The sequence below is a fragment of the Campylobacter concisus genome (assembly GCF_003049065.1).
GTDB lineage: Bacteria > Campylobacterota > Campylobacteria > Campylobacterales > Campylobacteraceae > Campylobacter_A > Campylobacter_A concisus_BE.
On the sequence record NZ_PISC01000002.1, the window covers coordinates 56,455 to 171,797 of the forward strand.

Below are 115,343 nucleotides of genomic sequence, written 5' to 3' on the forward strand. Positions count from 1 at the left end.
CGCTTTCTTAGGTCGATAAGCGGAATAACGTTTCCACGTAGGTTAAAGACGCCAAGAACATAGTCAGGCACGCTAGGAACACGGGTGTATTCGATAGGCTTGATTATCTCTTGGATATTTAAAATAGGTATCGCATACTCTTCCTCGCCAACAACAAAGCCTACAAGTTGGACTATATCTTCGTTGTTTTTTATCTCAGGCTCGTCAATTTGTTGTTTTTGTTTGCTTAAAACTTGGTTTAGTTTATCATTCATCGCCTAACCCCTAACCTAATTTAATATTTTTTCTAACAACGTTTTCAAGGTATTCTGACGAATATGGTTTTGTGATATATTCAGTCATACCAACCTCTACTCCGCGCAATCTATCAGTTTTAGACGTTCTTGATGTTACTGCTATTAGCGGTAAAGTGCGATACTTAGAGTATTTGCGAATTTCACCTGCTAGAGTATATCCGTCCATCCTTGGCATCTCAATATCAATGAGCACCGCATCAAATGCATGCTCGCCTGATTTAATTATATTGAGTGCTTCTACTCCGTTAGTTGCTTCTATGATTGTGACACCGATTGGCTCAAGCGATTTTTGCATGATGGTTCTATCCATCTTAGAGTCATCAACGATTAGAACCTTATAATCGCTTGGTTTCTCTTTTGCTTTAGTGCTATCTTCCATTTCGGCTCTAATATTTACCTTAATATCTTTAGCCATCTCCATCATAGCACCAACGTCTATGATAAGAGTTACGCGGCCATCGCCTCTAATAGTAGCTCCAGCAATGCCTGGGATATTTTGTAAATAATCACCCATTGACTTAATAACGATCTCTTCTTGACCAACTAAAGTATCTACTATGATGCCCAGTTTTGCCTCAGCAACGCCGATGATAACGACGTAAGTTTGATCTCCGCCGTCAAAGACTTTATTGACACCAAAGACATCTGAAAGTCTAACAAGAGATAAGACCTCATCTCTTAGTCTTAAAACGTTTTTACCATCGATCGTGTAGATATCATCGATCGGCACGCGAACAGTCTCAAGAACGCTCGCAAGTGGTATCGCATAAAATTCCTCTTGTGTTCCAACAAGTAGTGACTGAATGATCGCAAGTGTGAGTGGAATTTTAAGCTTCATGACTGTACCTTTTCCAACTTCACTCTCGATATCAATGATACCATTTAGTTTTTCGATATTTGTCTTAACAACATCCATACCAACGCCACGACCAGATACGTTTGTAACCTTGGCTGCAGTTGAAAATCCTGGCTTAAATATAAGACCAAACGCCTCTTTCTCGCTCATCGCATCGGCTTCACGCTCAGTGATGATGCCTTTTTCTATCGACTTAGCTTTAAGCATATCAGCATCTAAGCCCTTACCATCATCAACTATCTCAACGACGATATGGTTGCCCTCGTTGTAAGCTTTTAGCTGAACAAGACCTTTTTCAGGTTTGCCCATTGCCTTTCTTGTCTCAGGATCTTCGATACCGTGGTCGCATGAGTTTCTTATGATATGCACTAGCGGATCGCCGATCTCTTCAACGATTGATTTATCAAGCTCAGTCTCTTCACCTGAAATTTCAAGGTCGATCTGCTTACCAAGCTCACGGCTTAAATCACGTATCATACGTGGGAATTTATTAAAGACTTTTGCTATTGGAAGCATTCTTGTCTTCATAACAGCTAGCTGGATATCAGTCGTAACTAAGCTTAGGCTTGAGACTACTTGATTTAGCTCTTCAAGGAATTTCTCGCCCTCATATCTCTCTTCTACGTCATCATAAATTTTTAGTAGGCGGTTTTTACCAAGAACAAGCTCGCCGATTAAATTCATCAAGTGATCAAGTCTTTTGACTTCAACACGTATCGTTTGCTCTTGTGCTACTGCACTACTGCTACTAGCTGCTGGCACTTTTTTATCAGCATCTCTTTCTCTACTAGGAGCTGGCTTAGGTGCTGGTGCTGGTGCAGCGCTAGCAGCTGGTGCTATCTCTTCAGGAGATTTTGGAGCTATGCCTTTTGAAGCACGCCTTGCTTGATCTTCTGCTTTTCTAACTTTTAAAAGTCTCTCTATCTCAGCTTCAACCTCAGAGTCGCTTAGTTTTGAAAGCTCAGCATCGCTTACTTCAGGAGCTGCTTCTTCAGCTGGTGCGGCTGGCTCTGGCTCTTTTACTGACTCAGGAGCTGGTGCTGCTGCTGGAGCTTCTGTGGCTGCACTTGGTGCTTCACCTTCAGAAATTTGAGTAAGTCTTACACAAATATTTTTAATATCGATGCCAGCGGCTGCGTCACTACCGTTATCTCTAATGCTCTCAAGTAGTCTTTTCATCATATCAACTGACTCAAGAACAACGTCCATGATGTCTGGAGTAATCTTTAGCTCGCCTTTTCTAGCTTTGTTTAAAACATCCTCCATATGGTGAGTAAGCTCTGTTAAAACGTCAAAATTTAAAAAGCTTGAGCTACCTTTTACTGTGTGAGCAACACGGAAAATTCTATTTAAAAGCTCCAAATCTTCAGGGTTTGCCTCTAGTTCAACAAGGTCATGGTCTATCTGCTCAATAAGTTCGAAAGCCTCTATTAAAAAGTCTTCCATTATTTCTTTCATATCATCCATACTTCACCTCACTTCGCAGATTTAGAATGTGCTTCAATCACTTTTAGCACCTCTTGATAAAATACACCAGCATCAAATTTTGTAAGATACGCAGCACCACCGGCTTCTTTACTCTTAACCTCACTAAATTCGTTGCTTAATGAAGAGTTAAACACAACTGGAACATCTTTAAATCTATCATCATTTTTAATAGTTGAAGCAAAGCGGTATCCATCCATTTGTGGCATTTCGATATCACTTAAGATAACTCTAAGCTCTTTTGTCAAGTTATCTCCATATCTTTGATAAAGCTCCTCCATCCTCTCTAAGCCCTCAACGCCATTTTTAGCTTCAACTACGCTAAGGCCCATCTTCTCAAGTGCATCTTTTACTAGCTTTCTAGCAGTTGAGCTATCATCTAGAACCAAAGCAGCACCTTTGATCTTTTGATCGTCTGTTACATCAAATTCTATCTTTGGTGAGTAAATTCCTAGCTCTTCAACGATGCTTTCAAGATCAAGGATAAGAAGTACTTCGTCGTTTTCTATTCTCGTTACACCTGTGATTTTACCCTTATCTAGAGTGCCAGCTCCAGCAGCAAAATTTGCAGGCTCTATGTCTTTCCAGTTTATACGTCTGATCCTCTTGGCCTCATGGACGATAAAACCGATCAATATACCGCTAAATTCAGCGATAATAACACGTGGCTTTATGACTACACCCTCAGTTGGCTCGACGATATTCATCCATCTTGCCAAATTTATAACAGGGATAACCACACCTCTTAAATCAAAAATTCCCTCGATATACTCAGGAACGCCAGGAAGCTCGGTAAGATTTGGCATCTTAATGATCTCCCGCACCTTTGCGACATTGACTCCGTATATTCCTTCATATACTTTGTTTTCGGCCTTTTTAAAGATACGAAAATCAACAAGTTCCATCTCGTTTGAGCCCGTTTTTAGTACGTTGTCTCCAAACATCAATGTCCTTTCAAACTCATTTTGAGCAAATTCAACTTTTGCTGGGCGTATTCTACAACAAAATAACTTTGCTCGCATGCAAAACAAGGTAAATTTATATAAAATCTATCGTAAATATCAAATAGCTCACCTTGATGATAGTGTCCTTCTATCACTATACTTGCGTCAAAGCCCTGCAAATGCTTGCTCATTAGCTCCTTGAAGTTTGAAATTTTATAGTGCAGATTTTTCTTAGTAAGTTTGGCTAGTATCGCTTTTGAAATTTTAAAATCCGAAATTTTATCAAGCGCGTTCATAAATTTCAAAAACCATCTAAGCCTTAAAAACCTAAGCGCATACTTATCTATAAAAGGTAAAAATATATCGCCATGCGCGATCTGGACGTACTCGCCACCTATAGTTCTAAATTTCACTGGCTGAGCGCAAATGTCATAGACCTTTACCCCCTCAAAGCTTAGCCTCTCGCCTTTGTCCCAAAAATCTCTAGTTTTATTAAATAAATTTGAAAGCCTAAAATCGTGGTTGCCCTCGAAGTAAAAAATTTCCACCTTTTGTGAAATTTTGTTTATAAGCCTTAAGTGCTCAGCGTAAAATTTTTGCGTATATTCGCCCTCGCCCGTTAAAAAATCAAATATATCGCCAAGTAAGAAAATCTGTGGTGGCTCCTTGATCTCTCCGCTATCAACGGCACGTAAGAATTTCAAAAATCCATCTCTATTTATATTTTCATGCGCATCAGCCAAAAAGATCGCGCCTTCTTTTATAACGGGGACATATAGGTATTCGCTCAAATTTTGCCTTAATTAAAAATTAGCAGAGCCAAAAAGCAGTTTTTAGCTCTTTGCCTCGTCTTTTTAGTCAAATTTTATAGGTTTGTAGCAGATCTTAACGATCTCAACGTCGCTTCTGCCTTTTGGTAAATTTAGCGCTACCTCATCGCCCTCAACCTTGCCTAAAAGCTGCTTTGCAAGAGGCGAATTTATCGAGATATAGCCCTTGTCTAGGTCACTTTCACTCACACCAACTATCGTGTAAGTATGCTCTACCTCGGTCTCTTCGTCCATTATCGTAACACTAGAGCCAAATCTCACCCTGTCATGCTCGTAGCTACTTGGATCGATCACCTCTGCGTTTGCTAAAAGTGCGCTAAGCTCAGCGATCCTAGCGTCTATAAAGGCTTGCTTCTCTTTTGCTGCGTGATACTCAGCATTTTCTTTTAGATCGCCGTGGCTTCTTGCGATGTCGATCTCTGTTACGATTTGTGGGCGCTGAACTAGCCTTAGATCCTTTAGCTCAGCTTCTATCTTCTCGTATCCGTGCATTGTCATTGGTTCACTCATTTTTTACTCCATATTTTTTAAAATTTTTACTACATTTTTACTGCTGCCATGCCCTAGGTAAGCCCTTAGCTCATCGCAGCCTTTTAAGAATTTTTGCCTATCGCAGCTCTTGTAGGCTCTTAGCAAATTTTCAGCCGTTGCAAACTCTTGGATAAACTCCTCATGAAGCGGCTCTTTGCCCATGAAGTCAAACATTATATTTGCAAGTCCCGCGTGCTTGATCTTTACAAATTTTCTAGCGATGAAAACATCTATCGCTTTTGCCTTATATGCTAGCACAAATGGCGTGCCAATGAGCGCTGCTTCAAGCGTAGCAGTGCCAGAGCAGACAAAAGCAAAATCGCTCTCATACAAGGCTTCTGGCGTGTTTGAGACGATCTTAAAATCGCTAACATCGCCATAAATTTCGCCCACTTTATCAAGCAAAAATGACGGCACGACAAGTAGCCTTTTTGCCTCTATCTTTTTAGCAAGCTCTCTATAAACTGGCATCAGCCTAGAAATCTCTGACCTTCTTGATCCTGGCAAAAACGCCACTTTGCCGCTGCTACTTAGGCTAGTTTTCTTAAGCTTTATCTCATCCATCAAAGGATGCCCCACGTAGGTCGAGCGGCTGTAAAATTTAGAGTCAAAAGGCAGGATCGAAGCTAGGTTGTCACAATATCTCTCAACCACGCTCACTCTTTTTGGCTTCCACGCCCAAACTTGAGGCAAGATGTAGTATGTCACGGCTGCTTTTGCGCCGGCCTCTTTTATCGCCTTTGCAAGCGGCAGGTTAAAGGCTGGACTGTCGATTAGTAGCACTGCATCAGCCTCTTTTGCCATCTGGCTCATCACTTTCATCGCCTTTTTTGCCTTAAAAATAAGTGGCAAAACCTCGACAAAGCCCATCGCTGAAAACTCGCTGCTTTTCATATATGGCATACCAAGCTCTTCGCTAAAAATTCCCATTAGCTCAAATTTGCCCTCGAAATTTTTTAAAACTTCTTTTAAATGCAAATTTGCCGATGGCTCAAGAGCGGAGACTAAAATTTTCATTTACACACTTTCATCAGGTCTTTTTTTGGGGGCATTATACGCAAAAATTCTTTAAAATTTTAAGAAAGCTGTGATAAAATCCAACCCTTTAAAGGATAAAATTTGAAAGAAATTTTGATAACAAATGACGATGGATTTGAGGCGACTGGCCTGCTTGCCTTAAAAGAAGCTTTAAGTGAGCTAGATGGCGTAAATGTCACGATCGTAGCTCCAAGCTCTGAAAAATCAGCCTGCGCTCACTCTTTGACGCTCACAAGGCCTCTTAGGTTTATAAAACTTGATGATAGCTTTTTTAAACTTGACGACGCAACGCCCAGCGACTGCGTCTATCTCGCACTTCATGCACTTTATAATAAAAAACCAGATCTAGTGATAAGCGGCATAAATCACGGGGCAAATTTGGGCGAAGATATCACCTACTCTGGCACGTGTGGAGCGGCGATGGAGGGCGTTTTGCAAGGCATTAGAAGCATCGCTTTTTCGCAGTTTTATGAAAACAACTCACTAAATGAACTTGGCTTTGAGCTAGCAAAAGAGATCGTTAAATTTGTCGTACCAAAGGTGCTAAATGATGAAATTTCGCTAAATCAAAGAGAATTTCTAAATGTAAATATCCCAGCCACAACCAGCAAAAATTTCAAAGGTTATGCCGTCGTGCCAGCTGGCAGACGCACTTACGCCACGCATGCCACGCTTAATCGCAACCCAAGAGGCATCGAGTACTACTGGCTTGGAAATGCCGCACTTGAATACGAAAAAGGCGAGCCAAGCGACATCAGCAAGGTAAATGAGGGCTTTGCCACAATAACGCCCATAAAACTAAACATGACTTCATACGAGAGCTTGGAGAGCTTAAAAGGGAAATTTGATGCAAAATGATAGATTTACAAGGATAAGATGGCTCTTTGGCGATGATGGTTTTAGCAAGCTTCAAAGCGCAAAAGTGCTAGTTTGTGGAGCCGGAGGCGTTGGTGGGATGTGCGTGGATGCACTTGCTAGAAGCGGGGTTGGAAGCATCACACTGATTGATAAAGACATCTTTGACATAACAAATCAAAACCGCCAAATTTACAGCGAAAACGTTGGCGGCATAAAGGTAGAGGAGTTTGCCAAAATTTATCCTTGTATCACGCCTATTCAGACGTTGATCACGCCTGAGTTTGTCGCTGGATTTGACTTTAGTAAATTTGACGTGGTGATCGACGCGATCGATGATATCACCGCCAAGATCGCCCTTGCAAATGCGGTAGATCCTAGCAAATTTATAGCCTCAATGGGTGGGGCAAAAAGGGTTGATCCAACCAAGATCAAGGTGGCCTGTGTTTGGAAAACTTCGGTCGATCCACTAGCTAGAAAATATAGATATGAGCTCAAAAAATCAGGCTTTAGCGGCAAATTTGACGTGGTCTTTTCAACAGAAGAGCCACTTTGCAAGCCACTTGGAAGCTTCATGGGTGTGACTGCCTGCTTTGGATTAAATTTAGCCTCACTAGCTGTTAAAAAGATAGTTGAACAGTAAGTCTAAATTTACACTCCGAGCAAAATTTCAAATTAGAGCTGGCATTTTGGATAAATTTAATAGCCAGCTCTACAAGAGACTAATTTAACAATCCAAGATGAGCATCTAGCAAATTTTAAAAATTTGTGAACGAGTAATTTTAGTAGTCAATTCTTGCTAGTAAATGGATTTTTAAAATTTGTAAAAATAGCTTGATTAAATTTTCAAATTTCTTTTTATTCAAAATGGAGACAAGGGGGCTTAAATTTTGCTTCTCAGACTCGCAACTGCAAGATAAACACGAAACCACATCCCTTTATCCCTCTTTAGACCTCACGTCTGCTTGCAGTTACGAGACAAAGCCAGAGTGAAAACCTCTCGCACGTTCAAGGTGCAAGCGATAGTATTATCGTGCCGCATGTTTTTTGTTTTTAGAAAATCTCTGGCAAATTTTAAAATTTCATGAATGAGGAATTTTAATAGTCAATTCTTATGGGTGAGTGAAGCTTCAAAATTTGATAGATAGTAAATTTATAAATATAGCTTTAAATTTATAAGTCCTAAATTTTAGTAAGTAGTTTAAATAAATAAAAATTTAAAATAGACGCAAAGCTTACATATTTATCTGATCGTATTTGCTGTTTTTACAACCAAATGCGATTTATCATTTAAAATTTAACTCATCTTTTTTATATTTTCTAAGTAGCTCATTTATCTGGTTTTCAAATTTACCCCACCTTGCTTCGCTGCCATACTTTGCAAAGAGCCTTTTGGCATGAGAGATCAAAATTTCACTTATATCTTTTATCAAAAGATATTCGTAGAGCTGATTTATCGCTGCAAGGCCGTTTTGTTCGAGCATTAGCTCTATTAAATTTTCTTCAGAGCTATTTTGCTCAAAAAATTTAAAAACAAAACCAAGGTCATTTACCACATTTTCATAAATTTTAGCCATGTCACTATCTAGCTCTAGCTCGTAGTATGCAGCAGATGTGTGAGTGATTTCATGTGCTCTAGCTCTAAAGTGGCACTCATACTCTTTTGGCTTGCTAAGCACTTCTTTGCCAAGGGTAGCCTCTATAAACGAGCCATAAATGCCGCAATTTATATAAAATCTTGTGCGCTCTGAGCTATTGCCGCTGCTTTTTTGAAAATTTATAACATAGATAAAATTTGGAGTATTTTTGTAGAAATTTAAGGCGCTCTTGCTAAAGCCATTATCCTTAAATAGCGGCTTTAGCAGAGCGATAAGCTCGTCAAATTTCTCTTTCATAAATTTAACGCGCCAGATGTATGATTATTTATTTGCGCGCTCGATGTACTCACCACGAACGGTATCAACGCGGATGACCTCGCCTTCTAGTACGTGAAATGGTATCTGAACTACCGCGCCACTCTCAAGAGTAGCTGGCTTTTTGCCGCCTTGTGTGTCACCCTTGAAATTTGGTGGAGTTTCAACTATCTTGAGCTCGACTACTTGTGGCACTTCAACGCCGATAGCATTGCCGTTGTGAAATAAAATTTCAACCATCATGCCATCGATCATCCATTTTTTAACATCGCCCACATCCTCGTCGCTGATCGCAACTTGCTCGTAAGTAGTCGTGTCCATAAACTGGCAAAACTCACCATCATCATAGAGGTACTGCATCTCTTTTTCTTCAAGATGCGGCTGCTCGCACTTATCGCCTGCGTGAAAAGTCTTTTCAAGGACCTTTCCGTCGACAAAAGATTTGATCTTTGCACGAACAAAAGCTGCGCCCTTGCCCGGTTTAACGTGTTGATATTCTACGATTTTATAAGGAACGCCGTCGATCTCGATCTTTAGTCCCTTTTTTAGATCGCCCATTGAATATGAAGCCATTTTTTATCCTTTCGTAATTTGTTATATAACTGCGTATTGAGCCCAAACACAAGCTTCAAGTGCGTTTAATCTCTCTAGCGTTTCTGTTTTTATATGTTCATCGACCAAGATGACCGCAAGCGCCATGCCGTGCTCATCTCTGCCAAGACGGAAGTCTGCGATGTTTATCTTCTCGTCAGCTAAAATTTTACTGATCTGAGCGATAACGCCTGGTACGTCGTGGTTTTTAAAGATGATCATCTTGCCTTTTGGCTTGAAGTCAGTCTTAAAGCCATTTACGGTTACGATGCGTTGTTGATTTTCACCAAACACCGTGCCGCCAACGCTTACGATGCCATTTTCAGTCGTAAGACGAACTGTGATCTTGTTTTTAAAGATGCTATCTCCACCTGTGCTAGTTTCGGTAGTTATGCCTTTTTCATCACATAAAAATTTAGCATTTACGTAGTTTATCGCATCGCCAAGACTCTCTTTTAAAGCGCCCACGATCGCAAAAGTTAGCATTGAATTTGCATATTCGCCAATCTGCCCGTGAGTCTCTATACGGATAGCTTTGATGGCACTTTTGTTTATCTGAGCTGCAAGAAATGCCATCTTGCTTGTAAGATCGATATAAGGCTCAACAAACGGCGGTAGATCTTCTGTTTTTATAGGTAAATTTAAAGCGTTTGGATAGCTTATGCCACGTGCTGCCAAGATAGCCTGCTCGACTGCCTCTACTGCGATATTTCGCTGCGACTCAAGGGTATTTGCCCCAAGATGCGGTGTGACGCTTACATTATTTAGATCAAGAAGCGGATGGCTTGTCGCTGGCTCTTTTGTAAAAACGTCAATGCCAGCAAATGCTATCTTGCCACTTTTTAGCCCTTCATAAAGCGCCTCTTCGTTATAAAGACCACCTCTAGCGCAGTTTATAAGCCTTACGCCATCTTTCATCTTTGCTATCTCTTTAGCGCCGATCATATCGGTTGTCTCTTTGGTCTTTGGAGTGTGGATCGTGATGAAGTCACATGCCAAGATGTCATCAAAATTTTTAGTATAAGTGCCGCCCATATCGATGACTTTAGATGGATCGATATATGGGTCGTACGCGATAATATCCATGCCAAAAGCTTTTGCGCGAGCTGCTACTCTTGAGCCGATGTTACCAAAACCGATCACACCAAGTCTTTTTTTAAAAAGCTCAACTCCATACCACTTCTCACGCTTCCAAATTCTATCTAGTTTTAGATCGTTATGAGCGTATTCAAGCGATCTTGCAGCCGCTAGCATGTGTGCCATAGTTAGCTCAACTGCTGCGATAGTATTTGCAGTTGGGACGTTCATAGCGATGATGCCTCTTCTTGAACAGCCATCTATATCAACGTTATCCACGCCAACACCAGCTCTAACGATAGCTTTTAGTTTTTTACCAGCTTCTAAAAACGCCTCATTTACCTCAGTAGAGCTTCTAGTGATAGCCACATCAGCCTCACCTAAAATTTTTAAAAGCTCATCTTTGGGGGTATTAACTGCGTCTATTACATTTATATCTTGTTCTTTTTTTAAAAGTTCAAAACCTACTGGGTGTATCGCATCGCAAACAATGATAGTTTTCATAATTTTACCTCTCTCACACTTGAGTGGATATCGTAAACTCTTAGCTGCAGTATGATATTTTGAAGCAACTTTGAGTCTTGAGTATTTAAAAAGATCTGGCTCTTAGCCCCATCTCTTACTACAGTAAAATCAACCTCGCTATTTCGCAAAGTCTGCATCAAGCAGAACATAGAGTAGATGTCGTTTTTATCTATCAAAAGTTCGTATGCTGTGATCTTTGGCTTTTCTATCTTAGGTCGGTTGTATTCTATAAAAATTTCATTTACGGGCAATACGTAATCTTTTTTCTTAATAGTTGCCAGCTCGTTGATCCAGTTTTCACTGCCGGCTGTATTTTTGGTTATATTTTGCTCACTTGTAATATTTTTTTCAGTAGTTTGGCTGAAATTTACGCTTGCAAATTTAACAAGATAAACTCCAACCAAACCTAATATCACAAAAAGCAGAACAACTACTGATAAAAGCGTGCGTCTGCCCATTTATACTAGCGTAATTGTTCTTTTATGATGTCGCCAAGTGTTACTTTGTCGTCGTTGTCGTTGATCTCATTTAACACTTCACGCTCTTTTTGTTTTGCTAAACGGCGTATGCTTAGGCGAATTCTATTTTTCTTCTCATCAATAAATGCGATAGCAGCTTCGATCTCATCGCCGATCTTTAACGTGCTAGCATCTACGCTGCCTAGATCTTCTTTGCGAATTAACGCATCAACATTATCGCCAAGCTCGACAAATACGCCGAAGTCTTTAATGTCACGGATCGTTCCTTTTACGATGTCGCCTACACTAAATTTATTAGCAAATGCCTGAACTGGGCTTTGTTTTAGATCTTTTAGGCTTAGAGAAATTTTTTGCTCAGCGCTGTCGATCTTGATGATCTTTACTTCTAGCTCATCGCCAGCCTTAAACATATCTTTGCACTTATCATTTCTATCCCAAGATGCATCTTCGTTGTGTAGCAAGCCCTCAACGCAGCCTACTCTAACAAATGCACCAAAATTTGTGATAGTTGTCACAACGCCTTTTACTACGTCGCCCTCTTTAAATTTAGCTTTAAATTCATCAAATGGCTTTGGAAGTAAATTTTTAAGGCTCACTCTTAAGCGGTGTCCTTTTGCGTCTATTTCGATAACCTCAACATCGATCTCTTGACCTTCGCTGATGTGATCTTTTGGATTTTTGATATTTTTATCCCATGAAATTTCAGATATGTGTAAAAATCCTTCAATATCATTTCCAAGATCGACAAATGCGCCATAAGGCTCGATATTGCTAACTGTTACTTTGATAGTATCGCCAACTTCTAGACCATCATTTATGATCTCTTCCCAAGGATCTGGAGTAGCAGCCTTGATAGATAGAGATAGGTGGCGTTTTTCGTTGTCATAGCTGATAACTTTAACTAAAACTTTATCGCCTTCTTTGTATAAAGAGCTAGGATTTACTGGGCCTTTGTAGCTTATCTCGCTGTAATGCACAAGTCCATCTACACCGCCAACATCAACAAACATACCATAAGTTGTGATTTTCTTAACTGTGCCCTCTATAACACTATCGTTTTCTACTATGTTTGATAGAGCTTCTTTGCGTTTTTTGCGATCGTCATCTAAAATTTTCTTTCTTGAGACAACGATACTGTTCTCTTCTTTATCAACTTTTATAACTCTTACTTTGTATGATTTTCCAACTACACCCTCAGCGTTTTTAAATCCGCTGTGCGTTCTTGGTAAGAAAAATTCTACGCCATTTGCGTCTTGAGTGATAAAACCACCTTTATTTTTTCCAACTACTTTTACGTCGATTTCGCCAGAATTTTCAGGATCGTAAGCTTCGATGAAAGCTTTAACTTTCTCTTTTCTAAGTGCTTTTTTGTGCGACACTATAGGTCTTCCATTTCTTGATCCAGTTATTACAACTTTGATCGTATCGCCAACTTTATGCGTCAGGTTGCCGTTTGCATCAGTGATCTCAGAAACATTTAAAATACCTTCTGACTTCTTGCCAACGTCGATTAAAACCTCATCGCCATTGATACTGACGATCTTTGCGTCACTATCTTCTTCAGTCTTTTTAAAAGACTCCTCTAACATCGCAGCAAAATCGATATCTTCGATATCTTCGTCTTTTGCTTTTCCTAATTGAACACTTTTGTTCACAGCCATCTTGATCCTTTAAATTTTATTATGCCAGTAGAGGCAAATTGGCTTATTATAGTTAATTGTGGCTTTAGCTAGGATAAATTTTATACTTTTTTGATTCTATCAACGACTTTTTGTATGATCCAGTCAGGCGTGCTAGCACCCGCACTTATACCGCATAAATTTTTGCCATCAAACCATGATCTTTCAAGCTCTTCTTCGCTTTCAATGAGATAGCTATCTTCGCAGAAATTTTTAGATATTAGGTAGAGTTGTTTTGTGTTCGAGCTGTTTTTTCCGCCGATGATTATCATCACGTCAGCTCTTTTTGCTAAATTTTTAGCAGCCTCTTGATTTTCAAATGTCGCATTGCAGATCGTGTTAAAAACGCGCAGCTCTTTTACATGAAGCATGAGATAGTTTGCGATCTGCATAAATTTCTCAACTTTTCTAGTAGTTTGGCTAACGAGCGCGACCTTTTGCTTAAATTTAATGCCCTCTAGCTCGCTCTCTTCAAGTACGACATAGACATTGCCCTTGGCATACGACTTCACGCCTTTTACCTCTGGGTGATGCATGTCGCCAAAGATCACCACGTCATAGCCCTCTTCACTCATTTTTTCGCAAATTTGCTGTGGCTTTGTCACAAATGGACAAGTTGCGTCAATCACTTTTATATCGGTCTTTTTTAGCTCTGCAAGGTCGTTTTTAGTGATGCCATGAGTGCGGATGATCGCCTTTTTCTCATCTTTTAGCTCATCTATGCCCTCAAGCGTCTTTACATTGTAGTTTTTCTCAAGCCTATTTATCTCTTCGTTGTTATGGATGAGCGGACCGATAGTTGCGGCATCTCCGGCGTTTTCAGCTATCTTTATTGCCCTTTTTACGCCAAAGCAAAAGCCATAACTACTAGCAAGCTCGATCTTCAACTCTAGCTCCCATTTTCTTTAAAATTTCAGCAAAATTTGGAAACGAAGTAGCGATAAATTCGCTCTTTTCTATCTGCATACCACATTTTAGTCCAAGTATGGCAAAGCTCATGGCGATCCTATGATCTCCGTGGCTATCGATCGTGGCAAATTTAGCCTCAGAGCCATTTATGACAAAGCCATCTTCAAGCTCGCTAGCATCGACACCGCACTGCTTTAGCGCATTTATCGTGACGGCTATCCTGTCGCTCTCTTTTACGCGAAGCTCTTTTGCATTTGTTAGCTTGCTTTGACCCTTAGCGCAGGCAAATGCGATGGCTAAGGCTGGGGCTTCGTCGATGAGCCACGAGATATTTTCGCTAACCTCTACACCTTTTAAATTTGGCGAGTATCTAACCTCAATATCGCCGATATCTTCGTATTTGCTTGAGGTTTTGTGAAATTTTATCTCAGCGCCCATTTTTTCTAAAACTCTGTAAGCTTCGATGCGAGTTTTATTTAGCAAGATATTTTTTAAAATGATATGCGAATTTGGGATAATCAGAGCTGCGACTGCGAAGAAAAATGCCGAGCTTGGGTCATTTGGCACGTCTATGTCAAGTGGCGTAAGTGGGCCTTTCATCGGCTCTAGCGTGATCTCTAGGCCGTCACGCTTTATATCAGCTCCCATGCCTGCAAGCATGCGCTCAGTATGGTCTCTGCTTAGCTCTGGCTCGCTAAATTTGCAACCATTTGAGTAAAGAGCCGCTAGCAAAAGCGCGCTTTTTACCTGAGCTGAGGCGATCTTGCTCTCAAAACTAAACCTTTCAAATTTAGTCCCTCTTATACAAAGAGGAGCGTTATTTGCATTGTTTGCACCATCTATCTTTGCACCCATATCATTTAGAGGCTTTGCTATCCTTGCCATCGGGCGAGAATTTAAGTATTTATCGCCACTTAGCGCAAAAAAGCCATCCTGCGCGGCTAGTAGTCCCATAAAAAGCCTCATTGCTGTGCCTGAGTTGCCACACTCTAAAATTTCATTTGGCTCTTTTATCTTTTGTGGCGGAGTGATCGTTATTTCAGCGCCGTTATCTTCGGTCTTTGCGCCAAGGAGCTCGACTATTTTTAAGGTATTTAGCGTGTCGCCTGCTCTTAGGTAGTTTCTAACACGAGATGGCTTGTCGCTTAAAAGCGAAAACATCGCGCATCTATGCGAGATAGACTTGTCAGCTGCGATGTCGTCGATGGTTAAATTTAGACTTTTTTCTAATGGATAAATTCTCATCTTATTCCGATATTTAGTTTCTCTTTTAGCTCGCTTAAAATTTTATCCATAAGCGCGTTTATATCGTCATCTTCGAGCGTTTTTTCCATATCTTGGAATGTAAATTTAAGGCTAAGGCTGATCGCGCCATTTAGTTTTGCATCTTTATAGATATCAACCGGCAAGAACTCTTTTAGCTCTTTTAAATTTAGCCCTCTTATGCACTCATAAATTCGTCCAGCCTCGAAATTTTCAGGTACGATTAGGCTAAGATCCCTTGTTGTGCTTTGGAATTTTGAGTATGGCACTGCTAAGATCGGCTCAAATTTAAGCTTCGCAAAATCAATCTCACAGACATAAGTTTTAGGCAGATCCCTTTTTGCCTCTACTCTTGCATCGACTCTGCCGATATAGCCGATCTTTTCGCCATTTTGATAGATGTGTGCCTGCTCGTATGGGCTAAGATACGATATTTCGCGGCAAGGTTTTAGCTTAAATTTACCTATGACATTTTGCACCATCGCTGCAAATGCGTAGAAATTTGCCTCCTCGCCCTTTGCACCGTTTATAAGTGTTGGCTCTTTTAAAAGTCCAGATACGACAAAGCCTAAATTTAGGCCTTGGTTTGCATTTTCGTCAAAAACTTCGCCAAGCTCAAAAAGCCTAACTGAGCGTTTTGAGTTTTTGATGTTTTTCTCGCTTGAGCTTAGGAGGTGATTTACGAGCGCTGGTCTAAGCGTGTTTAGCTCGTTGTTTATAGGATTTAGTATCTTGATCTTGCAAGGTTTGAAATTTAGCTCACTTAGCTCATCAAGGCTGTCAAATACGTAGTGTACGCTTTCAAAAAAACCATTGTCGGCTGCACGGTGCCTTAAATTTAAAGCATTTTTATAGTCAAAATATGTCTTATTTAGCCTATTTTTCTCAGAGAAATTTAGCGGCGTTGAGGTGATATTGTCGATACCTATTATCCTCACTATCTCCTCGCAGATATCATGAGAATTTACGATGTCGTGGCGAAATAACGGCACTTTTACATTAAAGCTCTCTTGCTCGACATTTACCGCGATCTCAAAGCCAAGTTTCTTTAAAATTTTAACGACATCGTTTCTAGCAACCTCTTGACCGATCATATTTTTAAGCTCGCCAAGCGAGATGCTAAGCGTGATAGGCTCGGTGTTTAGAAGTGATTGTTGTGAGCCCGCAAAAAGACTTAAGCTATCTTTAAAGCTAGCTAGCCTTTTAAAAAGATAGTCCGCCCCGTAAGCTAAATTTGGCTCGCTGCCACGGCTTGAGCGATAAACTTGATCGCCTTTTGGTAAATTTTTATTTTCAAAAATGGCCTTTGAGACAACATCTGGTTTTACGTAGCTAGCCTCTACCAAGATCACCTTTGAGCCCTCATCGACCCTGGCTTCATCGCTTTGGTAAATTCCAGCAACACCTAAATTTTTATCCTCGCAAAAGACCACACACTCGCCATTTTCGCCATTTTTGATGTCAAAAACTGCTTTTTCGCCCTCGCCCACAAGCTTAGCGTGATCATAAGCTCTAAACAAGACGCCCGTGCAAAATGTCGCGTATTCAAGCAGTCTTTCTACTAAATTTGTCTTTTGACAATCAATTAAAGCTAGCCTCAAGCGAGTTAGTAAATTTTCACTTAATGCATTTTTTAGCTCAAATGCTTTATACAAAAACGAGCCATTTACCTTATCTTCGGTTCGCACAGATGCGATCCTGCCGATGCCTAGTAAATTTTCGCTATCTTCATTTTCGTGGCTATCTTTCATATTTAGATCAAGCGCGGTGCAAATTTCTCTTGCGATGCCGTGTAAATTTTGGCAGTCGCCCCTATTTGCTGTGACATCAACCTCGATGATCACATCTTTAAACGCTTCAAATTCGCCAAGACTTGTGCCAAGTTTTAGCTTGCCGATACTCTCATCAAGTGGCAAGATGCCGTCATTTGTCTTAGGTAGCCCTAGCTCAGTTGAAGAGCAGATCATACCGCATGACTCGATGCCTCTTAGCTTTGCCTTTTTGATCTCAAGACCATTTGGCATCGTCGTGCCAATTAGCGCAACTGGCACAAACTGACCAGCCTCGACGTTTTTAGCCCCACACACGATCTGAAGCGTTTCGCTACCAACATCAACCTGACAAACGCTTAGTTTATCGGCATCTGGGTGCTTTTCTCTACTTTTTACGTAGCCAACTACAATACTCTTTGGTAAATTTATCTCTTTATAACTATCAACTTCTAAACCGATTGAATTTAATGTCTTTGAAAGTGTCTCGCCGCTAACCTCGCTAAGGTCGACCCACTCGTTTAACCAATGCTTTGAAATTATCATTTAAACTGCTCCAACAATCTTAAATCTCCCTCAAAAAGTGACCTTAGATCAGGCACTCTATGAAGCAACATCGCAAATCTCTCAACGCCAAGGCCAAAGGCATATCCACTTACATTTTTATAGCCAACCGCCTTAAATACATTTGGATCAACAACTCCGCATCCAAGCACCTCAAGCCAAGTAGTCTGCTTGCACACCCTGCAGCCCTTGCCATGGCAGAATATACAACTAATATCAACCTCTGCACTAGGCTCCGTAAATGGGAAAAAGCTAGGGCGAAAACGCACTTCAACGTCGCCAAACATGTGCTTTAAAAAGCCCTCTAGCATTGATTTTAAATTTGCAAAGCTAACTTTCTCAGCATCTTCCACCACAAGGCCTTCTACCTGGTGAAACATCGGTGTATGCGTTAAGTCCATATCACGTCTAAAGACCGTGCCTGGCGCTATCATGCGGATAGGTGGCTTTTGATTTAGCATAGTTCGCACCTGAACTGGGCTCGTATGCGTCCTTAAAAGTCTAAAATCATCTAGGTAAAACGTATCTTGCATATCCCTTGCTGGGTGGTATTTTGGTAAATTTAGCGCCTCAAAGTTGTGAAAATCATCTTCTATAAGCGGTCCAGTTTCAAGTGAGAAATTTAGAGCTAAAAAATACTCAATTATCTTATCCATCGTGTCCATTACTGGGTGCAGCGCCCCGCTAGCAACAGGCTCGTTAAAGAGCGTGATATCAGCGGCCTCTTTTTTCATCTTTTTATCTATCTCTTGCTCGCTAAGCTCGGCCTTTTTCGCCTCGATAAGCGCGCTTAGCTCATCTCTTTGCTTATTTAAATTTGCTGCAAATTCCTTTTTCTCATCCTCGCCAAGCTCTTTTAGCTTTGCAAAGCCTTGCGCCAAGATGCCCTTTTTGCCAAAAATTTCTACCCTGACCTTCTCAAGATCATCAAGAGTTGAAATTTCATTTTTGATTTTATTAATGAAATCTTGCAATTTTTTACCTTTATGAATTTTTGCATCGATTTTATAGAAAAAGAGTTAAAATCAAGATAAAAAGCGCGAAATTTAAGCACACTTTGATATAATTTCTCAAACTTTCAAAGGAGCTAAAATGACCATATTTGAAAAGATCGTTGCCGGTGAAATTCCTTGTAACAAAGTGCTTGAAAGCGAGAAATTTCTAGCTTTTAACGACATCAACCCAAAAGCGCCGATCCACATCCTCATCATCCCTAAAAAACACTACAAAAACTTCCAAGAGATGGATCCAGTTTTGATGGGTGAGATGACTAAATTTATCCAAGAAGTGGCGAGCTTAATGGGTGTTGATAAGAGCGGTTACCGCCTCATAACAAACTGCGGTGAAAACGGCGGTCAAGAGGTTATGCACCTGCATTTTCACCTACTTGCTGGCGCAAAACTTGGCTGGAGCGAAGGCGTAGCTGATCCACAAAGCACATTTTAAAAATAAAATTTAGACTCTTTTTGAGTCTAAATTTTACTTCAAAATTTTACTTCAAAACTCAAACCTTAAATTTTATAAACTTAAAGTTGCTCTTTAGTTCATTTTGGGTCGAATTTATCTCGCCAAGCTCTGATTTTACGAAGTTTGTAAGCTCTATCTTGCTCACGCTTGGAGATAGGATTTTTATATACTCTTTTTGGTTTTTAAGCTCTAAGTTGTTGCTAAAAAGAAGCACTCTAGCATCTAACTTTAGCCCAGCTCTAAGCTCAGATATCGTGGCTAAAAGCTCTTTTATATCAAAGCCCTCCGCCGTTTCATCTACAAGCGCTAGTGAGCAAGGTTTTGTCTTTATCTTTATCAAAAGCTCGCTAAAGCTATTTGCGACCTCAAGCGTGTTTTGAAACTCACCAAGAGCGCCAGCAAATATCTTATTTTCAAGCTTCGTGCTCTTATAAATCACTATATTTTCATTTTTGCTAAAGTATCTATTTTCTTTACTTGGCTTATAGTTTTTTATAAATTTAGGCAAAATTTGATTTAGCTCATCTTTGCTAAAAGGCTTTCTGATCTTCTCATCAAACGCTGGCAGCAGCTCTCTTTCAGGGATATTTGAGGTGTTTGAGACCACAGCGACTAAATTTATCTTCTCTTCTTGAAGCGATCTTATCTCTTTTACGAAATTTGCCACGCCATTTTCAAAAAATGAAGCATCGATAAAGACTGCGTTAAATCTATTTAAAAGAAGTGCTTGTTTAAGCTCTTTGTGGCTGCTAACGCCTATGACTTCGCAGTCTAAGAAGCTAAAAGCACGTGAAAACATCTCAAGGCTAAGTGGGTTTTTGTCGCAAAGCAAAAAGAGCACCTTCTCTTCAGCCAAGCTCTCGCCCCTATTTTTCTCCATATAGACAAGCCGCGCAACGCTAAGTGGCGTGAGTGGATCTTTTAGCAAGACCGCATTTTTTATATTTATATTTTTACTAGCACTCTGCCTTGCAAAGACGATGTCGTAGTTTTTCGCTAGTGCTTGGTTGTTTGAGATGATATTTTGAAACCTAAGCCCCATATCTTCTAAAGTGGCTGCGAAAAATTCATTATATTTTGCATTTATATCAGGCAGATACGCGATCCTTAGCTCGTGATTTAGGCTGAAATTTTGCAGTTTTTGCACTTTTTTTAGACTAAGGATAAATTTAAACTCATTACCAGCTCCGCCAAGCGTGCTTACATCAAGGCTTGAGTTAAAAAGCTTTAGATAAAAGCCGGCAAGTCTTAGATAAAACTCGCTCTCTTCGTCATTTATCTCATTTTCATCTTCTGCGTTTAGTGCTTTTATCTGCTCTTCATTTATGAAAATTTGATTTGTCCTTATCTTTGTTTCGATTAGCAAAAGACCACTTTGGCTAAGAGCGTCGCTGACATTTTTTATCTCCACTATCAAGTTGGCAAATTTATCGCATTTTGTCACGACAGCTTGCATGATAGAACCAAAGACGACACTTATCTTCTCGCTATCGCCCTCTAGCTCGTCGCTAATGTTTGCATCAAGATAGGTTAAGAAATTTAGCTTTTTTTCTTGCGTGAAAGGCATCTGCGCTTCAAGGATGTTTGAAAACAAAATTTGTGGGTTAAATGGCTTTAAATTTAGTCCAACTTCGCCATTTTTGCTATCAAGCAAGCCTTTTATATTGCTATAATTTAGCGCGATTATTTGGCTATTTTTTTCTAAATTTTCAAAAAGAAGCTCATTTTTTACCACGTTTTCATCTTTTTTTAGGGTAGCGACCGAGCTAAAGATCTGCTCTTTTGCTTGATAAAATTTCTTACTTAGCCTAACAAGCAGTCTATCTTTTATCGCAGCAAAGCTTCTTTCTTGCTCATACTTTTGAAGCAGCTCTTTATATAGGGTTATGAAGCTTTCTATTAAATTTTGTGGATTTCTATCACCTCTTTTTAAAATCTCATCTCTTATAAGCTTCATTTTTTGATTTAAATTCTCCAGATCTTTTAGCCAGATGTATGTTTTATAGCCAGCGTAAAAGAGCCAAAGCGATAGAAAAAACATCAAAAATATTAGACTAAGCACCTTTACTCTAAAGTTATCATTTAGTCTCTTTAGCTCGTCACTTAAGACATTTGCTATCTTGCTAAAGAGCTTGGCTCTATTGCTTTCAAAGGTATATATCTGCAAAATTTCATCACGTGTTAGCTCATTTTTTAGCTTTAGCTTAAAGCGGATCTCGTCATAGCCCTGAGAGACCTCTATATTTTCAAGCCTATCTATATCTCTTATTATGTTGTCTTTTATATCGCCATTTGGGAGTAAATTTGCATTTATATCGTTGTATTTAAGGCTATCTAGAGATTGTTTTAACGAACTTTCAGTAATTTTTTCTTTACCCATAAGCACAGCCAAGATATGCTCTTTTGTGGTATTTACGTTTTGAAGTAGCTCATAGGCTCTGATTAAAGAGAGTATATAACGCTTCATATTAATATCTAAAGCAACATCTCTAAATAAAATTTGCCCACTTTCTACGACAGAATTTGCTAACTCAACAAAGCTAAGAAACGAGAGATTAGAGCTCTCCCAACTTGCATTTGCGTTTTTTAAAACTTCATTTAGCCTATCTCTTATCCTTTTATCATCTGGTGTGTTAGAAAGAGTATTTGATAAACTTTTTACAAACAAATTCTTAGCAGCATTTGCCTCTCTTAAAGCCGTCTCGTCTTGTGGCGACCTAGTTTTTTCATATCTTTCGTAAGCAATTCTTTCTGAAACGATCGCATCTAAGGTTTTTCTTATCAAACTTTCTCTTTTTACCTCGCTATTTATGCCATAAGAGATCCTAAATTTATCAAAGTAGAGTGCGCCATTATAAAAGCAAGTGATAGCAGCCAAAAATATTGGCAAAAGAACCAAAAATTTACTAACCCTCATGGCCAAGCCTTTTTGAAAATTTATTGCAAAGCGTGCTTATTTCGCCTAGTCTTTCATTGATATGAGCGATCTTTTTGATCTTGTTTGGTCTGGTAAGTAGCGCATCGAAATTTGCCACAAGCGGAGTGATCTTTAAATTTAGCGCTGGCTCTTTTAATATCTTTATGCTCTCTTCTAAAAATTTAGTATCTCGCGCTTGCACCGCACTTTGGATAAAGATCATCTTGTCTTTTGCCTTGCTTAAAAATATACCAAGGTAGGTTGCAAACTCACTTTTGCTTAAATTTAAAAAGCTAGCAGTCTCATTAAACCAGCTCTCGTTTAAGACCTCTTCTTCTTTATCCAAAAGCTCTTTTTCATCTACCTTTAAATTTGGCAAGCGAAGCTTTGTCTTTGCTTTTATCGCAGCTTGCTGGTTTTGGCTGTAAATTTCTGTTTGATCAAGGATCAAAAGCTCAAAATACTCTTCATTTTTTACTGAGCTGATCTTTGAAAATTTAAGCGTTGCGTTTAAAATTTTGCCGTTTTTGGTCTTTAAATTTACTCTTAAATTTGGTCTTTTAGCTAGATAATCTATAAAAACTCCAGACTCTTTGTAGTCTAAAACTAGCTCGTCAATGTCTTTATGCTCGCTTAAAAACTCCCTTATATCTTTAAATTCAAGCAGACCAAGAGAGATATCTCCCATCGCTAAAATTTGACCGTTTTTGTCGTATATTATCACTTCAAATTTCCTTCTTTGAGCGTTAAAAGCTTTGCTGCCACGCTTTTGTTTGTTATTTTTGCCACTTCGTCTAAATTTGCTTCGCTGATTTTATCAAAACTTCCGTAAAAGCTGATTAATTTCGCGATACTGCCCTCAGAAACGCCAGCTTGTCTTAGCACTGATCTTTGCATATCGTTTTTCTGTCTTGTTTTTCTGTGAAAACTGATGACAAATCTATGGCTCTCATCGCGCATTTTTTGGAAAAACTGCAGCTTTTTATCGCTCGTGCTTAGACTGAAGCTGCCATTTTTTGTATAAATTTTATCTTTTGCCTCGCCCTTTGCGCGGTGAGCTTTGGCGTCTATTTTTTCTTTTGAGATAGCGATCACATCGACGTTTGCGCCGCTACTTGCTAAAATTTCGCAGGCTAAATTTAAAAGTGCTTCGCCACCGTCAATAACCCAAAGATCAGGCGGGCTAAGCTTGTCAAACCTAAGTGCTCTGGCAGTTAGGCTCTCTCTCATCTGATCGTAGTCGTTTTTGGAGCCAAGATGCATGTGGCGGTAGTTTTGCTTTGCCCACTCTCCATGCTCATAGCGCACCATCGCCCCAACACTCGCCTCGCCAAAAAGGTGTGAGTTGTCGTAAGCTTCGACCACGTAAGGCGTGTGAGCAAGATTAAAATACTCTTTTATCTCGTTTAGTAGCTCGTTATCGTGCGTTTTTAGGTATTTTTCGATGCTAACTTCAGCGTTTTTTGTAGCTATCTCGCAAATTTTACGCTTATCGCCTATTTTTGGGCATGTGATGCTAAATTTACGTCCAAATCTCTCGTTTAAAATTTCCTCCACCAGCTCGCTATCTTCAAAGTCCTCATGGACGTAAATTTTGGTGCTGATTATTGGCTGACCAGCGATAAAGCTTTTTAAAATGGCCTGCTTATAAGCCTCGTTTATCTCGTCTTTTTGAGCGTTTTTAGCCTGCGTGATATCAGTTTTTACGCCTGTTATCTTGCCACTTTGCACGCTAAATCTCACCGCGCAGATCATATCATGCACGCAAGCGACTGAGTAGGCCTCAAAGTCCTCAAGCTTGGCTAGATCAACTTCAACCTTTGTTTGCATATTTTTAAGCGTTTGCATCTTATCTCTAGTCGCGGCTGCTTGCTCGTAGTCTTCGGCTTTGGCGTAGTTTAGCATGAGCTCTTCAAGGCGAGCGATTAACAAATTTGGATTTTGCAAAGCGGCTGTGGCATCAGCGACTATTTTGGCGTAGTCTTCTTTTGAAATTTTGCCCTCACATGGGGCGTAGCAGCGTTTTAGCTGGTAAAAAAGGCAGGCTTTTTTGCCTTTGATGCAAGACTTTTTCTGAACTAGGTTGAAATTTAGATAAAGCGCCTCAAGAAGCTCTCCTGCTCCACTAAAATATGGCCCAAAATAGCGTATATTTGAGCCTTTGACCACCTTTCTAGTGATCTCAAATCTAGGAAATTCATCGTTTAAATTTATAAAGATATAAGGGTAGGTCTTGTCGTCACGAAGCAAGATGTTGTATTTTGGCTTAAGCTGCTTGATAAATGAATTTTCAAGTATGAGCGCGTCTGCCTCGCTTGGCGTGACGATGTATTCAAGATGAACGGCCTCGCTTATCATCTTTGAAATTCTTGGGCTTAGCTTTTCAGCTGGAGCTAAGCTTGGGGTAAATTTAAAGTAGCTTTTGACCCTGTTTTTTAAAATTTTGGCCTTGCCTACATATAAAAGTCTGTTTTGAGCGTCAAAATATTGATATACACCAGGCTCATTTGGAAGCGTTCTTATCTCGTCTATTAGCATCTTGCCTGCTCATTTTTCTTTAGCAAAATTTCTCTTAGCTCTTCAAATTTCTTATAAATTTGCTCATTTGTGGCTAAATTTTTAAACTCGCCCTTGCTTGCTGGCATGATGAAATTTGACCTTTGCGTAGGTTGTGGCGTGAAAAATTTTAGATATTTGCTCACGATAAATCTTATATTTTCTTCTTTTTTATTTTTTATATAGTTGATCTCGCTAAGAGGTTTTGGCTCGATGACGCTTGCAAAAATGCTATTTTTATTAAATTTGCAAAAGGTTTTTAATAACCCTTTTATATCATTTATACTACTATCACGTCTAAGCTCCAAAAGCCCTGAGGGATGAGTGAGAACGAAGGTTAAAATGCCTTCTCTAACGTAGCAAAAAGCTATGTAAAATCGCTTTGCTTTACCCATGAGGCGAAGAAGCTCTTGGCACTCGTCTGCCATGCTTAATTTTTCTTTATACAAAGGATTTTCGTGGATAGCATCTATCATAAATTTGGCGTCTTTCATAAGGCAATCTTATCATCTTTTATTTTAATTTTCGCTCTTTTTGCACTTAGTGGTTGCGGCTACAAGGACGATCCATTTTATGGCGATGCACCTGTAAAAGAGAAAAAAACTGACAAGATCAATAAAATTTGATCTTAAATTTGGCGTAAGATAAAAATGTAATGCAAGCTTAATAAATTTAACTAACCTAAATTTTAGGCTCATTTAAGTAAAATACGCAAATTTTTATCTTACAAGGAGAGTATATGAGGTTATTTGGACTTCTAGGCTTGTTTTTTGCTATAGCCTTTGGTGCTGACGGAGAAGCTGCGGCTATTGACTTAACTACTACATGGGCGGGAATTTTATCGCTTATCATTTTTGTTGTTGGATACTTTTTCATAGCAGCAGAAGAAAATTTTCACATCGACAAGGCAAAACCTGCCATTTTTATCGGCACTTTTATGTTTTTGCTAATCGGTGTTTATATGCTTATAAATGGCATGGATGTGCATTCGCTAGAGCACGAGGTAAATCACCTGATCTTAGAGATAGCTCAGATCGTCTTTTTCTTAATGGTAGCGATGACATTTATCGAAGCACTTGTTGAAAGAGATGTATTTAACGCACTTAAATACAACCTAGTTTCAAAAGGCTACACTTACAGAAAGCTATTTTGGCTAACTGGAATTTTGGCATTTTTCATTAGCCCAGTAGCTGATAACCTAACAACAGCGCTTATCCTATCAACAGTTCTTTTAACGATAGATAGAAATAATACAAATTTCCTAGTCGCAGGTGCGATAAACATCGTCGTAGCAGCAAATGCAGGCGGAGCGTGGAGTCCATTTGGCGATATCACTACACTTATGGTTTGGGCAGCTGGCAAGTCACCATTTTTAGACTTTTTCGCACTTTTCCCAGCTTCATTTATTGGCTGGTTTGTGACAGCATTTTTACTTTCACGCATCGTGCCAAATACTGCGCCTCATTTTGACGTGACAAATGAGCCAAAAGTGGTTATGAAAAAAGGCGGTAAAGCGGTTATCTTCATAGGTGCATTTACTATCTTTTGTGCAGTTATGATGCACCAGTTGTTTCACTTACCAGCTATGTGGGGCATGATGTTTGGCTTCTCGCTGTTTAGCCTTTATACATATTATTTCAAAAAAGCTCACAAAGATGAAGAGCCTATGAATGTCTTTCACTACATGTCAAAGATCGAGAACAACACGCTATTTTTCTTTTTTGGAATTTTAGCTGCAGTTGGCGCTCTTCACTTCGCTGGATTTTTAAATTACGCTGTGTCACTTTATGATAAATTTGGCTCAACACCTGTAAATATCGGAGTTGGCTTCCTCTCAGCAGTCGTTGATAACGTCCCTGTTATGTCAGCCGTTCTAAAAGCAAATCCAGCTATGGGAGCTGATGCGGGCGAGGCTATGAGTCAGTGGCTACTAGTGACACTTACAGCTGGTATCGGTGGTTCGATGATCAGCTTTGGTTCAGCAGCTGGCGTTGGAGTAATGGGTAAATTAAAAGGAATTTATACCTTTGGTGCGCATATGAAATATGCATGGATGGTAGTTTTAGGATACATCGTATCACTCATTGTTTGGTATGTGCAGTTTGAAATTTTTCACATCTACTTTTAAAAGGTTATAAATGAACAATACGATTATAGTTTTGGACTTTGGTTCGCAGTATACTCAGCTAATAGCTAGAAGGCTAAGAGAAGAAGGAGTTTATACTGAAATTTTGCCATTTAACGCAAAACTAAGCGATATAAAGGCGAAAGATCCAAAAGGTATCATTCTAAGTGGTGGTCCAGCTAGCGTTTATGCCAAAGATGCCTACTTTTGCGATAACGGCGTCTTTGAGTTAAATATCCCTATACTTGGCGTTTGCTACGGCATGCAACTACTTGCTCACACGCATGGTGCTGAGGTTTTAGCAGCTGATCACAAAGAGTACGGCAAGGCTGAACTTAGCGTCGTAAAAGAGCACGATCTTTTTAAAGATACACCTTCAAAACAAATCGTATGGATGAGCCATAGCGACTATGTAAAAGACCTGCCAAAGGGCTTTGAGGCGATTGCGGTCAGCGAAAATTCGCCTTATTGCGCTTTTGGCGATGATAAGCGTAAATTTTATGCGATCCAGTTTCACGCAGAGGTGCAGCATAGTGAGTATGGCACGCAAATTTTAAAGAATTTTGCTAAATATATCTGCGGCTGCGAGAGCACATGGAACATGGGAAGCTTCGCTAAAAATAAGATAGAAGAGATAAGAAAAACAGTGGGCACTCACAAGGTGCTTTGCGCAGTTAGCGGTGGCGTGGATAGCTCTGTGACTGCAGCACTTTTAGCAGCTGCTGTGCCTGAAAATTTGATCCTTGTATTTGTTGATAACGGACTTCTTAGAACAAACGAAAAAGAGCAAGTTGAAGCTACATTTAGAACAAAGCTTGGCGTTGAGCTAGTTAGTATAGATGCGAGCGAGATCTTTTTAGGTCGCTTGGCTAGTGTCGTTGATCCTGAGAAAAAACGCAAGATCATAGGCGAGACATTTATAGAAATTTTTGAAAAAGAGGCTAAGAAGCATGGCGATGTGAAATTTCTAGCTCAAGGCACTCTTTATACTGACATCATCGAAAGCTCAGTCGTTGGCTCAAGCAAGACGATAAAGAGCCACCACAACGTTGGCGGCTTGCCTGATTGGATGACGTTTGAGCTGATAGAGCCTTTAAGAGAAATTTTTAAAGACGAGGTTAGAAAGCTAGGACTTGAGCTTGGACTAAGCCGCGATCTAGTCTTCCGCCACCCTTTCCCAGGACCTGGCCTTGCTATCCGCATCATGGGCGAGGTAAATAAACCAAGCCTAGAGCTACTTCGCAAAGCTGACGTGATCTTGCGCGATGAGCTAAAAAGTAGTGGCTGGTATAACAAAACTTGGCAGGCATTTTGCGTACTTTTAAATGTAAATTCTGTTGGCGTTATGGGTGATAACCGAACCTACGAAAACGCTGTTTGCGTGCGCGTGGTCGATGCGAGCGATGGCATGACGGCAAGCTTTTCAAGACTTCCTTATGATCTACTAGAAAACGTAAGCCGCCGCATCATAAACGAGGTAAATGGCATAAACCGCGTAGTTTACGACATCTCAAGCAAGCCACCTGCAACTATCGAGTGGGAGTAAGAACCTCTTAAATAAAGCTGGCCGATAGATGATATATTACGCCAGCTTTAATCCTAAAATCAAAATATAAAATTAGCTCTTTTAAATAAATGCTTTCAATAAGATATTTAAACACAAAGAATAAGCACTTGAATTTATACCTTTTTTATTTTAAAGTAAAAATGTAGAGTAAAGTTACACAACAAAATTTCTGTTAGATATAAGCAAAATAGTAAATTTACAGATGTCTAGGCAGTCATAGAACATTTATGAGCTAAAAATATTTTGCATAATCTTATAAATATCGCTTAAAAAAATTATGCAAGTATCAAAGAATATTTTCTAATTTGATATGTTTTTACAAAAACACCAAACACTTTTTGTTTATTTAATAAGTTCAAACTAAATTCTCAAAAATTGGCTATAAATTTATATTTCTCTGATCCTACCGATCGCTTCAGCAAATTTTAGCTCTTTGTTTTCAAAAAGGTTGTACTCGATCGCATCTTTTTCGCTAAGTATGACGATGGTCGAACCGAGCTCGAAATTTCCAAGGCGCTCACCCTTTTTGATATGTAAATTTTCATACTCATAAATTTGCGTAAAATTTGCCATAGCATTTGTTTGGATGCGATTATCAAAGCAAAATTTCATCTTGCCAACGTTTAGCGCACCCACGAAAACTAGCCAAAGCTTTTTGCCATTTTTCATCTCGCAAAGTAGCGCCACACGCTCGTTTTTAGCATAAAGGCTATCGACCTTGCCAAGCCATTTTACCGCCACACTGTAAAGCTTACCAGGGATATAGACCGCTTTTTTTATCGTAATGTCGCAAGGTGCATGATAGTGGTGGTAGTCTTTTGGGCTAAGATAGATATTGGCGAAGTCAAACTCGCCTTCAAGCTCGCCCTGCCCCAAAAGCTCCTTTAGCCCATAACTCATGCCTTTTATACTAAAAGCTTCTAGCTCTTTCGTGGTGCCAAAACTAAGGCAGGTACCATCAACAGGACTTATAAATATCTCATCTGCTGCGTCAAATTCTCTTGGTTTTAAGAGCTCTCTAGTGAAAAGTTCGTTTAAATTTTTATACTCATTTGCTGGCTTAAACTCGCTCATATCGATCTTAAATAGCTTTACATAAAAGGAGTTGATAAGCTCTTGAAGCGGCTTGAAAAAGTTTATTTTTGCCACCTTGCCAAAAATTTGAGAAAATAGATTGTCCTTGTTCATTTTAGTCCTTGCTTAAATTTAAAATAGCGATCTCACTGGGAGCAAAGATCCTAACCGGAGGCCCCCAAAATCCTGCACCACTACTAACATAAGCTTGCATTTTATCATTAATCTTATAAAGCCCATGTAAAAAACCTTGATCCAGCAAAACAAGGATACTAAAAGGGAAAATTTGTCCAGCATGCGTGTGACCACAAAGGACTAGATCAACGTCTTTTTGCATAGTTTTTATAAATTTTGGCTGATGAGAGAGTAGGATGGTAGGCAAATTTGGGTCGCGTCCAGCTAGTGCTTCGTCTAAATTTGGCTCTAAATTTTTAAACCTTATGCCAGCTAGATCATAGACCCCTGCCAAATTTATACCAGCTATTTTTTCATTTTTATTGCCAAGTATCCTAATGCCAAGAGCGCGAATTTTTTCTAGTATCCCATCAACTCCGTGGTAGTATTCGTGATTGCCAGGGACATAAAAGGTGCCGTAAGTGCTTTTAAGATTTTTTAATGGATCCAAAAAATCCCCTATAAGCTCAGCTCTCATATCAACCAAGTCGCCAACTATCACCACTAGGTCTGGGCTAGCTAAATTTATCTCTTTTACAAGCTCAACAACAAAGTCCTTTTGCAAAAACTCACCAATATGCGCATCAGTTATCATGGCTATTTTTAGATCATTTTGTAAATTTTTTATTTTTATACTAATTTGTCTAATTTTTGGCGGAGTAAGTGCATTAAAAATTCCTTTTAAAAAGCAAGCAACTAAAAAAACAACAAATGTCACATCAAAGCAAAATTTAATAAATTTTCGTCTTGTGGGATTAAAATGAGCTTTTGAACAAATAGATCTAACAATATCATAAAACAAACTAACGCCAAATAAAAATAGTGAAAAACCAATGAGCGTCCCTGCTATCAGATAGAGTTCTATATTTAAAAAAGAAAATCTTAATTGAAGAACAAATACAAACTCAAGCGCACTAATAATGTAGAAGAATATGCGAATTTTTTTAAGATGCGGTGTAAAAAACGATACCTTTTTGATAAAACGTTTGTATGAGTATAAATTTGTAAGAACACTAAAGATAAATGCCCCGATAATGATCCGAAAAAGTCCCAAAATATCTCCTTAAAAACAAAGATTATATTTTATATTTTTAAATTTACATTATAGATTTTATTAATTATTTAGAACAATTTGTAGTGCTAAGCCGTATGATTTTATAATTTAAATTTATAAAAATAATTGTTAAAAGGTATTTGCTTTAGGATAATAACTAAAAGATAAAATTTTGGAATTTAAAAATAAAAAGGTGGGAAAAACTCCCACCTTAAAAAGCATTACTCTACTTTACCAGATTCCATTCTTTTTTTGTAGATCTTGCGAAGTTTTCTTATATCATTTTTAACTTCGAATACACCATGCCAGTGTGAGTAGTCAGGGCCACCCATTAGAGCGCCTTGTCTCATACGACGACCTTCATGGTGCCACATATGATAATAGACATCTTGGAATTCATCTGACCAAGCATCTTCTAGTAGTAGGTTTTTAGCTTTCAACTCTTCAAGCATCTTAGTTGCTTCAGCGCTATAAACGTTATAAAGCTCTACTTGTTTATCACCCATAATGAAGAAGTTATCTGTGTGAGTTGTAGAGTGGCAAGCTTTACAAACTAGTTTCATCTCAGCACGTGCTTTTTCAGGATCGCCACTTGGGTGACCTGCTAGAGGTGTTCCTATGTTTAGTTTGCCAGTTTTTTCGTAAATAGCAGCAGCTTGTTCATCACCAGCTGTTCTTAGCTTACTGCTGATGCCCCATAGGTTCCATTTTAGTCTTCTTGAAACGTTGTGAGTTGTTGTTGTTTCACCAACACCACTCATGTGGCAAGCTGCACAAGTTGGAGCTCTAAAGTCTGGTACATCCCATGTATCAGGAGCAGCATCAAAGTTCCATTTGTGAGCTTCACTGTTATAGATATGTCCGTGCATTGAGTTGTTAAAGATCTCAATATCTGGGTGATCAGGTCCAAGGTGGCAAGATGCACAAGCAGCTGGTTTTCTAGCTTCAGCTACGCTAAATGTGTGCGCGCTGTGACATGATTTACAGTTACCTACGCCACCATCTGGATAAACATTGCCTATACCATAGTTTGGCCAAGTCTCTTTTGTAGGTTTGTGATCAGCGTCTAGTTTGATGACGGTTCCGTGGCACTGAGAACAACCAGTGGCATCTGGAGCCATTTTAAAGTCAGGATGATCTGCTCCCTCATAGTGATACATTAGTTTCACCATTGCAGGATTAGCATACATTTGCATAGCAGCTCTTGCGTGACCGCTCTTTACTAGTTCATCAACTTCGTTTTCGTGGCACTTAGCACAAGTTTTTGGGCTAACTAGCATTGAAACATGGTTGTTAGAATCTTTTGGATGCACCTTAACTGAAGCCATAGGATTATCTGCATTTACAGAGTGGCAATCCATACAACTTACGCCAACGTGAGCGTGGCGACTATTTTTCCAATCGGCAACTATGCCGGGTGTCTCTTTAGCGTGGCACTCAACACAGCTTTTTGATAAGTCTGACATTTTGTGAGCAACTTTAATGTTTTTTACAACATTAAGGTTTAAAGCGTCAGATTTATTTGCATCCATGTTTGCGGCAAAGCCAAAAGACATTAGACAGGCTAATAACATTAGCGACTTTTTAAACATCTCTCCTCCTTACTTGGTTTTATTGTTTTCTTGTTTTTTAATTGCTTCAAATTTATCCATTTGTAGTCCTAAATTTTTGTGACCAACATGCTCATGGCAATCAACACATGATTTTTTATTAGGATTTCCAAGAACGAAATAATCTCTATGTGGCAAGAATGATTTACCAGCTTGAATAACATTTTTTAAATTTGAGTGGCAAGTCATACAACCACTATCATAGACAAAGTGAGATGCATGCTCGCGTTTTTTAAGCCAGTCGATCTTGTCTGTATCTGTAAAAAATGTCTTATAGCCATCATTTATCGATACTTTAAGTTTTGTAAGTACATAGGTATAGGCACTTGTATGGTTTAGGTGACAGGCTGAACATTCAGCTTTTATGCCAAGCTTGTTATTGCCGCCGTGCGCGTCTTCATGATATGCAGCATTCATAGGATCCATCGTGTGACAAATGGTACAGATGTAGCCGCTACCAGTCGCGTGAAGTGCATCAGCTATGCCCATAGAAGCGATAAGGCCGATTACGATGCCTATTATCACAGATGACCAAACAAAAAATTTCTTCTTAACTTCAGCCAAATTTTCCTCCTGAATTTATCAATATATCGTAAATTTTTACGAAAATTTTAGACGAATACTATCCAAAAATATATAAATTTTTTCTTTAAGTAAATGAAAATATTTATTTGATATTAACTTTCAATAAGAATAAATTTCTTGTAGCCCACCTACATTTTTTTCCAAAATTTGGTTCTTTTCATCAAGTTTGACTAAACCATTTGTTTTAAATTTATTTAAAATTCTCGAAAAAGTTTCTGGCGTCATATTGAGTATTGATGAAATTTTTGTATGCTTTAGTTCATTAAATAGATCTTCATGATTTAAAATGAACCTAGCCACCTTCTCTTCGGAGCTTAGTATTAGTTCTTGGTGGAGTAAATTTGTTGTTATTCTTATCTTTTGCGCCATTGATTTTAGAAATTTCATGCAAATTTCTGGCTTTGTTAAAAATTGTGTTTCAAATTTTTCATAATTTATCTTTAAAACCTCGCCAGAAATAGTAAAAATGGCGCTTGCTGGATAAGGGATATTTTCAAAATTTACAACTTCAGCTACAAAATTCATAGGTGCAAGCTGATGGATAAAAATTTCCTTGCCATTTGCCGTAGTTTTATAAAGCTTAACTGAGCCAGTTATCAAAAACGTAAGCCACTTTGGCTCCTCGCCCTCTATAAATAAAAACTCGCCTTTTTTATATTTTTTAACAACACTGATTGCTTCAAGTTTAGCTAGGTCATCGGCGCTAAGGCCTTGAAAAAATGGGATTTGTTCTATCATATTTTACTCGCTTTTAAGATAAAAAAGCATTTTAGCATAAAAAATAGGACAAAATTTAACGGATTTCAAAGGGAGCTTTCTCCCTTTGATTAAAGAAATTATTTTTTTAGAAGATCTCTGATCTCAGTAAGAAGTGCTATATCAGCTGGTGTTTCAGGCTCTGCAGGAGCTGCCTCTTCTTTTTTTGGTAGTTTATTTTTAAGTGTATTTAAAGCTTTGATGACGCAAAAGATACAAAACGCAATGATTAAAAAATCAACCATTGTTTGTATAAATGAGCCATAGTTTATCGTAACAGCTGGCGCACCCTCTGCAGCTTCTTTTAGTGTTAGCTTAAGATCAGTGAAATTTACACCGCCTGTTATAGCGCCAACTACTGGCATGATAATATCGCCAACTAGTGATGAGACAATCTTTCCAAATGCTCCACCGATAACAACACCAACTGCCATATCTATGACATTTCCGCGCATCGCAAATTCTTTAAATTCACTGATAAAACTCATTGCTTTCTCCTATAAATAGTTAAATTTTCGTGCGGATTTTATAAAAACTATGCTTTGCTTAGCCTAAAAATTTAAAATTACATAACTTTAAATTTATCAAGCTAGTGTTATAATCCAAACTTCAAATTTAACGTAAGGAATGAGCTTATGTATCGTTTTGCACCCTCTCCAACAGGAGATATGCACATAGGAAATTTACGTGCTGCTATTTTCAACTATATTTGCTCTTTGCAAGATAAAAGTGGCTTTATTTTACGCATAGAAGATACCGACAAAGAGCGAAATATCGAAGGAAAAGAGAAAGATATCTTAGAAATTTTAAGCAAATTTGGCATAAAACCAGAGCAAATTTACATCCAAAGTGAAAATTTAAAATTCCACAGACAGCTTGCATCAAAGCTTCTCATCGATAAAAAGGCCTTTGCCTGCTTTTGCACCGAAGAAGAGCTTGAGGCAAAAAAACAAAAAGCAAAAGAGCAAGGTGTGGCATATAGGTACGACGGCACCTGCGAGAGACTAAGCGATGCTGAAGTTTTAAACTGCGAGAAGCCATTTGTCATCCGCATGAAAAAACCAGCTGGCACTATGAGCTTTACAGACGCTATAAAAGGCGAGCTAAGCTTCGAGCCAGACGCGGTTGATAGCTTTGTCATCATGAGAGCAGACAAGACTCCAACTTATAACTTTGCCTGCGCAGTCGATGATATGCTAGAAGGCGTGACCTTTGTCATACGTGGCGAGGATCACGTGAGCAACACACCAAAGCAAGACCTCATACGCGAGGGGCTTGGCTACACTGGCAAGATGAACTACGCGCATTTGCCTATCCTTTTAAATATAGAGGGCAAAAAAATGAGCAAGCGCGAGAACGAATCAAGCGTAAAATGGCTCTTTGAGCAGGGATTTTTACCTGAGGCGATCGCAAACTATCTGATACTTCTTGGCAACAAAACTCCAACTGAAATTTTTACGATCGAAGAGGCGGTGAAGTGGTTTGATATAACCAAAATTTCACGCTCACCTGCTAGATTTGACGTGAAAAAGCTTGAGCAGATAAATAGAGAGCACATAAAGCTTGCCTCAAAAGAGCGTATAAAAGAGATCTTTGGTGTGGATGAGAGCAAGGCTGAGCTGGTTAAATTTTACACTCAAGAGAGCTCACTAGTGCCTGAGATAAAGGCAAAAGTAGAAGCTATATACTCACCAAAAATAGCTCCAGATGAGTACAAAAACGAATTTGAGATCATAAAAAAAGCAGCTCTAAATTTAAAAGTGTGCGAAACATTTGATGAGCTTAAAAAAGAGCTTATGAGCGCTACAAATTTAAAAGGCAAAAACTTTTTTATGCCACTACGTGCGCTGCTTACAAACGACCTTCACGGCCCTGAGCTAAGCGAGCTATATCCGCTCATCAAAGATGATCTAGGCAAAATTTTAATCTAGGAGCAAAAATGATACTTTCGACACTATTTTCAGCGATCGCAAACATCTTAAACATCATAGTCACCGTCTATACATGGATCATCATCGCAGCAGCGCTTGTTAGCTGGGTCAGACCAGACCCTAGCTCGCCGGTCGTGCAGCTACTTTACAGGCTCACAGAGCCCGTTTATAGCTTCATCAGACGCTACATCAAAACAGAATTTAACGGCATCGACTTTGCCCCGCTCATCGTGCTTTTGGCACTTCAATTTTTAAATCAATTTCTAATAAGGCTTTTATTTGGTTTTGCTGCGTCACTTTAGTATCCTCTCCTTAGCCTGCGTCGCTCTTTTAGCTAAAATTTATACCTACGAGGAGCTAAAAAAAGAGCCAAAAAGCCTTGCAAAAGACTACTACATAAACCGCCTCATCAACGAGGGCAGCTACACAAAGGAGCAGATCGCCGACCTTTCGCGTGAAGTCTTTAGAAAAGCAGGCCTTGTTCAAAAATCAATCGATAAAATTTTGCCGCCAAAAGTAGTCCCTAGCAAGTGCCCTGGCGTAAATGCAAAAAACATCACGCAAGCTAGCCTAAGCTGCCAAAATTTACTCACCACCATCTCATTTAGCCTAAAGCTTGATAACCAAACTCGTGAAATTTTAGCGGCAAATCTTGCAGCCACAAACCCAGAAAAAACAAAAATTTTACTTGTGCTAAATGAGGCAAATCCAGCCCAGGCATTTGTAAATTTAAGCGATACAAAGAGCTTTTTAGAGCTTTTTAACGCTTCAAGCCCGCAAAATAAAAATGCGCTTTTTAGCGAGAGCTTTGACGCAAATTTCATGACAAAGCTTTATTCACAAAAGGGCTTTACAAATTTACTAAACGACCTTGTTTTTAACAAAAAAAATGAAGGCTTTAGAAGAAATTTACTAAGTATCAACCCAGCAGTCACCGAAAAGAGCGACGCATTTACGCTTGGACTAAATGCCATTTTACTAGGTCAAGACGATATCGCATTTAGCCTTTTTGCAAGAGCCAAAAGCACATTTGAAAGGGCTTGGCAAAGGGATAATGCGACCTTTTGGCAGTATCAAATAAGCAAAAATGAGGCCTTTTTAAAGGAGCTAAGCGCTAGCAAAGACGCAAATATCTACTCGCTTTATGCTAGAGATATAATAGGTGGCGAGCCACTTGAGGTGATCGTACCAAGGCCTAGCAAGCAAAATATTGAAAATTTTGACGTGAGCGATCCATTTTTATGGAACAAAACCACGTCCCTTGCAAAGGATATGAACGCTACGCAAGCAAGCGAATTTGCGATGAGATTTTACACAAACGAAAGTATCGGCGCATACGCATACTTCATGCAAAAGGCACACGGCTGGGAGAAGCAGTACTTTTTGATGCCAAGCTCACCAGAACTTGAGGGCATCAGCACCGAGCGAAAGTCGATGATCTACGCACTAGCAAGGCAAGAGAGCCTCTTTATCCCAAGTGTCGTTTCTACATCTTACGCCCTTGGCATGATGCAGTTTATGCCATTTCTTGCAAATGCGATCGGCAAAAAAGAGCTAAAAATTCCAAATTTTGACCAGGACGATCTTTTTAAAACTGATGTCGCCTTTAAATTTGCAAATCACCACCTAAACTACCTTGATAAATTTCTTTATCATCCACTCTTTACGGCCTACGCGTATAACGGCGGTATCGGCTTTACCAAAAAAGTCATCACAAGAGATGATATGTTTAAAGAGGGGAAATTTGAGCCGTTTTTATCGATCGAGCTAGTCCCTGTTGCAGAGACTAGAAACTACGGCAAGAAGGTGCTTGCGAACTACGTGATCTATATGGCGCTTAATGGTTCCAGTATAAAGATTTCGCAACTTTTCGAAAATTTAACAAAACCTGCTTTGACTGATAAATTTCGAAACTAAGCGCAAGATCGTCACTTTGCTTGCTTGGTGCGGTCACTTCATAATAGACCGCCCAAGGCATAGAAAATCCAGCAAATTTAAGCATCTCGTCATTTTCATCAAGCAGTCTTGCGCTTGTAGCATTTGAGTCGCCATTTACCTTTATTTTGCTCAAATTTTGCGCATACTCTTTTGGGTTTATGGCTACTAAAAAGTGCTCTTTGCTCTCGTCTAAATTTGAGTTATATATTGGATTTAGATAGGTTGCGATTATGAGCGTTCTATCGGTGCCGTCTATGATCTCGCTCTTACTTGTGTAGGCTAGAAGCTCATTTTTTAGTGGCTCATGCACGATCGCCTTTTCGCCAGCGCAGCCAAATATCATCAAAATAAATGCAAAAAATAGTGTAAATTTTCTCATAAAAATCTCTTAAAAGATTAAATTTTCTCGCATTTTAGCATTTTATTTTTTAAATTTCACTCATAAATTTTAAAGCCAATATGAGCTATAATCGCAAGAAATTTTAACGAAAAAGGCTCTTATGAAAAGACTTGCCATTGCTTTTTCTGGCCCTTCAAATAGCGGAAAAACGACGCTTATCTTAAAAGTCGCAAAAAAATTTATAGATGATGGGCTAAAGGTCGTTGTAGTCAAGCACGACCCAGGCGACAAGGCCAAATTTGACGTTGAAGGCAAGGATAGCTTTAAATTTTCTCAGGCAGGAGCTGACGTAGTCGTGATGAGTCCGACTAGAACGACTTACTTTTCACAAAGCTCGCAAGGCATAGACGAGGTCATAAGGATGATCGGCGAGTTTGACATGCTCTTAGTCGAGGGGCTAAAGACGCTGCCACTGCCAAGACTAAGCGTCTTTAGAGGCGAGATCGATGAAGCTTATCTTAGCTTTTCAGATGCGATTGCCACTTATAAAAAGCAGATCCCATACGAGATCACAAATCTAAATTTAGACGATATAGACGCCATTTGTGCGTGGATAATCAAAAATGCAAAGGCTGTATAATGCAAGAACTAAACCAAATTTTTAACACCATTAAAGATATCGCAAAAGAGATAAGCGAGGTGATAAAATACGCCGATCTTGGCTACACAACTCACGAAAATGCAACTGGCGACACCCAGCTAAAGCTTGATGTCAAAAGCGACGAGATCATCACGGCTAAATTTAAGCAGCTTTCATGCGTAAAAGCGCTAATTAGCGAAGAGAAAGAGGATGAGCTTGAGATAAACAAAAATGCTAAATTTATCATCGCTTACGATCCACTCGATGGCTCGAGCCTAGTAGATGTAAATTTCGCCGTTGGCTCGATCTTTGGCATCTACGAAGACGAGGTAAAACCAGAAAATTTAATAGCCGCAGCCTACAGCATCTATGGTCCAAGGCTTGAACTTGTAATTGCCGAGAAAAAGGGCGCTTTGCCTAAATTTTATAGGCTTGGCAAAGATGGTGAGTTTAAATTTGTAAAAGAGCTTGAGCTAAAAGAAAAAGGCAAGCTAAACGCCACAGGAGCTACGCAAAAAGGCTGGAGCCAAACGCATAGAAACTTCATAAACGAGCTATTTAACGAGGGCTACAGGCTAAGATACTCAGGTGCGATGGTGAGCGACTTGCATCAAATTTTACTAAAAGGCGGCGGTCTTTTTAGCTACCCAGCAACGAGCGATCACCCAAATGGCAAGCTAAGGGTTGTCTTTGAGGTGCTCCCTTTTGCCTTTATATATGAAAACGCAAAGGGCGCAACCTCAAACGGTAAAAATCAGACACTTTTTGATATAAAAATAGAAAAAATTCACCAAACAACGCCATGCTTCTTTGGCTCGCGTGATGAAATTTCACTTTTGCATAAATTTTACGAGCAAAAATAATGCAAGAAGCACAAGCAAACGAGCCACTTGACGCATTTGAGCTAGCCCTAAAGCAAAAGGCTAAAATCATGCAAGAGTGCCAAGAGCAAAAAGGTCGCAAAAGCTGTTTCAACTGCGAGGCATTTTTTGACTGCGAGACTAGGATAGAGTATGTAAATAGCTGCTACAACTCGATGTCAAAAGGCAACACCGGCAGTGACGGCGGATTTGATTTTTAAATTTAAAGGAAAAATATGAAAGAAAAAGCTTATATAACCACTCCGATTTATTACGTAAATGACGTGCCACACATCGGCCACGCCTACACGACTATCATCGCTGATACGCTAGCTAGATTTAACCGCTTGCAAGGCAAAGAGACCTACTTCATGACTGGCACAGATGAGCATGGTCAAAAGATCGAGCAAGCAGCTCGCGCTAGAGGCAAAACGCCAAAAGAGTATGCTGATGAGATCAGTGCGAAATTTAGATCGCTTTGGGATGAATTTGAGATAAGCTACGACCATTTTATAAGGACGACCGACGAAGAGCATAAGCAAACCGTGCAAAATGTCTTTGAAAAGATGCAAGCAAACGGCGATATATACAAAGGCGAGTACGAGGGCTTTTACTGCGTTAGCTGTGAGACATTTTTTAACCAAAGAGACCTGCTTGAAGACAACCGCTGTCCAGACTGCGGCCGCGTGACATCTTTGGTTAAAGAAGAGAGCTACTTTTTCAAGCTTTCAAAATACGAAGACGCACTTTTAAAATGGTACGAAAACGACGAGCTTTGCGTCATCCCAAAGGGCAAGAAAAACGAGGTCGTAAGCTTTGTAAAAGGCGGACTAAAAGACCTCTCTGTGACAAGAACAAGCTTTGACTGGGGCATAAAGCTACCAAAGAGCGCAAACGACGACAAACACGTTATGTATGTATGGCTTGACGCGCTCATAAACTACTTAACAACACTAGGATACTCAAGAGATAACGCTAGAATGGACTTTTGGCCGCATACGACACACATCGTTGGCAAGGACATTTTGCGTTTTCACGCAGTTTATTGGCCGGCATTTTTGATGAGCCTTGGCTTGCCACTGCCAAAACACGTCGCAGCGCACGGCTGGTGGACGATAGATGGCGAAAAGATGAGCAAAAGCAAAGGCAACGTCATAAACCCAAGAGAGGTCGCAAACGCTTATGGACTTGAAAATTTCAGATACTTTTTGCTTAGAGAGGTGCCATTTGGACAAGATGGCGACTACAGCCAAAAAGCCTTGATCGAGCGCATAAACTCAGAGCTTGGCAACGGACTTGGCAACTTGCTAAGCCGCATAGTAGGCATGAGCGCAAAGTATAGCGACTACAAGATCGACTCAAAAGATGTGATCAAATTTCACAAAGCCGAGCTTGATGAGGCGAAGGGCTACCTTGATGAGGCTATTAAAAATTTAGAAAATTTAGCAACAAACCGCTACTTAGAGGATCTTTGGAAGGTTGTAACGCTTGCAAACGCGGCCGTTGCGAAGTATGAGCCATGGTCACTTGTAAAAGCTGGCAAAAGCGACGAGGCAAACGCACTTGTGGCACTTTGTGCAAATTTACTTGCAAAAGTAGCGATACTGCTTAGTCCAGCTATGCCAAAAACTTGCGCCAAGATAGCTGACACGCTTGGCTTTAGCATAGATACGGCTTCTTATGAAAGTCTTGTATTAAAAAATGAAATTTCAAATTTTGTGGCAAAAGCTACTGAGCCACTCTTCCCAAGGATAGAAAAAGAGCTAATGGGCGAGGCAAGAGACCTAAAAGAAGGGCCAAAAGTAGAGGCAAAAGCTGAGCCAAAAGAGGAGAAAAAAGAAGAAGATATCATTAGCATCGATGACTTTGCCAAGATCGTGATAAAAGTAGGCGAAGTGATCGAGTGTGAGAGGGTTGAGGGTAGTGAGAAGCTGCTTAAATTTAAGATAGATCTTGGCGAGGAGCAGCCACGTCAAATTTTATCTGGCATCGCCAAATACTACGAGCCTAGCTCGCTTGTGGGCAAGCAAGTTTGCGTTTTAGCAAATTTAAAAGAGCGAACGATGATGAAAAAATATGTCTCACAAGGTATGATCCTAAGCGCATCAGACGGCTCGCTAACGCTTCTTGGCACGCAGGGCAAGGTCAAAAACGGCGCGATCGTTGGCTAAATGACGATAGAAAATTTAACCCACATAATAAATGGGCAAATTTTAAACAACCCAAGTATCTCAAGCGTGACTAGCTTCGCGTTTGAGGCTAAAAATATAAAACGAGGCTACGCTCTCATCGCCACGCAAAGCGATCAGATCGCACCTGCAATAAAGCAAGGCGCCTACGCTATCATTAGCGAAGAGGACATCACGCCAAGCGACGATGAGATAGCCTTCATCAAGGTGGCAAGCCTGCAAACGGCTATCATCAAGCTCATGCGCTTTGAAGCGATCCACAAAAATATCAAATTTTGCGCGGTTAATCCCTTTATAAAAGCGCTTTTAGAGAAGTCACACCTTGAAAAAAATGCCCACGTCATACCTGAAAATTTAACCGAGCTTTTTTATAAAATTTTTCATGCAAATTTATTTGATACATTTTTTAGCGACGATACAAGGATACTTCAAAGGCTCTCGCTACTTTACGAGACAGCATGGACTGATACAAACATAAGCGTGCTAAATCCAAGCTCGATCTTTTTTACAACGCTCATTTATGATGACAAATACTATCAAAATTTATCCATCCCTAGAGTTTTTGCTGGGATGTTTTGCGGACTTCTTGGCTATCTTAAGAAAAACAATATCGGCTTTAAAGTGACAGAGAGCAGAATTTCATCGCACTTTGACCCAGTCTTTATCGACAAAGACTTTAAGCCAGTTGGTTTTGGTAGCAGTTTTAGAGCGGTGATAGCTGAAGAAGACGAGGAGCTATTTTTGACTGAAAGTATATTTCTAAGGCGAAATTTCAGCGAAAGCGAGCTTAAATTTTGCCTGCCAAAAGATAGCACACTAAAGGTTGAAAACGCCATTTTTTATGAAAATTTAGATGAGATAAAGAAGCTACAAAATTTCGTCTACGCCCTCGTGCTTTGCAAAAAAGAAGAACTACTTGATAGCTTAAGTCAAAGCAAAGAGCAAGGCGGACTATTTTAAATTTAAAGCCAGAGCCTAAGCCCTGGCAGTTTTTTACTCACCTAAGAAGTATTTTAGATCAGCTTGCGCGTCGCCGCTAATTGGTCTAACGTTAAATTTATCCACTAAGAAATTTATGATCTCTTCATTGAAAAATTTAGGCAAGCTTGGTCCTACGTTGATGTTTTTGATACCAAGACTAAATAGCGCTAGCAAGATGATGACCGCTTTTTGCTCCATCCACATTAGCACGATAGAAACTGGCAGGTCATTTACTGCGATGCCTGTTGCCTCGCTTAGTGCAAGGGCTATTTTAACTGCGCCGTTGCTGTCGTTGCACTGTCCAAGGTCGATGTAGCGTGGTAGCTCGGTGCCTGGGACGTTGCCAAAGTCGATGTCGTTAAATCTAAATTTACCGCAGCTTGAAGTAAGTATCACGCAGTCTTTTGGAAGGCTAGCAGCTAGCTCTCTATAGTACTCGCGTCCCTTGCCAGGTGCGTCACAGCCAGCGATCACGAAAAATCTGCGGATCTTGCCTGTCTTTATCGCATCTAAAATTTGTGGGGCTAAAGTTAGGATAGTCTTGTAGTGGCCGCCAGTTACTAGGCTCTCGTCGCTATCAAAGCCGCTAACGTCGCCGCAAGCTAAAGCGCACTCGATAAGTGGTGTGAAGTCGTCGTTTTCGATGTGTTTTACGCCGTTTGTGCCAGCAATCGAGTAGCCAAATAGCCTATCAGCGTATGTGCAGTTTGAGCGTAGTGGCACGATGCAGTTTGTTGTCATTAGTATCGCACCTTTAAATTCGTTAAATAGCTTAGTTTGGTCAAACCATGCCTTGCCGACGTTGCCTTTTAGGTGGCTATACTTGCGTAGTTCTGGGTATCCGTGAGCTGGTAGCATCTCTGAGTGAGTGTAGATGTTGATGCCTTTATCTTTTGTCGCCTCAAGTAGCGCTTTTAGAGCGTGCAAGTTGTGACCACTTACCAAAATCGCCTTGCCCTCGACCTTGTTTTGGCTCACTCTAACTGGTGTTGGGATACCAAATTTAGCCGTATGAGCCTCGCTTAGCAGGTTCATCACCTCAACGCCAGCACCGCCTACTTCAAGAAGTTGTTTTATGTGCTCATCGAAGTTGAAATTTGAGTTTGTAAGCGTGAAATAAAGCGTATCAGCCATAACGCGATCAACGTTGCTAGTATCAGCGCCAAGCTCGTGTGCGTGGTGGCGGTATGCACTAAGGCCTTTTAAGCCAAAAACCATCGTATCTTGCAAAAGCGCTAGCGTGTCACTCTTGCCACAGGTGCCCATAGGCTGACCCTTTGCACCGCATCCATCCTCAGCGCTCATCTCGCACTGATGGCAAAACATCTTCATATCTTTCATCTTTTCTCCTTGTGAATTTAAAAATTTAAGCGGATTTTATCCTAGGTGGCTAGCCATTTTGGTTGATAGCAGTCAAGGAAAGTTAAATTTAAATTTTAGTTGTTAAATTTAAGATTTTATGATTATGGATATCAAAATATAAATTTGAAATTTGCAAAAAAGAGTTAAAAAAATTTACAAAAAAACGATTTACATTTGAAATTTATTTAAAAGGATGAAAATGAAAAATTTATTACTGGCGATATTTGCCGTCTTTATGCTTTGTGGCTGCGCTCCAAAGGGGATATTTGTGAGTTTGCCAGACGAGCAAGCGCCTTCAAGCATTAGCAAAAAGACAAAAATTTACATCGACAGCGTCAAGGATGTGAGAGCCTTTGAAAACGACCCAAAACAAGCAAGCACCCCATCTTTATACAAGCACAATGTAAATGAAGTTAGCGCAAAAGAGAAGCAAAAATACATCGGCAGGACGAGAAATGGCTATGGCAAAGGGCTGTGGAACGTCATTTTAGAAAACAACCAAAACGTGAGCTCAGTGTTAAGGTCGCGCATAGAGGAGGCCTTTAAGGAAAACGGCTATCAAGTCGTAAAAGACAAAAGCCTAATCGATGAAAACACGCTCACCGCAAGCGCAAGGATAGTCAAATTTTGGTCGTACATATCGCTTGGTTTTAGCAAGGTTGGGCTAAATATGGATATAGACACGCTTTTAAGCGTCAAAGACAAAGAGATAAAGACCGATCTAAAGCGCTCAGAGTTTTATTTTCTAGTGACAAATGATGACTTTTCAAACATCATAAAAACATCTCTAAAAGAATATAAAGAGAAGCTTTCAAAGCAGATAAGCGAGCTAAATTTAGAGTAAATTTTAGGCTAGCTGCTAAATTTATAGTAGCTAGCTTTTAAATTTTTAGGCAAATTTCACTTTTTATAAGGAATTTTATCAACAGCGTTTGCTTTTTTAAAGCCATTTAGCCTTAGCCTACAACTATCACAAAGCCCGCACGCCTCATCCTCGCTCTCGTAGCAGCTCCATGTTAGCTCTATTGGCGAGCCAAGCTCAAGCGACTTTGAGACGATATCAGCCTTGCTTAAATTTACAAGTGGCGTGATGATCTCGCAAGAAAATTCAGCCGACGTGCCTAAATTTATCGCCTCATTTATGCTTTTTATAAAGTTCTCTTTGCAGTCAGGATACCCAGAGCTATCCTCCTCAACCACGCCTATGTAGATCGCCTGCGCTGCTTCTTTTTCAGCAAGCGCAGCAGCGATTGAGATAAATACGCCATTTCTAAACGGCACGTAGGTGTTTGGCACGTCCTTGCTAACGCCATCTTTTCTTATCTGCAGGTTCTTATCCGTTAGCGAATTTCCGCCTATTTGAGCGATGAAGCTAACGTCTAAATTTATCTTTTTAACCACGCCCAGTCGCTCACAGATCTCGTCAAACGCGCGCTTTTCTCGCTTCATCGTCCTTTGGTTATAGTCAAAATGAAGTGCGACCACATCATATCCAGCCCTCTTTGCCATCACAGCGCAAAGCGTGCTATCCATGCCGCCACTCATTATACAAACTGCTTTTTTCATATTTTGCCCTTTAAATTTGCTAAAATTATACAAAAATTTACTAAGGACAAGCCAAAAATGATACTTTGCGAAGAGAGTTATCCAGAAATTTTAGATCAAATTTGCTCATATCTAACGCCTGGTGAAGTTGAGCTGCTTTTTATCAACAAAGATGAGATGAGAGAACTAAATAGATCTGAGCGTGGCATAGACAAAACCACTGACGTCTTAAGCTTCCCCCTTGAGCTTGTCATACACGCCCCACTTGGCTCGGTAGTCATAAACAAAGATATGGTAAAAGAAAAAGCAGCCGAACTAAATCACAGCGAAGAGGCTGAAACTGCGCTACTTTTCACACATGGCTTGCTGCATATCTTGGGATATGATCACGAAAAAGATGATGGACAGATGAGAGAAAAAGAGTGCGAAGTGATAGCCAAATTTGACCTGCCAAAGAGCCTAATCGTAAGAAGTGAAGACGTTAGGCTCATTGATCTAATAAACAAAAAGGGCTGATCTAGCCCCTATTTTAAACACTCTCTTTTTTCGTCTCTAAATTTTCAACTTTTGGCGCAAAAGCCTTGTTTATCTTTCTTATCCAGATAATAAGCGAGATAAATAAGATGAAGTAAAGCACGTAGCTAGCGATAGGCCAGCTGGTACTTGTGCCGCTATCTTTTATAGAGATCACGTTTCTAAACTCATTTAGCATAGAAATTCTATATCCGTAGTACTTGATAGTGACGTTGTTGTCGCTATTTGCAAAGCCTTGAGCCTTGGCTTGGATGTCGGCTGAGTTAAATTTAAAATAAAATGGAAATCCCCACGCCGTATCTTCATTTCTATAAGCCATAACTTTTTCGCCGTTTTTCGCATCTTTTGCGTAGATAAAATAGACATCTCTAACAGGCCCGTCGGCTGGGTTTTTAGCGTCTATTATGCCATCTTTGTCCATGCGTTTTACGTCGCCACCAGTTATCTGCACGCTTGCATAGTGTGGGAATGAATAATCGACCACAAGAGCTAAAAACAGGTGCAAAAGCACGACAAAACTAACGCAAATTCTTTTTATAAATTTGATCATTTCTATCCTTTAAATTTGCGCTATTTTATGAAAAGATAGCTTAAACAAAGGGGCAAAACGCCCCCATAAATTTAAGCCTTTTTGTTAAGCATAAATTTTAAAAGCTGAGCAAAGAAGCAGATGCCACCGATTATCAAGATCGTGTCGCCAAGCATCCTTAGCCATCTTAAATTTTGCAAGTGTGACTGCTGTAAAAGCTCAGCACTTCTAGCATACCACATACCTTGATCTAGGCTTGCAAATGCCTGATAGATGCCTATTGGAAGAAGTGAAAGCACGATCATTAGCATAAGTCCTGCATTTAGCCCCCAAAAGCCAACTTTCATCAAATTTTCATCAAATTCTTGCCCTTTATATAGATAAGTAGCCACGAGCCAGACAAAGCCAAGTGCCAAAAATCCATAAACGCCAAATAGCGCTGCGTGTCCGTGAACTGGCGTTGTATTTAGCCCTTGGATGTAAAATAGCGAGATCGGAGGATTTATCAAAAATCCAAAGACACCAGCGCCTAGCATATTCCAAAAGGCAACTGCGATGAAGCAGTAAAGTGGCCATTTAAGCGTTTTAGCCCAGCTTTGAGCAAACTGAAGTTTGTAGTGCTCATACGCCTCAGCGCCAAGAAGCACCAAAGGCACGACCTCAAGCGCTGAAAAGCTAGCGCCAACTGCCATTATAGGCGTTGTAGTGCCTGCAAAGTAGAGGTGGTGAAATGTGCCTGGGATGCCGCCTATCATAAAGAGTGACGCACTTGCAAGCGTTTGAAATGTCGCAAATCTTTTTGAGACAAGACCCAGTGAGACAAAGACAAAGGCGAGTGAAGCCGTCGCAAACACTTCAAAAAAGCCCTCAACCCAAAGATGCACGACCCACCAGCGCCAGTACTCCATCACTGGCAATGGACTTCTTTGTCCATAAAATAGCCCTGCTCCGTAAAATAAGCCAACCGCAACCGCTGACATAGCAAAGATAGCTAGTAAATTTTTATCGCCTTTGTTTTTAAACCCACCTGCAAATCCACGAAGAAGCAGAAGCATCCAGATGACAAGACCGACAAACAAAATGATCTGCCAAACACGTCCAAGATCGATGTATTCATATCCTTGATGTCCTAGCCAGAAGCTTAAATTTATAGGCATGATGTTTGCGATAGCTAGATACTCACCAGCAAAACTGCCAACTACAAGGATTAGTAGCGCATAAAAGAGCAGATCAACGCCAAGCTTTTGAAACTTTGGATCCTTGCCGCCATTTATGATAGGGGCTAAAAATAGTCCAGCCGCTAAAAATCCAGTCGCTATCCAAAATATGCTAGCTTGTATATGCCACGTTCTAGCAAGTGAATATGGAATGTAGGCTGATAAATTTATGCCATAAAATTCCTGTCCTTCGACCGTGTAGTGAGCTGTAAAGCCGCCTATTAAAATTTGAAACGCAAATAGAGCTAGCGTGACAAAGAGATACTTTTTAAGCGCCTTTTGTGACGGCGTTAAATTTAGCTTTTTAAGCGGATCTTCGCTAATTGGCTCAAGCTTTTCATCATCTTTTTTGCCATAAAATGAGCTAAACCAAACAAGAAGTCCAACTCCTGTTAGAAGTATCACGACGCTTGCAATCGACCAAAAGATATTTTCGCTTGTTGGCACGTTATCAATTAGAGGTTCGTGCGGCCAGTTGTTTGTGTAAGTTGCCTCGCTACCAGGTCTGTTTGTCGCTGTCGCCCAGGCTGACCAGAAGAAGAAGTTGTTTAGATCAGCTCTGTCGCTTGCACCTGGGAGCGTGTTTTCTTTCATCGCATAAGCTTCTCTTAATGATTTAAACTTAGGATCATCTCCAAAAAGAGCAGCATACTCGCTAGCTACTTGACTTATCGCCTTTAGCCTATCAGTGCTTAGCACAAATTTATCGTCCTTTACGCTATTTTCTCTATACTCTTTTTTAAGCAAAACCTTTAAATTTGCCTTTTGCTCGGCGTTTAGATCGGCGTATTTTAGATGATAAATTTCATCAGCTTTGATCTCTAAAAAGGCAACTAACTCTTTGTGAAGCCAGTCCGCACTCCAATCAGGCGCTTGATATGCCCCGTGCCCCCAAACAGAGCCAACTTGCATACCGCCTATGCTTTGCCAAGCCTCTTGACCTTTGTAGATACTCTCTTTATCGATCACGACCTTGCCATTTTCGTCAGTGAAATTTACAACTGGAGGCGAATTTCTATAAACATCAACGCCGTAGTAGCCTAAAATACTAAAGCAAACTACCAGCACAGCAACAAGTGCGAGCCAGTATCTTTTGTATTCACGCATCAATTCTCCTTTTTTAAAATTTAGGAGAAAGTTTATCTCATTTCAAAATAGTGACTAATGACATATGTCAATAAAAAGAGAATATTTATCCTATTAGCTTTATATGAATTTACAAAATATGCAATTTTTTCACAATGAACATGCAAATTTTACATAACATTAATGTAAATAGCAGTAATATACCAACCAAACTATTTCACACGAAAAAAGGAAAAAATATGCAAATGAATTTCATGCACAAAGTGGCTAAAATAGGCCTTGTTGCTTCACTTTTTGCTGCTCTTAGCCTAAGCGCTGCTGAGTCTGCTAGAAGCATCACAGATATGAAAGGCGTCAAAGTAAGCGTGCCTGAGAAGGTCGAGAAGATCGCTGCACTATGGAATGCAAACAACGAGATCATCCTAGCACTTGGCGGTATGGATAAGGTTGTAGCCACAACTGATCTAATTAAAACCAACAAGTGGTTTGAGCACGTCTATCCAAAACTTAAAAACTTACCAGCTGCACTAAACGGCAAAGACCTTCAGATCGAAGAGCTTGTTAAGCTTGCACCTGATGTTATCGTGGTATCAAGCAAAAACTACCAAGATGAACTTATCAAAAATGGCTTTAGCGCGGTAAATTTGATCTTTAGAGACTATCCAGATATGGAGAAAAGCATCTACGCAACAGCTGAAGTTATAGGCACTGATGATGCTAGAAAAAAAGCTGAAAAACTTGCTAATAAAATCCATGATAACTCTGAGTTTGTAACAGCAAGAACAAAAAACATCCCTGACGCTAAACGTCCAAAAGTACTTCACCTTCTTGGCGGAGCGAATTTGCTAAAAATTGATGGTACAAACACTATCCAAAACACTTGGATCAAGCTAGGTGGCGGTGTAAATGCTATCAATACTGAGGGCTCAATGATCGAAGTTAGCGCAGAAGAGATCATCAATGCAAATCCTGATATCATCATCGTTGGCGGCAATGACACAGATGCACAGATCAAAAAGATAAAAGAGCACCCTGCATTCTCTGGCTCAAATGCTGTTAAAAACGGCAAAGTTTATGGTAACCCAAAAGGTGTATTTAGCTGGGATAGATATGGCGCTGAAAACGTGCTTCAAATTTTATGGGCAGCAAAGACTATCCAACCAGATCTATTTAAAGATGTCGATATAAAAGCAAAAACAAAAGAGTTTTATAAAGAGTTCTTAGGTCACGAGCTTACCGACACAGAGTATGGCTATATCTTAAAAGGCCTAAATCCAGACGGTAGCAGCAAGTAAGATATGAAAAACGCAAATTTTTCAATAGTTGTTATCTTTTTAGCTCTACTAACGCTTCTTTGCGCCTTTGTCGCACTTGGCGTTGGTAGATTTTACATACCTTTTAACGACGTCTTTAGCGTGCTAGCTCACAGCTTTGGTTTTGGAGATGGCGCAGCTAGCAACATCACAAACGTGATAGAAAATTTACGCATCCCGCGCATCATCGCAGCCATCCTTGTTGGAGCCGCTCTTAGCGTGAGTGGTGCGGCCTATCAAGGCGTCTTTAAAAACCAGCTAGTTAGCCCTGATCTTCTAGGCGTCTCAGCGGGCGCTTGCGTGGGAGCTGCCACTGCTATCATCTTTGATCTATCGCTATTTTGGGTGCAGGCTTTTGCCTTTGGCTTTGGCCTAGCAGCCGTTGCTATCACTCTAGCCATACCTAAGATGATGGGGCGCGCGAGCACGCTTATGCTGGTTCTTTCTGGTATCATCGTAAGTGGCCTCATGGGATCAATCATCGGCTTTTTAAAGTATGTCGCAGACCCTGAGACAAAGCTACCTGACATTGTTTATTGGCAGCTTGGTAGCCTTGCTAAGCTTGATAGTGACAACTTAAAATACATAGCCCCTGTGATGATCATCTGCGCCATTTTACTTATCGCCATGAGCTGGCGTATAAATTTACTATCTCTTGGCGACGAGAGTGCAGCTAGACTTGGCGTAAATGTCTCATTCGAGCGCGCTGTCATCATCATCTGTGCTACGCTTCTTACAGCATGCAGCGTCTGCATAAGCGGCATAGTCGCTTGGGTGGGACTTCTCATGCCTCACTTAGCGCGCATGCTAGTTGGCGCAAATAACATAAAAAGCATGCCTGCAAGCATATTTATGGGTGCGATATTTTTGCTATTTGTCGATACTCTAGCGCGCAGCATAAGCGTGAGCGAAGTGCCTCTTGGCGTACTTACTGGCTTTATCGGCACGGTATTTTTCGTCTGGGTTTTATGGCGAAATAAAAAGGTTGCATGATGCTTGAAGTTAGAAATTTAAACTTTAGCTACCCAAATGGGGCTGGCAAACTAGAAAATGTAAATTTAAAGATAGGCGCTGGGGAAATTTTAACCATTCTTGGTCGAAATGGAGCTGGCAAATCAACAACTCTTGGGCTAATAAGCGGCTCGCTAAAGCCAGTTTCTGGCGAGATCTTTCTTGATGGCAAAAACGTAGATAGCCTAAGCAACAAAGAGCGCGCTAAGATCATGGCGTACGTGGCTCAAAGCGAAGTCACAGAGTACGACTACACTGGACTTGAGTTTATCACGATGGGTCGCGCGGCACACCTTGGTATCTTTGCAAGACCTAGCAAAGAGGACGAGGAGATCGCTAGAATTTACACTAAAAAGCTTGAGATCGAGTATCTTGAAAATCGCTTCATCACACAGATGAGTGGCGGTCAAAAGCAGATGTGTATGATCGCTCGTGCGATGGCTGCGCAGCCAAAGATGATCATATTTGACGAGCCAACGAGCGCGCTTGACTTTGGCAACCAGTATAAATTCCTACGCACCGTCAAATGGCTAAAAGAGCTTGGCTACTCGGTCGTGCTAACCACTCACAACCCTGACTTTGCCGTGCTTCTTGGCGGATATGTGGCACTTGTAAAGGGTGATGGCGAGGTTGGATTTGGCACGGTTGACGAGATCATCAGAAGCGAAAATTTAAGCAAGCTTTACGGACTAAATTTAAACGTGAGCTACATCGACGAAGTAAAAAGAAACTGCTGCCTCACTTATCCACTATAAATTTATCTGCTCTTAATTTTTAAGGGCAGATCACTCGTTTTATCTAAAAAATTCTACTTAAATTTACTAACCATAAATGCTAAAATGCAAAATAAATTTGAAAGGATAACAATGGCTTACCCACTACTAGGTACAAAGATCGTGATCGATGAAGAAAAGGTTTTAAGAGAGAAAAAGTATAAGCTAGATGTGATCTATGAATATTTAGACAAGCTTGCCAAGCAGTGTAACTTGATCAAGATTGATAAAAATACCTTTCACGCAAAAGGTGATGAAAATGATTTGGCGAATTTAGGTCTATTTGTTTATAAACACGCCATTAAAAACGAGTGGATAACTAAAAATGTAAAAGAGTGGGTTTGGATTAGTCAAAAAGATGGTGATAGCGATATAATTGGCGATAATATGGGAGTTTGGGAGTGAGCGACAAAAAAGAGCAAATTTATCCCGCCATATCAAATTTTCATGTAAATTTTAAAAAGAGCCTGCGAGAGATTAGATTTTGCTAGCTAAGATAAATTTAGGTATAGCGCAAAAGTAAAGACGTTTTTAAACCCTGAGCCATTTTTTATCACTGAGAACCTAGACTGGTTTGTTAGCAACCTTTTTTAACAGCAATATTGAAAAAGACAAAATCGGTCGCGATAAAGCTAAATCAACCCGCGTAACAGTTGCCATTTTCTATCAAATTTAAAACTAGCCATAAAAGCTTGCGCCCTCATCTTAAATTTGACGCAAATTTAAATCCTCTTAGCCAAAAATTATCTACTCTAAATTTAACGCAACCCACAAGATCAAATTTGAGCTTTATTTTTAAGCTCAGCTACTCTGGCCTTTGCAGCCTGCGTGATATCATCCTCGTAGTCGTAGAAGTTAAAGGTCGCTCCGTGCTGAAAAAAGCCGTTTAGTATATCGCCGCTTTGGCGGTTTTTCAGATCAAGCTCGGCCACCTTAAAGCCGTCATTTGTCGCGCAAAATTCCTTTAGCCTAGCTGGCGCCTCTTTTAGCTTGGTAAATAAAAAGCAGTATCCATCGCCGCCATTTCGCCCCACTCTACCGCGCAGCTGATGAAGCGTGGCAAGCCCCAGCCGCTCAGCGCCCACGATCACTATCGTATTTAGCCTTGGCAGCGAGATACCCACCTCAACAACGGTGGTTGAGAGCAAAATTTCGCCCTCTTCTCTAAACCGCCTTAAAATTTCCTCTTTCTCTTTGTCCTTGCCGTGCGTGACGAAGACATTTTTGAAATTCTTTAGCCAAAAGCCCTGCGCCTCGCTTAGACTTTGGTAGTTTGAGCTCTCGCTGCTCTCGACTAGCGGATAGATGATGGCTACTTGAAAGCCGCCTGCAAGCTGCTTTTTGATGTGAGTTAGCAAAAAGCCAAACTCACTAGCGCCTAAAATTTGGCTCGTTATATTTTTCTTAAACGGCATCTGCTTTAAAAAGCTAAAATTTACGATCTCAGACTGGATTAAACTTAGCGTCCTTGGTATTGGCGTAGCTGAAAACTGCACGAAATTTGCCCGCTCGTCCTCGCTTGAAGCAAGCTCCTCTATCTTTTTGCGCTGGTTTGAGCCAAAGCGGTGCTGCTCATCAACCATGACAAGCGGCGAATTTGGCAGCTCGTGAAAGAGTAGCGCATGCGTGCCAACGATCAAATTTACCCCGCTAAAGTCTATCTTTTTCTCCCCGCTTCGCACCAGCATCACATTCATAAAAGGCGGCAGCAGCCTCTTTGCTTCATTATAAATTTGCTCGCTTAAGATGCTTGTTGGCGCCATCAAAATGGCACTTTGCGGATAGACGCTAAGAGCAGCTGCTAGGATCACAAGCGTCTTACCACTTCCCACATCGCCCATTATGACGCGCCTTTTTGCCTGCACGGCGCTAAGGTCGTCTCTGATGTCATTTATGGCGTTTATCTGATCGTTTGTCGGCGTAAATGGCAGGCTCTTAAGCCAAGAGCTTATGTCAAAAAGCTTGATCTTTGGGCTTTTAAAGTAGGTTTTTTTGGCACTTAGCTTTTTTATGTAGTTAAAAATTTCTACAAATTTTAAAATTTCTAAACCCTCGCCCTCGTTTTTTAGGCGGTATAAAATTTGCACGCTTTGCTCATCTAGCCTTTGCAGATCGGCTAGAAATTTAGCCTCTTTTTCGTTTAAACCTTCGGCCATTAAATTTTGTAAATTTAGATATTTTAAGATGAGTTTTTTTAGCTCCTCATCTTTTAGCTCGGTCTTAAATTTAGGCACGATCTGACCTATTTTTGTGGTGATTTTTGGATTTACGATCTGCCACGAGCCAAAGGCGTAGGAGCAAAGCCCATATATCGCCATCTCTTTGCCCACCTTAAAAGCGCCGTAGTGCCAAGATTTTGCGTTAAAAATGACGATCTTTACGCTACTTTGCCACTGCTCGCAAAAGGCAAGTGCTGTCAGCATGCCAGGGCGCGAGGCGAGCGAGGTGATCTTTACATTTATGCAGACCTGCCCTTCTCTTGGGCTTTTGGCGATAGTCGTATCCTCAAAGCCCTTTGGTAGCACAAGAGCAAGGTCAAGCAGGCTAAGCACGCCTATTTTTAGAAGTTTTGCTCTGTCACTTGCTTCAAATTTCATTTTTTAGGACGCAAAAACTTAGCTGATTGATCTCTGCGTGGGCTTTTATAAAGCTATTTAGCTCGCTTAGCGAAAGGGCTGAAATTTTATCAAGGTCCTTTAAAAATGCCCCAAGCTCGCCATGCTCATAAAACTCGCCCTGCGCGATATCAAGGCGCTTAAATAGCGTCTCAAGTCTAAGCGGCAACGAGCCAAGTAAGAATTTCTTCGCCTGCTCAAGCTCGGCCTTGCTAACGCCTTTTTTACTAAATTTTAAAATTTCCTCTTTTATAACGGCGATCGCTTCATCTTTTTTCTCATTTTTTGTCTGCATGTAGCCATAAAGCTGGCTGTAAGAGAGATTTAGCAAATTTCTAGCGTAGGCGCTGTATGCAAGCCCTCTTTTCACGCGGATCTCCTCCATGAGCCTCGAGCCAAAGCCACCCTCGCCTAAGATAAATGTCGCCACTGCGGCCTTGTATTTCTCTTCAGGCTTTACATCAAATGGCGCGCCAAAGTAGATGTAGGCCTGTTCGCTTTGCCTGATGATCTCGCTGCTTTCGCACTTGTCACTTGGGCTAAAGCGCTCTAGCTTTCGCACCTTGCCAGGTTTTAGGATCTCTAAAACGCCAGCAAGCTCTTTTGTCTGTTTCTCGTCGATGTCACCACCAAGCACGCAAAGTAAATTTGAAAGGTCTAAATGCTCGTTTAAAAATTTGCTCACATCTTCAAGCGTGATCGCTTTTATGCTCTTTTTAGTGCCGATACTAGGCTCTGAAAGCACGCTTTTTGGGTATAAAATCTCAAAAAGTCCCTGCCTTGCCACGTAGTCAAAGTCGTTTTCATTTGCTGCGATCTCGCCAAGTGTGACGGTTTTGCACCTATTTAGAATTTCTTCTGTTAAATTTGGAGCTAGCAGAAGCTCTTTTAGCTTGCCACATGCAAAGACAAAGTGCTCTTTTAGGCAGTTTAGATCGATGCAAAATGTCTCAAAGCCGCAGCTTGCATTTAGGCTAATCGCCCGCACTTCAAGCTCTTTAGCGAATTTAGCCGAGCCTAGCTTCATATCGCCCTCGTTTAGCAAATTTGCACTTAGCCTTGCAAGGCCTGCTAGCTTGCCATTTTGCGAGCTGCCAGCTGCTTTGAAAACTAGTTTTAGGCTCACTACTGGCATTGCTTTTGAGCTTTCAAAAACGACTGGGATTTTTACATTTTTTACATTGATATCTAAAATTTTCATCTAAAATTTCTCCAAAATATCGTAGTTTGTGTTGCGCTTAGCTGGGATTTCTCCGACATCTTTTATAAGCTCGATCATCTGGTCTTGATTCATCCTAAAGCTAGCCCCTGCTGCCTTTACGACGTTTTCCTCCATCATCGTGCTGCCAAGATCATTTGCGCCAAAAAGAAGCGCAAGCTGGCCTACGTAGCTGCCCTGCGTGACCCAGCTGCTTTGGATATTTTTAAAGTTATCCAAAAAGAGCCTTGAGACCGCAAGAAGCCTTAGATAGACGTTTGAGCTTTGCTTTTTGATCTCTGGGAATTCTTGCATGAGCTTTGTATTTAGCCCTTGAAAGCTCCAAAGTATAAATGCTCTAAATCCAGCCGTTTCATCTTGTAAATTTCTGATATGCTCCCAGTGCTCTACGATCTCGCGAGTGCTCTCAACCGTGCCAAACATCATCGTCGCAGTCGTCTTCATGCCAAGCTCGTGCGCCTCTTTGTGTATGCGAAGCCAGTCTGCAGTGTCGCACTTTTTAGGGGCGATGATGTCACGCACTCTGTCACTTAAAATCTCCGCTCCAGCCCCTGGCATCGAGTATAAGCCCTTTTCGTTTAGGCGTCTTAAGACCTCTTTTGTAGAAATTTTTGAAACTCTTGCGATGTAGTCGATCTCAACGGCAGAAAAGCCATGTATCGTGATGCTTGGATAGTGCTTGCTGATGTAGCTTACAAGCTCCTCGTACCACTCGATCTTTAGCTTTGGATGAACGCCACCTTGAAATAAAATTTGCGTGCCTCCAATGGCGATTAGCTCCTCGATCTTCTTGCCGATCTCCTCAAAACTTAGCACGTAAGCGTCCTCTTCTTTTGCGTGACGGTAAAATGCGCAAAATTTACAATCCACCCAGCAGACATTTGTATAGTTGATGTTGCGATCTACGATGAAGGTCGTTATGCCCTCTGGATGAAGCTCTTTTTTTCTAGCTAGCGCCATCTTGCCAAGCTCGTGAAGCGGTGCATTTTCTATAAGGTCGATGGCTTCATTTACACTAAGTCTTTTCAAATTTAACCTTTTATTTTGCTTATTTTTGGGCGAGAGTTTAGCCAAAAATGCTTTTAAATATGATAAATCAGGCGTTATGAAAAATTAATTTTTAAAGGCTAAAATGTGAGAAATTCTTTAAAGGAGCAAGTTATGAAAAAGGTTATATTTGCCGTTATCTGCGGGCTATTTTTAGTTGGTTGTGCCAAAAACGAGCCAAAACCAGCCAAGCCTCAAGGAGCAAGTTGTGGATGTGCTCATCATCAAAAAATGATGCAAGAAAATATGCCAAGCTGCCCTCATCATGGCATGCAAGGTGCGATGCATGAGCAAATGCCGGCAGGCTGCCCAGCCCACGCAAAATAGATAAAGTGCCAAATGGCACTTTATTTTAATATAACCTTGTCGCCTTTAGTGCCTAAAACCTGCACTTTCTCGCCGTTTTTTAGCGCTCCGTCATACTTCCAAAAAGTGCCTTTAAAATAGACCATATTCTCTCTGATCTCGCCAACACCTGGCTCGTCTAAAAACTCCTCGTTATAGCTCTCTTTTTTAGCCATAAATTTACTCTTTAAAGGCGCCTTTAAGAGCGCAAGCAAGATAAATGCAAGCACTAAGACGGCTAAAATTTGAAAGCTCCACTCAAAACTAAAGCCAAAATTTACCGCCCCAACGATGATAAAAGCGACGCCAAAAAAGAGCAGATAAAATGAAAATAGCATAAGCTCAGCCACGCATAAGAGCGCGCCGATGGCTATCATTATAAAAGGACTTATCACGCCTTATCCTTAGCTAAGAAATTCTTTAAAACGCTAAGTGAGCCAATTAGTTCAGTCGCCTCGTAAGGGACTAAAATTTTATCTTTTGAGCTATTTTTAGCTAGCTCGCTAAATGCCCCGACCCTGTCACGCGCAAGCAAAAATTCAGCCGCATTTGCGTTTTTGCTCATGCTGTCATTTATCATATCCATAGCCTCTTTTTGAGCCGTTGCAATGGCGATTTGCTCGTATTTTTTCGCATCAGCCATACGCTCGATCGCCTCTGCTTGAAGCACTTTTTCTTGTTTTAGCGCCTCTGCGTTTCGGATGAGTGCCTCTTTTTCAGCCAAGGCTTTTAGCTCGATCGCGCGCTTTTCACGCTCAGCTTTCATCTGCATATTCATCGCCTCTTCAATGCCAAGCGGGACAGAAATTTCAGAAATTTCAACCCTCATGATCTTTACGCCCCAGTTGCCAGCAGCATCGCCAAGAGCCACTTGAAGTGCGGCATTTAAGCGGTCACGAGAGCTTAGTGTATCGTCAAGGTTCATAGCACCTATCTCACCACGAAGCGTTGTCATGGCCAAATTTGCAATGGCGCGCTTGTAGTTATCTACGTTATAAACCGCCATTTTTGCGTCAAAAACCTTTAAAAAGACGATGCCATCGACGCTAATATTAACGTTATCTTTTGTGATGACTTGCTGTTTTGTGATATCAACAAGTTGCTCTTTTATAGTTATGATCGCCCTTATCTGATCGACAAATGGGATGATAATGTGAAATCCCCCGTCAAGCACCTTGTGAAATTTACCAAGTCGCTCGATCAGCAAGTTATCTGCTTGCGACACGATCTTGATGCCAGCTTTTAAAAACAAAAATGCAAAAATGACCAAAACAACGACTAAAACGCCAAATGTCTCAACTTGCATCTTCTCTCCTTTAATTTATAATTTGTTATTTTCTTAAGTATTATAATACATTTTTAAATTTTATTTTCAAAAAGGATCAGCATGAAAAATTTTATCTTTGCACTAAGTGCGGCTCTACTTTTAGCAGGTTGCGCTACGTCAAACCAAAGCGCGAGCGTCCCACAAGGCAAATGTGAAGTAAAAGGCAGTTGCATGGCTCCAGTAAGCAGCATAGAGGGCACTTACAAGGCATTTTTACCTTGCGCTAGCTGCATGGGCATAGACTCAACCCTCACACTAAAAAAAGACGGCACATTTGAAAGTGTAATGAACTACAAGTCAAAAGACAACTACAAAGCCGTTAGCAAAGGCAAATACTCTATAAAAAATGGCGTCATCACAACCATTGATGAGTATAAAGAGAAGAGCTTTTATAAGATCGATGGAGAGAGCCTAAAGATGCTTGACATGGATCAAAAAGAGGTCACTGGCGAGCTAAAAGACAAATACATCTTTAAACGCGTAAAATAAATTTTAAAGGCAAAATGATATAATTTTGCAATTTTTAAGGAGTTGCAAATGAAATATCTTTTTGCCATACTTATCTCATTTTTCATCATCGGCTGCGCCAAAAATGAAAATCTAAAGCCACAAAATCAAGAGCAAACACAAAAAACAAAAGAAGAAAAACCACTAGTTAGAGACGAAAAACCTAAAAAATCAGAAAAACTAATACTTTCAAACTCTATCTACACGAGCTACTACACCACCTTGCCATGCTCAAACTGCGAGGGCATAAAGACCATCCTAACTCTAAATAAAGACAAAACCTACACAAAAACTATGCTTACGATGGATAAGGCTGCCACCTTGGTAGAAAAAGGTGGCACATTTGATGTCGATGAGAGCGCTATCGTGCTAAAAGATGAAAGTGGTGCACTTAGCTACTTTGTGCCAAACAAAAACTCACTTCTTCAGCTTGATGATAAGAAAAATAAACGAGTTGGCGTGCTAGCTCAAATTTATAATTATGAGCCGGTAAATAGGGCTTATAAAGAGAGTTTTTTTGCTAGATTTTCTAAATTTAAAGACAAAAATGGCTTTTTAGAGCTTGTGCTTGTGCCTAGTAAAAATGGCGCAAAGATAAGCTTTTACTCATCGCTAAAAGATGGCTCATCACTTTGTAAATTTAACTCAGAGCTGCTTTATGACAAGGGCATTTTTTACCTTTTGGATGAAAAAGGCGTGGCTTTAAGCGTGCATAAAACCGCTAACGACATCTTCATAATCGCAAATGATAAAATTTGCAAAAATGCTCACATAAGCGGACACTACAAAAGAGAAAAAGGTAGATCTAGCCTCTTTGGCAAGGGCTTTTTTGCAAAACTTACAAACGAGTCAGCAAATGCTGATGTGATGAAATTTTATGGCGCAAAAAACATAAAAAGAGACAATACTAAAAAAGAAAATAGCTACATCGTCACAAGCAAAAACGAGAGAATTTTTGAATACACCTTGCTAAATGGCATCATTACAAGCATTGAAATTTACTCAAACGAGTTTAAAACTCCTGAAAATATCAGCCTAAAATCAAATTTCAAAGATATAAAAAACGCCCTTGTCATCTCTAAATTTCAAAGCGATGCAAACAATATCTATCTAAAAATAGACAGCCACGACATGCTTATAAAGCTTAAAAATCCGCTCGCACAAGAGATAACAAGCTTAAGCCAGATCCCAGACGAGGCGCAGATAGAACAGATAACTCTGATGTGGAACCAGTAGCTTGAAAGAGTATCTTAAGCTTTTAAAGGACGAGAGAAATTTCCGCCTTTTAAGCACCGTCCAGCTCATGTGCTACTTTGGTGTGTGGTTCTCGCACACTGGGATTTTCACGCTACTTATCTCGCTTGACGCTCCTGTGTGGGCGCTCACGCTAAGTGCGGCGATGGCGTTTATCCCAGGTGTCGTCATCGCCCCGTTTAGTGGCATTTTGGTTGATAAATTTAGCCCAAAACCGATGCTTGTTATCATGATGGCGGTTGAGACCATAAGCGTTTTTATGCTGCTTTTTATAAATTCGCTTGATTATTTATGGCTACTTTTGTTTATCATTTTTATTAGAAACGGTGTTGGCGGGATGTATTTTCAAGTCGAGATGAGCGTGCTACCAAAAATTTTAAGCAAAGAGAGCCTAAAGCTTGCAAACGAGATCCACTCTATCATCTGGGCGGTCTCATACACTGCTGGCATGGGGCTTGCTGGCGTTTATATACACTTTTTTGGCATCAAAAGCGCCTTTTTGCTCGACGGAGCTCTTTATCTTTGCAGTTTTGGCTTTTTATATCTTTTAAAGCTAGACGAGCTAAAGCCAGAATTTATAGAAAAACCTCTAAAAATGCTCAAAAATGGGCTTAAATACCTAAAAGAAAATAGACTCATCGTGCATCTTATATTTTTGCACGCCTTTGTTGGCATCACCGCTTATGACGCGTTGATCGCGCTTTTGGCTGACTATAGATACGCAAATTTACTCTCAACCTCGCTAGTTATTGGCCTACTAAACGCCTCAAGGTCGATCTCTCTTATGTTTGCGCCAGCCTTGCTTAGTAAATTTATGAATAAAAAAACACTCATCTACATCTACGTCGGTCAAGGGCTTGGCATCATCATCTGGGCACTATCTTTGCGAAATTTTTATCTCTCGCTAATTGGCATCATCTTTGCAGGATTTTGCACGTCAAGCCTTTGGAGCTACACCTACACGCTGCTTCAGCAAAACTGCCAAAAAGAGTTTTACGGCAGAGTGATCGCGTATAACGATATGGTTTTTCTTGGATTTAGCGCACTTATCTCATTTGCGATCGGCTTTTTATATGAGCTTGGACTAAGCGTGGAGATGATCGCAACCTTTATGGGAAGCCTCTTTTTCGTTGGGGCCTTTTACTACCACGTAGTTTCAAAAAGGTATGAGATAAGGTAGTTGCGTCTAAATGGCTAGAAATCCAGCCATTTATATTTGCTTACTTTCTAGCAGCTTTTACCGCTTCAAGTAGCTCTTCAAAGCCTGCTTTACTTGAGTGCTCGACATCTTTTAGTATCTCGACACCTGCTAGATGCCCCTTATCTTTGTCAGCAAAAATCGCCATAGCCTTATCTAGTCCGTGATGGACATTTTCGTGGTGCGCAGCTATGCTTGAGAGGGTTCTTGGATCTTTTATGATGGTATTTTTCACATCCTTTTCATACCACTTGCCAAATCTACACTCATGCACGTCTTGAATTTTATTTATCTCGCCAAGAAGCACGCCTCGGTAGCCATTTAGCTTCATGTTGATGTGATCTATCTTGCCGTTGCTTACATTTACTTCGTTTGTGACATTTAGAGCTTGATTTAGGATGTTTTGCGTGTTGGCATTTACGCTTGAGATGTTGCCCTCAAAACCGCCTAAAATTTGCATCGCATTTGCTGAAATTTTAGAAAAACTCTCGCTCATTTCGATCATCGTATTTGCACTTTGCTTAAGGCCATTTATATTTACTTCAACCTCAAGTGTAGCCTTTTGCGTGCGCTCTGCAAGCTTTCTAACCTCATCTGCAACGACTGCAAAGCCGCGTCCATGCTCGCCCGCACGAGCCGCCTCGATAGCAGCATTTAGTGCTAGCAAATTTGTCTGATCTGAGATGTCTTTTATGAGATTTATGATCTCAACGATAGAATTTACGCTTCCATCAAGCGAAGAAGCGTCGTTTGAGAGATCGCCACTCATCTGGCTTACTTGCTCGATCGAGCTTAAAATTTCAGCCGTTTGAGACTTGAGCTCGCCTGTCTCTTTGAAGGTTTTTTCATTTAAATGGTTTATATTTTCAAGCATTTTTAGGTTTTCTTCGATGGTTGATTGTAAGAAATTCATACCATCTTGATAGCTAGTAAGCAGCAAATTTACAGCCTCTTGCTTATCCTTAGCTTGCTCTTTTGGCTCGCAAGTTTTGGCATTTTTTAGCTCATTTTTAAGTGCTAAAATTTCAGCCTTTAAAGCTTCATTTTCTCTCTCTAAAGCTTCATTTTTACTACCAAGCTCTTTACTTTTGCTGTCAAAAAACATTTTTCATCCTTTAAAATTTGTAAATTTTGCGTAATTATAATTAAATTTTTACTAGATGCTTGTAAATTTTAAATTTTGTTTTATATTTTTTTCTCTTTAAACCACTTTTTAATTTCACCAATCCAATCTAGATTTTTGGATTTTGGATTATTATTTTTAGCTATTTCAACATATCTTTTAGCAAATTCTATTTTTCTTTGTCCACTATCTTGATCGAAGAATTTTTTTAATACTTCTTGCCCACTTGTTTTTAAGTCAAAACAAAAATACGAATTTAGAGACTTGTCTTTAAAATTCTTTTCATCTTTAAGTATGGCTACGATATCTTGGTCTTCAGTATATGTTTTTAATGTTTCAATAAAAACAATACCGTCTAAACAGTCCTCTATTTCCGTTTTCATTTCATAGTCATTGCTACTTACATCAACCAAAGACGTTTTTTGATCATTACTTTTATTTAAAATTCTTTTCGCTACCATATGGTCTTTGCATTTGCTATCACAAATAAGTTGCTCCCTCTTACCGTCACTATCTATTAAACAATATATTTTACCCTTTATGTTATCTTTTTCTGACATTGGTAGTTTTAAATACTCGTAAATTTTTATAACTTCGGAAGCTCCGCCTACTGGCAATATTCTTAAATTATTCCTTTCTACTAAATCTTTAAAATAGAAGTCAAAATAAATTTTATCAGAGCTGCCTTCGCAAATTAGCCAATTATATGGTTCATCGAGCCTTACTGACGAAACAATTGATTGGACCAAGTCATAAACACTTTTAAGCTGAACATCATCAGGCATTTGAGCATAGTCTTGCTTATTAATCTGTTTTAATTCCTCTCTATAGTTATACAAATCAAATGTATTAAAGTTAAATCTAATATTTTCATTCATAGTTTTTTTAGAAAGAAAGTGAGCATTTGCATTCATTGCAACTGGCAAGAATCCATACCAATGTGTAGTAATTATAACTTGTGCCTTACTTTGAGAAATCCTTATTAATTTTTCAAATTGAGAAAAATTTTTAGATAAATTTAAAGACGACTCTGGCTCATCTACGGCAAGTATAATTTCTTTATCGTCTATAGCTTGACTATCTAATAAAGCTGTTGCAACATCTATAAGTGACTGCCTTTTTTCTCCTGAACTTAATCTGTCTGCTTTTATTTTATCGCCATCTATTATTTTGTGTAATATTCTAATTGAAAAAAATAACTCTATAACCTTATCTATTAATTCTTTCATAGTAATATTGGTTCTATTTGACGGGCTCTTGTAGGCATAAAGATTTAAAAGTTTTTTCTCCAAAATATCAACAAAGTTATTCAAATCTTTGTTGATACGCTTTAGATTTTTCTCTTCGATAATGTTTGTTATTTTAGTACTAATATCTGTTCCAATTAGTTTTTGCATATTATCAGTCTCGAGTTTTGTAAACTCTTCTATCCCGGCTTCAACAGGCATATAAATATACGAATAATAACTTTTAATTATGCTGTTTAGTTTCTCAAATTTTTTTCTTAACTCTCTATTTTTACTATCTTCATTATCCTCTTCATTGTCGTTTTCTTGACTACTATAGTCTAAGTTAAATGCATTTGCAATTAAGCCATCAAATGATCCAAAATATGATTTTTCACCTTTATCATAGCCTATTCCAGAAATAACAAAAAAATGGGTTTCTTTGTATTTATTAGCAATAATTTTTAAATCATTTTTAATAAAGTCGACAACATCTTCATGTATACCCTTTGGTAGCTTTAAATCATCAATGTTGTAAAAGTATTCACTAATCTTTTCTATATTTTGAAGAGTTTCATCATCACCCTTTGTTAATAATCTAACTTTATTTTTTTCAAGCAAGTTTAAAATAACTATGTAAGGCCTACCTGGTCCAGAGAGACTAACTCCTTTATGGTAATTCCACTCTCTGCCATTAAAATATGTGTCGAGGGCTTCCAAAATTGAGCTTTTTCCTACACCGTTGTCGCCAATATAAGCTATAAAATTATGATTGGTGGTAACAGGTATATATCTAATTCCATTGTATATCTTGTAATTCTTCAATAAAATTCCGACAATCATTTAATTTCTCCTTTATTTTCCAACCAAGCCTCCAAAATTTCTATCTGCTCCTCCACACTTTTATTTGCCGTGCCGCCTTTTGAAGTGCGCGCCTCTTTTGAAGTATGAAGATCTAGAAATTTAATGGCATTTTCATCTAAATTTTCATCGACACTTTTTAGCTGCTCTTTGTTTAGCTCGCTTAGATCAAGCCCCAAGCTTTCAGCCTTTGCCACAGCCTTGCCGGTGATAAAGTGCGCCGTTCTAAATGGGATATTTTTCTCACGCACTAGGTAGTCCGCCAGATCAGTGGCACTTAGATGGCCTGTTTTTGTCGCTTTTAGCATATTTTTTTCATTAAATTTAGCTGTTTTTATCATCTCATTTAGGATAGTAGCCGAGCTTAAAATGGTCGCAACGCTATCAAAAACGCCCTCTTTATCTTCTTGCATATCTTTATTGTAAGCAAGTGGCAAGCCTTTCATCGTAGTTAGCAGCGCTACTAAATTTCCATTTACACGCCCGGTTTTGCCACGTATGAGCTCAGCGACGTCTGGATTTTTCTTTTGAGGCATGATGGAGCTGCCCGTGCTATAAGCTTCACTAATGCTTACAAAGCCAAATTCCTGCGAGCTCCAGAGTATGAGCTCCTCACAAAGCCTAGAAGCGTGCGTCATAAAAACGCTAATGTTAAATAAAATTTCAAGCGCAAAGTCGCGGTCGCTCACGCTATCCATCGCATTTTGCGTGCAACCTGCAAAGCCAAGCTCGTTTGCAACGATAGTTCTATCTATCTTGTGCGGCGTGCCAGCAAGGGCTGCTGAGCCAAGCGGACTTAGGTTGTTTCGCTCATACGAGCTGACAAATCGCTCAAAATCCCTCTTAAACATAAACGCGTAGGCTAGCAAATGGTAGCTAAGGCTTACTGGCTGGGCATGCTGAAGGTGCGTGTAGCCTGGCATTAGCGTATCTTTGTGGTTTTTGGCTAAATTTGTAAGCGTGGCGATGATCTCTTTAATGAGTGAAGAAATTTCTAAATTTTTCTTCAAAACATAAAATTTAAAATCAAGCGCGACCTGATCATTTCTGCTTCTAGCTGTGTGAAGTCTGCCACCAAGCTCAGCTCCGATGATCTCGCTAAGGCGCTTTTCAACCGCCATGTGGATATCTTCATCCTCTATCTTAAAATCAAATTTACCAGCCCTTATCTCAGCCAAAACCTCATCAAGCCCCTTTATGATCGCCTCTGACTCGTCTTTTTTCAAAATTTCGCAAATTCCTAGCATTTTAGCATGCGCCTTACTGCCAGCGATATCCTCTTCAAAAAGATTTTTATCAAAATTTATAGAAGCGTTAAAATCCTCAAGCAACTTCGAGCTAGCCTCGCTAAATCTGCCCTCCCACATCTTTTTATGCGCGTTTTCATCTTTTTTCATAGCTTTGCCTTTGATTAATTTTGCGTGATTTTAACAAAATGGTGCTTAACTAGGCTTTTACGAGCATTTTAAAAATAAATTTTTTGATCAAAAAAGTGAAATGTAATATAAAAATTATGTTAGAGTAGTAAAAAAGTTATATATATAATTTACATTTAAGGTTATTAAAATATAATTCGCCCAGCAACTTTTTAAAAACTATTTCAAGTTTTTTGATTTATTGCCGATATAGTTTTAAATGAAGAAATAAACTAAAAAGGAAGGACGATATGCAAATAGATGCAAATATGAACTCAAATGTTTTCTATCATAACGGCTACACATCTATATCATCAAGTAGCGCTAAAACCAGCATATTAGTATCTTCTGGCTATGGTACAAAAGATATCGTTAGAAGTAATGATGTGCATGTCGAACAAAGAGAAGAGGTTAGACAAAAACCTACAATTATTAGAAAAGAAGATGTCACAGAGTTACAAAAAAATTTAGAAAAATTACAAGATCAAAGAAGCGATATAGCTGATCAAATTTCAAGCATCCAGCACCTGAAAGATCGTGATTCTATGCAGATGCTTCATCATCTAAATTTAGAACAATCAAGCATTCAGAATAACATTTTAAGTATTAAAACTCAGATGACAGAAATGGTACAGGCTTAAGACTAAGCCTTACCGATAATAGTTTTTAAAACCAAACAAAAATCCTCTAAAAAGTATCCCATTGACTTATAGAAGTTACTGCTAGCATTTTGTTCAAGCTCTTTTGCAAGTTGCTCGGCATAAGGTAAGAAAAACGAGAGGCTAAAAGCAGCAAGAAGCTGCATAGACTCTTTTGTCGCCTCTTTTTTTAAGATATTTGCTATCAAAATGAGCTGATTTGAGATGCTATCAACCTCACCCATTTTCGGCACAAAATTTATAGCCTTGTAAAATTGCGCCAAATCGTCTTTTGCGCTTGAGAAATAGTAGCTTGCTTCAAATTTTGCCTTCAAAATGACAAAATCATCACACAAGGCCGCACTACTCTCATCTTTGATAAATTTAGCGTAAAGCTCATTTCCTTTTGCATTCGCATCGCTCTTTGTCTGCGTTATCCACGCATTTGTCTTTTTGATACGCATAAAAGATGAGACACCCAAGATACCATTAAAATTTGTAGCAAGTGCAGCCGCTACGACACTGTAAAGCTCTCCAAGTCTCAAATTTAATCCTTAAGCTTCAAATATCTAAGTCTAAGCGCGTTTAGCACGACAGTAACCGAGCTTAAGCACATTGCCATCGAGCCGTAAACTGGGCTTAAAAGCACGCCAAAAATAGGATAGAGCACGCCAGCAGCCACTGGTATGCAAATGGCGTTATACATAAATGCCCAAAACAAATTCTCTTTTATGTTAGCAATAGTCGCATTTGCAAGCTTTACAAGCCCGCTTACGCCACGCAAGTCGTTTTTTACAAGCACGATATCACCAGCGCCTTTAGCGATGTCTGAGCCTGAGTTCATAGCGATACCAACGCTTGCTTCTTTTAGCGATGGCGAGTCGTTTATGCCATCTCCCACAAAGATCACGCCACCTCGGCTCATTAGCTCTTTTACCTTGTTAAATTTATCCTCAGGCAGCATGTTTGCGTAGTATTCGCTCACGTTTAGGTTGCTAGCGATATTTGCCACTACTTTTTTATCATCTCCTGATAGGATCACACTTTGTAAATTTAGCCTTGCAAGCTCGTTTATAACGCTATTTGCCTCATTTTTTAGCTCATCGCTTAGCGTTAAAAATCCGCTAAATTTTTGATTGACCGCGCAAAGTATGACGCCGCTTCCATCATTTGTAGCCTCTTTTATCGCTTTACTATCAGCTTCATTTAGCAAAATTCCATTTGCCGCAAGTAGTTTTTCGTTGCCTATTATTATCTTATTGCTTTCATCTTCATAGACGATGCCTTGACCAACTACGTTTTGAAATTTGCCATTTAGCTTTTGTAAATTTATGCAATTTTGTTTTGCATATCTTACGATCGCCTTTGAGATCGGATGCTCGCTTAAATTTTCAGCAGACGCCACTAGCTCCAACTCTTTTTCACTCAAATTTGAGCTTTTGACGCTGATTAGCCCCTTACTTAGCGTGCCAGTTTTGTCAAATGCTACAAATTTAGCATCTTTTATCAGCTCTAAAACTTCTGGGTTTTTAACCAAAATTCCAGCTTTTGCGCCACGCGCGAGGGAGCTAACTATTGCTATTGGCGTGGCAAGACCAAGCGCGCATGGGCATGAGATGATAAGCACGCAGATCGCGCAAGAGATCGCATAGGCGAAATTTCCACTAAAAATTATCCATATCAAAAATGTAAGAACTGAGATCGCCACGACGCTTGGCACAAAGATATTTGCTATCTTATCAGCCAGCCGTCCGATAGGCATCTTTTTAGAGCTAGCGTCGCTTAGCAAGCTTAAAATTTGAGATAGTAAGCTCTCGTAAGAACTCTTTGTTACCTTGACGCTTATGTAGCCATTTGTGTTTAGAGTGCCGGCAAATACGCTATCGCCTACCTCTTTATAAACAGGCAAGCTCTCTCCTGTAAGCATAGAAGCGTCGATCTCAGCGCCACCTTGGACTATCACGCCATCACTTGGGACGTTGTAGCCATTTTTTACGATGACGATATCGCCTACTTTTAGCTCATTTACATTTACCTCTTTGCTCTGTCCATCTGGCATGACCAAAAAGGCGGTCTTTGGTGAAATTTTAAGTAGTGTCTTTAGGTAGTCGCCTGCCTTTGCCTTTGAGCGCTCTTCAAGGTACTTGCCAAGCAAAACAAAGGCTATAATCATCGCCACGCCTGAGACATAGACGTTTTTTAGATCATCTGGGATGAAATTTGAAAAGATCACAACAAAAAGCGAGTATAAAAATGCACTGCCGCTTCCAAGAGCTACAAGCACGTTCATATCGTAGTTTTTGTTTTTTACTGCCTCTATGGCGTGTGCAAAAAAGTCTTTGCCGCTAAAAGCTAGAACCAAAAATGCTAAAACTAGCATCAGTAAATTTACTAGCATATTGTGAGGTGCGAACATCTCAAGCGCCATTATCACGATGCTTGCGATAAATGCAAATATAAATTTGTTTCTTATCGAGGTTATATGCTCGTCTCTTTTGGCTTCAAATTCATCGATATTTGTCGCCACAAAGTAGCCAAGCTTCTTTATCTTTTGCTCTAAAACCTCACGCACGCTGGCGTCTTTTAGGACAAACTCACCGCTTGCATTTGCGAAATTTACATTTGCATCAAGCACGCCATCTATCTTTTTAGAAACCTTTTCAATAGCATTTGAGCAATTTACGCAGCTCATTCCCGCTATATTTAGCTTGACTTTTAAAGGCATATCAAAGCTCTTTTATCACGTCAAATCCCAGATCAGCCATTTCTGATTTAAATTTCTCAACATCACCATCTTTTATATCGACGCTTACTTGCCTTGGCTCTTTGCTAAGATCGACTTTTATCTCGCCAAAGTCATCTTCAAGTGCGTTTTTTATAGTGTTTGCGCAGTTTTGGCAATGCACATTATTTACCTCAAATGTTTTCATATTATCTCCTTTATCATGTGGTCGTATTCGTGTAAATTTATGATCTTTTTGGTGTTAAATTTAAAGCCAAGGCTCTCGTAAAATTTACGAACTTTTGGCTTATTTATATCAACTATCAGCGAGACCTTTTTATGTCCTAGCTCTTTTGCTTTGGTAAATGAGTGCATGATGAGCTCTTTTGCAAACCCTTGACCTCTAAATTTCTCATCTACAGCAATGCTATCTATATAAAACTCGTCATCAAAACACTCTTTTTCTATCTGGGCATCTTTGCCAAGAGCCTTTAGATGCTGTGAAATTTCTCTATCAAGCTGCGCTGCGTCGCCGCCAAAGTAAGCGCACATCGCAGCGATGATCATGTCGTCACGTTTATAGACATAGACATTTTTATAGCTAAGTCTGTTTGTCTCGCTTTTAAAAAATTTCTCTAAAATTTCGTCGCTTTTTACAGGATCGTCGTAGCCACTTAGCTTGTAGGCGATATCCTCCATCGCTAAATTTAGTAGTTTTATGCAGATTTTTGCATCTTGTTTTTGAGCATTTTTTATCATGGGTATGATTATATGCCTTTAGCTTAAATTTTTACCAAATATTATTTTCAAATTTACAAATTAGGCGCTTTAGCAGACAAACTAAAAATGTTTTAAAAAAGTATAAAATTTTTTTAGTTATAATCCGTAAAAAATTTATTTAAGGATATTTATGGGACGAGCATTTGAGTACCGAAGAGCGGCAAAAGAAGCTAGATGGGATAAGATGAGCAAGGTATTTCCAAAACTTGCAAAGGCTATAACAGTAGCGGCAAAAGATGGCGGATGTGATCCGGATATGAACCCAAAACTTCGTGCAGCCATCGCAGCAGCAAAAGCTGAAAATATGCCAAAAGATAACATCGATGCGGCTATAAAAAGAGCAAATGGCAAAGATAGCGCTGATATCAAGACTATCTTTTATGACGGCAAAGCAGCTCACGGCGTGCAAATCATCGTTGAGTGCGCGACTGACAACCCAACAAGAACAGTTGCAAATGTAAAAGCGATATTTAGCAAAAATGGCGGAGAAATTTTGCCAAGTGGCAGCCTTAGTTTTATGTTTACAAGAAAGAGCGTTTTTGAGCTTGAAAAACCAAGTGCTGATATCGAAGAGATCGAGCTTGAGCTGATTGATTACGGACTAAGTGACATCGAAGAAGATGAAAATGCACTATTTGTTTATGGCGATTATGCAAATTTTGGCACACTTCATGAGGGCATAGAGAAGCTAAATTTAGTAGTTAAAAAAGCTTCACTTCAGTACTTACCAAATCAAACCGTGAGCCTAGATGAAGAGCAAATGCTTGAGGTCGAGAGGCTTCTTGACAAGCTAGAAGACGACGATGACGTCCAAGCAGTTTATACAAATATCGAGTAAAAAGGAGCAACATGCGTTTTGATGAGTTAAAAGTTTATGATATAAATTTAGACGAGCTAAAAAAAGATAAATTTGCAGTTTTAAAGACAGAAAAAGGCGATATCAAACTTGAGCTTTTTGCCGAGGATGCACCACAAGCTGTTGCAAATTTTGTCCATTTGATAAAAACAGGCTTTTATAATGGCCTAAATTTTCACAGAGTTATACCAAATTTCGTCATCCAAGGCGGCTGCCCAAATGGCACAGGCACAGGTGGTCCTGGCTGGAGGATAAAATGCGAATGCGACAACCAAAAGGTAAAACACGAGCGTGGCAGCCTTAGCATGGCTCATGCAGGCCGTGACACTGGCGGATCGCAGTTTTTCATCTGCCACAGCAAGCAACCTCATCTTGACGGCGTGCATACAGTCTTTGGAAAGTGCGTTGATGACGAGAGCTTAAAGGTGCTTGATGCTATCAGACAAGGCGACAAGATCCTCTCAGCAGAGATCAAAGAGAGCCTATAAAAGGGGAATTTATGGAGAGTGCAAAAACGCAAAAAAGTCTCTTTGTGAGACTATTTACCAATCTCGCCATTTGGGTTGTGATAGGTATAGTTGGCGGTGTTATCGTCGGTATGGTCGCACCTGAGCTTGGCATAGCGAGCAAGCCAGGTATTGATTATTTTATAAAAGCCCTTAAAATTTTAATCGGCCCTATCATCTTTTTAACAATCGTCTCAGGCATTGTCGGACTTGAGAGCTTAAAAGATCTTGGCACCATCGGACTTAAGGCGTTTATCTACTTTGAGATAGTTAGCACGCTCGCTCTTGCTGTTGGTATCATCTTTGGCGAGACGCTTCGTCCAGGACACGGCATGAACCTTGACTACACCCAGCTTGACGCCTCAAGCGTGGCTAAATTTACATCTCAAGCTGGCAACATGGACGCAAATAGCGGCTTTTTAGCACATACACTTCATCTTTTAAGAGGTGCTGTGCCAGTAGATGACATCTTCCCTTACGTGCACATACTTGATCCATTTATAAAGTCAAACACACTTCAAGTGCTTTTCATGGCGATAGTCGTTGCCATCGTGCTTTCACTACTTGCTCATGATAAAAAGCAAGCTTGTCTAAAACCGCTTGAATTTATCCAGCACTACGTCTTAAAGCTGCTTACTTGGCTTATGCTATTTAGCCCAGTGGCAGCCTTTTCGGCGATGGCTTATTTGATCGGTAAATTTGGCATCGGAACGCTTCTTGGTATGATGGAGCTTCTTGTCGTTATGGCACTTGCAAGCTGCTTTTTCATCTTTGTCGTGCTTGGCGTCATTTGCTACTTTGCTAAAGTCAATGTCTTTAAATTTATGCGCTTCATCTCAAAAGAGGTCTTGGTCGTTTTTGCGACAAGCTCGAGCGAGACAGCTCTTGCACCACTTATGCAAAAGCTAGAAGCAGCTGGCATAAATAGAGGCGCGGTTGGCCTTATTATCCCGACTGGCTATTCATTTAACCTTGACTGCACCAACATCTATCTAAGCCTAAGCGTTATCTTCTTAGCTCAAGCCTTCAACATCCCGCTAAGTTTTGAACATCTAATAAGCATACTAATCGTACTAATGATCACAAGTAAAGGCGCAGTTGGCGTTACAGGATCTGGCTTTGTCGTCCTTGCTGGCACACTAAGCGCACTCCCAAGCACTGGCATACCAGTCGTCACCGTGGCTGTGCTACTTGGCGTTGATAAATTTATGTCAGAGATGCGTGCTGTTGGTAACCTTTGCGGTAATGCCGTTGGCTGCATGATCGTATCTATCTGGGATAAAAAGGTCGATATGGAGAAATTTAGATACGCACTAGATCATCCAGACGAATTTCACTTCCACTCATAATAGAATTTTTAAGGGGCAAATCGCCCCTTTTTATCTTAAAATTTACTTCAAAACTTAAAGTGCTTACTCCCTATTTTTACAATACCCAATGAAAATTTAGAAATTTTATTTTTAAATATAGAAACTAATATTATAATTATTAAAAATTTTAATTTGGAGGAGCTATGAAGACATTAGGCATCATAGGCGGCATGGGACCACTTGCCACGGCTGATTTATACAAAAAGATCATCGATATAACCCCAGCAACTTGCGATCAAGAGCACCTACACATCGTTATCGACTCATACGCACAGATAGAAGATAGGACAAAATTTATCATGGGCGAGGGAGAAAGTCCGCTTCCAAAGCTGATTCAAAGTGCTAAGCTATTAAAAAATGCAGGATGCGATGCGATGCTAATGGCTTGTAATACAGCTCACTACTTTGCCCCAAGCATCGAAAAAGAGGCTGGAGTGAAAATTTTGCACATTGCAAAAGTTACCATAGATGCCTTGCAAAAAAAATATCCGCACGCTAAAAATATCGCTGTCATCGCAACAAGTGGCACAAAAAAGGCAGGCGTTTATGATCAAATTTTAAAAGAGCGTGGGCTAAAGAGCGTGGATTTTAGCAAAGAGACGCAAGATGTCATCATGGAGTGCATCTACAAGGGCGTAAAAGCTGGCAAGTTAGAAGAGTATGTGCCGGTATTTTATGAAGTGCTTTCAAACATTGAAGCTGACGTTTATATCGCAGGTTGCACTGAGATACCGATGTTTTTACCATTTATCAGCAGCGAGTATAAATTTATAGATGCAACATTTGAGCTAGCAAAAGCTGGCGTAGAATTTGGACTAGAAAAGAGAGTGTTTTGATTAAATTTAGCCAGATACCTGGCTAAATTTACATTTTAACTACAAAAATCCTACAACTTATACTAAATAACAGCGACTTTTTATAGTAGAAATTTGATATCAAATTTAGCTGGAGTGTTCTGGTTAAATTTTAGCTCTAACTACAAAGATCACTTGTGTTAAAATTTTTTGATATCTGATGGGTGATTTTTAGAGCCTAATAAGTGTGGTTTTATAGTGAGAAGCTTTAGAAAATCTAGTGAAATTTAGTATTTTGATTTAAATTTAGTTGGTGTGTTCTGACTAAATTTTTGTTCTAACTGCAAAGATCGTTTGTATTAAAATTTCTGATGTCAGGCGATTAAATTTTTCAGGTTTATAAAGAGTGACTTTTGGTGAGAATTTTTAGAAAGTCTCGTTAAATTTGACCGAGCTGTTTCGCAAAATGTTTTAAATTTTATATTAGAAATTTGAAAAAGAGCTATATTTTATAGCTCTAAAATTTTTACTATTTGATAGTTTAAATTTAAAAAAGCCTTGCAGGGATTTACCCACAAGGCTATAAATTTTAAGCTTTTGGACCAGCTTTGGCGTACTCAACGCCCTCTTTTACATCTTCGTAGCGTTTGAAATTTTCAACAAACATCTTAGCGAGCTTGTCGCGTGAAGCGTTGTACTCAGTAGGATTTGCCCATGTGTTTATAGGATTTAGCAGTTTTGTCTCGACACCATCAAGCTCTTTTGGGATAGCGAAATTAAATTTATCAAAATTTTCAAATTCGCATTTTGTGATGCTACCATCAAGGATCGCATTTATGCAAGCACGAGTTGCTTTTATGCTCATACGCTTGCCAACGCCGTAAGCACCGCCGCTCCAGCCTGTATTTACAAGATAGACATTAACGCCGTGCTTATCGATCTTCTCGCCAAGTAGTTTTGCATAGACGGTTGGGTGAAGTGGCATAAATGGCTCGCCAAAGCAAGCGCTAAAAGTAGCGACCGGCTCGGTGATACCGCGCTCTGTGCCAGCAACTTTTGCTGTGTAGCCACTTAAAAAATAATACATCGCCTGCTCTTTTGTCAGCTTTGCAACTGGAGGAAGCACGCCAAAAGCGTCAGCGCTTAAAAAGATGATATTTTTTGGATGGCCAGCGCTTGAGCTTGGCTCGTAGTTGTCGATGTGATAGATCGGATAGCTCACGCGTGTGTTTTCAGTCTTTGAGCCATCTTTATAATCAACCACGCCGTTTTCGTAAGCCACAACGTTTTCAAGTAGCGCGTCACGCCTGATCGCTGCGTAAATTTCTGGCTCGCTGCTTGGATCAAGATTGATGCATTTTGCGTAGCAGCCACCCTCAAAGTTAAATACCCCATCATCGTCCCAGCCGTGCTCGTCATCGCCTATTAGTTTGCGTTTTGGATCGGTTGAAAGTGTCGTTTTACCAGTGCCAGATAGGCCAAAAAATAGCGCCGTATCGCCCTTCTCACCTACGTTTGCAGAGCAGTGCATACTTAGTTTGCCCTCAAGTGGCAACCAGTAGTTCATCATAGAAAAAATGCCCTTTTTCATCTCGCCGCCATACCATGTGCCACCGATCACTGCGACATTTTCCTCGACGTTAAATATGACAAAAACCTCTGAATGTAGCCCGTCAGCCTTGTAGTCCTCATTTTTTGTCTTGCAAGCGTTATAAACTACAAAATCAGGCTCAAATTTAGCCAGCTCCGCTTCACTTGGGCGGATGAACATATTTTTTACAAAGTGCGCTTGCCACGCTACTTCGGTGACAAAACGGACTGATTTTTGGCTCTTTTTGCTAGCTCCACAAAATGCGTCTTGGATAAAAATTTCTTTACCACTTAGTTGCTCTTTTGCTTTTTTAAGAAGCTTGTCAAATAGCTCTTTTGTGATAGGCTGATTTATCTTACCCCAAGCGATGTATTTTTGGCTTGGATCTTGCTTGACAAAGTACTTATCTTTTGGACTTCTGCCTGTAAAAATTCCAGTATCGACCATAAATGTGCCGTTACTTGAGACTCTGCCCTCGTTGTTTGCCTTTTCAAGCTCAAAAAGCTTGTCGTAGCTTAGATTGTGATTTATCTTTTTGATCTCTTTTAGACCTAGCTCGTCTAGTTTATTTATCATGTTGTTTCCTTTTAAATTTTCGTTTCTTTATAAATTTTGACCTAAAAGTCATCAAAATGTTAATCAAATTTCGCTTAACACTATCTTTTTAAAAGTGACAAATTTATTTAAATTTAGCCACCACTTGATTGTTCGCGACACTTTGACCTTTGCTAACCTCGATAGAGCCTATGATGCCATCTTTTGGGGCCTTAACCTCTATCTCCATCTTCATCGCTTCAAGCACGACTATGGCCTGACCTTTTTTGACATGATCTCCTACGCTAACTAAAATTTTATGCACAGCGCCTGGTAAGCTTGCGACGATGTCATTTTCTGTTGCACCTGCTACTGCACTTTTGGCATTTTTTACGCTTTTGCCTTCAACTTCGGTGATTGATTTTACTTGGATGCTGTCGTTAAAACCTTCGCTTACTTCGACATTGTAGCGGCTACCATTTACGACGACACTATATCTGCCGCTTTGAGTTTGTCTGCCTTCATTTGCTTTAGCATTTGGATCTACTTTTCTTACATTTACTTTAGCTTCGCCTTTTAAGAACGCGATGCCTTTTTCTTTACAAGCTGCTGCTATAAAGACGTTTTCTTCGGTAACTTTGATCTTGTTTTGTTTTAAAATTTCTTTTACATGTGCAAGTGACTTGCTTTTATCTTTATCAGCTATATCAACTGCATGTTTTGTAGTTGGTTTTAGTCCTAACTGCTCGCTGGCAAGCTTAATGATCTCTTTATCAGGCGTAACTGGGGTCTTGCCAAAGTAGCCAAGCACCATTTTGCCGTATCCCTCAGCGATCTTTTTCCACTTGCCAAACATTACATTATTAAAGGCTTGTTGGAAGTAAAACTGGCTAACAGGAGTTACTGAAGTGCCGTATCCGCCCTTTTGCACCACTTCGCGCATAGCAAGGATGACCTCTGGGAATTTATCTAAGATGTTGTTATCTCTCATCATCTGGGTATTTGCAGTGAGCGCGCCACCTGGCATCGGTGAAAATGGTATTAGAGGGCTTACTTGCACGGCCTCAGGCGGTAAGAAATACTCTTTTAAACAATCATTCAAAACACTTTCATATTTTAAAATTTTCTCCACGTCAAGTCCGCCAAGATCGTAGTTTTTGCCTTTTACTGCGTGAAGCATGGTTAGGATATCTGGCTGACTTGTACCGCCACTTACTGGGCTTGCAGCTAGATCTATACCATCAACACCAGCTTCAAGCGCTGCAAGATAGCAAGCGACACTTACGCCTGCTGTTTCATGTGTATGAAGTCTGATGTGAGTTTTTTCTGGGAGTAGCTTTCTAGCCATTTTTATGGTTTCATAGACTTTTTGTGGGCTACTTGTGCCACTTGCATCTTTAAAGCAAACGCTGTGATAAGGGATATTTGCATCTAAAATTTCTCTTAAAATTTTCTCGTAAAATTTAACATCATGAGCTCCGACACAGCCGCTAGGAAGATCCATCATAGTAACGACGACTTCGTGTTTTAGTCCGTGATGAGCGATCCTCTCGCCTGAATATTTTAAATTTTCAACATCATTTAATGCATCAAAATTTCTAATGGTAGTAGTTCCATGTTTTTTGAAAAGTTTTGCGTGAAGGTCGATTAGCTCTCGGCTACCGGTGTCAAGTGTGACGGTATTTACGCCCCTGCTTAGGGTTTGAAGGTTTGCTTTTGGTCCTACGATGCTTCTAAATTTATCCATCATCGCAAAAGCGTCTTCATTTAGGTAAAAATAAAGGCTTTGAAATCTCGCTCCTCCGCCAAATTCAAAATGCTCTATGCCAGCCTCTTTGGCTGCTTCAAGCGCGGGCAAAAAGTCGTTCATAAGCACTCTAGCGCCATAAACTGACTGAAAGCCATCTCTAAAGGTCGTATCCATAACATCGATAAATTTCTTTGCCATATTTCACCTCATTAAATTTATAAATTTACTAAAAAGCGGTCATAAAAATGGCTAAGTTGAGCAGAAACTCAAATTAGCCATTTTGCTTGCTTTTGGTATTTTACAACCAAAAACTTTTATATCATTTAAAAAGTGAGAGTAAGAAGTTAAATAATCCGCCGTGGCTCGCATCTAGCACCGGCTTTATCTCCATCAAAAAGACGCAGAAAAAGACTAAAACTGCTACTTGGATGATGATATAAGGCACTACACCTTTATAAATAGCAGCTGTTTTTATCTCAGCAGGTGCGACCGATCTTAAGAAAAATAGACTAAATCCAAATGGCGGCGTCAAGAATGAAGTTTGTAAATTCATAGCAACTAGGATCGCTAGATAGACTGGATTTATGCCAAGTTTTGCGGCGATTGGCACCAAGATAGGAAGCACGATATATGAAATTTCAACAAAATCGATAAAAAAGCCAAGCACAAAGATAACAGCCATACTAAAGATGATAAAGCCCCACTTCTCGCCTGGTAAATTTGTCATGAAATTTTCAACTATCTCATCGCCTCCAGTGTAGCTAAAGACCATAGAAAAGGCAGTCGCACCAACAAGTATGGCAAAGACTAGAGCTGTCGTTTTTACGCTCTCAGCCAAAGCCTCTTTCATCATAGAAAATGAAAATGTCCTATAAAACATAGCGAGAATAATAGCGCCCACGCAGCCAAATGCTGAACTTTCAGTCGGTGTAGCAATACCTGCAAAGATAGAGCCTAGCACGCAGATGACTAGCAAAAGCGGCGGGAAAATAGCGATAAGTGCTCTTATCACCTGTCTAAATTTACTAACCCCACTCTCATCTTTTACCACAGGAGCGATCTCTGGCTTTAGATAAGCAACTATCAAGATGTAGACGATATAGGCGCCAACTAGCGTTAGACCTGGTAAAAATGCCTGATGAAATAGCTCGCCAACTGGCACTGAAAAGATATCACCCAAGATGATGAGCACGATAGATGGTGGGATGATCTGACCAAGCGTACCAGCAGCGCATATCGTGCCACAACCAAGGGATTGATCGTATTTATACTTTAGCATTACAGGTAAGCTTATAACGCCCATAGCAACGACGCTAGCTCCTACGACGCCAGTTGATGCTGCAAGAAGCGCGCCAACCAAGATAGTGCTAATAGCGATACCACCGCGAATTTCTCCAAAGAGCATACCCATGCTCTCAAGTAGTCTCTCGGCTAGCTTTGACTTTTGAAGCACTACGCCCATGAAGACAAAGAGTGGAACTGCTATGAAAATTCTACTCTCCATGATAGAGAAAATCCTATAAGGCATGAAGTTAAACATATCTTTAAATACTTCTATACTGCCAAGTAGCCCATCGCCATCACTAAGACTCTCTACGACGCTGCCAACCATGCCAAATATCATCGCAACCGCACCAAAGGTAAATGCCACTGGAAAGCCAATGCCAAGCATCAATAGCGCGGCTATAAACATTATTAATCCCGCCATATTTTCTCCTTACTGGCTTTCTTATAGCGATTAAAATTTTTTATAAAAAAGCCGATCGCAAAAAATACAAGCACATAAAATGAAAAAGGGATCATTGCTTTTATGATCCATCTATGGGTAAGACCGCCTGGATCTGCGCTGGCCTCTGCCGAGCTGTAAGCATCTCCTACAAATCCAAATGATAAATTTGAAACCAAAAGCGCAAATGGTATGACAAAAAATATAGTACCAAGCATATTTACAAGGGCTTTTTGTCTTTCTGAAAATTTAGCATAAAAGATATCAACCCTAACATGTGCGTCCTCTTTTAGAGCATAGCTCATGCCAAGTAGAAATATCACAGCAAAAAAGTGCCACTCAAGCTCCTGAAATGCAACATTGCCGTAAGAGAAAAAGTATCTTGCCACAACGTTAAAAAATACGTCTATTATCATCAAAGCCATAATAAACATACAAATATAACCGACTATATCGCCAGCTTTGTCAAAAAATCTCTCAATCTTATCCATTAAAAACCTTTAATAGTTCATTTATCATGATGATGAGCACGCAAACTGGTGCTACATATCTTAGTAAAAAATACCAAGCATTAAATACAAAATCGCTCATATATGGGCTAAATAGCACATATAAAGCATCTTTTTTCATAAAATATCCTACAAATATCGCTCCGCCGATACCGCTAATTGGTAGCAAGATATTTGAAGCGGTAAAATCAAGAAAATCAAAGAAATTTTTACCAAAGAGCATAAATTTATCGCCAACATTTTCTATATTTGATAAAAGGCATAAAAATCCAACTATGAAAATCCCAGCTCCAACTATGCTAAGAGCCTTTCTTCTACTCATGCCATACTCTCTGATCAAGAAAAATGCAAATGGCTCAACGATAGAGATCGCTGATGTGATACCAGCAAAGATAAGTGCAGCAAAAAATGCCACAGCTAAAATTTGACCTATCACGCCAAGCTTAGCAAATAGCGTTGGCAGTGAGATAAAGACAAGTCCTGGTCCTTGAGACGGAGTAGCGCCAAATTCAAATATAAAGGTAAAAATAACAAGACCTATCATAATAGCAAGCGCGATGTTTATAAAGACGATGCTTAGCGTTGAAGTGGCTAAATTTGTATCATCGCTTAAGCTGGCTGAATAGGTAATGATCGCTGCCATACCAAGAGATAGCGTCCAAAATGCAAGTCCAAGAGCTAGCAAGAGCGAGTTAAATGAAATTTTACTAAAGTCAGGGATGAGCAAAAACTCGGCTGATTTAGAAAAGCCATCCATCGTCATAGAAAATATAAGCATAATTAAAACCATGATAAACAGGCTTGGCATCATCCAAACATTTAGCTTCTCTATGCCACTTTTTACGCCTTTTGAAAGGATGTAAAAGCAAGCTGCAAATGCTATAACAAAGTAAAGTGTCTGCTCGCCAAGGCCATGTGTCAAAAGATCGTTAAATATCACTTTTGAGCTATCTATATCACTTGGCAAGCCAGAAAAAGATAGGACAAAATACTTAAAGACCCAGCCTATTATCACGATGTAATATGACGAGATGATAGCTGCTGTAACCATGGCTAAAATTCCAACCAGCTGCCATAAATTTTTATTTTTAGCTGCTAGCTTTCTAAAAGCATTGACGCTGTCACTCTCGCTAAGCTTGCCGATACTAAGCTCCGCCATAAAGATAGGCACGCCAACTAGAAAAGTTATCAAAAGATATAGGATAATAAACGCCGAACCGCCGTTTTCACCAACCATGTATGGAAATTTCCATGCATTGCCAAGTCCGACAGCCGATCCAGCGACTGCTAGGACATAGCCTATTTTAGAAAATTGTTCTTTTGCCATATTATGAGATCTCCCTTATTAACACCACCAGAACTAAAAGTGGAGCCACAAATCTAATTAAAAAATACCAAATTTTAAATACAACCTTGCCCATATAAGGCACAAATAGCTCTTTTAAAAGCTCAAATTTCATAAAGTAGCCAACAAAGATAGCAAACAAGATGCCACCAAGTGGGAGCATGATATTTGAGCTTAGATAATCAAGCAGGTCAAAAAAGCTCTTACCAAAAAATGTAAGCGCATCTTTAAATTCGCTTGTGCCACTTAATGCGCATAAAATTCCTAAGATATAAACCACGCAAGCAACGATTAGGATCGATTTATTTCTACTAAAATTTAGACTCTTGCTTAAGAAAAATATAAATGGCTCAACCATCGAGATAACCGAGGTGATGCCAGCAAAAAATAGTGATATAAAAAATGTAAATGCCAAGAAATTTCCAAGCAAGCCAAGCTTAGCAAATAGCGTTGGTAGCGAGATGAAAGCAAGCCCTGCGCCTTTTGATGGCTCTGAGCCAAACTCAAATGTAAATGTAAAGACGATAAGGCCGATGATGACGCTTATTATGATGTTCGCAAAGACGACGTAGAGCGAAGAGGTAAATAAATTTGTATCATCGCTTAGACTAGATGAGTAGGTAAGTATGCAGCCAATGCCAACGCACATCGTAAAAAAGGCAAGTCCAAGAGCGTTTAAAACAGCTGCTTGATCTATCTTTGAAAAATCAGGCACTAGTAGAAATTTAGCCGCTTTATCAAAGCCCTCCATACCAAAAGAGTAGCCAAGCATAAGCAAAAGCAAGATAAAAAGAGCTGGTATAAGATAGACATTTATGCGCTCGATGCCGCTTTTTACGCCTTTTGTAAGGATGAAAAAGTAGGCAAAAAATGCGATACTAAAGTATAAAATTTGTTCATTTATGCCATTTGAAGTGAAATTTACAAAAAGCGTCTCTGAGCTTGCCATATCTTTAGGTAGCTCGCCAAAGCTTAAAATGACGTATTTTAAAACCCAGCCAATGATGAGCGTATAAAAAGATGCGATAAATAGCCCAGTCACCATGATAACACCGGCAAATTTCCAAGAATTTGCCCCTTTTATAGCTAGGCTTTTAAACGCTCCAACCGTATCAAGACGTGAAATTTTACCCATCGCCATCTCAGCAAAAAATATGCTAAGACCAACAGCAAAGGCAAAAAATAGATATATAAGGATAAATGCCGAACCGCCGTTGCTGCCGACCATGTATGGAAATTTCCACGCATTACCAAGGCCGATAGCCGCTCCAATTATCGATAAGACAAAGCCAATTTTACTAAATCTCTCTGCCATTATTTACCTGCCATCTGGTAGATCATTATCGCACAAATGGCAACTGGCACGACATATCTTAAGAAAAAGTACCAAATTTCAAAAAATGCTCTTCCCATAAAATCGCCAAAGAGCAGATACAAACTCTCTTTTTTAAGTTTATAGCCAACAAAAAAGCTAAATACGATAGCGCCTATTGGCATCATGATATTTGATGTGAGAAAGTCAAGCGCGTCAAAAAATGGCTTACCACAAACGCTAAAAGCACTTGATGTGTCTGAATAATATGAAAGTATGCAAAAGATGCCCAAGATATAGACAAAGGCGCCGATGTAAAGAAGCGCCATCTTTCTTGAAATTTCAAATTTCCTAACCAAATAATAAGCAAAAGGCTCGATCATCGAAACCGCGCTCGTGATACCAGCAAACAATAACGATACGAAAAATGCTACCGCCATAACGTTGCCAACGATGCCAAGCTTTGCAAAAAGCGTGACAAGCGAGATAAAGATAAGACCTGGGCCACTTGCCGTGCTATCAGCCCCATAAGCAAATATAAAGGTAAATACGACAAGCCCCATCATAATGCCTATTAATATGTTTATAAAGATGATAGAAAGCGTTGATTTTATTAAATTTGTCTTCTCTGGTAAATTTGCAGCGTATGTCGGTATGACGCCAACGCCCATAGATAGCGAGAAAAACGCAAGGCCTAGAGCTTGCAAAACAACATCTGGCGTGATCGCACTAAAATTTGGTACAAATAAAAATTTAGCCGCCTTCACAAAGCCATCACCCATGCTAAGCGCGTAAAAAAGCATGCAAACCAGCAAGACAAAAAGGCTTGGCATCATCCATATATTTAGCTTTTCTATGCCACTTTTTACGCCTTTTGAAACGGCAAAAAAGACCATCAAAAAGACTAAGCTAAAGCAAAGCACGGCGCTGTTTAGGTCATTTGATAAAAGCGTGTTAAACTGCTCGCCTGCAGCTTTTGTATCAGATAAAAGTGGCGAAAAACTAAGATAGATATACTTTAAAATCCAGCCAATAACAACCATATAAAATGAAGCTATAAGTATCGCTCCGATCATGAAAAAGCCAGAGAGCGACCAAGCTTTTTTATTTTTTGGAGCAAGCTTGTAAAGAGAGCTTACAATGTCGCTTTCGCCAAGTTTGCCGATGCTAAGCTCCGCTAAAAACGCCACAAATGCGATAGCAAATGTAAGAAGCAAGTATAAAATTATAAATGCCGAACCGCCGTTATTTCCCACCATCGTAGGAAATTTCCAAGCATTGCCAAGACCAACAGCAGAACCAGCCATCGCAAGAACAAAGCCTATCTTTGAAAATTTCTCGTTTATCATTGAAAACCTAAGATTAAGAATAAATTAAATTCTTTCAAAGATAGCATAAAAAAACTTTCATTTTTCTAAGCCAAGAATTTTTTATAGGCAATTTAAATTTTTAGTGTTTTTATTTGAAACAAAGTTTTGTTTTTGTAATATTACGGCTCATGAAGTTCAAGTAGGGGACAGATCCGAAAGAGCTTTAAAATTTTAAAGGAGCAACGATGAAAAAGATCGTGTTTTTAATTCTTGGTCTTGCTGCATTTGCATTTGGCGCTGACGGCGAGATGATCAGATCATATTCAGTTATCGCTGGCGGTATCGGCCTTGGCCTTGCAGCTCTTGGCGGTGCTATAGGTATGGGTAACACAGCTGCTGCAACTATCAGCGGAACAGCTAGAAACCCAGGTGTAGGTAGCAAACTTATGACTACAATGTTTATCGCTCTTGCGATGATCGAAGCACAAGTTATCTACGCACTTGTTATTACACTTATCGTTCTTTACGCAAACCCAATGCTTGGCTAAGCGTAAAGCTTAAAATTTAGCCCCTTTTTGGGGCTTTTGTTCTTTTTGCGATCATGGTGGAATTGGTAGACACGCTATCTTGAGGGGGTAGTGCCATTAGGTGTGCGAGTTCGAGTCTCGCTGATCGCACCATCTTATCTCTCTTTCTAAATCAAAATCTTAAATTTCTAAGCTATAAAAAAGGAAAAATTTTATGTTAGATAAAAAACGTGCCTTAAAACAATTACAAAACGAAGCAGACGATGTTGCTATATACTCACTTCTAGAAGCTAGCGAAAAAGTCGAAGAGAACAAAAAGGTACTTCGAAAATTAATCGCAGAAGAGAGACGCCACTATGCTTTTTGTCAAAAGATAACTGGTGAGAGCAGAAGTGCAAATTTATTCAAAGTCATCTTCTACACGATACTTGTTAAAATTTTTGGCACATCTTTTACTCTGAAATTTATGGAGTCACGCGAAGAAAATGCTGAGAAATTTTATCTTGACATCGTAGATGAATATCCTGAAGCTCGTGATATTTACGAAGAGGAGATGAACCACGAAAATAGTCTAATCTCCATGCTAAAAGACACAAAGCTCGTAAATGCTGGTGGTATCGTGCTTGGCATGAATGATGCGTTAGTTGAGCTAACAGGCACACTTAGCGGCATCGCGCTTGCATTTTCAAATACAAAATCAGTTGGCGCAACAGGCCTTATCATGGGTGTGGCAGCTGCACTCTCTATGGCTGGTTCAGCATATCTCGAGTCAAAAGAAAATCCAAGCGACGAGATCAAACCACTTACCTACTCGCTCTACACAGGCAGTTCGTACATCATAACAACGGCATTTTTGATACTTCCATTTTTCATCTTTACAAGCGGTCTTTACGCCGTCTTGTCGATGTTTTTCTTTGCGCTAGTTGCCATTATCACTTACAACTTTTATATAAGCGTGGCAAAGGAGCTTAATTTTTTACCAAGAGTGATTGAGATGTGTGTGATAACTTTTGGTGTTGCGATCATTTCTTTTGGCATCGGCTTCTTGGTAAAACACTATTTTGGACTAGATATTTAATCCAAAATTTCATACCAAGTGTAACTATCGTCTCCAAAATTCCCACTAAAAAGTGGTTTTAAATTTAAATCAAAGCTCAAATTTTCACCAATTTTGAAATTTGAGCTTTGATAGATAAGTAGCCACTTTACATTTGCTAGCTTGCCCTCTTTTGCAAGTTTTAAAAACTCGCCAGCTCCTTCAAACATGCAAAGTCCTTTTAGATTTAGCTCTTTTTGAATGCTGACTTTGCGATCTGGCACGCTAAAAAGTGGCAATGTTTCATCAAATTTATCGCCTCTTGAGTAGATTATGACGTCTGGGTTTTTGCCATTTTTTATAAGTCTGGTATCAAGCCTTGGTCGGTCTATTCGCACTGTGTTGCCACCGATCACCAATATGTCTATGACGCTTCTAAGTTTATGCACATGCGTGCGGCTAAGCTCATTTGTGATGATGCCACCACTTGCCACGCCGTTTTTACTAAGAGCTATTTTTAAAAAGCTAAATCCACCATTTTGATATGCCAAAAATGGCTCAAGCAGTTTATCGCAGCGCTCTTTTAAAACGCCAAATTTAACTCTCACACCAGCACTCTGAAGTAAATTTCCTCCGCCACTTGCTATTTTATTTTCATCATGGCTGCCAATTATAACCTCGCTAAAGCCAAGCTCTTTTAGCAAATTTGCACAAGGTGGCGTTTTTCCATGATGTGAGCAAGGCTCAAGTGTGACATAAGCTTTTGCATTTTTTAATAAATTTGAGTGGTTATTTAGTATAAATTCATAGGTAAATTTTGGCTCTAAAAGGCCAAATTCGCCCTCTTTTATATTTGAGCTAAATTTAGCGTTATAAGCTTTTATAAAATCATCTTTAAATTTTTCACTTTTTTTGCAAAGCGCAAAGAGTATCGCTGTCGGTTCAGCGTGTAAATATCCAGCCTTTTCATGAGCCTTGCAAGATAGAATTTGCCCATTTTCATCAAGGATAAGGCATCCAACTGCTGGATTTGGGTAGGTCAGGATCTGAAATTTCCAAGCCTCACTTAAAGCAAGACCCATGTAAAATTCGTCGTTCATCTTAGCAGACTATATTTATTTTCCTATATCTTTTATCTCATCAACAAGAGTTTTTGAGATCAAATCGATATCGGTCGGCTCATCCTGTGCATCCCACCTAAATGCAGCAATCTCCGCCAAAACAGCCATCTCTTTAAAATAGCTATATTTTGTTGTAGAGACTGGTATAGCATAAGAGACCAAAAGCCTATCTGCGTTATCGTAAATTTTCACGCTATAGCTAAAGTGAGGCTTGTTTAACGCCTTGCCACCCCAGTTAAACCATCTTTCATAATCCATTTGTATTTTTATTTTAAAGCTATTTTCGTCTCCTAAAATGCCCTGCTCTTTTAGATGTTTGTTTATAAATTCCACAAATTCATCACGAAGTTCGCTTTCATTTTTATAGTTAGGATTGTATTCGTATCTAGTTGGTTGATTTGTCAATGTCAGGTTAAAATCACTAATAATGTATTTAGCCACGCCTTTTTGTATCGGCGTTGGCTCAACATTATATTTATATCTTCCCGCGCATCCAACAAAGAAAGCACCTAAAACTATTAAAAATAGTATTTTTACAAATTTCATATTTTCTAAATTTACGACAAGCCGTCGATCTTGCCCTCTGCGTCTATCCTCATATTGACCGCAGCTGGTACTTTTGGAAGTCCAGGCATTAGCATGATCTTACCGCAGACTGCAACGATAAAGCCAGCTCCCGTTCTAATATCAAGGTCTTTTACGCTAAATGTAAAGCCCTTTGCTCTACCCAAAAGCTTCGCATCGTCGCTAAACGAGTACTGTGTTTTAGCGATGCAAACTGGCAAATGGCTTAAATTTAGCTCTTTTATCATCTCAAGCTTTTTAAGAGCAGCCTCTTCAAAGACCACCTCGCCAGCTCCATAAATTTCCTTAGCGACCTTTTCTATCTTAATTTTTGTATCATCGCTCATCTCGTAGGTGAAATTTATCTTGCTTGGCTTATCGCACGCTTTTAAAACTAGCTCGGCAAGCTCAAGCGCACCTTTGCCACCTTTTAAGAAATTCTCACAAACTGCCACTTCTACGCCAAGCTCACGGCAGTACTCTTTTACGAAATTTATCTCTTCATCAGTGTCAAAGCCAAATTTATTAAGCGCTACAACTACATTTTGACCAAATTTACCTTTTAAATTTTCGATATGCCCGCCAAGGTTTTCGATGCCTTTTTTAAGGGCATTCATATCTGGTTTTGTGATCTCGTCTTTATTTGCTTCGCCGTTATATTTTAGCGATCTGATCGTGCTTACAAGCACCACAGCGCTTGGTTTAATCTCAGCAACCCTGCATTTTATATCTAAAAATTTCTCAGCGCCAAGCTCCGAGCCAAAGCCAGCTTCAGTGATGACGTAGTCGGCCAAATTTAGAGCTGTTTTTGTTGCGATGACTGAGTTGCAGCCGTGTGCGATGTTTGCAAATGGACCGCCATGCACGAGTGTAGGTGTGTGCTCTAGTGTTTGAAATAAATTTGGCTTGATCGCATCTTTTAAGAGTATGCAAACAGCGTCTTGGCAGCCTAGATCACGCACGTAGATAGGCTTTTTATCGCTATCGTAAGCAACCATGATGTTTGCCACGCGCTCTTTTAGATCAGAAAGACTTGTGGCTAGACAAAGTACAGCCATGATCTCGCTTGCGGCGGTGATATTAAAGCCATCTTCTCTTGGCACGCCGTCCGTTCTGCCGCCCTGACCCACAGTTATAAATCTAAGCGCGCGGTCATTCATATCCATACAGCGCTTCCATAAAATTTTCTCTATTTTTAGTGGGTTTTCTTGATAGAGGCTATTATCTATCATGGCAGAAATCAGGTTATTTGCCGATGTTATCGCGTGAAAATCGCCAGTAAAGTGTAAATTTAGATCCTCCATCGGCGCAAGCTGCGAGTAGCCACCACCTGCTGCTCCACCCTTTATGCCAAAAACTGGTCCCAAAGATGGCTCGCGAAGTGCTAGGCAAACCTTTTTATTAAGTGAATTTAGCGCGTCAGCTAGACCGATCGACATAGTCGTTTTGCCCTCGCCGTATGGGGTTGGGTTAGTCGCGGTGACTAAGATGAGCTTTGAGTTTGATGGCTCAAGTCTAGGGAAAATTTTGGCCTTAAATTTGCCGTAAAGCTCAAGCTCGTCTTCGTTTAAGCCTAGTTTTGCGGCAACTTTACTGATGTGTTCAAGTTTTGTTTGGTGAGTTATCTCGATGTCGCTTAGCATTTTACCACTCCAAATATGTTTTTGCTTTTTTTATATCACTGATGTTGATCTCAAAAATTCCCTCTTCGTTTTCTACTGCGATGCTCTCTTCGTCTGCTTTCACAAGCCTTCCTGCAAATTTCTCAGCCTCGGTTTGAACTTTAACTAGCTCACCGATGCTTGATTTAAAATGAGATGGCTTACTAAGCTTTCTCTCAAGGCCAGGCGAGCTAACCTCAAGGTTATAATCCCCACTAACTGGCGGTGTCACGTCAAAAATAGGCGAGAGCAGACGGCTCACTTTTTCGCAGTCATCAAGGCTCACTCCGCCATTTTTTGTGATATAAACTCTAAAAATAGCCCTGCCATTTTCATTTGCGATCTCGCTGTCGTAAAGCTCAACGCCGCATTCGCGTACTAGTTTGTCTAAATTATCCATTTTTGTTTAAATCCTTTGAAATTTTATCAAACAACTTATCCATATGGTTTTGATACTCTAATCTATCGTCAAATTTAAAGTGAAAATTTGGACATCTATACCAGCCCTCAGCCGCCATGCAGTGGTTTTGCAAATGCCTACAAACGCGCTTTAAATGCCCCAAAATATACTCTTGCTCGCGCTCATCAAACATCATCTTATCAAGATAGACAAAGGCGTCGTATCTGCCCTTCTTGCACTCGACGTCAGTAACGCAAAGTCCCTTTAAAATGCTATCTTCAAGAGTGGCTAGAGCCTCTGGTATGAGCTCTTTTAGCACGCTCTCTGTTCTCATACGCTTTATTTCGTTAGCGTTCATAGAGTAGCTTTCTCCTTGACTTCTTTGAAACTTTCGATGTAGTCATTTTCTCTAATGTCGTTGAAATTCTCGATGCCAACGCCACACTCGTAACCTTTTGCAACCTCTTTGACGTCATCTTTGAAGCGTTTTAGCGAGCTTACTAAGCCCTCATAAACGACCACACCTTCTCTAATAAGGCGAATTTTTGCCCCTCTGTTTATCGTACCCTCAGTGACGATACATCCAGCGATAGCGCCAACTTTTGGCACATGGATCACTTGGCGAACCTGAGCTTGACCAAGCTGCTCTTCTCTGATGATAGGTGACATTAGTCCGCCCAAAATCGCCTTCACGTCGTCGATTAAGTTATAGATAACATTGTAAGTTTTTATCTCGACGCCGCTCTCTTTTGCCTTCTCTTTTATCTCGCCAGTTGGCCTTATGTTAAAGCCAAGGATGATACAGTCGTTACTTGCACCTGCAAGCGCAACGTCGCTTTGCGTGATGCCGCCAACGCCCGAGTGGATCACATTTACTCTGATCTCATCATTTGCTAGTTTTTCTAGGCTTGCTTTTAACGCTTCAAGTGAGCCGCCAACGTCAGCTTTGATGATGACTGGAAGTGTTTTTAGCTCGCCCTCAGCGATCTTAGCGCTAAGCTCATCGATACTAACCTTTGTGCTCTTGCTAAGCTCTTTTTGGCGGATATATTCAGCCTTTTTCTGCGCGTACTCACGAGCTTCTTTATCGGTTTTTACGCCTATTAGCGTCTCGCCAGCCTCTGCTATCTCGCTAAGGCCTACTATCACGCCACATTCGCCTGGTTTTATCTCTTTTAGTGGCCTACCCTGATCATCAAGCAAGCTTCTTATCTTACCGTATGCAACGCCTGCTACGACTGTATCTCCGACATGAAGCGTACCGTTTTCAACGATGATGGTAGCCACTGGACCACGGCCTTTTTGAAGTGAGCTCTCGATGACAGTAGCTTTTGCGTTTGCCTTTGGATTTGCCTTTAGCTCCAAAAGATCAGCTTGTAAAAGCACGATCTCAAGTAGATCATCTATGCCCATACCTGTTTTTGCAGAGATCGGCACAAATTCATACTTGCCACCCCACTCTGTTGGCATGATGTCAAGCTCAGCAAGACCAGTTTTTACTAGATCAGGATTTGCTGACTCTTTATCCATTTTGTTTATCGCGATGATTATTGGCACACCAGCGGCTTTTGCGTGGCTAACTGCCTCTTTTGTCTGTGGTTTTACGCCGTCATCTGCTGCAACAACAATGATAACTATATCAGTTACACCAGCGCCCCTTGCACGCATAGCTGTAAATGCCTCGTGGCCTGGAGTGTCGATAAATGTGATGTTTCTGCCATTTTTATTTACCATATAAGCGCCCACGTGCTGAGTGATGCCACCAGCCTCGCCAGCTGCTACGCGAGATTTTCTTATGTAGTCAAGTAGCGAGGTTTTACCGTGGTCTACGTGACCCATGATGGTTATGACTGGCGCTCTTGGCTGGAGATTTTCATCATCTTTTATCTCCTCTTCATAGGCTGCTACGTAGTCAAATTCTTTTTGATCGTCGATGATATTTACCTCGACATTAAACTCATCAGCCAAAATTTCTATCGCATCTTCATCCAAAAAGTCATTTTTAGTTGTCATCATACCAAGCATAAATAGCTTACCTATGACCTCGCTTGGCTGCTTGTTTAGCTTTTCAGCAAATTCGTAAACGCGAATTTCTTTTGGGATATTTATCGAAGTTACAGCTTCGCTATTTTGTTTGTTTTCAGGCTTTTTGTGTTTTTTTCTAGCTCTTCTTTGTATGCCACCTTCGCCAAACGAATTTATCGTGTTATTGACGGTTGTCTTCATCGCACTTGGCTGTTTTGTCCTTTGCATCGGAGCTGGAGCTGGGGTTTTAAAGCTAAAATCAGGTAGCACTACCACATCTTCATCTTCAAGCACGATGTCACCAAAGTCGCTTCCGCCAAGCAAGTCCATCTTCTCGGCGCTATCTTTTTTGCTTACAACTGTTACTTTTTTCTCTTTTTTCTTTTTTCTAGCCAAATTTTCATCGCTAGCAGAGAACATACTCTTAAAATCGCTAATGTTAGTAACAGCCACCTCAGCCTTTTTCTCCTCTTTTACAGGAGCTGGCGCCTCGTAATCTTTTTTCTTTTTAACTATCACAAGGCCGCGTCTTTTTTGAGTCACGTCAGCCAAGCTCTCTTTTGGCTTTGGTGCTTCTGCTGGCTTTTGCTCGACCTTTACAGGCTCTTCTTTTTTAGGCTCAGCTTTAGGTTTTTCCTCTGAAATTTGCACCTCTTTTTTAGGCTCTGCTTTTGCCTTTTCAGGCTTTGGCTCAGCCTTAGTAGCTACCTTTTTAGGCTCATTTTTAGGCTTTTCTTCTTTTTTAGCTGGCTCTTTTTCAGCCTCTTTTTTAGGCTCTTTTTTTGCCTTTGGCTCGCTCTTTTTCTTTTTAAATTTATCTGGTATTACGCCAGTTTGAACGTATTCATATATTGCTTCAGCCTCTTCAAGGCTCACAGCATTTGAGTGAGTTTTGACCTTTAGGCCTAGTTCTTGAGCTTTTTCTACTATCTCTTTACTTGGGTAGCCAAGCTCATTTGCGATCTCTGAAATCCTAACATTGCTCATTTAAGAGTATCTCCTTTAACTTCGGTGCGTCAAGTCCGAGGGCACCTTTAGTTTGTTTATCAATTATTTTTTTTAAATTTTTGTCGTCTTTTTGCAAACAGTCATCACATAGATAGAAACTGCGGCCATCTCCTTTGCCACACTCTAAATTCTTGCCTACCAAGCGGTATCTTTTTAGCAAGTTTTGAGAAAATTTAACTTTGCAAGCGACGCATGTCCTTACTGGATTATTTTTATTCATTATACCTTTTTAAACTTGTTTTTAGCTTTGCGTAATTTCGTATCCATCGTTATCAAATGAAAAAATTTCCACTCTAAAATCACTAAATTTACTCTTTAAAACATCTTGTAAATTTTTAGCATCATCTTTATAAGCGATGTTTAAAAAGCTTGAGCCTGAGCCTGAAAGTGTGCTCATTAGCGCTCCATTTTCATAAGCTACCTTTCGCACCTCAAAAAGCTCTTTTAAAGCGCTCATTCTGCGCTCTTCATGCATCATATCTTCACTTGCTACCCTTAAAAGATCATATCTTTTCTCATAAAAACAAGAGGTCAAAAATGCAGCGTGAGAGAGGTTATTTACGCACTCTTTCATAGTGTAGTTTTTTGGCAAAATTTGTCTTGATGAAGCGGTGCTCATCGGCTTATTTGGGATGACGACGACTGCTTTTATATCATCACTTAAATTTATTTTATTCGCATAAACATTGCCGTTTTTTACGACCGCGCTAATAAATCCGCCGTGAACTGCTGGCGAGATATTATCTGGATGGGTTTCATAGATGATAGCTTTATTTAAAACGACGCTTTTGCTAGCCTTAAATCCAGCCATCTCGTAAGCTGAAGCTATGGCTCCGACAACCACTGCAGAGCTACTGCCAAGCCCTCTTGAAAATGGGATATTGTTTTCAAAAACTATTCTGAAGTTTTCATTTTTGCCGGTTAGCTCTAAAAAAATTTCATTAAAAATGCTTAGAAAAATGTTGTTTCTTTTTAAATTTGTGCTATCACTTCCCTCGCCATTTATCGAGACTGAGCTAAATTTAGATGGTTCGATCTTCACGCTATTAAAAAGCTTTAAACTAAGTCCTAAAGCGTCAAAACCAGGTCCTAAATTTGCACTTGTAGCAGGGATTAAGATATTCAAATTTTCTCCTAAACAGCTTGGATGATATAATTTGGAAGTGTATCTGAATTTAGTTTTAATTCATCTAAATTTAAAGGCAACACAAATCTCACTGGCTCAACTTTTTCAAGCGAAATTTCACCATTTTTTAGCACAAAGCTTAAATTTTTATTTGCCCTGATCGCTTCGCCGCCATTTAGACTAAAGCCACTAACCGCGTAAAATTCACAGCCCTTTGCCAAAGAAAAAGTTTTCAAGATGACGTAGGCCACCTTTAGCCCCATGAAGCTACCTGGCGTGTTTGCGTAGATAATCTTTGTGATGTTAAATTTAGAGGATAAATTTTCTAGGATTTTTATCAGAGCTTCACTGACATACTCGTCAGTTGTGATCTCATCAAATTTTACGCCATCTTTATAGACTCCAACTAAAAGTGGAGTCGATAAAGAGACTACTAAAATTTCAATATTTTTTATGCAAATACCTTTTGATACTCTTTTAAAAGCTCGCCACTAAGCGTTGCGATCTCATAATTTTTCTCATCTGCCATTAAAGCAAGTGTTAGTTTGTGGTTTAGATCGTGGCTGCCAGCAAATGCTGTGTAGTCACCTAGTAAAGGTGCTCCAAGCAAGCTCAAATCGCCAACTGCGTCTAAAATTTTATGTCTTACAAACTCATTTTCAAATCTCAAACCTTCTGGGTTTAAAATATGCGTATCATCGATAGCCACGGCATTATCAAGCGATGCACCAAGGGCTAAATTTTGAGCTTGCAAGCGTTGCAAATCTTTTAAAAAGCCAAAAGTTCTAGCACGAGCGATATTTTTTACAAATGAGCTCTTGCTAAATTCAAAAAGATATCTTTGCTCGCCGATAACTGGGTGGTCAAATTTGATCGTATAGTCAAATTTTGGATTTCTTGAAGGCGAAGTTCGCACAAATTTTGACCCCTCAACCACCTCGACCTCACGGCGGACAAGGATGACTTTTTTACCAGCGTCAAGATGTCTTATACCAGCTTCATCGAGCAACATACAAAAGCTTATCGCACTGCCGTCCATGACAGGAATTTCATTTGCATCAACTGAAATTCTAATATTATCAATGCCGTATCCATTTACAGCTGCCATTAGGTGCTCTATCGTGCTGATAAAGCCCTTTTCGTTACCAACGACGGTTGCCATTTGCGTATTTATAACGTTTTTAGGCTCAGCTTTAAAACTAATACCAAGATCTTCGCGGTGCAAAATAATACCTGAATTTGCATCAAGAGGTTCTAGTATAAGTCTTATCGGCTCACCCTTATGAAGCCCTATACCAACGGTCTCAACGCGTCTTGCGATAGTAGTTTGTTTCAAAAATTTTCCTTATATTTTTTTGTTCGCTTATGATAGCACTAAAAAATCAAATTTGCAAATTTAATTCTTATCTATCATCGCCTTTGCGGCATCCAAGACACTTGTCACATTGTCTTTTATCCACTTTTTATCCATCCATTGTTGAGGCCTTACCTCTTCGCCTTGAACCAAAATTCCAAAGTGAAGGTGATCTCCAAGCGCAAGACCGCTTGTTCCAGTTGTGCCTATTTGATCGCCAGCAGCAACCATGTCGCCCTCTTTTACCTTCGCACTTGAGCAGTGTCCGTAAAGTGAGTAAAGTCCAAATCCATGATCGATCACAATGTTTAAACCATAAATTCCATTCTCAGATGCTAGCACAACGCGACCTGCATTGCTGGCTATTATCGGAGCTGATGCCACACTTGCAAAATCTATACCCATGTGCCATGACTCACTTACTTGCTCGTTATTATATGTATAGAAGCGGTGGTCGGCAAAATCAGCTACTTTTTTGCCATTTCTAAGCGGGTAAAATGGGATGATATTAAAGCCGTTTGTGATGTCAGTATCTACGTTTGAAGTAAGTGCTGTTATCTTCTCTTCGTTTGAATTTCTTAGTGTTTCATTGACAAATTTCATCTTCTCAAGTCTTGAAAGAGCGTTTGGATCTTTGGCGTATTGATCTGTTAGATCAACGATCTTTCCGTCTAAAAATCTATCATTTAAAGCAATAGTTGAAGTTTTGTATTTTACATTTTCATAAAAATATCTCACGTGAGATTTGCTCTCATTGCCTGCAAAGTCTCTTGCGATGACCTCAGCGCTAAAGTTTTCAACCTGCACTGGCCAAGCAACAAGTGCTGCGTAAAAGCCCTCTTTATAAAATGGCACAGCCTTAAATTTCTTACCAAAATTTGTCTGGACATAGACCTCTTTTAGCTGATTGTCAGTTGCTCTAAAGACAACAACAGCGCTGCCGCCTTTTGAGATAGAGTAAGACTGAGAAAGCACGTAAAGATCAGGCTTAGATGTATCAAGCACGACTTCAACTTTTTTGCTTGCTTTATTGCCTGTGAAAAAGCCCCATTTGCTAGTATCGACCGCTTCTATGCTCATCTCATAAGTATCTTTTTGAGCGAAAAAGCCAGTCTTTGGGAAGGTTAAATTTACATCAAGCTCAGTGCTTGGATTTTGTATGATTTGATTTAATAAATTTAGGTCATTTTTGCCATCATTTATGCTGATGCGCACAAATTTTATACCGCTGTCATCTTTAAATTTGATATTCATAGGCGAGCGAAGGTTCCAATAAACCTTATCAGCAACGCCGATAATTGGCTCGTTTCGCTCAAAGTCTTTCGACATCAAAGCATATCCAAAGCCACCAGCCAATATCAAAACAAGTAAAACTACAACAATACCAAAACCGCCTATTCCACGTCTATACATATATTATTACCTTAAATTTTATTTGCGAAATTTTACATTTAATCAATAAATTTTTAGTTAATTACAAAATTTCTCTTACAGCTCTAGCTTCGCTCATCCAGTCAAAAAGCTCGTCCCAGCGCTCATCTTTTATGAGATCTTTGCATAAATTTAGCTCTTTTTCAAACATATTTATCGCGGCAACGACATTATTTTTATTTTGCTTAAAGATATCACTCCACATAAATGGCGAACTCTTTGCAACGCGTATCATGCCCTTAAAAGTCGGTCCGCCAAGTGCAACGATATGCCTTTTATCCTCTTCTTTTAAGATCCCGCTAGCAAGCGAAAATGCTATAGCGTGAGGCAGATGCGAGATGAGACCCACGTGATGATCATGCTCTTTTGCACTCATGAAAATGATCTTCATACCAAGGCAAGAAAATAGTTCAACACTTCTTTTCACATGCTTTTCTGCGCTCTCAGCAAAGTCGCAAACTATGACAGTAGCCCCTGTGTAAAGTGACTTAAAGGCAGCCTCTGGACCAGAGTACTCGGTACCTGCCATCGGGTGAGCTGGGATGAAATTTTTACGAATTTTTTCTGGCACGGCTTCTATTATCTTTTGCTTTGTCGAGCCAAAATCAATGATCGTCGTATCTTCGCTAATGTCGGTTAAATTTTGAACGATGCTCACGATGGCTTCGACTGGCACAGCCAAAAAGATGATGTCACACTTCTTTTTCATCTCATCGATGCTTAAAATTTCATGTACCAAGCCAAGTTCGAGCGCTTTTTTGCTGTGATTTTCATCTTTATCATATCCGCTGACACATGAAATTAATTTTTCATCTTTTAACGCAAGACCAAGCGAGCCACCCATAAGACCAAGTCCGATGATACCTATTTTCATAAAAAACCTTTAAAATTATAAAATTTAAATTTTTTAAAAATAAAATATGGTATTATACGCACTTATACTAAAACTCTAGGTTAAATTTAATGAAAAAGAAATTATTTTTACTAGCACTAGCTTTAAGCGGTCTAAATGCACAAACAATTCAGTCAATAAATTTCAAAGGTCTAATCCACCTTTCACCTGATGTAGCCACTCAGATAATGGGGCTAAAAGTCGGTCAAGAGCTAACGCCAAAGCTTAGCGACAAGGCTATCACAAATTTATACAAGCAAAATTATTTTGATGATATCTACATAGAAGATACAGGTAATGGCAATCTTTTAGTAAAAGTAAAAGAGAAGCCAAGCGTGGCTAGAGTCGATCTAAAGGGCGTTGTGACAAACGACAAAACTGCGATCGAATCGCTAATCAACATAAAACCTGGCAATATGTATGATGAGCTAACTATCGAAAAAACAAAAGAGAGAATTCGCCAGTACTACGAGTCAAAGGGCTACTTTGACACAGTTGTAGATGTAGAAAAACAGCCAGTTGCAGACAACGACAGCTCACTTTTCATCACTCTAAACATCAACCGCGGCGAAAATATGATAATCAAAAAGGTAAATTTAGTCGGTGCAAAAGAGTTTGACTATGATGATATCGAGCCAGTAGTTGCAAACAAAAGTAGAGAATTTATGGGCTGGCTTTGGGGCAGAAACGACGGAAAAGTTAAACTTTTCGAGCTTGAAAATGACCCAGCAAGGATTCAAGATAAATATTTTCAGAAAGGCTATTTAGACGCGACTGTTTCATCACCTTATCTAAATGCGTCATTTGATAACTACACAGCTGATCTTACATACTATATCCACGAGGGAGAGCCTTATAAGGTTTCAAATGTAAGCATCACAGCACCTGAAGAGCTAGGACTTGATACTAAAAAGATTATAGATGACTTTAGACTTGAAGCTGGCGATACGATGAACTCAGCAAGACTTCGTCAAGACATGAAAAAGCTTGACGATATGGTCGCTGACAAGGGTTATGCATTTGTCAAAGTCTATCCAAAGACTGATAAATTTGATGAAAATAAAACAGTTGATATCGACTACGAAGTTGATCCGGGCGAAAAAGTATATATAAGAAATGTTCAAATTTCAGGCAATGATAGAACAGTTGATCGTGTCGTAAGACGTGAGCTATATCTAACTGAGGGAAATTTATATAGTAGAACCGACCTTCAAGACTCAAAAGATGCACTAAAAAGAACAAGCTACTTTGATGATGTAGAGATAGAAGAAGATCCGGTTGATAAAAACACAGTCGATCTAAAAGTAAAAGTAAAAGAGGCCTCAACTGGCTCGATAAGTGGCGGTATCGGATACGGAAGTAGTGATGGCTTGCTACTAAACGCTGCACTTTCTGACACAAACATCTTTGGCTCTGGTCTTCAAGGACAAGTAAGCGTTGATAAGAGTGATAGAGAGCTTTCAGGTCAGATAAGTCTTACAAATCCAAGAATTTTTGACTCAGAGTATAGCCTTGGCGGAACACTCTATGCAAACGACTATGACTGGAGAACATATAAAGAGAGAAGCTATGGCTTTAGCACAACGCTTGGTAGAAAATTAACCAGAAATTTAAGTGCATCACTTACTTATAACATCGAGCAAAGTAAAGTTACTCTAAAAGACGATGAGCTAAGAGATATAAATAGATACACAGGCAAAGAAATTTATAGAGAAGGCAAGGCTATAAAAAGTGCTATAACCCCAGCTTTAACATATAATAGCACTGATGATTACTACTTGCCAAGACGCGGTATCATAGCTAGCACATCATTTGAGATAGCAGGACTTGGTGGTGATATGGATTTTGTTAAAAACCGCACAAATTTCAACTACTATCTAGGTCTTAGAGAATACATCGACTACGATCTTATCTTAAGATATAAAGCAAGCTTTGGCAAAATTTGGGAGAGAGGCTATACTCCGATCAACGAAAGGCTTTACCTTGGTGGTATAAGAAGCTTACGTGGTTATGAGAGCAGAACCGTATCTCCAAAAGTAAAATATAATGGCGACTACTATGAATACGGCGGCGAAACATCATTTAACAACTCAGTTGAGATGAGCTTCCCTATAATAGAGCGTGTCAAAATGCGTGGTGTTGTATTTTATGACTATGGTATGATCGGCGAAAATAGTCTAAATGAGATAAAAAGATCATCAGTTGGTACTGGTATCGAGTGGATAACACCTATCGGACCACTTCAACTAATCTTCGCAAAAGCTCTTAAACCTAAAGAGGGCGATGATACAAATACATTTGAATTTACTATCGGAAGACGTTTCTAATAAGATACTTTTAAGGGGCTAGTTTGCCCCTTAAATCCCCCGCAAACAAACAAACTTTAAGTCATATAAGAAAAAGCAAGGCTAACATTAGATATAATCCCACAATTTTTAATATAAGTGGGTAAAAAGATGAATTTCTCAGACATTTTTTCAAAGATAAGAAAAGCTCAACCTCGTCCAGAAGAAGCACCTACACACTGGGTAAAATGCGACAACTGTCACTCACTGATGTATTACAAAGAAGTTGAAGCTTGTTTTAATGTATGCCCAAAATGCGGCTACCACATGAGATTAAAAGCTGATGATCGCATAAATTTGATCTGCGATGAAGGTAGCTTTGTAGAATTTGACGCAAATTTAAAACCAGTAGATCCTTTAAATTTTGTCGATAAAAAATCATACAAAAAAAGAATCACAGAAAATAAAGAAAAAACAGGACGCACAAGCTCAGTGATATGTGGCGAAGGCAAATGCAACGGACAAGAAATTCAGCTAGTTGTTTTTGACTTTGGCTTCATGGGCGGCTCACTAGCTTCAGTCGAGGGCGAAAAGATCGTAAGAGCGATAAAACGTGCGATCGAAAAACGCCAAGCCTTAATCATCGTAAGCGCATCTGGTGGCGCTAGAATGCAAGAGAGCACATTTTCTTTGATGCAGATGTCAAAAACTTCAGCAGCCCTAAAACTTCTTGATAAGGCAAAGCTCCCATACATTTCTATCCTTACAGATCCTACGATGGGCGGCGTTAGCGCATCATTTGCATGGCTTGGAGATCTAATAATCGCTGAACCTGGCGCGTTAATAGGTTTTGCAGGACAAAGGGTCATCAAACAAACCATAGGCGCTGATCTTCCAGAGGGCTTTCAAAGGGCTGAATTTTTGCTTGAGCATGGCCTTATAGACGATATCGTGCCAAGAAGCGAGCACAAAAAATATATAAGCGATATGGTTAAATTTCTTACAAATAACAAAGCTATGATCTCTAAAAGCGAAGTGACAACTCCTAGCGAAGCTGGCTTTGAGCTAAAGCTAAAAACCAAAGGGTAAGTTTGGAAATTTCGGTTTTTAGCATTCAAAAATCATCGCGTGACAACTTTGAAAACGAGATACAAGAATATATAAAAATGAGTGCAAAATTTGCCAAGATAAACGACAAAATCATATTTAATGAAAAGATAGCAAAGGCTCAAAGCAGCGGCAGAAGCGAAGCGCTAAGAGCTTATGATGAAATTTACGAGCCAAATTTAAAAGGCTTTTGCGTGATGCTTGATGAAAACGGCTCACAGCTTGACAGCCAAGAATTTGCTCAAATTTTAAACTCAAATTCACAGATCAATTTTTTCATAGGTGGAGCTTATGGGCTTAGCCAAAATTTAAAAAACAAGGCACAAAAAGTCGTAAGCTTAAGCAAGATGACTATGGCGCACAAAGTCGCCAAGCTCGTACTTTTTGAGCAAATTTTTAGGGGGCTTTGCATAAATGCAAACCACCCATATCACAAATAAAGGAATATAAAATGACTCAAAACGAGCTAAATTTTTTCAAAAAGCTACTTGAAGAGCGAAAATTACAAATCAAAAAAAATATTTATGACTCATCAGTTGAAGTAAGTGGTTTAAGAGATAGTGGCGTAAGCGATGAATTTGACATCGCTTCAGTAAATACCGACCAGCTTATAGAGCAGTCTATCTCAACCCAGCAAAGAGCCGAGCTTTACGAGATCGACGAGGCGCTTGAGAAGATAGCAAACAAGACTTATGGAATTTGTGACATGTGCGAAGAGGAGATCGGCATCCCTCGCCTAAAAGTAAAACCGCATGCAAAATACTGCATAGCTTGTCGTGAGATAATAGAAAAAACAGCAAAAAACTAAGGAGAAAATATGAAAACCAGAAAATTTCTCGTCTACTGCATCATCTACACAGCAGTTGTTGCAGGACTTACCTATTCTCTTAATAGTTCAGACTTCACCTTTGAGCTCTTAGGTCAAGCCATAACCTTGCCAGTAGCTGTCTGGGTGGCACTTCCAGTAGCCCTTTTGGCGCTCCTTGCCCTACTTCACATCGCATATCACGGATACGCCTTTTATAGATATAAAAAATGGATAAAAAAAGATAGCCAGCTCTACAAAGACCTTGCAAAAGAGACGCTTCTTGGCTTTGAGAGCAACAAAGACTTTAAAACCGACACTTACAAGATCGCCTCACAGCTCACTCGCTCTATCTCACCGGTAGGCGAGCTTAAAGACGTTGGCGTTGATGACGGCGAGATAAACAACATCTTGCAAACCATAAAAAGCATAAAAAACAAAGAGATCGTCGATCTAAAGAAATTTAGGCTAGCAAAAGATAGCAAGCTAAACATCCTAAACGAGCTAAACAAGATTGAGCAGCTGCCTACTTACTATCTTGACGTGCTTAAAAACCAAGAACAAAACGAGAGCCTTAAAAAGGCAGCCTTTAACAAGCTCATAAAAACAGCCTCTTTTAGTGAGATCAAAAAAATCGATCCAGAGCTAGCAAGCGAAGATATAATGACCATTATCACGCGTTTCGTAAATGATGAGATCGACCTAAGTAGCGATGAAATTTTTGATCTTTTAAACAACGCAAAAGTGACAAAAGCACAATACGACAAAGCAGCCATAATGCTTAAAAATAAGCTAAAACCAGATGCATTTATCGGCATCTTTGAGAAGCTAAAAAGCATCCATGCTGACGCTGATGAGGCCTACGTATATGCGTTATTTGAGCTTCAGATGCTTGACAAAGTAAGAGAGGCTATCGAGGGTAGCGACCCTGATGAGTTTAAAGAGATAAAGGTTTTACTATTTTTGCGAGATAACGGTAAAATGGTGCCTAGCTCGCTATTTTTTAAATGATAGACTTTAGTAAAAAGCCACTTTTCTTAGCGCCACTTGCTGGTTTTTCTGACCTGCCGTTACGAAGTGTCGTCAAGAAATTTGGCTGCGATGTCACTGTTAGCGAGATGATCAGCGCAAATGCCTTGGTCTATGAGAGCAGTGACAAAACTCTTGAAATGCTTAAAAAATCCCCAAACGAAGAGCCCTACGTCGTTCAGATAGCTGGTAGCGATATAGAAAATATAAAAAAAGCAGTGCAGATAATCAATAAATTTGATGGAATTTACGGGCTCGATCTAAACTGCGGCTGCCCCGTGCCAAAGGTCGTTAGGCAAGGCGCGGGATCAGCTTTACTAAACGATCTTGACAAACTTCAAAGCATCATCTCAGCCATAAAAAGCGTCTCAAAGAAAGAAAGCCTAAGTGTTAAATTTAGACTTGGCTTTAACGACAAAAATGAAGAGAAAATCGCAAAGGCCTGCGAAGAAGCTGGCGCAGACTACATCGCAGTGCATGGTCGCACTAGAGCTGGCGGATACAGCGCAAAGGTTGATTACGAAGCGATCGCAAGAGTAAAGGCGAGCGTAAAAATCCCAGTCGTCGCAAATGGCGATATCAACGCACAAAATGCAGATGAAATTTTAAATCTCACAAAATGCGACGCCCTAATGATCGGCAGAGCAAGCATCGGCAACCCTTGGATATTTCACGAGATAAAGACCAAAACTAGCGTGGATAAGGCGCTAAAACAAAAGATCATACTAGCCCACTTCGACGCTATGATCGAACACTACGGCGAGCACGGACTTTGCATATTTAGAAAGCATTTACACCAATACAGCAAGGGCATAGATGGTGCAACGACCTTTAGAAACGATGTAAATTTCATCAAAGATGTGACAGCGATGAGAGAGCGCATAAGGGAGTTTTTTGCCTAGATGCAAGGCTACATCCTGCGCGTGCAAAAGGTCAGAGACGAGGACCTTTTAGTCTTTGTGCTAACGCCAAATTTGCTCGTAAAGTCGTATAGATTTTTTGGCGCACGCCACTCAAACATCATGACTGGCTACAAGATCGACTTTGAGCTCGAGCAAGAGGCGAAATTTCTACCAAAGCTTAGAAGCATACTTCATCTTGGCTTTAAGTGGCTGCTAGAGCGTGACAAGCTCATCATTTGGCAGCAGTTCATGCGCCTACTTTATGATCATCTAAAAGAGGTCGAGCAGCTCGATGAAATTTACTTTAACGAGCTTGATCGCTGCGCCAAACAGATGCAGCTGCAAAATCCAAAACGCCTCATCATCGAAAGCTACGTCAAAATTTTAGAGTTTGAAGGCAGGCTTCACAGCGAGCTTGAGTGCTTCATCTGCGACGAGGAGATAGAAAGCGAGCTTTGCTTAACTCGTGGCTTTTTGCCCTCTCACAAACACTGCCTTGATAGGAGCGAATTTGACGCTAGCAAGATCAAAAATTTATTTGATACAAAAAGCACGATCGAGCTAAATGATGATGAGATAAACCGCCTTTATAAAATTTTACTTGACGGGCTTTAGGCTTTTACTTTCATCCTCTCATCAAATTCTTTTAAAACATCCATTATCTTACTTGCTAGTCCCTCAAGCGTTTGATCTTTTTTTAGCTCTAAATTTCTAAGCTTTAAAATCCTAGCTAGTATATCTTTTAGATCTTTCTTGCCAGATAGTATCTCATCATAATAAGCCTTTGGTATGCCTATTTCGCTTCTATCTTGCTTTGTAAGTATTAATGAACTTTTATACACACTAAGAGCCTCGTCAGTTATCCTTGTTGTGCCACCTTGTAGCACAAGACCTTGCTCGTTTTTTAAAAATGCTACAAAGATTTGCTCCTTTGTATAGCCTTGTTCATTGTCATATACAGACATATCAGGTTTAAAGTCATATCCAGCACTACTAACCCACATATAAGGGATAGTATGCTCAGTTGTCATCACTTCTGGAGAGAAGTCAAGGAAATTTCCATTGACTTCTACATTTATATCACTTAGATCATCCCACAGTCTATGTGCATCGTCTGCCTCTTGGGCTGTCCTAAAGATATGAGTTATCTTTTCATTGCTTCTATCGGTTAGCCCATCTATCTCGTCACTTGTCATCCTACCCATTAGGTATTCATAATGCTCTATTTTTTTATCTTTTGAAAAGTAACCCTTTGGCATCTTTGCTAGATCTTCGTTTGAGTAAAACTCTTTACCCTTACTAATAACTCCAGCTGAAATTTGATCAAAAATTTTATAGTATTGCTTTATAGTGTCTGCTAGATCGATATTTGCAAAACTATCCTCTCCAAAGAGTTGGTTATCTTTTTTTGTTTCCATTAAAGAATTTGTATAGTTTGGATGTTTTTGATTGTGTAGCACTATCGCATCAAGTGTGCTTTTGTGAATTTTAAATTCTTGTGGCAAGCCTGCTGCTTTGTTAAAGTCAGCTCCCATAAATCCTTTAGCATCTACACTATATCCATAGCCCTCTTGTGAAGTAAATTTAGCCTGATAAAGAGAGTCGATAGCGCTAGATGAAACAAAGTCATTTTTAGGAATAGTGGTTTGGTCTATCAAATTTATATTTGGAGTGTTAGGCAAGAAATTTGCAAAGCCTTCGCTTTTTGTCTGTTTTTGGTAGTGCTGTTTTGTTAAGATGGAGTTATAAGAGACTTTCATAGCTTACTCCTTGAAATTTACTTCAAAGAGTAAGCAAAAGTTGTGCCGTAAATTTTTATCAACAAGGGAGCATTTTGTGTAAAGATAGGCTATATATAAACTAAATCGCTAAAAAGTCGATTTACCAACTAAGAAAATTTCACTCAAATAAATTTTAAAAAATCGTTGAGTAGTTTAAAACTTACTAAGGATAGTAAAATGCAAATTTCTAGCTCACCATATCCTTATCTGTCTAGAGAGCATATAGCTAGTGAGATGGGGTTTAAATTTAACGATATAAACGAAATACTTAGTAACGATATGGGATATGGTATGAGCTTTCCTAAATACGCAAGGCTAGATAGAAAAGCTCAAGCTGCGGCTTATGATAGGCACATATATCCGCTATCTGGCTTTACAAAAGGTGATGAAGCAAAAGTCACTATCATAGGAAAGCTCAGAGGCTATGATCCTGACTTTACAAGCGAGCAGTTATCAGATCTTAAAAATTTCATAAATGAAAGCAAGGGTTTGTTTGTAGAGTATATACAAGGTCAGCAAGCAAAACCAGACAATGATAAGCCAAAAATTTTAAGAGATACCCCATACACTGTAAATGAATTTTTAAATGAATATCGTGGCGATCGCCAGTTGCTATTTATGCAAAACTCAAGGACTGTTGATCTGCTTGATAGCGATATGAGCGTTGATGAGTTTAAAGAGGAGTGGGCTAAATATGCACTAAAAGAGCGGTTTAATATAACTTTATCTGGCGAAGATACTAAAAATGCTGTCAATATACTAAAAGAGATGAATGAAAAAGGTCTTCAGGATATAGAGAGCGCTGAAGAAGAAAAAGACGATACCAAAGAGAAAAAATTTACTCCTATCCAAGCTGAAAGCAAAAACACTGAAACTTATGACATTACTAAGGATGAGAAATTTTCATATTTGCTCAAGCTTCAAGAACTTGAGAGAGAACGTGGTATCGATGTGCTTCGTATCATGCAAAAGCTTGAAGAAAATGGTAAAAAGGTTGTCGATAAAAAGGTTTAGCTTCATATTTGTATTTAGTGCAAGTTGCTGCTAAGTTATCCTACGACAAGATAGAGAATGATCCTAGCTCTGCTTTATTCATCAAGCCATCTTATTTAAAATTTGCTTCTTATCTATCTTTTGCATAAGCTCTAAGACGTCTATGCCTCTTTTTTCTTTGAAATTTAAAAGCTCTCTTGCATAGAGAAATTTTTGATCCTTATTTATATCATAGGTCTCATACTTCTTCTTAACCTGCATAGGTTTAAATTTCTTCTCGCTTTGCTCTTTGGCGAAATTTGCATTGTATTCTTGTTCTTCTTTGTGTAGTTTGGCTAGAAATTCTTTATGCTCTTTCGTAGTTTTTTCTACATCTTCTTTATAAAGCTTTTTAAACTCTTCTATACTTAGATCAGCTCTAACAAACAAAGCAGCACCATCATTACTCATCATCGTATCTTCAGAAAATGAATTTACAAAAGCTTCTAGTTCTGCCTCCTCTTCTTCTGTGCCAAGACCAACCATTTTACCAACTATCGTTGGTTTGCCGTCTATAGAGTTTGTAAGCAACCAGTCCATGTAATCTTGGAGTTCGCGAACTCTAAATTCTTCCATATTTTCTGGTTCTCTTTTTGCTGATAAAGCTCGTCTTTCTTGAATGGTGTAATCAGACAGCATATTATCAATTCGATTTATAGTATCTGCTATCCAGCCCTCTTTGCTTTTGTCTATATCTATAAATTCTTTTATAGTTTCGCTCCATGGTTTAAAAAGATTCTTTGAGTAGTCAAATTTTTCTTCGCTGACGCTTTTGTCTTTCTTGCCTTCTTTGACTATATTTTCTGTTGCATTTTCTTTTTGGATAGTTGTTTCTTGTATCGGTGTATTGCTAAGTCCGTTTATGCTAGTTATCATTTCAGCTCCCCCTTACGCCTTTATATCAACATCTCTTTTTATACCAAGCATATCTACTAGATATTTTCCAGCTGGATTTTCATTTAGCTCTTTTACTAAATTTAAAGGTGGCATGCTAAATTTCAAAAAGCTATCCATAAAGTCTTTGCTCTTTTTGCCATCCTTGTCTATCTCACCAAAAAGAAGCTTTAGCATTTTTATATTATGCTCCATCATCTTTTTAAATGAGAGTTCGTCTTCTTCATATCCCCTACGCCTATCTTCAGGAGTGCTGACAAAGCCACTTTCTAAGTCGATATAGACAAAGTCTCTTTTAGATCTGATGTAGTCTTGCATATATTTAGGCATACCTGCTATGTCATTATCAGTAGCATTTATAAAGCCAGGTCCAAATTTCATCTCGCCCATAAGTTCAAACAGCTCAAATGCCCTATTAAATTCTTTACTATCTATGCTCTTATCATAGCCTTCTCTTTTGCCTTGTGCTGTTGTCTCGCCCTCTCTTACATCAAGGTTGTTGTTTATAACGGCTGCTATAAGTCCGCCTTTAGTTATTGAGCCATCTTTATTAGTGTATTTCTCTCCATGCGGATCCATAAATACACCACTTCCCACACTCTCCTTGCCGCCATTGTTGTTGTTAAAGATATCTGTTGTTGGCTTTAGTGGCTGTCTGCCGTCTCCTCCTTTAAAGCTTGGGTTGAAAAAAAGCGTGCTTATCATCTGCTTATTTGACTCTTTGCCGTTAAAATCAGCCGCAGCCGAGCCAAATTCATGAATGGAGTTATGGATTTTGGTTACTTGCATACTTTGGCGGTTATAAGAAAAGCCTTGAGGGAAATTTCTTATCTCATCTAAGCTAAAGCTATCTTTTGAGTTTAGTGTGTCTTCGCCAACGACTTGGGAGAGAATTTTGTAGGCATTATTTACGGTTTTTAGTATGTCGATGCTATCAAAAGTCCTTTGCATATAGTCAGACTGCGTCTCTATCCTTACTAACGACTCCAGCGTGCTTGAGTGGATTTTATAATTACTTGGTATGCCAGCTTGCTTATTAAACTCATCTGTAAAGTAGCCATCCTTATCTACCTTGTAGCCTAAAACCTCAGAGCTTGTTTGCTTGGTGGCAACTTTGGTTGATACCTTTATGTTCTGCTCTAAATTTAAGGGGTAGCTACCAAGTGCGTTTATCATCTAATATCCTTTTAGCTTCATACTAAAGATATCGTCTTTTTTGTAAAAAGATTTACCTAGTAAATTTAGCTACTTTTGCCTGCCTAGGGCGTAAATTTGATTTAGCTCGTCAAAAGCTAAATTGATATTATCTTCGCTTGGCTTTAGGGTGCTATTTTTTAGTAGCTCAAGCACTAAATTTTTAAAATTTTCTCTATCTTCTGCTAGCTTTTTAAGAGTAGCCACATCGCTCAAGCTTTTGCTTCTATGATCCTTCGTCTGGGCAGCGATAAAAGCGTTGTTTAGCAAGACTTCAGGCTTTAGCGCAGTCTCTCCGCCCTCTAGGATCGCAGGACTTTCTGACTTTAAAAAGCTAATAAACAAAGCCTCTTTTTTGTAACCAGACTCCGTTTTATAGTAAGAGAGGTCTGGGCTAAAGCCACCAGTGTTTTCCTGCTCTAAATTTGCAAAATTTAGCTTTTTAGGTTCGTTTTTATGCCTAACTTTGCTAGATCTTCGCTTAAATTTGATGCGAGCTTCATTTCATCTTCGCTACTAAAGATGTTTGTCACGACCTCGTTTTTGCGACTATTTAAAAAGTCAATATTTGATCTATCGCTCAAATCTGCGTTAAAATCGATGCCTTTCATACCTTGCGAGATGTAGCCTTTGGGCAGGCTTGCTAGGTCGCTATCTGTAAAACTATCTTTGTTTAAACTCTTGCCCATTACCTGAGAAAAGATAGCGTAATACTGACCTATCGTGTCTGCTATGTCGATATTTTCAAAGACGTCATTGTTAAAAAGCTTGCCACTTGCGTTGCTGTAAAGGACGCTATTTATGTTATTTTGCTTTGTTGCGAAGTTTAAAAACTCTTTTATCGTGCTTTTGTGAAGCTTAAAGTCTTGCGGCAAGCCGGCTGCTTTATTAAAGTTAGCGTCCATAAAGCCAGCATTGTCGCTTTGATAGCCAAGCTCATTTTTATCTTTAAATTTCACGCTATAAATGCTTTGCTGCGTATCTTTTGTAAGCTCAAGTCTTTGTAAATTTTGTGCAATGTCTTTTGTTTTTTCATTATTTGCAAGAGCGTTTTGAAATTTGGCACTTTCGGACTGCTCTTTTTGAAGTTTCCTTGCTTTAGCCTCAGTAGCTACTGAGCTATACTTTTGCGTGCTAACACTAAAAATGCTCATTTTTCATCCTTGCTTATCAAATTTATATTTAGTAAGCAAGGAGCGTTCCTGTTTCAAAATGAGTTGTGACTTTTGGTGGTTGTAAGAAATTTGGTTTTAAATTTAACTTTATGAGCAAAAATGAAGAGTTAAATTTACTCTTCACTGCCTTCATTGATACCAAAAAATGTATCTGTGTGGATGTTTTCAAATGCTGCTTTAAGCGATGTAAAGAGCTTTGGATTTTCTTTTTCTAAATTTGCTAGAAGCTGCTTGGTCTCATATCTAGCGTGTGGCATCTTCACGTCAAATCTCATCGCAGGACATGCCTCATCTCCAACAACTCTTAGCTCATTTTTGATCGCATTTTCGCGAAGCTGTCTCTCACGCACAAAGATAAATGGCCTGATCACGACGATGCCATTTTTGGCTCTGTATTTTGGAGCAAGCGTCCTAAGCGCGCCATTGTATGTAAAATTCATAAAAAAGCTCTCTGCTGCGTCATCCAAGTGATGAGCGATCGCGAGCTTGTTAAAGCCGTGCTTTAGCGCATAGGTGTAGAGATAACCCCTTCTCATGCGCGAGAAAAAGCTGCAAAAGCTAGAATTTTTGCGTATCTTCTCCTTTGATATCTCAAATATCGAGCTATCGATCACCTCGTGCTCTATGCCATGCTCATTGCAGTGCTTGGTAAGATACGCGTAGTCCTCGCCCATGCCGTAGCTTAGCGTCACCGCTTTAAACTCAAATTTCTCAGGCGTGACATTTTGGATGTGCTTTAGCACGTGAGCGAGTGCGAGGCTATCTTTGCCGCCGCTAAGGCCGAGCAAGATCTTATCTCCGCCCTCTATCATCTTATATCTAGCGTTTGTCTGACCAACTTGCCTAAGCAGTCTCTTGCTAAGCTCTATCATAAGCTCTCCACCATTTCTAGGATAAATTTAGCGCTGACGTTTGCTGAGTCTTGTAAGAATTTATCAAAGTCAAATTCAGCCTCATTGCCAGCTCCGTCGCTGATGGCTCTAAGGATGAAAAATGGCACACCAAGCGTCTCGCAAACTAGCGCAACGCTCGCACCCTCCATCTCGGTAGCACTCGCGTTAAATATCTTTTTGATCCACTCTTTTTTCTCGTTGTCGCAGATGAACTGATCGCCAGTTGCGATGATGCCTGAATTTAGGCTCATGCCCTTTTTGCTAGCGACATTTTTAGCTAGCTCATTTAGGCTCTCATCGCTTTTTACAAAGATGCTAGTTCCTGGCACAAAGCCGTATGGATGACCAAAAGCCGTGATGTCAAGGTCGTGTTGCACAAGGCTAGTGGCATATAGCATATCGCCTATCTTTAAGCTCTCATCAAGTGAGCCAGCAACGCCTGTAAAAAGCAGCTTTGAGGCCTTAAATTTCTCTATCATCAAGGTCGCAGTGATCGCCGCATTTACCTTGCCGATCTTCGAGTAGGCGATGACTAGGTCTTTGCCTTTGTAGTTTGCTTCATAAAATTTATTATTTGCATATTCGGTAGTTTTATACTCGCCAACCATCTCAAGGATCGGCGTTATCTCCTCTTGCATCGCTCCAAGTATCGCTATCATCTCTCCTCCAAAATCTTCACAACCTCTTCAAGGCTCGCCATGTCAGTGACGCTGCATGTCGGTTTTTCTGTGATCTTTTTGTTTATGCCTTTTAGTGTTGCAGCACCTAGCTCGATAAAGCAATCAACCTCGTTTTCGTAGTTTTTAATGCTTTGCTTGTAGCGAACTGGATGCGTTAGCTGCTCTTTTAAAAGAACTAGCGCTTCGTTTTTATCAGTGTAAATTTTTGCATTTACGTTTGAAACGACTGGGGCAAAATTCGCAGCCAAAACGCCCTCAAGCTCGTTTGCTAGTTTAACACTAGCTGGCTCAAGTATCGGGCAGTGGCTAGCTACTGACATATTTAAAAGCATCGCTCTTTTTGCACCTGCTTCTTTAAATTTTGCCTCGTATTTAGCAAGATCAGCCCTCACGCCAGCTACAACTATCTGACCATCGCAGTTGTAGTTTGCAGCGTAAATTTGCAAGCCCTCATCCTGAGCTTCTTTACAAATCCCTTCAACGACTTCGTCGCTAAGTCCAAGCACTACCATCATGCCGGCGTCTTTGCCAACGCAGGCTTCTTGCATAAATTTACCACGTAAATTTACAAGTCTAATCGCTTCAACAAAGCTAAATGCACCACTAACCGCAAGGGCTGTAAATTCTCCTAGCGAGTGACCTAGGCTAAACTCTGGCTTAGCTTTTATGCCCTCGCTAAAAGCTAGATAGCTCATAAGCGAGTTTAAAACGATGGCAGGCTGAGTAAATTCTGTCTTATCTAGCTTGTCGTTTTGCGTAAATAAAAGCTCTTCAAAGTCAATGCCTGTATCGTTGCAAGCGTCATTTAATAGAAGTTTTGCCGAAGAGAAATTTTCATAAAAATCTTTCCCCATGCTAACACTTTGCGAGCCTTGACCCGCAAAAATAAAAGCAAATTTTTTCATTTTGACTTCTTAGTGGTGGTGATGTCCGTTACCACCGCAACCGCAACCACCTTCGCCATGTCCGTGACCGCCGCAGCACTCATGCTCGTGATCATGATCATGTCCTCCACAACCGCAAGTGTGAGCGCCTGCTACCATGCCAGTTGCTTTTTCATCTTCAGTTGCGTCTCTAACTTCTAAAATTTCAACATTAAATAGCAAGTCTTTGCCAGCGTATGGGTGGTTAAAATCAACTGTTACTTCGTCATCTTTGATCTCTTTAACGATGACGCGAACGCTTGATCCATCTTCATTTTGACCAAAAAGCTCCATGCCCTCATGTAGGTCTATACCAGCAAATTGCTCTTTTGGAAGTGACTGGATGGCGTCTTTATTATATTCGCCACAACCCTCAGCTGCTTTGATATTTATAGTAGCTTTGTCGCCTGATTTTAGTTTACTAACTTCTTCTTCAAGCTTTTCTATAATGTGACCATGTCCTGTAATAAAAGAAATTTGACCACCTTCTTGCATATTTGACTCTAAAATTTCGCCAGTATTAGCATCTTTTAGCTCATAAAACATTGTTATAACTTGATCTTTACTCACAATAATCTCCTTGGAATTTAGTTTTGATTAATGTGAGATTATATCTAAAAAAGAGTAAATTTTAGTTTCTGTTAGGAGCGGCTTTGGCTTCTTTGCTATCTGGATAGCCTACTTTTAAAGCCTTATAAAATCTATTTGCACTTTGAGTATCACCAATCTTATCAAAGCTTATAGCTGTGTGATACAAAAGTTTTGGAGTGTAGTCAGCCTTATCTTCACTTTGTATACTTTTTTTATAGTATTGTATGGCCGTACTGTATGATTTTTGACTATAAGCAACTTCACCTAAATAATAATTTGAAGCACCAGTTTTATAGCCTTTTTTATTTAAATATTCAAAATATTCAGCTGCTTCTGTACTATTACCAGAATTTAAAAGCTTAATGCCATCAGCTAAAATGTCTTTGTCACTTTTGCCACTAAAATTTGAAGTTGGCTTATTTTGTTGTTTTGGATTTGCATTTTGCTTTGGTTGAGCAGCGTTTTTATCCATTATCGCGCCTAGTTTATTTAAGGCAGCAGTAATATTTTTATAGTTTTTATCTTGTATATCCCTAGTCTCATCAACATAAGCTTTTAATGATGTCAAACTTACACCAGAATCGCTTATCCCGCCATTGACTTTGGTTTCGATATCGTTCATTCTTTGCTCAAGCTTGTTCATCCTAGCACTCATGCTCTCGATCAAGCTTTGCAAACCTTGAAGTTGTTCTGAAACATTATCCATGTTTTCTTCAATATTTTGAACGCTTCTTTTGTTGCTTAGAGTTGCCTTTTCATCATCTGTTAGTCCATATGGATTTGCGCTATCCATATTGCCTGCATCAAATGCTGAAACTTCTTGAGCTGAACCTATAGAGAAAGCGGCTCCAAGAAGAGCCGCAATGATTATTTTTTTATTCATTATTACTTACAGATTAAGGAAGTACTTTGAAATCTGCACGTCTATTTTGAGCGTCGCAAGCTTTTGTTTTGTCTGTACAAACTGGGTTGCTTTCGCCAAAGCTTACTACAGCGATTCTATCAGCGCTAACGCCATTTCTTACAAGAGCGTCTTTAGCACTTTTAGCACGTTTTAGACCAAGAGCATAGTTATACTCATCTGTACCCCACTCGTCGCAGTTACCTTCTACTTTTATAGAAAGAGCTTGAGCGTCAGCTTGGTTAAATACTGATGCATTTGAGCTAACAACGCCTTGTTGGTCAGCTTTGATATTGAATTTATCAAAGTCAAAGTATACACTTTTAACTTGGCTCTCGATGTTAGCGATAAGAGCTGCTAATCTATCAGCATCACTCATGCTACCTGAGTTATCTGCAGATTGATTTGAATTTGCATTCATATCAACTTCAGGGTTTTTAGAGCTACAACCGCTCAACAATAAAGTTGCAACTGCAACACTTGCTAGAACTACTTTTTTCATTCCTTATCCTTTTTGAAAAATTTGGTCGAATTATAACATATTTTTTTTAAATATTATCAGAATATTACCAATCAATAGATTGAATTTTACCTACTTTTAGTGGAAATTGGAAACTTCTGTTCTCATTTAATCTAACAACGCCAAGCGAGCTTTGACCGCCAAGTTCTTTGATAAAAACGACACTTTGACCATCGCTTGAAAATCTTGGATAGTTATTTTTACCATTTGCTGTAAGCTGGCGAATAAAATCAGTTTGAGTTGAAATTAGATAGATATTAAAGCCACCACTAGCCTCTCTACTTGAATAAACTACATAGTTTTCAAAAGTACTTACTGAGTTGTTGTTTTTGCCATGAAATACCATTTGCTCAACACTTCCGCCTGAAGTTGCAGGTGTTGCAAAGATGTTTGGATACCCAAGTCTATCTGAAACAAAAACTATTCTGCTGTCATTATCTACGAAATTTCCATTTACATCAATACCTGGATAGTTTGTTATCTGAGTTAATTTTTTGCTACCTGTATTATAGATGAAAATATCTGGTTGATCTTTTGGAGCCATAGTTAATAGAATTTTACTTCCATCTTTGCTAACATCAGATGCTATAAGCATACCCATACTATCTATTATCTTCGTTTTAGTGCCTGAATTTAGGTCATATCTAAACAAAGTTGGTCTGTTATTTACATAAGATGTATAGTAAAATTTACTCTGATCAGCGCCTGCCCATTTAGGGAAAATGTTTAGACCGCCACTTACTATTGTCTTTTGATATGTAAGTGTGTAATCAGCCACTATAATAGAGCTTTGGCGAGCTGAAGTGTATTTTGCTAGGATGATAAATTTCTCCATCCAGCCAACTGGTGGTAAATTTAGCTCATTTGTTAGCTCAACTATACTCTTGTGTGCCAAAAACGGATACTTTGCACCATCAGGCATGTTATAGACTCTCTCATACCTTGTAGTTGCAGTCTTTGCATCAATGAGTTTTACTCTTAAAGTAAGAGGTGAGCCCATAGAACCCTCAAGAGCATATCTAAAAATAAGTTCAACACCTTTGTCGCTCATTGTATTTGTAGCTGCTGTTCCCTCGTAGGTTGAAGGCACGTGATCTTCGATAACCTCAAAGTCTGAGCTAACTTTCAAGTCACCTAGCATAATCTTAAAGAATTTATCTTTAAAGCCTGCATCACTAACAGCTGTAGTTGCATCTTGCAAAGCTATCTTTGGCAAAGCAACACCTTGGTTGATAACAGATATCGTCGCATCAGCAGCATAAAGCCCTAGAGCAACGCACAAAAAAAGAAAAATTTTCTTCATCTCTACTCCGTAAATTTATAAATTTTAGTTTATTTTATCTTCTAAATTTAAATTAAAAGTAGTACTTTTGTCTGGATTAAATGGAAATTTCTCTGCAGTAAGCTTTTCCAAGCACTCTTTTACCTTTGCATTAAACTCTTCATTATACGATAGCTCTAAAATTTCATAGCTAAAATTTCCACTCTGATCTATCATAACTTTTACTTTGGCAAGATTTGCAGAGTCAGCTTTATAGCTTTGCCATCTTCTTTGAATTTGTTTTGTTATAGCACCCATCAATGGATCATAAGTGCCGGTCATTTGTGACTTTGGAGCTGTTGGGTTTTGATCTATCTTTAGGCTCTTGATGATGTCGCTAGCCTCTTTTGCAGCTTTTGAGCTAGAAGCCTCGCTTTTTTTGCGACTTTGCACTTTATTCTCAGCTTTTTTTATACCATCATCTTTTTTAAGCTTAGTCGAGTCTATGTCGCTAAAGAGATCTTTTATATTTGGCTCTTTTGGTTTTGGCTTTTCAACTGGCTTTGGCGTAGGTTTAGGCTCAGGTTTTGGCTCTGGCTTAACATCC

The 115,343-nt window shown here is 39.6% G+C and carries 113 protein-coding genes, 1 tRNA gene and 1 pseudogene (2 of these 115 only partly in view); 40 read left to right on the forward strand and 75 right to left on the reverse strand.

The genetic code is table 11. The features are described 5' to 3' along the window. From CVS81_RS01985 to lpxB, 6 genes are all read right to left on the reverse strand, one after another. A protein-coding gene (locus tag CVS81_RS01985; RefSeq protein WP_021087872.1) for a chemotaxis protein CheW crosses the window boundary here: on the reverse strand, window positions 1-254 show its 5' portion. Its footprint begins 244 nt before the window's first position; only the first 254 of its 498 coding nucleotides appear in the window; it begins with the start codon at window positions 252-254; its stop codon lies beyond the left edge, outside the window. A 10-nt stretch (window positions 255-264) separates the two neighbouring features. Beyond that, a complete protein-coding gene (locus tag CVS81_RS01990) occupies window positions 265-2,619 on the reverse strand; it encodes a chemotaxis protein CheW (RefSeq protein ID WP_107964929.1) in 2,355 nt (784 codons plus the stop codon). Between the two features lie 8 nt (window positions 2,620-2,627). Continuing rightward, a complete protein-coding gene (locus tag CVS81_RS01995) occupies window positions 2,628-3,581 on the reverse strand; it encodes a chemotaxis protein (RefSeq protein WP_021089619.1) in 954 nt (317 codons plus the stop codon). After that, complete coding sequence (locus CVS81_RS02000) at window positions 3,581-4,372, reverse strand: UDP-2,3-diacylglucosamine diphosphatase (protein ID WP_107964930.1); 792 nt, start codon at window positions 4,370-4,372, stop codon at window positions 3,581-3,583. Before CVS81_RS02000 ends, CVS81_RS01995 begins: the two co-directional genes overlap by 1 nt. A gap of 63 nt (window positions 4,373-4,435) precedes the next feature. Beyond that, a complete protein-coding gene (gene greA, locus CVS81_RS02005; RefSeq protein ID WP_107964931.1) occupies window positions 4,436-4,921 on the reverse strand; it encodes a transcription elongation factor GreA in 486 nt (161 codons plus the stop codon). Between the two features lie 3 nt (window positions 4,922-4,924). Then, window positions 4,925-5,959: a lipid-A-disaccharide synthase gene (gene lpxB / locus CVS81_RS02010; protein WP_107964932.1), complete on the reverse strand. Its 1,035-nt coding sequence runs from the start codon at window positions 5,957-5,959 to the stop codon at window positions 4,925-4,927. A 102-nt stretch (window positions 5,960-6,061) separates the two neighbouring features. On the opposite strand from lpxB, the gene surE reads away from it, so the two are divergent. Together surE and CVS81_RS02020 are read left to right on the forward strand one after the other, a co-directional pair. Further along, complete coding sequence (gene surE, locus CVS81_RS02015; protein WP_107964933.1) at window positions 6,062-6,838, forward strand: 5'/3'-nucleotidase SurE; 777 nt, start codon at window positions 6,062-6,064, stop codon at window positions 6,836-6,838. Further along, a complete protein-coding gene (locus CVS81_RS02020; protein ID WP_107964934.1) occupies window positions 6,828-7,478 on the forward strand; it encodes a ThiF family adenylyltransferase in 651 nt (216 codons plus the stop codon). The genes surE and CVS81_RS02020 overlap by 11 nt, the downstream gene beginning before the upstream one ends. A gap of 643 nt (window positions 7,479-8,121) precedes the next feature. On the opposite strand, the gene CVS81_RS02025 is transcribed toward CVS81_RS02020, so the two are convergent. From CVS81_RS02025 to pheS, 9 genes are all read right to left on the reverse strand, one after another. Continuing rightward, a complete protein-coding gene (locus CVS81_RS02025; RefSeq protein WP_107964935.1) occupies window positions 8,122-8,730 on the reverse strand; it encodes a DUF4304 domain-containing protein in 609 nt (202 codons plus the stop codon). A 24-nt stretch (window positions 8,731-8,754) separates the two neighbouring features. Beyond that, the gene (gene efp / locus CVS81_RS02030; RefSeq protein ID WP_004317246.1) at window positions 8,755-9,321 is read right to left on the reverse strand and encodes an elongation factor P; all 567 of its coding nucleotides are present in this window, start codon (window positions 9,319-9,321) and stop codon (window positions 8,755-8,757) included. 21 nt (window positions 9,322-9,342) lie between these two features. Beyond that, entirely contained in the window at window positions 9,343-10,923 is a 1,581-nt protein-coding gene (serA, locus tag CVS81_RS02035; protein WP_231132542.1) for a phosphoglycerate dehydrogenase, read from the reverse strand. Next, window positions 10,917-11,399 (reverse strand): hypothetical protein, encoded by a 483-nt coding sequence (locus CVS81_RS02040; RefSeq protein ID WP_107964936.1) that lies wholly within the window; start codon window positions 11,397-11,399, stop codon window positions 10,917-10,919. Before CVS81_RS02040 ends, serA begins: the two co-directional genes overlap by 7 nt. 5 nt (window positions 11,400-11,404) lie before the next feature. Further along, window positions 11,405-13,081, reverse strand: a complete 1,677-nt coding sequence (locus CVS81_RS02045; protein WP_004317168.1) for a 30S ribosomal protein S1 — start codon at window positions 13,079-13,081, stop codon at window positions 11,405-11,407. Window positions 13,082-13,161: 80 nt separating this feature from the next. Continuing rightward, window positions 13,162-13,986 carry a 4-hydroxy-3-methylbut-2-enyl diphosphate reductase gene (locus tag CVS81_RS02050; RefSeq protein ID WP_021093116.1) on the reverse strand — a complete coding sequence of 275 codons (825 nt, stop codon included), beginning with the start codon at window positions 13,984-13,986 and terminating at the stop codon, window positions 13,162-13,164. Next, the gene (gene aroA, locus CVS81_RS02055; protein WP_107964937.1) at window positions 13,967-15,253 is read right to left on the reverse strand and encodes a 3-phosphoshikimate 1-carboxyvinyltransferase; all 1,287 of its coding nucleotides are present in this window, start codon (window positions 15,251-15,253) and stop codon (window positions 13,967-13,969) included. The genes CVS81_RS02050 and aroA overlap by 20 nt, the downstream gene beginning before the upstream one ends. Further along, complete coding sequence (gene pheT / locus CVS81_RS02060; RefSeq protein WP_107964938.1) at window positions 15,250-17,586, reverse strand: phenylalanine--tRNA ligase subunit beta; 2,337 nt, start codon at window positions 17,584-17,586, stop codon at window positions 15,250-15,252. Before pheT ends, aroA begins: the two co-directional genes overlap by 4 nt. After that, window positions 17,583-18,578, reverse strand: coding sequence for a phenylalanine--tRNA ligase subunit alpha (pheS, locus tag CVS81_RS02065; protein ID WP_107964939.1), 996 nt, complete (start codon window positions 18,576-18,578; stop codon window positions 17,583-17,585). The genes pheT and pheS overlap by 4 nt, the downstream gene beginning before the upstream one ends. Window positions 18,579-18,696: 118 nt before the next feature. Between pheS and CVS81_RS02070 the strand changes: the two genes are divergently transcribed. Continuing rightward, on the forward strand, window positions 18,697-19,050 hold the full coding sequence (locus tag CVS81_RS02070) for a histidine triad nucleotide-binding protein (RefSeq protein WP_004317216.1): 354 nt from the start codon (window positions 18,697-18,699) through the stop codon (window positions 19,048-19,050). 58 nt (window positions 19,051-19,108) lie between these two features. Here CVS81_RS02070 and CVS81_RS02075 read toward each other — a convergent pair whose 3' ends face one another. The 4 genes from CVS81_RS02075 to CVS81_RS02090 are packed head-to-tail and all read right to left on the reverse strand — an operon-like array spanning window position 19,109 to window position 25,020. After that, window positions 19,109-21,988 (reverse strand): histidine kinase, encoded by a 2,880-nt coding sequence (locus CVS81_RS02075; RefSeq protein WP_107964940.1) that lies wholly within the window; start codon window positions 21,986-21,988, stop codon window positions 19,109-19,111. Beyond that, entirely contained in the window at window positions 21,978-22,712 is a 735-nt protein-coding gene (locus tag CVS81_RS02080) for a hypothetical protein (protein WP_107964941.1), read from the reverse strand. Before CVS81_RS02080 ends, CVS81_RS02075 begins: the two co-directional genes overlap by 11 nt. Beyond that, a complete protein-coding gene (gene uvrC, locus CVS81_RS02085; protein WP_107964942.1) occupies window positions 22,709-24,526 on the reverse strand; it encodes an excinuclease ABC subunit UvrC in 1,818 nt (605 codons plus the stop codon). Before uvrC ends, CVS81_RS02080 begins: the two co-directional genes overlap by 4 nt. Continuing rightward, complete coding sequence (locus CVS81_RS02090) at window positions 24,520-25,020, reverse strand: hypothetical protein (protein WP_194169999.1); 501 nt, start codon at window positions 25,018-25,020, stop codon at window positions 24,520-24,522. Before CVS81_RS02090 ends, uvrC begins: the two co-directional genes overlap by 7 nt. On the opposite strand from CVS81_RS02090, the gene CVS81_RS09825 reads away from it, so the two are divergent. The 3 genes from CVS81_RS09825 to guaA all read left to right on the forward strand — a co-directional run bounded on the left by CVS81_RS09825 (window position 25,003) and on the right by guaA (window position 28,215). Then, on the forward strand, window positions 25,003-25,170 hold the full coding sequence (locus CVS81_RS09825) for a lipoprotein (protein ID WP_012001408.1): 168 nt from the start codon (window positions 25,003-25,005) through the stop codon (window positions 25,168-25,170). The two genes, CVS81_RS02090 and CVS81_RS09825, sit on opposite strands and share 18 nt — an antisense overlap. 113 nt (window positions 25,171-25,283) lie before the next feature. After that, window positions 25,284-26,672 (forward strand): sodium:proton antiporter NhaD, encoded by a 1,389-nt coding sequence (gene nhaD / locus CVS81_RS02095; protein ID WP_107964943.1) that lies wholly within the window; start codon window positions 25,284-25,286, stop codon window positions 26,670-26,672. A 10-nt stretch (window positions 26,673-26,682) separates the two neighbouring features. Then, entirely contained in the window at window positions 26,683-28,215 is a 1,533-nt protein-coding gene (gene guaA, locus CVS81_RS02100; RefSeq protein ID WP_107964944.1) for a glutamine-hydrolyzing GMP synthase, read from the forward strand. A gap of 408 nt (window positions 28,216-28,623) precedes the next feature. Here the strand turns inward: guaA and CVS81_RS02105 are convergent, their stop codons facing one another. The 6 genes from CVS81_RS02105 to mscL all read right to left on the reverse strand — a co-directional run bounded on the left by CVS81_RS02105 (window position 28,624) and on the right by mscL (window position 33,977). Beyond that, window positions 28,624-29,424 carry a phosphatidylserine decarboxylase gene (locus CVS81_RS02105; RefSeq protein ID WP_107964945.1) on the reverse strand — a complete coding sequence of 267 codons (801 nt, stop codon included), beginning with the start codon at window positions 29,422-29,424 and terminating at the stop codon, window positions 28,624-28,626. A gap of 1 nt (window position 29,425) precedes the next feature. Continuing rightward, on the reverse strand, window positions 29,426-30,079 hold the full coding sequence (locus CVS81_RS09975; RefSeq protein WP_234399506.1) for a metallophosphoesterase: 654 nt from the start codon (window positions 30,077-30,079) through the stop codon (window positions 29,426-29,428). A gap of 680 nt (window positions 30,080-30,759) precedes the next feature. Next, complete coding sequence (locus CVS81_RS02115; RefSeq protein WP_009294579.1) at window positions 30,760-32,130, reverse strand: multiheme c-type cytochrome; 1,371 nt, start codon at window positions 32,128-32,130, stop codon at window positions 30,760-30,762. A gap of 9 nt (window positions 32,131-32,139) precedes the next feature. Beyond that, window positions 32,140-32,712, reverse strand: coding sequence for a cytochrome c3 family protein (locus tag CVS81_RS02120; protein ID WP_107964947.1), 573 nt, complete (start codon window positions 32,710-32,712; stop codon window positions 32,140-32,142). Window positions 32,713-32,832: 120 nt separating this feature from the next. Continuing rightward, window positions 32,833-33,471, reverse strand: a complete 639-nt coding sequence (locus tag CVS81_RS02125; protein ID WP_107964948.1) for a Crp/Fnr family transcriptional regulator — start codon at window positions 33,469-33,471, stop codon at window positions 32,833-32,835. Between the two features lie 98 nt (window positions 33,472-33,569). After that, window positions 33,570-33,977, reverse strand: a complete 408-nt coding sequence (mscL, locus tag CVS81_RS02130; RefSeq protein WP_002940088.1) for a large-conductance mechanosensitive channel protein MscL — start codon at window positions 33,975-33,977, stop codon at window positions 33,570-33,572. Between the two features lie 147 nt (window positions 33,978-34,124). On the opposite strand from mscL, the gene gltX reads away from it, so the two are divergent. The 3 genes from gltX to CVS81_RS02145 are packed head-to-tail and all read left to right on the forward strand — an operon-like array spanning window position 34,125 to window position 37,337. Beyond that, window positions 34,125-35,420, forward strand: coding sequence for a glutamate--tRNA ligase (gene gltX / locus CVS81_RS02135; protein ID WP_107964949.1), 1,296 nt, complete (start codon window positions 34,125-34,127; stop codon window positions 35,418-35,420). A gap of 8 nt (window positions 35,421-35,428) precedes the next feature. After that, complete coding sequence (locus CVS81_RS02140) at window positions 35,429-35,722, forward strand: YggT family protein (RefSeq protein WP_107964950.1); 294 nt, start codon at window positions 35,429-35,431, stop codon at window positions 35,720-35,722. Then, window positions 35,700-37,337 (forward strand): lytic transglycosylase domain-containing protein, encoded by a 1,638-nt coding sequence (locus tag CVS81_RS02145; RefSeq protein WP_107964951.1) that lies wholly within the window; start codon window positions 35,700-35,702, stop codon window positions 37,335-37,337. Before CVS81_RS02140 ends, CVS81_RS02145 begins: the two co-directional genes overlap by 23 nt. Here CVS81_RS02145 and CVS81_RS02150 read toward each other — a convergent pair. Then, window positions 37,258-37,737 carry a hypothetical protein gene (locus tag CVS81_RS02150; protein ID WP_107964952.1) on the reverse strand — a complete coding sequence of 160 codons (480 nt, stop codon included), beginning with the start codon at window positions 37,735-37,737 and terminating at the stop codon, window positions 37,258-37,260. The two genes, CVS81_RS02145 and CVS81_RS02150, sit on opposite strands and share 80 nt — an antisense overlap. A gap of 121 nt (window positions 37,738-37,858) precedes the next feature. Here CVS81_RS02150 and mobB point away from each other — a divergent pair, with 121 nt between their 5' ends. From mobB to CVS81_RS02175, 5 genes are read left to right on the forward strand one after another with little or no spacing between them, the layout of a single operon-like run. Next, on the forward strand, window positions 37,859-38,338 hold the full coding sequence (gene mobB, locus CVS81_RS02155; protein WP_021092954.1) for a molybdopterin-guanine dinucleotide biosynthesis protein B: 480 nt from the start codon (window positions 37,859-37,861) through the stop codon (window positions 38,336-38,338). After that, a complete protein-coding gene (locus tag CVS81_RS02160; protein WP_002940090.1) occupies window positions 38,338-39,201 on the forward strand; it encodes a class 1 fructose-bisphosphatase in 864 nt (287 codons plus the stop codon). Before mobB ends, CVS81_RS02160 begins: the two co-directional genes overlap by 1 nt. Further along, complete coding sequence (locus CVS81_RS02165) at window positions 39,201-39,419, forward strand: hypothetical protein (RefSeq protein WP_002940116.1); 219 nt, start codon at window positions 39,201-39,203, stop codon at window positions 39,417-39,419. The genes CVS81_RS02160 and CVS81_RS02165 overlap by 1 nt, the downstream gene beginning before the upstream one ends. Window positions 39,420-39,434: 15 nt before the next feature. Beyond that, on the forward strand, window positions 39,435-41,369 hold the full coding sequence (gene metG / locus CVS81_RS02170; protein WP_107964953.1) for a methionine--tRNA ligase: 1,935 nt from the start codon (window positions 39,435-39,437) through the stop codon (window positions 41,367-41,369). Continuing rightward, on the forward strand, window positions 41,370-42,347 hold the full coding sequence (locus CVS81_RS02175; RefSeq protein WP_103572942.1) for a ferrochelatase: 978 nt from the start codon (window positions 41,370-41,372) through the stop codon (window positions 42,345-42,347). Window positions 42,348-42,380: 33 nt separating this feature from the next. Here the strand turns inward: CVS81_RS02175 and hcp are convergent, their stop codons facing one another. Then, window positions 42,381-43,709 carry a hydroxylamine reductase gene (hcp, locus tag CVS81_RS02180; RefSeq protein WP_002940097.1) on the reverse strand — a complete coding sequence of 443 codons (1,329 nt, stop codon included), beginning with the start codon at window positions 43,707-43,709 and terminating at the stop codon, window positions 42,381-42,383. Window positions 43,710-43,929: 220 nt separating this feature from the next. Here hcp and CVS81_RS02185 point away from each other — a divergent pair, with 220 nt between their 5' ends. Then, complete coding sequence (locus CVS81_RS02185; RefSeq protein WP_107964954.1) at window positions 43,930-44,574, forward strand: flagellar biosynthesis protein; 645 nt, start codon at window positions 43,930-43,932, stop codon at window positions 44,572-44,574. Between the two features lie 56 nt (window positions 44,575-44,630). Here the strand turns inward: CVS81_RS02185 and queC are convergent, their stop codons facing one another. Continuing rightward, complete coding sequence (queC, locus tag CVS81_RS02190; protein ID WP_107964955.1) at window positions 44,631-45,329, reverse strand: 7-cyano-7-deazaguanine synthase QueC; 699 nt, start codon at window positions 45,327-45,329, stop codon at window positions 44,631-44,633. Window positions 45,330-45,353: 24 nt separating this feature from the next. Between queC and ybeY the strand changes: the two genes are divergently transcribed. Next, complete coding sequence (ybeY, locus tag CVS81_RS02195) at window positions 45,354-45,791, forward strand: rRNA maturation RNase YbeY (RefSeq protein WP_107964956.1); 438 nt, start codon at window positions 45,354-45,356, stop codon at window positions 45,789-45,791. Window positions 45,792-45,804: 13 nt separating this feature from the next. Here ybeY and CVS81_RS02200 read toward each other — a convergent pair whose 3' ends face one another. Next, window positions 45,805-46,359, reverse strand: coding sequence for a DUF1523 family protein (locus CVS81_RS02200; protein ID WP_107964957.1), 555 nt, complete (start codon window positions 46,357-46,359; stop codon window positions 45,805-45,807). A 71-nt stretch (window positions 46,360-46,430) separates the two neighbouring features. Next, window positions 46,431-48,662 (reverse strand): nitric-oxide reductase large subunit, encoded by a 2,232-nt coding sequence (locus CVS81_RS02205; protein ID WP_107964958.1) that lies wholly within the window; start codon window positions 48,660-48,662, stop codon window positions 46,431-46,433. A gap of 218 nt (window positions 48,663-48,880) precedes the next feature. Here CVS81_RS02205 and CVS81_RS02210 point away from each other — a divergent pair, with 218 nt between their 5' ends. The 4 genes from CVS81_RS02210 (at window position 48,881) to CVS81_RS02225 (ending at window position 52,143) form a co-directional block, all read left to right on the forward strand. Beyond that, on the forward strand, window positions 48,881-49,936 hold the full coding sequence (locus CVS81_RS02210) for an ABC transporter substrate-binding protein (RefSeq protein WP_107964959.1): 1,056 nt from the start codon (window positions 48,881-48,883) through the stop codon (window positions 49,934-49,936). A 3-nt stretch (window positions 49,937-49,939) separates the two neighbouring features. After that, complete coding sequence (locus CVS81_RS02215) at window positions 49,940-50,947, forward strand: FecCD family ABC transporter permease (RefSeq protein ID WP_107964960.1); 1,008 nt, start codon at window positions 49,940-49,942, stop codon at window positions 50,945-50,947. After that, window positions 50,947-51,720, forward strand: coding sequence for an ABC transporter ATP-binding protein (locus tag CVS81_RS02220; protein WP_103569852.1), 774 nt, complete (start codon window positions 50,947-50,949; stop codon window positions 51,718-51,720). Before CVS81_RS02215 ends, CVS81_RS02220 begins: the two co-directional genes overlap by 1 nt. A gap of 111 nt (window positions 51,721-51,831) precedes the next feature. Then, the gene (locus CVS81_RS02225; RefSeq protein WP_021086379.1) at window positions 51,832-52,143 is read left to right on the forward strand and encodes a hypothetical protein; all 312 of its coding nucleotides are present in this window, start codon (window positions 51,832-51,834) and stop codon (window positions 52,141-52,143) included. 371 nt (window positions 52,144-52,514) lie between these two features. Here CVS81_RS02225 and recG read toward each other — a convergent pair whose 3' ends face one another. From recG to CVS81_RS02240, 3 genes are read right to left on the reverse strand one after another with little or no spacing between them, the layout of a single operon-like run. Beyond that, window positions 52,515-54,335, reverse strand: coding sequence for an ATP-dependent DNA helicase RecG (recG, locus tag CVS81_RS02230; RefSeq protein ID WP_107964961.1), 1,821 nt, complete (start codon window positions 54,333-54,335; stop codon window positions 52,515-52,517). Beyond that, complete coding sequence (locus tag CVS81_RS02235) at window positions 54,325-55,554, reverse strand: M16 family metallopeptidase (protein WP_107964962.1); 1,230 nt, start codon at window positions 55,552-55,554, stop codon at window positions 54,325-54,327. The genes recG and CVS81_RS02235 overlap by 11 nt, the downstream gene beginning before the upstream one ends. Continuing rightward, window positions 55,555-56,601, reverse strand: a complete 1,047-nt coding sequence (locus tag CVS81_RS02240) for a dehypoxanthine futalosine cyclase (RefSeq protein ID WP_035145231.1) — start codon at window positions 56,599-56,601, stop codon at window positions 55,555-55,557. It abuts the gene before it with no gap. Window positions 56,602-56,733: 132 nt separating this feature from the next. Here CVS81_RS02240 and CVS81_RS02245 point away from each other — a divergent pair, with 132 nt between their 5' ends. Next, a complete protein-coding gene (locus CVS81_RS02245; RefSeq protein ID WP_021084729.1) occupies window positions 56,734-56,946 on the forward strand; it encodes a hypothetical protein in 213 nt (70 codons plus the stop codon). Window positions 56,947-56,966: 20 nt separating this feature from the next. Here CVS81_RS02245 and CVS81_RS02250 read toward each other — a convergent pair whose 3' ends face one another. Together CVS81_RS02250 and CVS81_RS02255 are read right to left on the reverse strand one after the other, a co-directional pair. Beyond that, the gene (locus CVS81_RS02250; RefSeq protein WP_107964963.1) at window positions 56,967-57,359 is read right to left on the reverse strand and encodes an NfeD family protein; all 393 of its coding nucleotides are present in this window, start codon (window positions 57,357-57,359) and stop codon (window positions 56,967-56,969) included. Next, window positions 57,356-58,270, reverse strand: a complete 915-nt coding sequence (locus CVS81_RS02255) for an SPFH domain-containing protein (protein ID WP_009294606.1) — start codon at window positions 58,268-58,270, stop codon at window positions 57,356-57,358. Before CVS81_RS02255 ends, CVS81_RS02250 begins: the two co-directional genes overlap by 4 nt. Before the next feature lie 81 nt (window positions 58,271-58,351). On the opposite strand from CVS81_RS02255, the gene CVS81_RS02260 reads away from it, so the two are divergent. Genes CVS81_RS02260 through CVS81_RS02270 form a run of 3 tightly spaced genes read left to right on the forward strand, consistent with a single transcriptional unit; the run spans window position 58,352 to window position 61,232 of the window. Beyond that, the gene (locus CVS81_RS02260) at window positions 58,352-58,780 is read left to right on the forward strand and encodes a copper resistance protein NlpE (RefSeq protein ID WP_107964964.1); all 429 of its coding nucleotides are present in this window, start codon (window positions 58,352-58,354) and stop codon (window positions 58,778-58,780) included. A 48-nt stretch (window positions 58,781-58,828) separates the two neighbouring features. Next, window positions 58,829-60,034 (forward strand): copper resistance protein NlpE, encoded by a 1,206-nt coding sequence (locus CVS81_RS02265; RefSeq protein WP_107964965.1) that lies wholly within the window; start codon window positions 58,829-58,831, stop codon window positions 60,032-60,034. Window position 60,035: 1 nt separating this feature from the next. After that, window positions 60,036-61,232 carry an MFS transporter gene (locus CVS81_RS02270; RefSeq protein WP_107964966.1) on the forward strand — a complete coding sequence of 399 codons (1,197 nt, stop codon included), beginning with the start codon at window positions 60,036-60,038 and terminating at the stop codon, window positions 61,230-61,232. Between the two features lie 40 nt (window positions 61,233-61,272). Here the strand turns inward: CVS81_RS02270 and CVS81_RS10170 are convergent, their stop codons facing one another. From CVS81_RS10170 to argH, 4 genes and pseudogenes are all read right to left on the reverse strand, one after another. Continuing rightward, window positions 61,273-61,581: a CZB domain-containing protein gene (locus CVS81_RS10170; RefSeq protein ID WP_375338548.1), complete on the reverse strand. Its 309-nt coding sequence runs from the start codon at window positions 61,579-61,581 to the stop codon at window positions 61,273-61,275. A 57-nt stretch (window positions 61,582-61,638) separates the two neighbouring features. After that, a pseudogene (locus CVS81_RS10175) lies at window positions 61,639-61,944 on the reverse strand (methyl-accepting chemotaxis protein); the annotation flags it as partial. Window positions 61,945-62,435: 491 nt separating this feature from the next. Continuing rightward, window positions 62,436-64,442, reverse strand: coding sequence for an AAA family ATPase (locus CVS81_RS02280; protein ID WP_107964967.1), 2,007 nt, complete (start codon window positions 64,440-64,442; stop codon window positions 62,436-62,438). Then, window positions 64,439-65,857, reverse strand: coding sequence for an argininosuccinate lyase (argH, locus tag CVS81_RS02285; protein WP_107964968.1), 1,419 nt, complete (start codon window positions 65,855-65,857; stop codon window positions 64,439-64,441). The genes CVS81_RS02280 and argH overlap by 4 nt, the downstream gene beginning before the upstream one ends. 269 nt (window positions 65,858-66,126) lie before the next feature. Between argH and CVS81_RS02290 the strand changes: the two genes are divergently transcribed. Further along, complete coding sequence (locus CVS81_RS02290) at window positions 66,127-66,516, forward strand: hypothetical protein (protein ID WP_012001374.1); 390 nt, start codon at window positions 66,127-66,129, stop codon at window positions 66,514-66,516. A gap of 2 nt (window positions 66,517-66,518) precedes the next feature. On the opposite strand, the gene CVS81_RS02295 is transcribed toward CVS81_RS02290, so the two are convergent. Genes CVS81_RS02295 through CVS81_RS02310 form a run of 4 tightly spaced genes read right to left on the reverse strand, consistent with a single transcriptional unit; the run spans window position 66,519 to window position 69,994 of the window. Continuing rightward, complete coding sequence (locus tag CVS81_RS02295) at window positions 66,519-67,058, reverse strand: oxidoreductase (RefSeq protein ID WP_107964969.1); 540 nt, start codon at window positions 67,056-67,058, stop codon at window positions 66,519-66,521. A gap of 2 nt (window positions 67,059-67,060) precedes the next feature. Next, window positions 67,061-69,238, reverse strand: coding sequence for a heavy metal translocating P-type ATPase (locus tag CVS81_RS02300; RefSeq protein ID WP_107964970.1), 2,178 nt, complete (start codon window positions 69,236-69,238; stop codon window positions 67,061-67,063). A 1-nt stretch (window position 69,239) separates the two neighbouring features. Continuing rightward, the gene (locus CVS81_RS02305; protein WP_009294304.1) at window positions 69,240-69,443 is read right to left on the reverse strand and encodes a heavy-metal-associated domain-containing protein; all 204 of its coding nucleotides are present in this window, start codon (window positions 69,441-69,443) and stop codon (window positions 69,240-69,242) included. Next, complete coding sequence (locus CVS81_RS02310; protein WP_107964971.1) at window positions 69,440-69,994, reverse strand: GNAT family N-acetyltransferase; 555 nt, start codon at window positions 69,992-69,994, stop codon at window positions 69,440-69,442. The genes CVS81_RS02305 and CVS81_RS02310 overlap by 4 nt, the downstream gene beginning before the upstream one ends. 151 nt (window positions 69,995-70,145) lie before the next feature. On the opposite strand from CVS81_RS02310, the gene CVS81_RS02315 reads away from it, so the two are divergent. The 4 genes from CVS81_RS02315 to CVS81_RS02330 all read left to right on the forward strand — a co-directional run bounded on the left by CVS81_RS02315 (window position 70,146) and on the right by CVS81_RS02330 (window position 73,583). Beyond that, a complete protein-coding gene (locus tag CVS81_RS02315; RefSeq protein ID WP_021093135.1) occupies window positions 70,146-70,853 on the forward strand; it encodes a YebC/PmpR family DNA-binding transcriptional regulator in 708 nt (235 codons plus the stop codon). 11 nt (window positions 70,854-70,864) lie between these two features. Continuing rightward, complete coding sequence (locus CVS81_RS02320; RefSeq protein WP_021085768.1) at window positions 70,865-71,359, forward strand: peptidylprolyl isomerase; 495 nt, start codon at window positions 70,865-70,867, stop codon at window positions 71,357-71,359. 11 nt (window positions 71,360-71,370) lie between these two features. Next, the gene (locus tag CVS81_RS02325; RefSeq protein WP_021084182.1) at window positions 71,371-72,726 is read left to right on the forward strand and encodes a cation:dicarboxylate symporter family transporter; all 1,356 of its coding nucleotides are present in this window, start codon (window positions 71,371-71,373) and stop codon (window positions 72,724-72,726) included. Between the two features lie 164 nt (window positions 72,727-72,890). Further along, entirely contained in the window at window positions 72,891-73,583 is a 693-nt protein-coding gene (locus CVS81_RS02330; protein WP_021089668.1) for an aspartate/glutamate racemase family protein, read from the forward strand. A 547-nt stretch (window positions 73,584-74,130) separates the two neighbouring features. On the opposite strand, the gene pckA is transcribed toward CVS81_RS02330, so the two are convergent. From pckA to CVS81_RS02365, 7 genes are all read right to left on the reverse strand, one after another. Then, window positions 74,131-75,705, reverse strand: coding sequence for a phosphoenolpyruvate carboxykinase (ATP) (pckA, locus tag CVS81_RS02335; protein ID WP_199907141.1), 1,575 nt, complete (start codon window positions 75,703-75,705; stop codon window positions 74,131-74,133). Between the two features lie 106 nt (window positions 75,706-75,811). After that, window positions 75,812-77,614: a biotin/lipoyl-containing protein gene (locus CVS81_RS02340; protein WP_107964973.1), complete on the reverse strand. Its 1,803-nt coding sequence runs from the start codon at window positions 77,612-77,614 to the stop codon at window positions 75,812-75,814. 121 nt (window positions 77,615-77,735) lie between these two features. Further along, window positions 77,736-79,124, reverse strand: a complete 1,389-nt coding sequence (locus tag CVS81_RS02345) for a TRAP transporter large permease (protein ID WP_107964974.1) — start codon at window positions 79,122-79,124, stop codon at window positions 77,736-77,738. Next, window positions 79,112-79,633 carry a TRAP transporter small permease subunit gene (locus CVS81_RS02350; RefSeq protein ID WP_107964975.1) on the reverse strand — a complete coding sequence of 174 codons (522 nt, stop codon included), beginning with the start codon at window positions 79,631-79,633 and terminating at the stop codon, window positions 79,112-79,114. Before CVS81_RS02350 ends, CVS81_RS02345 begins: the two co-directional genes overlap by 13 nt. Then, window positions 79,626-80,978, reverse strand: a complete 1,353-nt coding sequence (locus CVS81_RS02355; protein ID WP_107964976.1) for a sodium-dependent transporter — start codon at window positions 80,976-80,978, stop codon at window positions 79,626-79,628. The genes CVS81_RS02350 and CVS81_RS02355 overlap by 8 nt, the downstream gene beginning before the upstream one ends. 1 nt (window position 80,979) lies before the next feature. After that, window positions 80,980-82,311, reverse strand: coding sequence for a sodium-dependent transporter (locus tag CVS81_RS02360; protein ID WP_107964977.1), 1,332 nt, complete (start codon window positions 82,309-82,311; stop codon window positions 80,980-80,982). Beyond that, window positions 82,311-83,657: a sodium-dependent transporter gene (locus tag CVS81_RS02365; protein WP_107964978.1), complete on the reverse strand. Its 1,347-nt coding sequence runs from the start codon at window positions 83,655-83,657 to the stop codon at window positions 82,311-82,313. Before CVS81_RS02365 ends, CVS81_RS02360 begins: the two co-directional genes overlap by 1 nt. Before the next feature lie 206 nt (window positions 83,658-83,863). Here CVS81_RS02365 and CVS81_RS02370 point away from each other — a divergent pair, with 206 nt between their 5' ends. From CVS81_RS02370 to CVS81_RS02380, 3 genes are all read left to right on the forward strand, one after another. After that, window positions 83,864-84,166 carry a F0F1 ATP synthase subunit C gene (locus CVS81_RS02370; protein WP_004317263.1) on the forward strand — a complete coding sequence of 101 codons (303 nt, stop codon included), beginning with the start codon at window positions 83,864-83,866 and terminating at the stop codon, window positions 84,164-84,166. Window positions 84,167-84,213: 47 nt separating this feature from the next. After that, window positions 84,214-84,298 (forward strand) — tRNA-Leu (locus CVS81_RS02375). Between the two features lie 61 nt (window positions 84,299-84,359). Then, a complete protein-coding gene (locus CVS81_RS02380; RefSeq protein WP_107964979.1) occupies window positions 84,360-85,223 on the forward strand; it encodes a VIT1/CCC1 transporter family protein in 864 nt (287 codons plus the stop codon). On the opposite strand, the gene ribD is transcribed toward CVS81_RS02380, so the two are convergent. The 12 genes from ribD to CVS81_RS02440 all read right to left on the reverse strand — a co-directional run bounded on the left by ribD (window position 85,220) and on the right by CVS81_RS02440 (window position 96,745). Further along, the gene (gene ribD, locus CVS81_RS02385; protein WP_107964980.1) at window positions 85,220-86,281 is read right to left on the reverse strand and encodes a bifunctional diaminohydroxyphosphoribosylaminopyrimidine deaminase/5-amino-6-(5-phosphoribosylamino)uracil reductase RibD; all 1,062 of its coding nucleotides are present in this window, start codon (window positions 86,279-86,281) and stop codon (window positions 85,220-85,222) included. The genes CVS81_RS02380 and ribD overlap by 4 nt on opposite strands. Window positions 86,282-86,296: 15 nt before the next feature. Continuing rightward, a complete protein-coding gene (locus tag CVS81_RS02390; RefSeq protein WP_107964981.1) occupies window positions 86,297-86,848 on the reverse strand; it encodes a hypothetical protein in 552 nt (183 codons plus the stop codon). A gap of 11 nt (window positions 86,849-86,859) precedes the next feature. Beyond that, a complete protein-coding gene (locus CVS81_RS02395) occupies window positions 86,860-88,509 on the reverse strand; it encodes a formate--tetrahydrofolate ligase (protein WP_107964982.1) in 1,650 nt (549 codons plus the stop codon). A 1-nt stretch (window position 88,510) separates the two neighbouring features. Continuing rightward, on the reverse strand, window positions 88,511-88,927 hold the full coding sequence (rimP, locus tag CVS81_RS02400) for a ribosome maturation factor RimP (protein WP_107964983.1): 417 nt from the start codon (window positions 88,925-88,927) through the stop codon (window positions 88,511-88,513). Next, complete coding sequence (rbfA, locus tag CVS81_RS02405) at window positions 88,920-89,285, reverse strand: 30S ribosome-binding factor RbfA (protein ID WP_004317240.1); 366 nt, start codon at window positions 89,283-89,285, stop codon at window positions 88,920-88,922. The genes rimP and rbfA overlap by 8 nt, the downstream gene beginning before the upstream one ends. Next, entirely contained in the window at window positions 89,282-91,939 is a 2,658-nt protein-coding gene (infB, locus tag CVS81_RS02410; protein ID WP_107964984.1) for a translation initiation factor IF-2, read from the reverse strand. Before infB ends, rbfA begins: the two co-directional genes overlap by 4 nt. Further along, window positions 91,926-92,180 carry a hypothetical protein gene (locus CVS81_RS02415; RefSeq protein WP_107964985.1) on the reverse strand — a complete coding sequence of 85 codons (255 nt, stop codon included), beginning with the start codon at window positions 92,178-92,180 and terminating at the stop codon, window positions 91,926-91,928. The genes infB and CVS81_RS02415 overlap by 14 nt, the downstream gene beginning before the upstream one ends. 21 nt (window positions 92,181-92,201) lie before the next feature. Further along, window positions 92,202-93,086 (reverse strand): homoserine kinase, encoded by an 885-nt coding sequence (gene thrB, locus CVS81_RS02420; RefSeq protein ID WP_107964986.1) that lies wholly within the window; start codon window positions 93,084-93,086, stop codon window positions 92,202-92,204. 8 nt (window positions 93,087-93,094) lie between these two features. Then, window positions 93,095-93,427 (reverse strand): glycoprotease, encoded by a 333-nt coding sequence (locus CVS81_RS02425; RefSeq protein WP_413784305.1) that lies wholly within the window; start codon window positions 93,425-93,427, stop codon window positions 93,095-93,097. Between the two features lie 110 nt (window positions 93,428-93,537). Then, complete coding sequence (gene lpxC / locus CVS81_RS02430; RefSeq protein WP_103636471.1) at window positions 93,538-94,422, reverse strand: UDP-3-O-acyl-N-acetylglucosamine deacetylase; 885 nt, start codon at window positions 94,420-94,422, stop codon at window positions 93,538-93,540. Between the two features lie 60 nt (window positions 94,423-94,482). Further along, window positions 94,483-95,853: a M23 family metallopeptidase gene (locus CVS81_RS02435; RefSeq protein WP_004317224.1), complete on the reverse strand. Its 1,371-nt coding sequence runs from the start codon at window positions 95,851-95,853 to the stop codon at window positions 94,483-94,485. Between the two features lie 61 nt (window positions 95,854-95,914). Continuing rightward, a complete protein-coding gene (locus tag CVS81_RS02440; RefSeq protein ID WP_009294324.1) occupies window positions 95,915-96,745 on the reverse strand; it encodes a prephenate dehydrogenase in 831 nt (276 codons plus the stop codon). Window positions 96,746-96,834: 89 nt separating this feature from the next. On the opposite strand from CVS81_RS02440, the gene bamA reads away from it, so the two are divergent. From bamA to recO, 7 genes are all read left to right on the forward strand, one after another. Beyond that, entirely contained in the window at window positions 96,835-99,090 is a 2,256-nt protein-coding gene (bamA, locus tag CVS81_RS02445) for an outer membrane protein assembly factor BamA (protein ID WP_012001352.1), read from the forward strand. A 129-nt stretch (window positions 99,091-99,219) separates the two neighbouring features. Continuing rightward, entirely contained in the window at window positions 99,220-100,137 is a 918-nt protein-coding gene (gene accD, locus CVS81_RS02450; protein WP_107965051.1) for an acetyl-CoA carboxylase, carboxyltransferase subunit beta, read from the forward strand. Window positions 100,138-100,139: 2 nt separating this feature from the next. Beyond that, window positions 100,140-100,595: a 23S rRNA (pseudouridine(1915)-N(3))-methyltransferase RlmH gene (locus CVS81_RS02455; RefSeq protein WP_004317193.1), complete on the forward strand. Its 456-nt coding sequence runs from the start codon at window positions 100,140-100,142 to the stop codon at window positions 100,593-100,595. A gap of 11 nt (window positions 100,596-100,606) precedes the next feature. After that, entirely contained in the window at window positions 100,607-100,963 is a 357-nt protein-coding gene (gene dksA / locus CVS81_RS02460; RefSeq protein ID WP_103575034.1) for an RNA polymerase-binding protein DksA, read from the forward strand. A gap of 9 nt (window positions 100,964-100,972) precedes the next feature. After that, window positions 100,973-101,971: a hypothetical protein gene (locus tag CVS81_RS02465; protein ID WP_021087570.1), complete on the forward strand. Its 999-nt coding sequence runs from the start codon at window positions 100,973-100,975 to the stop codon at window positions 101,969-101,971. Continuing rightward, window positions 101,968-102,891 (forward strand): tRNA dihydrouridine synthase, encoded by a 924-nt coding sequence (locus CVS81_RS02470; protein ID WP_107964988.1) that lies wholly within the window; start codon window positions 101,968-101,970, stop codon window positions 102,889-102,891. Before CVS81_RS02465 ends, CVS81_RS02470 begins: the two co-directional genes overlap by 4 nt. Continuing rightward, window positions 102,892-103,506, forward strand: coding sequence for a recombination protein RecO (gene recO / locus CVS81_RS02475; protein WP_012001347.1), 615 nt, complete (start codon window positions 102,892-102,894; stop codon window positions 103,504-103,506). On the opposite strand, the gene CVS81_RS02480 is transcribed toward recO, so the two are convergent. Further along, window positions 103,503-104,651, reverse strand: coding sequence for a Cj0814 family flagellar-dependent secreted protein (locus CVS81_RS02480; RefSeq protein WP_107964989.1), 1,149 nt, complete (start codon window positions 104,649-104,651; stop codon window positions 103,503-103,505). The two genes, recO and CVS81_RS02480, sit on opposite strands and share 4 nt — an antisense overlap. Window positions 104,652-104,849: 198 nt before the next feature. Between CVS81_RS02480 and CVS81_RS02485 the strand changes: the two genes are divergently transcribed. Continuing rightward, complete coding sequence (locus CVS81_RS02485) at window positions 104,850-105,686, forward strand: polyribonucleotide nucleotidyltransferase (protein WP_107964990.1); 837 nt, start codon at window positions 104,850-104,852, stop codon at window positions 105,684-105,686. Between the two features lie 81 nt (window positions 105,687-105,767). Here CVS81_RS02485 and CVS81_RS02490 read toward each other — a convergent pair whose 3' ends face one another. From CVS81_RS02490 to CVS81_RS02540, 12 genes are all read right to left on the reverse strand, one after another. Beyond that, a complete protein-coding gene (locus tag CVS81_RS02490; protein ID WP_107964991.1) occupies window positions 105,768-106,580 on the reverse strand; it encodes a cell surface protein in 813 nt (270 codons plus the stop codon). A gap of 12 nt (window positions 106,581-106,592) precedes the next feature. Then, window positions 106,593-107,774 carry a Cj0814 family flagellar-dependent secreted protein gene (locus CVS81_RS02495; RefSeq protein WP_107964992.1) on the reverse strand — a complete coding sequence of 394 codons (1,182 nt, stop codon included), beginning with the start codon at window positions 107,772-107,774 and terminating at the stop codon, window positions 106,593-106,595. Window positions 107,775-107,843: 69 nt separating this feature from the next. Continuing rightward, window positions 107,844-108,137: a hypothetical protein gene (locus CVS81_RS09830; protein WP_199907138.1), complete on the reverse strand. Its 294-nt coding sequence runs from the start codon at window positions 108,135-108,137 to the stop codon at window positions 107,844-107,846. A gap of 89 nt (window positions 108,138-108,226) precedes the next feature. Next, entirely contained in the window at window positions 108,227-108,946 is a 720-nt protein-coding gene (locus CVS81_RS02500; RefSeq protein WP_199907139.1) for a Cj0814 family flagellar-dependent secreted protein, read from the reverse strand. Between the two features lie 134 nt (window positions 108,947-109,080). Beyond that, window positions 109,081-109,839: a tRNA 2-thiocytidine biosynthesis TtcA family protein gene (locus CVS81_RS02505; RefSeq protein WP_103597313.1), complete on the reverse strand. Its 759-nt coding sequence runs from the start codon at window positions 109,837-109,839 to the stop codon at window positions 109,081-109,083. Next, window positions 109,836-110,519, reverse strand: coding sequence for a 5'-methylthioadenosine/adenosylhomocysteine nucleosidase (locus CVS81_RS02510; RefSeq protein WP_021093455.1), 684 nt, complete (start codon window positions 110,517-110,519; stop codon window positions 109,836-109,838). The genes CVS81_RS02505 and CVS81_RS02510 overlap by 4 nt, the downstream gene beginning before the upstream one ends. Further along, entirely contained in the window at window positions 110,516-111,445 is a 930-nt protein-coding gene (gene fabD / locus CVS81_RS02515; protein WP_107964993.1) for an ACP S-malonyltransferase, read from the reverse strand. Before fabD ends, CVS81_RS02510 begins: the two co-directional genes overlap by 4 nt. A 9-nt stretch (window positions 111,446-111,454) precedes the next feature. Then, the gene (locus CVS81_RS02520) at window positions 111,455-112,039 is read right to left on the reverse strand and encodes an FKBP-type peptidyl-prolyl cis-trans isomerase (protein ID WP_234399512.1); all 585 of its coding nucleotides are present in this window, start codon (window positions 112,037-112,039) and stop codon (window positions 111,455-111,457) included. Window positions 112,040-112,094: 55 nt separating this feature from the next. After that, complete coding sequence (locus tag CVS81_RS02525) at window positions 112,095-112,937, reverse strand: tetratricopeptide repeat protein (protein WP_002939416.1); 843 nt, start codon at window positions 112,935-112,937, stop codon at window positions 112,095-112,097. A 13-nt stretch (window positions 112,938-112,950) separates the two neighbouring features. After that, a complete protein-coding gene (locus CVS81_RS02530) occupies window positions 112,951-113,457 on the reverse strand; it encodes an OmpA family protein (protein WP_002939415.1) in 507 nt (168 codons plus the stop codon). 64 nt (window positions 113,458-113,521) lie between these two features. Then, on the reverse strand, window positions 113,522-114,778 hold the full coding sequence (gene tolB / locus CVS81_RS02535; protein WP_009294339.1) for a Tol-Pal system protein TolB: 1,257 nt from the start codon (window positions 114,776-114,778) through the stop codon (window positions 113,522-113,524). Window positions 114,779-114,802: 24 nt separating this feature from the next. Then, window positions 114,803-115,343 carry the 3' portion of a TonB C-terminal domain-containing protein gene (locus tag CVS81_RS02540; RefSeq protein WP_012001335.1) on the reverse strand. Its footprint extends 407 nt past the window's final position, so only the last 541 of its 948 coding nucleotides appear in the window; its start codon lies beyond the right edge, outside the window; its stop codon occupies window positions 114,803-114,805.

Bases quoted from the DNA above. Each gene is read 5' to 3' on its own strand.
- CVS81_RS01990 (WP_107964929.1), bottom strand. From the start codon at position 2,619: ATGGATGATATGAAAGAAATAATGGAAGACTTTTTAATAGAGGCTTTC.
- CVS81_RS01995 (WP_021089619.1), bottom strand. From the start codon at position 3,581: ATGTTTGGAGACAACGTACTAAAAACGGGCTCAAACGAGATGGAACTT.
- greA (WP_107964931.1), bottom strand. From the start codon at position 4,921: ATGAGTGAACCAATGACAATGCACGGATACGAGAAGATAGAAGCTGAG.
- lpxB (WP_107964932.1), bottom strand. From the start codon at position 5,959: ATGAAAATTTTAGTCTCCGCTCTTGAGCCATCGGCAAATTTGCATTTA.
- CVS81_RS02020 (WP_107964934.1), top strand. From the start codon at position 6,828: ATGCAAAATGATAGATTTACAAGGATAAGATGGCTCTTTGGCGATGAT.
- CVS81_RS02025 (WP_107964935.1), bottom strand. From the start codon at position 8,730: ATGAAAGAGAAATTTGACGAGCTTATCGCTCTGCTAAAGCCGCTATTT.
- efp (WP_004317246.1), bottom strand. From the start codon at position 9,321: ATGGCTTCATATTCAATGGGCGATCTAAAAAAGGGACTAAAGATCGAG.
- CVS81_RS02040 (WP_107964936.1), bottom strand. From the start codon at position 11,399: ATGGGCAGACGCACGCTTTTATCAGTAGTTGTTCTGCTTTTTGTGATA.
- CVS81_RS02045 (WP_004317168.1), bottom strand. From the start codon at position 13,081: ATGGCTGTGAACAAAAGTGTTCAATTAGGAAAAGCAAAAGACGAAGAT.
- aroA (WP_107964937.1), bottom strand. From the start codon at position 15,253: ATGAGAATTTATCCATTAGAAAAAAGTCTAAATTTAACCATCGACGAC.
- pheT (WP_107964938.1), bottom strand. From the start codon at position 17,586: ATGATAATTTCAAAGCATTGGTTAAACGAGTGGGTCGACCTTAGCGAG.
- CVS81_RS02070 (WP_004317216.1), top strand. From the start codon at position 18,697: ATGACCATATTTGAAAAGATCGTTGCCGGTGAAATTCCTTGTAACAAA.
- CVS81_RS02075 (WP_107964940.1), bottom strand. From the start codon at position 21,988: ATGAGGGTTAGTAAATTTTTGGTTCTTTTGCCAATATTTTTGGCTGCT.
- uvrC (WP_107964942.1), bottom strand. From the start codon at position 24,526: ATGCTAATAGACGAGATAAGAACGCTTCCAAATGAGCCTGGTGTATAT.
- CVS81_RS02090 (WP_194169999.1), bottom strand. From the start codon at position 25,020: ATGATAGATGCTATCCACGAAAATCCTTTGTATAAAGAAAAATTAAGC.
- nhaD (WP_107964943.1), top strand. From the start codon at position 25,284: ATGAGGTTATTTGGACTTCTAGGCTTGTTTTTTGCTATAGCCTTTGGT.
- guaA (WP_107964944.1), top strand. From the start codon at position 26,683: ATGAACAATACGATTATAGTTTTGGACTTTGGTTCGCAGTATACTCAG.
- CVS81_RS02105 (WP_107964945.1), bottom strand. From the start codon at position 29,424: ATGAACAAGGACAATCTATTTTCTCAAATTTTTGGCAAGGTGGCAAAA.
- CVS81_RS09975 (WP_234399506.1), bottom strand. From the start codon at position 30,079: ATGATAACTGATGCGCATATTGGTGAGTTTTTGCAAAAGGACTTTGTT.
- CVS81_RS02115 (WP_009294579.1), bottom strand. From the start codon at position 32,130: ATGTTTAAAAAGTCGCTAATGTTATTAGCCTGTCTAATGTCTTTTGGC.
- CVS81_RS02125 (WP_107964948.1), bottom strand. From the start codon at position 33,471: ATGATAGAACAAATCCCATTTTTTCAAGGCCTTAGCGCCGATGACCTA.
- mscL (WP_002940088.1), bottom strand. From the start codon at position 33,977: ATGAGTTTTATCAGTGAATTTAAAGAATTTGCGATGCGCGGAAATGTC.
- gltX (WP_107964949.1), top strand. From the start codon at position 34,125: ATGTATCGTTTTGCACCCTCTCCAACAGGAGATATGCACATAGGAAAT.
- CVS81_RS02140 (WP_107964950.1), top strand. From the start codon at position 35,429: ATGATACTTTCGACACTATTTTCAGCGATCGCAAACATCTTAAACATC.
- CVS81_RS02150 (WP_107964952.1), bottom strand. From the start codon at position 37,737: ATGAGAAAATTTACACTATTTTTTGCATTTATTTTGATGATATTTGGC.
- mobB (WP_021092954.1), top strand. From the start codon at position 37,859: ATGAAAAGACTTGCCATTGCTTTTTCTGGCCCTTCAAATAGCGGAAAA.
- CVS81_RS02160 (WP_002940090.1), top strand. From the start codon at position 38,338: ATGCAAGAACTAAACCAAATTTTTAACACCATTAAAGATATCGCAAAA.
- CVS81_RS02165 (WP_002940116.1), top strand. From the start codon at position 39,201: ATGCAAGAAGCACAAGCAAACGAGCCACTTGACGCATTTGAGCTAGCC.
- metG (WP_107964953.1), top strand. From the start codon at position 39,435: ATGAAAGAAAAAGCTTATATAACCACTCCGATTTATTACGTAAATGAC.
- CVS81_RS02175 (WP_103572942.1), top strand. From the start codon at position 41,370: ATGACGATAGAAAATTTAACCCACATAATAAATGGGCAAATTTTAAAC.
- hcp (WP_002940097.1), bottom strand. From the start codon at position 43,709: ATGAAAGATATGAAGATGTTTTGCCATCAGTGCGAGATGAGCGCTGAG.
- CVS81_RS02185 (WP_107964954.1), top strand. From the start codon at position 43,930: ATGAAAAATTTATTACTGGCGATATTTGCCGTCTTTATGCTTTGTGGC.
- ybeY (WP_107964956.1), top strand. From the start codon at position 45,354: ATGATACTTTGCGAAGAGAGTTATCCAGAAATTTTAGATCAAATTTGC.
- CVS81_RS02200 (WP_107964957.1), bottom strand. From the start codon at position 46,359: ATGATCAAATTTATAAAAAGAATTTGCGTTAGTTTTGTCGTGCTTTTG.
- CVS81_RS02205 (WP_107964958.1), bottom strand. From the start codon at position 48,662: ATGCGTGAATACAAAAGATACTGGCTCGCACTTGTTGCTGTGCTGGTA.
- CVS81_RS02210 (WP_107964959.1), top strand. From the start codon at position 48,881: ATGCAAATGAATTTCATGCACAAAGTGGCTAAAATAGGCCTTGTTGCT.
- CVS81_RS02215 (WP_107964960.1), top strand. From the start codon at position 49,940: ATGAAAAACGCAAATTTTTCAATAGTTGTTATCTTTTTAGCTCTACTA.
- CVS81_RS02220 (WP_103569852.1), top strand. From the start codon at position 50,947: ATGCTTGAAGTTAGAAATTTAAACTTTAGCTACCCAAATGGGGCTGGC.
- CVS81_RS02225 (WP_021086379.1), top strand. From the start codon at position 51,832: ATGGCTTACCCACTACTAGGTACAAAGATCGTGATCGATGAAGAAAAG.
- recG (WP_107964961.1), bottom strand. From the start codon at position 54,335: ATGAAATTTGAAGCAAGTGACAGAGCAAAACTTCTAAAAATAGGCGTG.
- CVS81_RS02235 (WP_107964962.1), bottom strand. From the start codon at position 55,554: ATGAAAATTTTAGATATCAATGTAAAAAATGTAAAAATCCCAGTCGTT.
- CVS81_RS02245 (WP_021084729.1), top strand. From the start codon at position 56,734: ATGAAAAAGGTTATATTTGCCGTTATCTGCGGGCTATTTTTAGTTGGT.
- CVS81_RS02255 (WP_009294606.1), bottom strand. From the start codon at position 58,270: ATGCAAGTTGAGACATTTGGCGTTTTAGTCGTTGTTTTGGTCATTTTT.
- CVS81_RS02260 (WP_107964964.1), top strand. From the start codon at position 58,352: ATGAAAAATTTTATCTTTGCACTAAGTGCGGCTCTACTTTTAGCAGGT.
- CVS81_RS02265 (WP_107964965.1), top strand. From the start codon at position 58,829: ATGAAATATCTTTTTGCCATACTTATCTCATTTTTCATCATCGGCTGC.
- CVS81_RS10170 (WP_375338548.1), bottom strand. From the start codon at position 61,581: ATGAAGCTAAATGGCTACCGAGGCGTGCTTCTTGGCGAGATAAATAAA.
- CVS81_RS02280 (WP_107964967.1), bottom strand. From the start codon at position 64,442: ATGATTGTCGGAATTTTATTGAAGAATTACAAGATATACAATGGAATT.
- argH (WP_107964968.1), bottom strand. From the start codon at position 65,857: ATGAAAAAAGATGAAAACGCGCATAAAAAGATGTGGGAGGGCAGATTT.
- CVS81_RS02290 (WP_012001374.1), top strand. From the start codon at position 66,127: ATGCAAATAGATGCAAATATGAACTCAAATGTTTTCTATCATAACGGC.
- CVS81_RS02300 (WP_107964970.1), bottom strand. From the start codon at position 69,238: ATGCCTTTAAAAGTCAAGCTAAATATAGCGGGAATGAGCTGCGTAAAT.
- CVS81_RS02305 (WP_009294304.1), bottom strand. From the start codon at position 69,443: ATGAAAACATTTGAGGTAAATAATGTGCATTGCCAAAACTGCGCAAAC.
- CVS81_RS02310 (WP_107964971.1), bottom strand. From the start codon at position 69,994: ATGATAAAAAATGCTCAAAAACAAGATGCAAAAATCTGCATAAAACTA.
- CVS81_RS02315 (WP_021093135.1), top strand. From the start codon at position 70,146: ATGGGACGAGCATTTGAGTACCGAAGAGCGGCAAAAGAAGCTAGATGG.
- CVS81_RS02320 (WP_021085768.1), top strand. From the start codon at position 70,865: ATGCGTTTTGATGAGTTAAAAGTTTATGATATAAATTTAGACGAGCTA.
- CVS81_RS02325 (WP_021084182.1), top strand. From the start codon at position 71,371: ATGGAGAGTGCAAAAACGCAAAAAAGTCTCTTTGTGAGACTATTTACC.
- CVS81_RS02330 (WP_021089668.1), top strand. From the start codon at position 72,891: ATGAAGACATTAGGCATCATAGGCGGCATGGGACCACTTGCCACGGCT.
- CVS81_RS02340 (WP_107964973.1), bottom strand. From the start codon at position 77,614: ATGGCAAAGAAATTTATCGATGTTATGGATACGACCTTTAGAGATGGC.
- CVS81_RS02345 (WP_107964974.1), bottom strand. From the start codon at position 79,124: ATGGCGGGATTAATAATGTTTATAGCCGCGCTATTGATGCTTGGCATT.
- CVS81_RS02350 (WP_107964975.1), bottom strand. From the start codon at position 79,633: ATGGATAAGATTGAGAGATTTTTTGACAAAGCTGGCGATATAGTCGGT.
- CVS81_RS02355 (WP_107964976.1), bottom strand. From the start codon at position 80,978: ATGGCAAAAGAACAATTTTCTAAAATAGGCTATGTCCTAGCAGTCGCT.
- CVS81_RS02360 (WP_107964977.1), bottom strand. From the start codon at position 82,311: ATGGCAGAGAGATTTAGTAAAATTGGCTTTGTCTTATCGATAATTGGA.
- CVS81_RS02365 (WP_107964978.1), bottom strand. From the start codon at position 83,657: ATGATAAACGAGAAATTTTCAAAGATAGGCTTTGTTCTTGCGATGGCT.
- CVS81_RS02370 (WP_004317263.1), top strand. From the start codon at position 83,864: ATGAAAAAGATCGTGTTTTTAATTCTTGGTCTTGCTGCATTTGCATTT.
- CVS81_RS02380 (WP_107964979.1), top strand. From the start codon at position 84,360: ATGTTAGATAAAAAACGTGCCTTAAAACAATTACAAAACGAAGCAGAC.
- ribD (WP_107964980.1), bottom strand. From the start codon at position 86,281: ATGAACGACGAATTTTACATGGGTCTTGCTTTAAGTGAGGCTTGGAAA.
- CVS81_RS02390 (WP_107964981.1), bottom strand. From the start codon at position 86,848: ATGAAATTTGTAAAAATACTATTTTTAATAGTTTTAGGTGCTTTCTTT.
- CVS81_RS02395 (WP_107964982.1), bottom strand. From the start codon at position 88,509: ATGCTAAGCGACATCGAGATAACTCACCAAACAAAACTTGAACACATC.
- rimP (WP_107964983.1), bottom strand. From the start codon at position 88,927: ATGGATAATTTAGACAAACTAGTACGCGAATGCGGCGTTGAGCTTTAC.
- rbfA (WP_004317240.1), bottom strand. From the start codon at position 89,285: ATGAACGCTAACGAAATAAAGCGTATGAGAACAGAGAGCGTGCTAAAA.
- infB (WP_107964984.1), bottom strand. From the start codon at position 91,939: ATGAGCAATGTTAGGATTTCAGAGATCGCAAATGAGCTTGGCTACCCA.
- CVS81_RS02415 (WP_107964985.1), bottom strand. From the start codon at position 92,180: ATGAATAAAAATAATCCAGTAAGGACATGCGTCGCTTGCAAAGTTAAA.
- CVS81_RS02435 (WP_004317224.1), bottom strand. From the start codon at position 95,853: ATGTATAGACGTGGAATAGGCGGTTTTGGTATTGTTGTAGTTTTACTT.
- CVS81_RS02440 (WP_009294324.1), bottom strand. From the start codon at position 96,745: ATGAAAATAGGTATCATCGGACTTGGTCTTATGGGTGGCTCGCTTGGT.
- bamA (WP_012001352.1), top strand. From the start codon at position 96,835: ATGAAAAAGAAATTATTTTTACTAGCACTAGCTTTAAGCGGTCTAAAT.
- accD (WP_107965051.1), top strand. From the start codon at position 99,220: ATGAATTTCTCAGACATTTTTTCAAAGATAAGAAAAGCTCAACCTCGT.
- dksA (WP_103575034.1), top strand. From the start codon at position 100,607: ATGACTCAAAACGAGCTAAATTTTTTCAAAAAGCTACTTGAAGAGCGA.
- CVS81_RS02465 (WP_021087570.1), top strand. From the start codon at position 100,973: ATGAAAACCAGAAAATTTCTCGTCTACTGCATCATCTACACAGCAGTT.
- CVS81_RS02470 (WP_107964988.1), top strand. From the start codon at position 101,968: ATGATAGACTTTAGTAAAAAGCCACTTTTCTTAGCGCCACTTGCTGGT.
- recO (WP_012001347.1), top strand. From the start codon at position 102,892: ATGCAAGGCTACATCCTGCGCGTGCAAAAGGTCAGAGACGAGGACCTT.
- CVS81_RS02480 (WP_107964989.1), bottom strand. From the start codon at position 104,651: ATGAAAGTCTCTTATAACTCCATCTTAACAAAACAGCACTACCAAAAA.
- CVS81_RS02485 (WP_107964990.1), top strand. From the start codon at position 104,850: ATGCAAATTTCTAGCTCACCATATCCTTATCTGTCTAGAGAGCATATA.
- CVS81_RS02490 (WP_107964991.1), bottom strand. From the start codon at position 106,580: ATGATAACTAGCATAAACGGACTTAGCAATACACCGATACAAGAAACA.
- CVS81_RS02495 (WP_107964992.1), bottom strand. From the start codon at position 107,774: ATGATAAACGCACTTGGTAGCTACCCCTTAAATTTAGAGCAGAACATA.
- CVS81_RS02500 (WP_199907139.1), bottom strand. From the start codon at position 108,946: ATGAGCATTTTTAGTGTTAGCACGCAAAAGTATAGCTCAGTAGCTACT.
- CVS81_RS02505 (WP_103597313.1), bottom strand. From the start codon at position 109,839: ATGATAGAGCTTAGCAAGAGACTGCTTAGGCAAGTTGGTCAGACAAAC.
- CVS81_RS02510 (WP_021093455.1), bottom strand. From the start codon at position 110,519: ATGATAGCGATACTTGGAGCGATGCAAGAGGAGATAACGCCGATCCTT.
- fabD (WP_107964993.1), bottom strand. From the start codon at position 111,445: ATGAAAAAATTTGCTTTTATTTTTGCGGGTCAAGGCTCGCAAAGTGTT.
- CVS81_RS02525 (WP_002939416.1), bottom strand. From the start codon at position 112,937: ATGAATAAAAAAATAATCATTGCGGCTCTTCTTGGAGCCGCTTTCTCT.
- CVS81_RS02530 (WP_002939415.1), bottom strand. From the start codon at position 113,457: ATGAAAAAAGTAGTTCTAGCAAGTGTTGCAGTTGCAACTTTATTGTTG.
- tolB (WP_009294339.1), bottom strand. From the start codon at position 114,778: ATGAAGAAAATTTTTCTTTTTTTGTGCGTTGCTCTAGGGCTTTATGCT.